The 115343-nt window shown below is 70.0% G+C and carries 92 protein-coding genes and 3 rRNA genes (2 of these 95 only partly in view); 31 read left to right on the top strand and 64 right to left on the bottom strand.

Annotation, left to right across the window (positions count from 1 at the left end; translation table 11 throughout):
* From PIR02_09540 to PIR02_09525, 4 genes are all read left to right on the top strand, one after another.
* Positions 1–112 carry the final stretch of a hypothetical protein gene (locus PIR02_09540; GenBank protein ID WZH38896.1) on the top strand. Its footprint begins 158 nt before the window's first position, so the window shows 112 of its 270 coding nt (coding positions 159–270); the start codon falls outside the window, past its left edge; its stop codon occupies positions 110–112.
* Between the two features lie 113 nt (positions 113–225).
* Positions 226–1731, top strand: a complete 1506-nt coding sequence (gene dgt / locus PIR02_09535) for a dNTP triphosphohydrolase (protein WZH38895.1) — start codon at positions 226–228, stop codon at positions 1729–1731.
* Positions 1728–2015 carry a hypothetical protein gene (locus PIR02_09530; GenBank protein WZH38894.1) on the top strand — a complete coding sequence of 96 codons (288 nt, stop codon included), beginning with the start codon at positions 1728–1730 and terminating at the stop codon, positions 2013–2015. Before dgt ends, PIR02_09530 begins: the two co-directional genes overlap by 4 nt.
* 56 nt (positions 2016–2071) lie before the next feature.
* The gene (locus PIR02_09525) at positions 2072–2332 is read left to right on the top strand and encodes a hypothetical protein (GenBank protein ID WZH38893.1); all 261 of its coding nucleotides are present in this window, start codon (positions 2072–2074) and stop codon (positions 2330–2332) included.
* 327 nt (positions 2333–2659) lie between these two features.
* Here PIR02_09525 and araA read toward each other — a convergent pair whose 3' ends face one another.
* From araA to PIR02_09510, 3 genes are read right to left on the bottom strand one after another with little or no spacing between them, the layout of a single operon-like run.
* The gene (gene araA / locus PIR02_09520) at positions 2660–4171 is read right to left on the bottom strand and encodes an L-arabinose isomerase (GenBank protein WZH38892.1); all 1512 of its coding nucleotides are present in this window, start codon (positions 4169–4171) and stop codon (positions 2660–2662) included.
* A gap of 23 nt (positions 4172–4194) precedes the next feature.
* Positions 4195–5862: an FGGY-family carbohydrate kinase gene (locus tag PIR02_09515; GenBank protein ID WZH38891.1), complete on the bottom strand. Its 1668-nt coding sequence runs from the start codon at positions 5860–5862 to the stop codon at positions 4195–4197.
* Positions 5859–6575 carry an L-ribulose-5-phosphate 4-epimerase gene (locus PIR02_09510; GenBank protein ID WZH38890.1) on the bottom strand — a complete coding sequence of 239 codons (717 nt, stop codon included), beginning with the start codon at positions 6573–6575 and terminating at the stop codon, positions 5859–5861. The genes PIR02_09515 and PIR02_09510 overlap by 4 nt, the downstream gene beginning before the upstream one ends.
* 551 nt (positions 6576–7126) lie before the next feature.
* Here PIR02_09510 and PIR02_09505 point away from each other — a divergent pair.
* Positions 7127–7681, top strand: coding sequence for an AAA family ATPase (locus tag PIR02_09505; protein ID WZH38889.1), 555 nt, complete (start codon positions 7127–7129; stop codon positions 7679–7681).
* A gap of 368 nt (positions 7682–8049) precedes the next feature.
* On the opposite strand, the gene PIR02_09500 is transcribed toward PIR02_09505, so the two are convergent.
* Positions 8050–9018, bottom strand: coding sequence for a substrate-binding domain-containing protein (locus tag PIR02_09500; protein WZH38888.1), 969 nt, complete (start codon positions 9016–9018; stop codon positions 8050–8052).
* Positions 9019–9084: 66 nt separating this feature from the next.
* Here PIR02_09500 and PIR02_09495 point away from each other — a divergent pair, with 66 nt between their 5' ends.
* Entirely contained in the window at positions 9085–9978 is an 894-nt protein-coding gene (locus PIR02_09495) for a hypothetical protein (protein ID WZH38887.1), read from the top strand.
* Positions 9979–9997: 19 nt separating this feature from the next.
* Here the strand turns inward: PIR02_09495 and PIR02_09490 are convergent, their stop codons facing one another.
* The 5 genes from PIR02_09490 to PIR02_09470 form a co-directional block, all read right to left on the bottom strand.
* Complete coding sequence (locus PIR02_09490; protein ID WZH38886.1) at positions 9998–10147, bottom strand: hypothetical protein; 150 nt, start codon at positions 10145–10147, stop codon at positions 9998–10000.
* A gap of 53 nt (positions 10148–10200) precedes the next feature.
* Positions 10201–11592 (bottom strand): xylulokinase, encoded by a 1392-nt coding sequence (gene xylB, locus PIR02_09485; protein ID WZH38885.1) that lies wholly within the window; start codon positions 11590–11592, stop codon positions 10201–10203.
* Between the two features lie 396 nt (positions 11593–11988).
* Positions 11989–13176 carry a xylose isomerase gene (gene xylA / locus PIR02_09480; GenBank protein ID WZH38884.1) on the bottom strand — a complete coding sequence of 396 codons (1188 nt, stop codon included), beginning with the start codon at positions 13174–13176 and terminating at the stop codon, positions 11989–11991.
* Positions 13177–13279: 103 nt separating this feature from the next.
* Positions 13280–14176, bottom strand: a complete 897-nt coding sequence (locus tag PIR02_09475) for an alpha/beta hydrolase (protein WZH38883.1) — start codon at positions 14174–14176, stop codon at positions 13280–13282.
* Between the two features lie 185 nt (positions 14177–14361).
* Positions 14362–14847, bottom strand: a complete 486-nt coding sequence (locus tag PIR02_09470; GenBank protein ID WZH38882.1) for a glutathione peroxidase — start codon at positions 14845–14847, stop codon at positions 14362–14364.
* A gap of 107 nt (positions 14848–14954) precedes the next feature.
* Here PIR02_09470 and PIR02_09465 point away from each other — a divergent pair, with 107 nt between their 5' ends.
* Positions 14955–16085 (top strand): ROK family protein, encoded by a 1131-nt coding sequence (locus PIR02_09465; protein WZH38881.1) that lies wholly within the window; start codon positions 14955–14957, stop codon positions 16083–16085.
* A gap of 165 nt (positions 16086–16250) precedes the next feature.
* Positions 16251–17498 carry a D-arabinono-1,4-lactone oxidase gene (locus tag PIR02_09460; protein ID WZH38880.1) on the top strand — a complete coding sequence of 416 codons (1248 nt, stop codon included), beginning with the start codon at positions 16251–16253 and terminating at the stop codon, positions 17496–17498.
* Between the two features lie 236 nt (positions 17499–17734).
* On the opposite strand, the gene PIR02_09455 is transcribed toward PIR02_09460, so the two are convergent.
* Complete coding sequence (locus PIR02_09455) at positions 17735–18463, bottom strand: SDR family oxidoreductase (protein ID WZH38879.1); 729 nt, start codon at positions 18461–18463, stop codon at positions 17735–17737.
* A gap of 237 nt (positions 18464–18700) precedes the next feature.
* Here PIR02_09455 and PIR02_09450 point away from each other — a divergent pair, with 237 nt between their 5' ends.
* From PIR02_09450 to PIR02_09430, 5 genes are all read left to right on the top strand, one after another.
* Positions 18701–19399, top strand: coding sequence for a nucleoside/nucleotide kinase family protein (locus tag PIR02_09450; protein WZH38878.1), 699 nt, complete (start codon positions 18701–18703; stop codon positions 19397–19399).
* A complete protein-coding gene (locus tag PIR02_09445) occupies positions 19396–20172 on the top strand; it encodes an ATP-binding cassette domain-containing protein (protein WZH38877.1) in 777 nt (258 codons plus the stop codon). The genes PIR02_09450 and PIR02_09445 overlap by 4 nt, the downstream gene beginning before the upstream one ends.
* A complete protein-coding gene (locus PIR02_09440; protein WZH38876.1) occupies positions 20169–21251 on the top strand; it encodes an ABC transporter permease in 1083 nt (360 codons plus the stop codon). The genes PIR02_09445 and PIR02_09440 overlap by 4 nt, the downstream gene beginning before the upstream one ends.
* A gap of 61 nt (positions 21252–21312) precedes the next feature.
* On the top strand, positions 21313–22302 hold the full coding sequence (locus PIR02_09435; protein ID WZH38875.1) for an ABC transporter substrate-binding protein: 990 nt from the start codon (positions 21313–21315) through the stop codon (positions 22300–22302).
* Positions 22303–22493: 191 nt separating this feature from the next.
* The gene (locus tag PIR02_09430) at positions 22494–23957 is read left to right on the top strand and encodes a mannitol dehydrogenase family protein (protein WZH38874.1); all 1464 of its coding nucleotides are present in this window, start codon (positions 22494–22496) and stop codon (positions 23955–23957) included.
* 33 nt (positions 23958–23990) lie between these two features.
* On the opposite strand, the gene PIR02_09425 is transcribed toward PIR02_09430, so the two are convergent.
* From PIR02_09425 to PIR02_09390, 8 genes are all read right to left on the bottom strand, one after another.
* Positions 23991–25133, bottom strand: a complete 1143-nt coding sequence (locus tag PIR02_09425; protein ID WZH38873.1) for an alpha/beta hydrolase — start codon at positions 25131–25133, stop codon at positions 23991–23993.
* Positions 25130–26056 carry a hypothetical protein gene (locus PIR02_09420; protein ID WZH38872.1) on the bottom strand — a complete coding sequence of 309 codons (927 nt, stop codon included), beginning with the start codon at positions 26054–26056 and terminating at the stop codon, positions 25130–25132. The genes PIR02_09425 and PIR02_09420 overlap by 4 nt, the downstream gene beginning before the upstream one ends.
* A complete protein-coding gene (locus tag PIR02_09415) occupies positions 26050–26511 on the bottom strand; it encodes a hypothetical protein (GenBank protein WZH38871.1) in 462 nt (153 codons plus the stop codon). Before PIR02_09415 ends, PIR02_09420 begins: the two co-directional genes overlap by 7 nt.
* Positions 26512–26533: 22 nt before the next feature.
* Positions 26534–27121, bottom strand: a complete 588-nt coding sequence (locus PIR02_09410) for a helix-turn-helix transcriptional regulator (protein WZH38870.1) — start codon at positions 27119–27121, stop codon at positions 26534–26536.
* A 281-nt stretch (positions 27122–27402) separates the two neighbouring features.
* Positions 27403–29061, bottom strand: coding sequence for an alpha-amylase family protein (locus tag PIR02_09405; protein WZH38869.1), 1659 nt, complete (start codon positions 29059–29061; stop codon positions 27403–27405).
* A 335-nt stretch (positions 29062–29396) separates the two neighbouring features.
* A complete protein-coding gene (locus PIR02_09400; GenBank protein ID WZH38983.1) occupies positions 29397–30368 on the bottom strand; it encodes a LacI family DNA-binding transcriptional regulator in 972 nt (323 codons plus the stop codon).
* A 195-nt stretch (positions 30369–30563) separates the two neighbouring features.
* Positions 30564–31451 (bottom strand): hypothetical protein, encoded by an 888-nt coding sequence (locus tag PIR02_09395; GenBank protein ID WZH38868.1) that lies wholly within the window; start codon positions 31449–31451, stop codon positions 30564–30566.
* Between the two features lie 60 nt (positions 31452–31511).
* Positions 31512–32882, bottom strand: a complete 1371-nt coding sequence (locus tag PIR02_09390; protein WZH38867.1) for an FGGY family carbohydrate kinase — start codon at positions 32880–32882, stop codon at positions 31512–31514.
* Between the two features lie 83 nt (positions 32883–32965).
* Here PIR02_09390 and PIR02_09385 point away from each other — a divergent pair, with 83 nt between their 5' ends.
* Together PIR02_09385 and PIR02_09380 are read left to right on the top strand one after the other, a co-directional pair.
* Positions 32966–34183, top strand: a complete 1218-nt coding sequence (locus PIR02_09385) for an HAD-IA family hydrolase (protein ID WZH38866.1) — start codon at positions 32966–32968, stop codon at positions 34181–34183.
* 304 nt (positions 34184–34487) lie between these two features.
* On the top strand, positions 34488–37571 hold the full coding sequence (locus PIR02_09380) for a chitobiase/beta-hexosaminidase C-terminal domain-containing protein (protein WZH38865.1): 3084 nt from the start codon (positions 34488–34490) through the stop codon (positions 37569–37571).
* Positions 37572–37633: 62 nt separating this feature from the next.
* Here PIR02_09380 and PIR02_09375 read toward each other — a convergent pair whose 3' ends face one another.
* Positions 37634–38323, bottom strand: a complete 690-nt coding sequence (locus PIR02_09375; protein ID WZH38864.1) for a DUF2848 domain-containing protein — start codon at positions 38321–38323, stop codon at positions 37634–37636.
* Between the two features lie 128 nt (positions 38324–38451).
* Here PIR02_09375 and PIR02_09370 point away from each other — a divergent pair, with 128 nt between their 5' ends.
* On the top strand, positions 38452–39798 hold the full coding sequence (locus PIR02_09370; GenBank protein ID WZH38863.1) for an MFS transporter: 1347 nt from the start codon (positions 38452–38454) through the stop codon (positions 39796–39798).
* Here the strand turns inward: PIR02_09370 and PIR02_09365 are convergent.
* Positions 39795–40454: a GntR family transcriptional regulator gene (locus tag PIR02_09365; protein WZH38862.1), complete on the bottom strand. Its 660-nt coding sequence runs from the start codon at positions 40452–40454 to the stop codon at positions 39795–39797. The genes PIR02_09370 and PIR02_09365 overlap by 4 nt on opposite strands.
* 47 nt (positions 40455–40501) lie before the next feature.
* Here PIR02_09365 and PIR02_09360 point away from each other — a divergent pair, with 47 nt between their 5' ends.
* The gene (locus tag PIR02_09360; protein WZH38861.1) at positions 40502–41305 is read left to right on the top strand and encodes a carbon-nitrogen hydrolase family protein; all 804 of its coding nucleotides are present in this window, start codon (positions 40502–40504) and stop codon (positions 41303–41305) included.
* A gap of 170 nt (positions 41306–41475) precedes the next feature.
* On the opposite strand, the gene PIR02_09355 is transcribed toward PIR02_09360, so the two are convergent.
* The 10 genes from PIR02_09355 to PIR02_09310 all read right to left on the bottom strand — a co-directional run bounded on the left by PIR02_09355 (position 41476) and on the right by PIR02_09310 (position 54325).
* Positions 41476–44274 carry an FAD-binding and (Fe-S)-binding domain-containing protein gene (locus tag PIR02_09355; protein WZH38860.1) on the bottom strand — a complete coding sequence of 933 codons (2799 nt, stop codon included), beginning with the start codon at positions 44272–44274 and terminating at the stop codon, positions 41476–41478.
* The gene (locus PIR02_09350) at positions 44271–45260 is read right to left on the bottom strand and encodes a PfkB family carbohydrate kinase (protein ID WZH38859.1); all 990 of its coding nucleotides are present in this window, start codon (positions 45258–45260) and stop codon (positions 44271–44273) included. Before PIR02_09350 ends, PIR02_09355 begins: the two co-directional genes overlap by 4 nt.
* The gene (locus PIR02_09345) at positions 45257–46114 is read right to left on the bottom strand and encodes a class II fructose-bisphosphate aldolase (protein WZH38858.1); all 858 of its coding nucleotides are present in this window, start codon (positions 46112–46114) and stop codon (positions 45257–45259) included. The genes PIR02_09350 and PIR02_09345 overlap by 4 nt, the downstream gene beginning before the upstream one ends.
* Positions 46115–46616: 502 nt before the next feature.
* Positions 46617–47606, bottom strand: coding sequence for an ABC transporter substrate-binding protein (locus PIR02_09340; protein WZH38857.1), 990 nt, complete (start codon positions 47604–47606; stop codon positions 46617–46619).
* A 41-nt stretch (positions 47607–47647) separates the two neighbouring features.
* Positions 47648–48730, bottom strand: a complete 1083-nt coding sequence (locus PIR02_09335; GenBank protein ID WZH38856.1) for an ABC transporter permease — start codon at positions 48728–48730, stop codon at positions 47648–47650.
* On the bottom strand, positions 48727–49506 hold the full coding sequence (locus tag PIR02_09330; GenBank protein ID WZH38855.1) for an ATP-binding cassette domain-containing protein: 780 nt from the start codon (positions 49504–49506) through the stop codon (positions 48727–48729). The genes PIR02_09335 and PIR02_09330 overlap by 4 nt, the downstream gene beginning before the upstream one ends.
* 2 nt (positions 49507–49508) lie before the next feature.
* The gene (locus PIR02_09325; GenBank protein WZH38854.1) at positions 49509–50900 is read right to left on the bottom strand and encodes an FGGY family carbohydrate kinase; all 1392 of its coding nucleotides are present in this window, start codon (positions 50898–50900) and stop codon (positions 49509–49511) included.
* Positions 50897–51934, bottom strand: a complete 1038-nt coding sequence (locus tag PIR02_09320) for a class I mannose-6-phosphate isomerase (GenBank protein WZH38853.1) — start codon at positions 51932–51934, stop codon at positions 50897–50899. The genes PIR02_09325 and PIR02_09320 overlap by 4 nt, the downstream gene beginning before the upstream one ends.
* On the bottom strand, positions 51931–53241 hold the full coding sequence (locus tag PIR02_09315) for a LacI family DNA-binding transcriptional regulator (GenBank protein ID WZH38852.1): 1311 nt from the start codon (positions 53239–53241) through the stop codon (positions 51931–51933). Before PIR02_09315 ends, PIR02_09320 begins: the two co-directional genes overlap by 4 nt.
* Positions 53242–53326: 85 nt before the next feature.
* The gene (locus PIR02_09310) at positions 53327–54325 is read right to left on the bottom strand and encodes an aldose 1-epimerase family protein (GenBank protein WZH38851.1); all 999 of its coding nucleotides are present in this window, start codon (positions 54323–54325) and stop codon (positions 53327–53329) included.
* 128 nt (positions 54326–54453) lie between these two features.
* Here PIR02_09310 and PIR02_09305 point away from each other — a divergent pair, with 128 nt between their 5' ends.
* The 3 genes from PIR02_09305 to PIR02_09295 all read left to right on the top strand — a co-directional run bounded on the left by PIR02_09305 (position 54454) and on the right by PIR02_09295 (position 57600).
* Complete coding sequence (locus tag PIR02_09305; protein WZH38850.1) at positions 54454–55293, top strand: aldolase; 840 nt, start codon at positions 54454–54456, stop codon at positions 55291–55293.
* Complete coding sequence (locus PIR02_09300; GenBank protein ID WZH38849.1) at positions 55290–56444, top strand: Gfo/Idh/MocA family oxidoreductase; 1155 nt, start codon at positions 55290–55292, stop codon at positions 56442–56444. Before PIR02_09305 ends, PIR02_09300 begins: the two co-directional genes overlap by 4 nt.
* 160 nt (positions 56445–56604) lie before the next feature.
* Entirely contained in the window at positions 56605–57600 is a 996-nt protein-coding gene (locus tag PIR02_09295) for a LacI family DNA-binding transcriptional regulator (GenBank protein WZH38848.1), read from the top strand.
* Between the two features lie 58 nt (positions 57601–57658).
* Here PIR02_09295 and PIR02_09290 read toward each other — a convergent pair whose 3' ends face one another.
* Positions 57659–59437, bottom strand: a complete 1779-nt coding sequence (locus PIR02_09290; protein ID WZH38847.1) for a S8 family serine peptidase — start codon at positions 59435–59437, stop codon at positions 57659–57661.
* Between the two features lie 176 nt (positions 59438–59613).
* Between PIR02_09290 and PIR02_09285 the strand changes: the two genes are divergently transcribed.
* From PIR02_09285 to PIR02_09270, 4 genes are all read left to right on the top strand, one after another.
* A complete protein-coding gene (locus PIR02_09285; protein WZH38846.1) occupies positions 59614–60516 on the top strand; it encodes an SDR family oxidoreductase in 903 nt (300 codons plus the stop codon).
* A gap of 259 nt (positions 60517–60775) precedes the next feature.
* Positions 60776–62140, top strand: a complete 1365-nt coding sequence (locus PIR02_09280; GenBank protein ID WZH38845.1) for an alpha/beta fold hydrolase — start codon at positions 60776–60778, stop codon at positions 62138–62140.
* Positions 62137–63687, top strand: a complete 1551-nt coding sequence (locus PIR02_09275) for a GMC family oxidoreductase (GenBank protein ID WZH38844.1) — start codon at positions 62137–62139, stop codon at positions 63685–63687. The genes PIR02_09280 and PIR02_09275 overlap by 4 nt, the downstream gene beginning before the upstream one ends.
* Before the next feature lie 215 nt (positions 63688–63902).
* A complete protein-coding gene (locus PIR02_09270; protein WZH38843.1) occupies positions 63903–64247 on the top strand; it encodes a LysR family transcriptional regulator in 345 nt (114 codons plus the stop codon).
* A gap of 111 nt (positions 64248–64358) precedes the next feature.
* On the opposite strand, the gene PIR02_09265 is transcribed toward PIR02_09270, so the two are convergent.
* From PIR02_09265 to PIR02_09190, 16 genes are all read right to left on the bottom strand, one after another.
* Entirely contained in the window at positions 64359–65999 is a 1641-nt protein-coding gene (locus PIR02_09265; GenBank protein WZH38842.1) for an ABC-F family ATP-binding cassette domain-containing protein, read from the bottom strand.
* 69 nt (positions 66000–66068) lie between these two features.
* The gene (gene xerD, locus PIR02_09260) at positions 66069–66992 is read right to left on the bottom strand and encodes a site-specific tyrosine recombinase XerD (protein ID WZH38841.1); all 924 of its coding nucleotides are present in this window, start codon (positions 66990–66992) and stop codon (positions 66069–66071) included.
* A gap of 1 nt (position 66993) precedes the next feature.
* Positions 66994–67572, bottom strand: coding sequence for an NUDIX hydrolase (locus tag PIR02_09255; GenBank protein ID WZH38840.1), 579 nt, complete (start codon positions 67570–67572; stop codon positions 66994–66996).
* A gap of 1 nt (position 67573) precedes the next feature.
* Complete coding sequence (locus PIR02_09250; protein WZH38982.1) at positions 67574–69271, bottom strand: CTP synthase; 1698 nt, start codon at positions 69269–69271, stop codon at positions 67574–67576.
* Between the two features lie 129 nt (positions 69272–69400).
* Positions 69401–71098, bottom strand: a complete 1698-nt coding sequence (recN, locus tag PIR02_09245) for a DNA repair protein RecN (GenBank protein WZH38839.1) — start codon at positions 71096–71098, stop codon at positions 69401–69403.
* Positions 71095–72015, bottom strand: coding sequence for an NAD kinase (locus tag PIR02_09240; protein WZH38838.1), 921 nt, complete (start codon positions 72013–72015; stop codon positions 71095–71097). Before PIR02_09240 ends, recN begins: the two co-directional genes overlap by 4 nt.
* On the bottom strand, positions 72012–72809 hold the full coding sequence (locus PIR02_09235) for a TlyA family RNA methyltransferase (protein WZH38837.1): 798 nt from the start codon (positions 72807–72809) through the stop codon (positions 72012–72014). The genes PIR02_09240 and PIR02_09235 overlap by 4 nt, the downstream gene beginning before the upstream one ends.
* Positions 72806–72976: a hypothetical protein gene (locus PIR02_09230; protein ID WZH38836.1), complete on the bottom strand. Its 171-nt coding sequence runs from the start codon at positions 72974–72976 to the stop codon at positions 72806–72808. The genes PIR02_09235 and PIR02_09230 overlap by 4 nt, the downstream gene beginning before the upstream one ends.
* An 18-nt stretch (positions 72977–72994) precedes the next feature.
* The gene (locus PIR02_09225; GenBank protein WZH38981.1) at positions 72995–74029 is read right to left on the bottom strand and encodes an HAD-IIA family hydrolase; all 1035 of its coding nucleotides are present in this window, start codon (positions 74027–74029) and stop codon (positions 72995–72997) included.
* Entirely contained in the window at positions 74029–74733 is a 705-nt protein-coding gene (locus PIR02_09220) for a hypothetical protein (protein WZH38835.1), read from the bottom strand. The genes PIR02_09225 and PIR02_09220 overlap by 1 nt, the downstream gene beginning before the upstream one ends.
* A gap of 1102 nt (positions 74734–75835) precedes the next feature.
* Positions 75836–75952 (bottom strand): 5S ribosomal RNA (gene rrf, locus PIR02_09215).
* A 100-nt stretch (positions 75953–76052) separates the two neighbouring features.
* A 23S ribosomal RNA gene (locus PIR02_09210) occupies positions 76053–79162 on the bottom strand.
* A 416-nt stretch (positions 79163–79578) separates the two neighbouring features.
* Positions 79579–81100 (bottom strand): 16S ribosomal RNA (locus PIR02_09205).
* Together the 16S, 23S and 5S rRNA genes form the textbook arrangement of a ribosomal RNA operon.
* 547 nt (positions 81101–81647) lie before the next feature.
* Complete coding sequence (locus tag PIR02_09200) at positions 81648–82952, bottom strand: glycosyltransferase (protein ID WZH38834.1); 1305 nt, start codon at positions 82950–82952, stop codon at positions 81648–81650.
* The gene (locus PIR02_09195) at positions 82949–83962 is read right to left on the bottom strand and encodes a glycosyltransferase (GenBank protein ID WZH38833.1); all 1014 of its coding nucleotides are present in this window, start codon (positions 83960–83962) and stop codon (positions 82949–82951) included. The genes PIR02_09200 and PIR02_09195 overlap by 4 nt, the downstream gene beginning before the upstream one ends.
* Positions 83959–84897 (bottom strand): WcbI family polysaccharide biosynthesis putative acetyltransferase, encoded by a 939-nt coding sequence (locus PIR02_09190; GenBank protein ID WZH38832.1) that lies wholly within the window; start codon positions 84895–84897, stop codon positions 83959–83961. Before PIR02_09190 ends, PIR02_09195 begins: the two co-directional genes overlap by 4 nt.
* A gap of 198 nt (positions 84898–85095) precedes the next feature.
* Between PIR02_09190 and PIR02_09185 the strand changes: the two genes are divergently transcribed.
* The 4 genes from PIR02_09185 to PIR02_09170 are packed head-to-tail and all read left to right on the top strand — an operon-like array spanning position 85096 to position 89046.
* Positions 85096–86103, top strand: coding sequence for a glycosyltransferase (locus PIR02_09185; protein ID WZH38831.1), 1008 nt, complete (start codon positions 85096–85098; stop codon positions 86101–86103).
* A complete protein-coding gene (locus PIR02_09180; protein WZH38830.1) occupies positions 86100–87236 on the top strand; it encodes a glycosyltransferase in 1137 nt (378 codons plus the stop codon). The genes PIR02_09185 and PIR02_09180 overlap by 4 nt, the downstream gene beginning before the upstream one ends.
* Complete coding sequence (locus PIR02_09175; GenBank protein ID WZH38829.1) at positions 87233–88237, top strand: glycosyltransferase; 1005 nt, start codon at positions 87233–87235, stop codon at positions 88235–88237. The genes PIR02_09180 and PIR02_09175 overlap by 4 nt, the downstream gene beginning before the upstream one ends.
* On the top strand, positions 88234–89046 hold the full coding sequence (locus PIR02_09170; GenBank protein ID WZH38828.1) for a glycosyltransferase family 2 protein: 813 nt from the start codon (positions 88234–88236) through the stop codon (positions 89044–89046). The genes PIR02_09175 and PIR02_09170 overlap by 4 nt, the downstream gene beginning before the upstream one ends.
* 195 nt (positions 89047–89241) lie before the next feature.
* Here PIR02_09170 and PIR02_09165 read toward each other — a convergent pair whose 3' ends face one another.
* From PIR02_09165 to PIR02_09150, 4 genes are all read right to left on the bottom strand, one after another.
* Entirely contained in the window at positions 89242–90924 is a 1683-nt protein-coding gene (locus PIR02_09165; protein ID WZH38827.1) for a glycoside hydrolase family 13 protein, read from the bottom strand.
* 31 nt (positions 90925–90955) lie between these two features.
* Complete coding sequence (locus tag PIR02_09160) at positions 90956–91777, bottom strand: carbohydrate ABC transporter permease (GenBank protein WZH38980.1); 822 nt, start codon at positions 91775–91777, stop codon at positions 90956–90958.
* 92 nt (positions 91778–91869) lie between these two features.
* A complete protein-coding gene (locus PIR02_09155; GenBank protein WZH38826.1) occupies positions 91870–92784 on the bottom strand; it encodes a sugar ABC transporter permease in 915 nt (304 codons plus the stop codon).
* Positions 92781–94094 carry an ABC transporter substrate-binding protein gene (locus tag PIR02_09150; protein WZH38825.1) on the bottom strand — a complete coding sequence of 438 codons (1314 nt, stop codon included), beginning with the start codon at positions 94092–94094 and terminating at the stop codon, positions 92781–92783. The genes PIR02_09155 and PIR02_09150 overlap by 4 nt, the downstream gene beginning before the upstream one ends.
* Before the next feature lie 122 nt (positions 94095–94216).
* Between PIR02_09150 and PIR02_09145 the strand changes: the two genes are divergently transcribed.
* Both PIR02_09145 and PIR02_09140 read left to right on the top strand, forming a co-directional pair.
* Entirely contained in the window at positions 94217–95434 is a 1218-nt protein-coding gene (locus PIR02_09145) for an ROK family protein (GenBank protein WZH38824.1), read from the top strand.
* Between the two features lie 84 nt (positions 95435–95518).
* Positions 95519–96802, top strand: a complete 1284-nt coding sequence (locus tag PIR02_09140; GenBank protein ID WZH38823.1) for an alpha-amylase family glycosyl hydrolase — start codon at positions 95519–95521, stop codon at positions 96800–96802.
* A 49-nt stretch (positions 96803–96851) separates the two neighbouring features.
* Here PIR02_09140 and PIR02_09135 read toward each other — a convergent pair whose 3' ends face one another.
* A complete protein-coding gene (locus tag PIR02_09135; protein WZH38822.1) occupies positions 96852–97502 on the bottom strand; it encodes a response regulator in 651 nt (216 codons plus the stop codon).
* Positions 97499–99112 (bottom strand): ATP-binding protein, encoded by a 1614-nt coding sequence (locus PIR02_09130; GenBank protein ID WZH38979.1) that lies wholly within the window; start codon positions 99110–99112, stop codon positions 97499–97501. Before PIR02_09130 ends, PIR02_09135 begins: the two co-directional genes overlap by 4 nt.
* Positions 99113–99301: 189 nt before the next feature.
* Here PIR02_09130 and PIR02_09125 point away from each other — a divergent pair, with 189 nt between their 5' ends.
* Positions 99302–100828: a CitMHS family transporter gene (locus PIR02_09125; GenBank protein ID WZH38821.1), complete on the top strand. Its 1527-nt coding sequence runs from the start codon at positions 99302–99304 to the stop codon at positions 100826–100828.
* Positions 100829–101048: 220 nt separating this feature from the next.
* Here the strand turns inward: PIR02_09125 and PIR02_09120 are convergent, their stop codons facing one another.
* The 11 genes from PIR02_09120 to PIR02_09070 form a co-directional block, all read right to left on the bottom strand.
* Entirely contained in the window at positions 101049–103001 is a 1953-nt protein-coding gene (locus PIR02_09120) for a glycoside hydrolase family 31 protein (protein ID WZH38820.1), read from the bottom strand.
* Positions 103002–103103: 102 nt separating this feature from the next.
* A complete protein-coding gene (locus PIR02_09115) occupies positions 103104–104831 on the bottom strand; it encodes a glycogen debranching protein (protein ID WZH38819.1) in 1728 nt (575 codons plus the stop codon).
* Between the two features lie 17 nt (positions 104832–104848).
* A complete protein-coding gene (locus PIR02_09110) occupies positions 104849–105664 on the bottom strand; it encodes a carbohydrate ABC transporter permease (GenBank protein ID WZH38818.1) in 816 nt (271 codons plus the stop codon).
* Positions 105665–105666: 2 nt separating this feature from the next.
* Positions 105667–106638, bottom strand: a complete 972-nt coding sequence (locus PIR02_09105; GenBank protein ID WZH38817.1) for a sugar ABC transporter permease — start codon at positions 106636–106638, stop codon at positions 105667–105669.
* A 29-nt stretch (positions 106639–106667) separates the two neighbouring features.
* A complete protein-coding gene (locus tag PIR02_09100) occupies positions 106668–107915 on the bottom strand; it encodes an extracellular solute-binding protein (protein WZH38816.1) in 1248 nt (415 codons plus the stop codon).
* A gap of 100 nt (positions 107916–108015) precedes the next feature.
* Entirely contained in the window at positions 108016–109017 is a 1002-nt protein-coding gene (locus tag PIR02_09095; GenBank protein WZH38815.1) for a LacI family DNA-binding transcriptional regulator, read from the bottom strand.
* A 320-nt stretch (positions 109018–109337) separates the two neighbouring features.
* The gene (locus PIR02_09090; protein ID WZH38814.1) at positions 109338–110351 is read right to left on the bottom strand and encodes a LacI family DNA-binding transcriptional regulator; all 1014 of its coding nucleotides are present in this window, start codon (positions 110349–110351) and stop codon (positions 109338–109340) included.
* On the bottom strand, positions 110344–111876 hold the full coding sequence (locus PIR02_09085; protein ID WZH38813.1) for a sugar ABC transporter ATP-binding protein: 1533 nt from the start codon (positions 111874–111876) through the stop codon (positions 110344–110346). The genes PIR02_09090 and PIR02_09085 overlap by 8 nt, the downstream gene beginning before the upstream one ends.
* Positions 111877–111930: 54 nt before the next feature.
* Entirely contained in the window at positions 111931–112950 is a 1020-nt protein-coding gene (locus PIR02_09080; GenBank protein ID WZH38812.1) for a sugar ABC transporter permease YjfF, read from the bottom strand.
* Positions 112950–113993 (bottom strand): ABC transporter permease, encoded by a 1044-nt coding sequence (locus PIR02_09075; GenBank protein WZH38811.1) that lies wholly within the window; start codon positions 113991–113993, stop codon positions 112950–112952. Before PIR02_09075 ends, PIR02_09080 begins: the two co-directional genes overlap by 1 nt.
* Positions 113990–115343, bottom strand: the 3' portion of a protein-coding gene (locus PIR02_09070) for a sugar ABC transporter ATP-binding protein (protein WZH38810.1). Its footprint extends 248 nt past the window's final position; 1354 of the gene's 1602 nt are visible here — the last part of the coding sequence; its start codon lies beyond the right edge, outside the window; the stop codon is at positions 113990–113992. The genes PIR02_09075 and PIR02_09070 overlap by 4 nt, the downstream gene beginning before the upstream one ends.

Here is a 115343-nt window from a genome sequence, read left to right as displayed (position 1 = left end):
AAAGAAAGAGGGGGACGTTGCGGTACGGGCCGAAGTCGCGGCCCAAACCGGCACCGCCACCTGCCCTCCGCTACCCGAGGGTGAATCGTATGGAGCACCCGGACAGGGGTAACGCGGGGCGCGAACGGGACGACGCGATCCCCTCGGCGCGTTAGCGTGGACCCACGTCGTCGACGCCGCGAGAGGACTGCTTTGCTCCACAACGAGACTGCGCGCCCGGGGGCCGTGAACGCCGAGCAGGACACCGTCGTCGGCAACCCGGCATCCCGTGTCCACCCCGACCACGACGATGCCCGGGCCGACCCGTGGTCGATCGACCTCGAGCGCATCCAGTTCTCGCCGTACTTCTCGCGCCTGTCCGCTGTGACGCAGGTCGTGTCTCCCTCGATCGGCGGAGCCCCGGTTCACAATCGCCTCACCCACACGCTCAAGGTCAGCGCGATCGCGCGGGTCGTCGCGCTGCAACTGAACACGCGCTCGCGGCAGGCCGGTGAAGGCGATGTCTGCAACGCCACCGTCGTCGAGGCCGCCGCCTACGCGCACGACCTCGGGCACCCGCCGTTCGGGCACCTCGGTGAGACGACCCTCGACCGCCTCGCACGCAGCGAACTGGGCCTTGCCGACGGCTTCGAGGGCAACGCGCAGACGTACCGCATCCTCACCGCCCTCGACGTCGTCGAGAACGCCCCACGGGGACTCAACCTGACCGCCGCCGTCCGCGCGGCCTCGGCGAAGTACCCGTGGGCACCGTCGGTCGAAGCGAGCGAGATCGAGCGGATCGGCCCGCCCCGTGGCATCCGTCGCTCCCCGGACGGCGCGTATCGCGTGCACAAATACTCCGCGTACGACCTCGACCTCGACGACCTCGCCGAAGCCCGGGGAGGGGTGGATGCCGAGCCCCTGCGCCAGAGCATCGAAGGCGCCGTGATGGATCTCGCCGACGACATCGCGTACTCGGTGCACGACGTCGACGACTTCTACCGCGCCGGGATCCTCGACCACGCGCCGATCGCCGCGGAGTTCCGCGGGTGGCTCGACGATGTCCTCGAGTGGCGGAACCGCGACGACGCCGAGGTGCGGGCCGAGCTCGCGCCGGGCGCGGGTCTCGAGCGCCTGCGTCGAAAGATGCGCCGCGACGACCCGTGGATCGCCGACGACGAGGCGTTCCTGGCGGCGGTGAGTGACGTGGATGCCGAGATGGTCACCGACCTGCTCGCCCGCCCGTTCGACGGCTCCCTGACGGCGGAACGCCGGCTGGCCGCGTTCACCGATCGGTGGATCCGCCGCTTCCAGGAGTCGGCGCGACTGCGCCCGCTCGACACTCCGCGCGCGGGGCCTGTCGTGCTGTCGCCGTGGGCCTGGCACCACGTCGAGGTGCTGAAGTTCGTGCACAAGCGTTTCGTGCTCAGCCGCCCCGACCTGGCGATCCAGCAGCGCGGCATGAGCCGCATCCTCGCGCGTTCGGTGCGCGCGCTCGGCGAGTGGCTCGACGACGACCTCGACCGCGCCCGCACCCCGCGGCGCCTGCGCGAGCTCATCGCCCTCGCCCGCGAGCAGTATGCCCTCCTCCCCGCCGAACGTCGACCCTCGGATGCCGAAGCCGAGCCGCTCGCGCGCTCCCGCGGAATCGTGGACTACGTGGCATCCCTCACCGATTCGCAGGCGTTCGCGCTCTCGGAGGCGATCTCGGGGCGGGCTGATCGGTTGTGGTCGTTGGGGCAGCGGCTGTGACCGACGGGGAGTCGCTCATCCAGCAACGGATGCGGCTGAACCGCGACCGGACCGCGGCGGTCTGGACACTCCTCGGCGCGGTGTTCCTGGCATCGGGCAGCGTGTGGACGCTCGCGTCCGAGGGGGCAGACGCGCCGTGGTGGCGGTGGGGAGCGGTGATCACCTTCGCTGCCCTGACGGTGTATGGCGTGGTTCGGGTGATCGGTGCCGTCAGGAGCCTCCGGCGGTTCACCGCCGAGCACGGCCCTGACGCCGGGCGGCAGAGTCCCGTCGGACGGCGCTGAGCGTGTGCGGGGCGGGCCAGGGACAGCGCCGCTGGAGGAAGTAGTGTCGACCTCTCATGCAGATGAGCACGTCGGAAGGCAGTCTGTTGGCACGTGAACGAGGGAAACGCTCCGCACTTCTTGTCGCGGCCATCGCGGCGCTTGTCATTGCTGTGAGCGCGCTCTTCTGGAGAACGGGATCGTGCGCGGATTTCGCCGCGTCGGCGGGAGTATGCCAAAGCGGCTTGTCAGCGCCGGCGATCGTTTTCGCCCTTGTTTTCGGTGTCGCCGCGGTATGGCTGTTTGCCTGGTGGCTGCGAGTCACTCGACGCGAGTGACGGTGGGGCCGCGGCCGTCACGCGGTTCGGGGCACGTTCTGCCGATCGGGGCGGGAGTTTCGCGCCCCACGCGGAAGATCACGCCCCAAAAGGGAGGCGCTGCGCAGACCGTCCTCGAGGGTTCCGTGGTGCCGCATCCGTTCATGTCGGTTGCGTGGGGAGCACATGAGAAATGCCCCGGAGCCGCGGCAGCCCACCGCCACCACGAGTCCGGGGCACGATCCGCACACCGGTCGAGCCGATGCACGGCACGCGCCCCGAGAGAGCGAGGCGCGTGAGTGCCGCACCGCCCCCGGGCCGATCAAGAACCCGGGGACGGCGGGGGTCTTACAGGCCCTGGGCCAGGCGGTAGTACGCCTGGTTCCAGCGCAGCTCGCTCTGGAAACCACGGACCGTCGTGTCGTCGTCGATGACCACGAGCTCGGTCTTGGCGATCTCGGCGAAGTCGCGGAACACCTCGATGCCCACGGCCGTCGTCATGACGGTGTGGTGGGCGGCACCGGCCGCGAGCCAGCAGCCGGCCGAGGTGGCGAAGTCGGGCGCGGGCTTCCACACGGCGCGGCCCACGGGGAGCTTCGGCAGGTCGGGGGCGTCGACGTTCTCGACGACGTTGGCCACGAGGCGGAAGCGGTCGCGCATGTCGCTCATCGCGACGACCAGCGCTGGACCCGCGTCGGCGGTGAAGACCAGGCGCACCGGGTCGTCCTTGCCGCCGATGCCCAGCTCGTGGATCTCGAGGCGGGGCTTCTTCGTGGTCAGCGAGGGCGAGACCTCGAGCATGTGCGCCCCGAGGATGCGCTCGTTGCCGGGCACGAGGTCGTAGGTGTAGTCCTCCATGAGCGACGCACCGCCGGGCAGGCCCGCACCCATGACGTTGGCGACCCGCACGAGGATCGCGGTCTTCCAGTCCCCCTCGGCGCCGAAGCCGTAGCCCTCAGCCATGAGGCGCTGCACCGCGAGACCCGGCAGCTGCTTCAGCGCGCCGAGGTCTTCGAACGACGTGGTGAAGGCACCGAAGCCGCCCTCCTCGAGGAACGAGCGCAGGCCCAGCTCGATGGCCGCCCCGTCGCGCAGCGACTGGTGACGCGCGCCGCCGGGGAGCAGCTCGTCGACGACGTCGTAGCTGTCGACGTACTCCTGCACGAGCGCGTCGATGTCGGCATCCGATGCCGCCTCGACGGCCTCGACCAGCTCGTTGACGCCCCACGTGTTCACCTGCACGCCGAAGCGCAGCTCGGCCTCGGTCTTGTCGCCCTCGGTGACGGCGACGAAGCGCATGTTGTCGCCGAAGCGAGCGAGCTTGAGGGTGCGGGCGGCGGTCCAGCCGGCGGCGGCGCGTTCCCAGTCCTCGATCCGCTGGCGCACGGCAGGGTTCGACACGTGGCCGACGACCGTCTTGCGCGCGACGCCGAGGCGCGTCTGGATGTACCCGAACTCGCGGTCGCCGTGCGCGGCCTGGTTGAGGTTCATGAAGTCGAAGTCGATGTCGTTCCACGGCAGCTCGACGTTGGCCTGCGTGTGCAGGTGCAGCAGCGGCTTCTGGAGGGCGTCGAGGCCGGCGATCCACATCTTCGCGGGGCTGAAGGTGTGCATCCACGCGATGACGCCGATGACGTCGTCGCGGCCGTTGATCTCCAGAGCCATGCGACGGATGCTGTCGGAGTCCTTCAGCACGGGCTTCCAGACGACCTTCACCGGGAGGCCGGACAGGCCCTCGACGACGGCCTGCGACTGCTCGGCGACCTGCTTCAGCGTCTCTTCGCCGTAGAGGTTCTGGCTGCCGGTGACGAACCAGACCTCGTAGCCGTCGAGGTCGTTCTTGAGCTTCGTGCGAGTCATATTGCTGTCCTTCGTGAGGGTTTTCAGAGGGATGCCACGGCGGCGGCCTCGACGGCGAGCCCGGCGCGGTAGCGGTCGAGGTAGGTCGAGAAGCCGGCGACGTCCGCCGGGTCGGGGTCGGCGGTGACGATGGGCGCGTCGGCGAAGACCGCCTCGCGCAGGTACGTGTCGAGGTCGCGGCCCTGACCGTCGACGACGTAGGCCGCGAGCACCGCGATGCCCCACGCGCCCCCCTCGGACGCCGTCTCGGCGACCGCGACGGGAGCGTCGAGGGCGGCGGCGAGGAAGCGCTGGGCGACGCCCGCCGTGCGGAACATGCCGCCGTGCGCGTACATCCTGTCGAGCTGAACGCCCTCACCATGGAGCACGTCCATGCCGAGCGCGAGCGTGCCGAAGACGCCGTACAGCTGCGCACGCATGAAGTTCGGCAGCGTGAGGCGACTGTCGGGCGTGCGGACGACGAGCGGGCGGCCCTCGTCGAGACCCGCGATGGGCTCACCCGCGAGGTGGTTGTACGCCAGCAGCCCGCCGGCGTCGGGCTCACCCGACAGCGCAGCGTCGAAGAGCGCCGCATACGTGGCATCCGGGGGCACCGGCGTGCCGGCGGCGGCCGCGAACGCGGTGAACATGTTCGCCCAGGCCGCGAGCTCGCTCGCACCGTTGTTGCAGTGCACCATCGCGACCGCGTCGCCCGCGGGCGTCGTGACGAGGTCGAGCTCGTGGTGAACCTCGCTCAGCGGGCGCTCGAGCACGACCATCGCGAAGATGCTCGTGCCGGCGCTGACGTTGCCGGTGCGGGGAGCCACGGCGCAGGTCGCGACCATGCCGGTTCCCGCGTCACCCTCGGGAGGAGCGAAGGGGATGCCGGGACGCAGGGTTCCGCTCGGGTCGAGGAGCAGCGCCCCCTCGTCGGTCAGATTCCCCGCGGAGGTTCCGGCGACGAGGGACTGCGGCAAGAGGTCCTTCAGCGCGGGCACGCGACCCGCGGCGAGCGCGTCGTAGCGCGCGACGAGCTCGGCGTCGTAGTCACCGGTGGCGGAGTCGATCGGGAACATGCCCGAGGCATCCCCCACGCCGAGCACCTTCTCGCCCGTGAGCTTCCAGTGCACATAGCCGGCGAGGGTGGTGAGGAAGCGGATCTCGGGCACGTGCGGCTCGGCATCGACGACGGCCTGGTGCAGGTGCGCGATCGACCAGCGCAGCGGGATGTTCACACCCAGCAGCTCCGTGAGCTCGGCGGCGGCGACGCCCGTGTTGGTGTTGCGCCACGTGCGGAAGGGGGCGAGCAGTTCTCCGTCGGCGTCGAACGCGAGGTAGCCGTGCATCATCGCCGAGACACCCATCGCGGCACAGCGCTCGGGGGTGACACCGAACTGCTGCTGCACGTTCTGGACCAGCTCGGCGTAGGCGGCCTGGAGGCCCTCCCACACGGCATCCAGGGAGTAGGTCCAGAGCTTGTCGGCGTAGACGTTCTCCCATTCGTGGGAGCCGGTTGCGATGACTTCGGCGTCGGGGCCGATGAGGCACGCCTTGATACGGGTGGAGCCGAGCTCGATGCCGAGGGAGGCGCGGCCTTCGGTGATGGATGCCGGGGCGTCGGGGCTGCCGCTCAGGGCGGGGCCGCTTACGGTAGCGGACTCCCTGCCCGCGGGGGCGACGGATGCCGCGGTGTCGGGGTTCTGCGCGTTCATCGGCGGTCGTCCGTGCTCTGTCCGTAGACGTTCTGGTAGCGGTTGTAGAGGGCGTCGATCTTGTCCTGCGGGATCGGGACGAGGGGGCCGGCCTCGCGCGCGATGTGGACGGTCCGGGCGACGTCTTCGAGCATGACGGCGGCCTTCACGGCATCCTTGGCGTTCGTGCCGATCGTGAACGGACCGTGGTTCTGCATGATCACGCCGCGCGAGCGGTGTCCGCGCAGGGTCTCGACGATGCCGCGGCCGATCGAGTCGTCGCCGATGATCGCGAAGGGGCCGACCGGGATCGGTCCGCCGAACTCGTCGGCCATCGCCGTGATGACGCAGGGGATCTCTTCGCCGCGAGCCGCCCACGCGACGCCGTAGGTGGAGTGGGTGTGCACGACTCCCCCGACCTCGGGCATGTGGCGATAGACGTAGGCGTGGGCCGCCGTGTCGCTCGAGGGGCTGCGCTCCGAGCCCGGGGTTCCGGGGATGGCGTTGCCGTCGAGGTCGCAGAGGATCATGTTCTCGGGAGCCAGGTCGTCGTACGAGACGCCGGAGGGCTTGATCACGAACAGATCGGCACCGGGCACGCGGCCGGAGACATTGCCGCCGGTCCAGACGATCAGGTTGTAGCGCACGAGCTCGGCGTGCAGCTTCGCGACGTCGGCGCGGACGGCGTCGATCGCCTCCTGCACCTCGGGCGTGAACGGGGCGGCGTCGGACACGCGGTCTCCTTCGACGGTGGTTCGGGTGATGGGGCGGCGCCCTCGTGTCGCAATGTTACCGGTAACATCGCGGCAGCGCGAGGGGGATTTCGCGCGGCGTGGGCGCGCGGCGCGCGGCGCGCGGCGCGCGGAGCACGGTGGCGGCGCGCGGTCGCGGCGCGCGGGGCACGGCGCGCGGTCGCGGCCCGCGGAGCACGGCGCGCGGTCGCGGCCCGCGGAGCACGGCGCGCGGTCGCGGCGCGAAGCACGGCGCGCGGTCGCGGCGCGCGAGATCACATGTCCGCTCCGGGATCACACGCTTCGCGCCGAAGGAACGTGCGACCTCGCGCCGAACCTGTGATCTCGGCGAAAGAAAGCCGGACGCCGTTCGGGTGGGGGTGGGGCGTCCCCGGGTCGCCGCCCCACGGCGCGACGGGTCGCGACGGACGACCGGGCGACGCCGAAGACGCACCGGTTTGCCGAGACCGCAGGAGATTCGCGCCGAACCAATGCGGTCTCGTCAATCACGTGCGGCCTCGGCGCAGCAGGGCCGCGCGCCGTACGGTGGACGGGTGCTCCTCGCCACCGACCCGCTCCCCCGGCGGCCGCGGCGCGTCGTCGTGGCCGGCGTCTCCGGCGTCGGCAAGACGACCCTGGCGGCGCGGATCGGGGAGGTGCTCGGCATCCCGCACACCGAGATCGACGCGATGTACCACGGTCCGGACTGGACGCCGCGGCCGGAGTTCGCCGCCGACGTCCGAGCGCTCGTCGCGCGCGAGGAGTGGGTGACCGAGTGGCAGTACTCCGCCGCACGACCGCTCCTGACCGTGCGAGCCGACCTGCTCGTGTGGCTCGACCTGCCGTTCGCAACGGTGACGCTCCCTCGCGTCGTCGCGCGGACGGTTCGCCGCCGCGTCCGCCGGCAGCCGTTGTGGAACGGCAACGTCGAGCCGCCCCTGCACACCTTCTTCACCGACCCGGAGCACATCGTGCGGTGGTCGATCTCGACGCGGAACATCTACCGGGAGCGGATCCCTCCTCTGGATGCCGAGCTGCCGATCGTGCGGCTGCGCACCGCGCGCGAGGCGGAGCGGTGGCTGGCCGGCCCGCTCCGCGCTGCGCGCTGACTCGGGAGCGCGGGCGGGCGTCGCCGCTGCGGCGGCGCGGGCCGTGCGAAACTCCGGAGTTTTCGACCGGGCGCGGGGGTTTGGCGGGGCGATTCGGGGCGATTTCTCCGGAGTTTGGCACGGCCTCCGCGTACGCCGCACGGGTCCGCGGCGTCACGAGTCCGCGCCGGCCCGCGCGGCGTCTGCCCGTGCGGCGTCTGCCCCTGCGCCGTCAGCCCTCGCGCCGTCTGCGCGCGGCGTCAGACCGCGCTCCGTCAACCCACGCGGCGTCAGCCCTCGCGCCGTCAGCCCTCGCGCCATCTGCGCGCGCCGTCAGCTCTCGCGCCGTCTGCGCGCGCCGTCAGCCCTCGCGCCGTCTGCGCGCGGCGTCAGATCGGAGGGGCGGTCGAATCCCGGACGACGAGCACCGGCGCGGCCGGCGCATCGGCGGCGTCCCCGAGCACGGCGGCGACCGCGTAGGACGCCTCACCCTCGACATCGAGGCGCACCGTGGTGAGCGCGGGCGTGTAGAAGGCGGCATCCGGGTTGTCGTCGAAACCGGTGAGCGAGACGTCGGCGGGGACCCGTATCCCGCGAACCGCCAGGCCCGCGGCGAGCCCGAGTGCCATCTGGTCGTTCGCCACCGCGACGGCCGTTGTGCCCGCGGCGACGCATCGGGCGATGGTCTCGGCGACCGCGGATCCCGACGCGGCGCTCCAATCCCCCTCGACACGATCCACGAGAGCGAGGTCGCGGCGCGAGACCGCGTCGGCGACGCCCGCCGTGCGGGCCAGCGCCTCGCGCCAGTCCGACGGCCCGGCCACTTCGACGATCCGCCGATGTCCGAGGTCGGCGAGATGATCCACGACGAGGGCGGCCGCGTCGCGCTGGCGGATCCCCGACTCGCCGTACAACGGCACGATCGGCACGTCGTACCCCTCGAGAGGAGTGGCTCCGTGTGCGGCGACCAGAACGATCCCGTCGACCCCTTGCGCCAGCAGATGGCGCACGGCGGCGTCGATGTCAGCGGGGTCGTCCGAGTCGGTGTAGGCGGTCGAGATCCACCGGCCGCGAGCCCGCGCGGCACGTTCGAGAGCCGCGATCCCCGCCGCGGGACCGTGCAGAACGGCATCGGATGCCACCACGCCCACCGTACGCGTGAGGCTCGTGCCGAGCGCTCGCGCGGCGTTGTTCACGCGGTAGTCGAGGGCCGCGACCGCGGCGAGCACGCGCTCACGCGTGGCATCGCGGATGCCGGGGTACCCGTTCAGGACGCGAGACACCGTCTGCGTCGAGACACCCGCCGCGGCGGCGACGTCGCGCACACCGCTGCGCTTGCTCCCGACCTCGCCGCTCATGGTCCCTCACAGTAGCGGCGCGCAACCCCCTCGGCGGTCGCCGGGGCTTCGGGGTGCTCTGGGGTCATGACCTCGGCCACCGGCATCCCGCCAGTCTCCCGTTCGCCCGTCGCACGCGTGGCCGGCGAGGCGCTGGCCGGAGCGTTCGCCGTTGCGCAACGGCTGCGGTCGCCGCGACCGATCCACAGCCGCGGGGTCGTGCTGCGGGGCGAGCTGAGCTGGATCCCGGATGCCGCCCCCGCCGGGATCGCGTTCATCGACGAGGCCCCGGCGGGGGCGCTGCCTGTCGTCGCGCGCGTCTCGCGGTCGCTCGGACTGCCCGCGCCGCTACCCGACGTCATCGGGCTCGCGGTGCGCGTCGACGTGAACGCGTGGGGAAGGGCGGACGCTCGGGGGGCGACGGACACGACGACGAACGAGACCGGTGCGGCGTCCGACGACGACGCCCCGCACACCGCTCACGCGGACCGTCGCGTCGCCGACATCGAGTTCGCCTCCACGGGGTGGAACGTTCCCGCCCGCTTCGCGCTCCTTCCGCACCGCCGGGCGGAACGGGCGCGGTTCGGCACGCTCCTGCCCGCACGGGGCACCCGCGGACCCGTCCTCCTCGTCGCTCGCACCGCGGCCGGGCGGCCCGCCGCCACGGATCCGCGGGAGATCGACCCGACCGACGACACCCCGTGGGTCCTGACGCTCGGCCACGCCACGCCGGCGGGACCGTGGCATCCGTTCGCCCGCCTCGAGCTCGGACTCGACCCCGACCAGGACGACCGGGGCCTGCGGTTCGACGCAGTGCGTCGGCCGATCCCGGGTGCACGATGGCCGGTGTGGGTGAGGGCCGCGCGGCAGCCGTCGTACGCGAGGGTCCAGCCCGATGACGCAGACCTCCGCAGGCCGGAGACTCCACGCGCGCCGGCCCCGGGCGGCATGACCCCGCCCGCCGTCGACGCGGCGACGTAGCCTCGCGGCCCCCGCGGCCTCAGCCCGCGACCGCCGGGACGTAGCGAGGGAGACCGTCGACCTCCCCGTCACGCACCCAGGTCAGGCCCTCCGCCTCCACGAGATCGCCGGCGGAGGCGACCTCGACGTCACGGCGAAAGGTCGGGGCGTCCAAACGAATGAGCGGCATGGCGTCACGCTACGAAGAGGGTCCGCGCGAGGCCAGCCCGTTGACGCAGCAGGTCACTCCTGCGCGCGCAGCGCCGCGACGACGTCGTACCGCTCGCGGATCTCCGGTCGGTGATCGACGTCGACCGCGCGCGTGGTGGCGACGGTCCACTCGACCGGACCCCCGGCCAGGACTCCGGCCGCCTGGCGCGCGGCGCCGAGCGCGACGTACTCCCCCGCCGCGGGGACGACGATCTCGGCGTCGAACACCTGTGCGGCGATGCGTGCGACCCCCTCGTTCGCCGCCGCGCCGCCGATCAGCAGGATCCGCTGCACCTCGACGCCCTGGGCCTGGATGGCCTCGAGACCGACGGCGAGACCGCTCAACATCCCCTCGATCGCTGCGCGCGCGAAGTTCGCGCGGTTCGTGGATGCCAGGGTCAGTCCGGTCAGCGACGCCTGCGCGTGCGGAAGGTTGGGGGTGCGTTCCCCCTCGAACCAGGGTACGAGCACGACTCCCCCGGCGCCCGGCTCCGCCTCGAGCGCGAGGGCGCCGAGCTCGTCGTGGGAGACGCCGAGGAGGCCGGCGAAAGCGTCGAGGACGCGAGCCGCGTTCAGTGTGGCGACGAGCGGCAGGAACTTGCCCGTCGCGTCGGCGAAGCCGGCGACCGTTCCGGTCGTGTCGCGAGTGGGCGCATCGGCAACGGCGAACACGGTACCGGACGTGCCGAGCGAGACGACGACGTCTCCGACCCCGGCTCCCAGGCCGAGAGCGGCTCCGGCATTGTCGCCGGCGCCCGGCCCCACGAGGGCTCCCCCGGGCACGGTACCGGCGCTCTCCCACGGGCCGAGCACGCGGGGCAGCACGGCCTCGTGCCCGAGCGCGCGCGCGAACAGGTCGAGGTCGTAGCCGTCGGCACCCCAGTACGCGGTGCCCGAGGCATCCGACCGATCGGTGACGAGCTCCTCGAGCAGGGCGTTGCCCGGACCGAATCCCCGCAAGCGCCACGTGAGCCAGTCGTGCGGGAGAGCGACGGCGGCCACACGCGCGGCGTTGTCGGGCTCGGCATCCCGCAGCCACCGCAGCTTCGTCCCGGTGAACGACGCGACGGGCACGGCGCCCGTGCGCTCGGCGTACTCCGCGGCTCCGACCTCGTCGATGAGGTCGCGCGCCGCCTGCGCCGAACGCGTGTCGTTCCACAGCAACGCATCGCGGATGACGTTCCCGTCGGCATCGAGCACGACCATGCCGTGCTGCTGCCCCGCGATCGAGACCGCCGCGACGTCGTCGAGGCCGCCCGCCTGGACGATGGCATCCTGGAGCGCGCTCCACCAGGCTTCGGGGTCGACCGCGGTGCCGGAGGGATGCGACGCGCGCCCCTCGCGCACCACGCGCCCCGTCTCGGCGTCGACGACGACGACCTTGCACGACTGCGTCGACGAATCGACACCCATGACGAGCGCCATGCTCTGCCCTTCTGTCTGCCGCGCCCTCTTCGGCGCTGCTCTCGTTGTTCTGTCTTGGCCTTGAGCGTCCAGGAAACACCGTAAAGGTGCACCCGGTTACGGCGGCGTTCCCTGAACGCTCAACGGCTGGATGCCGCCCCCGCCGGGTCGCGACACCGGTTGAGTGTCCGAAACACCCGGACGGATTTCGCGGCCGTCCGGGTGTTCTGGACACTCGGGAAGGAGTGCGGCGATGCGGGGGACGCGGCTCCGCGTGTGCGCGGCTCCGCGTGTGCACGGCGCCGTCGGACGCGGCGCAGCGCCGGACGCTGTGCCGAGGGCCGGGCACGAGGGCGCCGACCGCGGCGCGTCAGGCGGGAAGGGCCCGGATGCCACGGCATCCGGGCCCCGCGAGACTCAGCGTGCGCCGAGCAGGTGCTCGGTGGCGAGCTGCTGCAGGCGGACGAAGCCGAAGCCCTTGCCGCCGAGGTACACGTCGGTGTCGAAGTCCTCGTACGCCGAGCGGTCGGCGAGGAGGTCGTCGTACGACTCGCCCTCGTTGAGCGTCGGCTGGGCGAGCTCGGCGACCTTCGCGGCGGCGAGCGCCTCCTGCACCTCGGGGTCGGCGCGGAAGGCCGCGGCCCGCTCCTTCAGCAGCAGGTAGGTGTTCATGTTGGCCGAGACCGAGTCCCAGACACCCGTCTCGTCCTCGGTGCGCGACGGCTTGTAGTCGAAGTGGCGCGGGCCGTCGTAGGCGGGCACTCCACCCGGGCCGCCGTTCTCGAGCAGGTCGACGAGCGCGAAGGCGTTGTGCAGGTCGCCGTGACCGAACACGAGGTCCTGGTCGTACTTGATGCCGCGCTGACCGTTCAGGTCGATGTGGAAGAGCTTGCCGTGGTACAGCGCCTGGGCGATGCCGGCGGCGAAGTTCAGGCCCGCCATCTGCTCGTGGCCGACCTCGGGGTTCAGGCCCACGAGCTCGGGGCGCTCGAGCGAGTCGATGAAGGCGATCGCGTGGCCGAGGGTGGGGAGCAGAATGTCGCCGCGCGGCTCGTTGGGCTTGGGCTCGATGGCGAAGCGGATGTCGTAGCCCTTGTCGGTGACGTAGTCGCCGAGGAGGTTGACGGCCTCGCGGTAGCGCTCGAGCGCCTGGCGGATGTCCTTCGCGGAGTCGTACTCGGCGCCCTCGCGGCCACCCCACATGACGAACGTCTTCGCACCGAGCTCGGCAGCGAGGTCGAGGTTGCGCAGCACCTTGCGCAACGCGAAGCGGCGCACCTGGCGGTCGTTCGAGGTGAAGCCGCCGTCCTTGAAGACGGGGGCCGAGAAGAGATTCGTGGTCACCATCGGCACGACCACGCCGGTGTCGGCGAGAGCGCCCTTGAGGCGGTCGATCTGCGTCTGGCGCTCGGCATCCGTGGAGCCGAAGGCGAAGAGGTCGTCGTCGTGGAAAGTCAGTCCGTAGGCGCCGAGCTCGGACAGCTTCTCGACCGCGTGCACGACATCGAGTGCCGGGCGGGTCGGGCCGCCGAACGGGTCGGCGCCGTTGTAGCCGATGGTCCAGAGTCCGAACGAGAACTTGTCATCGCGGGTGGGGGTGGGCATTCCTGCTCCTTCGCATGGAGACGCACGAGTGCGCGGTGACGCACGGCGGGTTTGTTGGTTCTCACAACATATACCCCGGATGCCACCGCGTCCAGCGCTCCGGTCAGATTCCCAGGGCCGCGTCGACGACGGCGAACACCTCCGGGTTCCACGTCAGCGCGCGCTCCCACGGCAGTCCGAATGCCTCGGCGAAGAAGATGCTGTGGACGTTGTCGCCGAACGCGTGGCGCTCGACCATGGGCAGCACCTCGACCGGCACGTCGTCGGCACGACCGCTGCGCAACGAGACGAGACCGTCGTGCGGCCACAGCTGCGTCGGCTCGGTCGCGGCGGCGAAGAACCCCGCCCCGATCGCCGTCACCGGAATGCCGTCGAGCACCCCCGCCTGGGCGTCGTTCCAGGCGCGAAGGAACCGCTGCGACACCTGCTCGGCTGCGCCCTGCGAATTCGCTGCGGCATAGGCCCGGGCCTCGGCGAGAATGCGGCGCGTCGCGGGGTCGCCGTGTGCGTCGGCATCCGAGATCTCGCCCGCGACGGCATCACCCAGGACCGCGCCGTCCCACGGCGTTCCGAGGGTGATCAGACGCTCGACACGCGGTCCGGTCGGAGCGAGTTCGCGGATCGCCGCCCGCGAGAACAGTCCGCCCATCGAGTGACCGACGAGGTCGACACGGGACACTCCCTCCTCCGCCGCGAGCCGGCGCAGGAATGCAGCGAGCGCGACGCCCGCATCGTCGATCGCGCCCACGGAGTTGACGGTGACGTCGGCGGGAAGCACGACGGGAACATCGCCGAAGCCCTGCCACCCGGCATCCGCCCGCACCTCTCCGACGCCGATCCGCGCCGGCGCGGTGAAGACGCGGACGCCGCGCTCGAGGAGGTGCGCACGAAGCGCGGTCAGGGTGTTGCCCGCGGCGAGCCCCGACCCGGCGGCATCCGCGGGCGTGGTGAACGGGGTGACGGCGGCACCGCCGGACACCAGGACGACGGCATCGGTCATGGGGACTCCTTCAGGATTCGGCCCGGGTGGAGCCGTTGAGTGTCCAAGAAACGCCGGAGAGCGCGGCGCCGTGACGGCGTGTCTTGGACACTCGACGGGGCGGGGCGCGCACGGGGCTCGGCGCAGGTGCGGGATCGACGGGGCGGCACGAGAAGCCGGCGCGGTGCGGCGCCCGGGTCATGGCGTCAGCGCGGCAGCGCGTCCTCGATCGCGGCGATGACCTCGGGGGCGTCGGGCTGCGTGCGGGGGCTGAAGCGCGACACCCGGCCGTCGGGGGCGACGACGAACTTCTCGAAGTTCCACGAGATGCGGCCCGTCTTGCCCTCGGCATCCGGGGTCGAGGTGAGCTCTTTGTAGAGCGGATGCGCGCTGCGTCCGTTGAGCTTGACCTTCTCCGACATCGGGAACGTCACGCCCCAGGTCGCCGAGCAGTACTCGGCGATCTTGTCTTCGTCGCTGAGCTCCTGCAGGAACTGGTTGCTGGGGAAGCCGATGACGGTGAATCCGCGGTCGGCGTAGCGCTTGTGCAGCGCCTCGAGCGTCTCGTACTGCCCCGCGAGACCGCAGCGCGAGGCGACGTTGACGACCAGGGCCGCCTTGCCGTCGGAAAGGTCGCCGAACGTCGTCTGCTCGCCGCGGATGGTCGTGATCGGGATGCCGGAAAGGTCCATGTCTCGATCCTGGCACCGCCGACACGGCCCGGGGTGGGAGTTCTCGATGCGTCTCGCGCCCGTGGCACAGTGGACGAATGGCGACAGCGGGAACTCGCGGTGACGGCATGCGCCGCGCCAACCTCTCGCTCGTGCTGCGCACCGTGCACCGCGAGGGTCCGCGTTCGCGCGCCGCCCTCACCGAGGCGACGGGACTGAACCGCTCGACGATCGCCGACCTCGTGGGTGAGCTGCAGCGGGCGGGGCTCGTGATCGAGCGCGCGTCCGACGCCCAGGGCCGGGTCGGGCGCCCGTCGCCTATCGTGACGCCCGACCCCCGGGTGGTCGCCCTCGCGGTCAACCCCGAGGTCGACGCGCTCGACATCGGCGCGGTCAGCCTGGACGGCACCGTCGTCGTCCGAGAGCGGATCGAGCAGTCCGCGCTGCTGACGCCGGCGCGGGTAGCCGAGCTCGCGGCCGAACGCCTGTCGGTGTGGCACCGCGGCCCCCTGGCTGACTTCCGGATCGTCGGGATCGGTGCCGCCGTGCCCGGCCCGGTCCGCGCCTCGGACGGCGTCGTGCGCGAGGCGCCTCACCTCCGCTGGATCGAGGCACGTCTCGGCGTCATGCTCGCGGATGCCACCGGGTTCCGCGCTCACGTCGGCAACGACGCAGCCCTCGGGGCCCTCGCGGAGTACCTGTTCGGCGCGGCACGCGGTGCGCACGACGTGGTCTACCTCAACGGCGGCGCGAGCGGCATCGGCGGCGCGGTCATCGTGGGGGGAACCCCCCTCGGCGGTGCGGGCGGGTACGCCGGAGAGTTCGGCCAAAACCGGCCCGGCATCGCCGAGGCGGCCGACCGTCGCGCGCCGGGCGGCGTGCTCGAAGACGAGGTCAGCCGGGCGTTCCTGCTCTCGGCCGTGGGTCTCGAGGGCGGCGACGATGCGACCCTGGCCGCCGCCCTGGCATCCGCATCCGCCCCCGCCGTCGTGGCCGAGGTGGACCGGCAGCGGAGGATCCTCGCGACCGCGCTCGCGAACGCCGCGAACGTGCTGAATCCGGCGGTGATCGTGCTCGGCGGATTCTTGGCCGTCCTGGCGGCACGCGACCTCGAGGGACTCGACGCGGCCGTCCGCGCGCAGACGATCCCCGCCTGCGCCGAGGGACTGCGCCTGGCCGTGGCCGAGCTGGGCGAGGACCGCTTGCTCGTGGGCGCCGCCGAAGCGGTGTTCGAGGCCGCGCTGTTCCCGGGGCGCTGACGCGCGCCTTCTGTCCGCGACGTCACGCTCGGTGAGGAGCGGAGGAGGAGGGACGAGCGGAGGATCCCCGCGGCGATATCGTTCTCCGCCCATCCCCGCCCCTCCCGTCGTCACGCGACGGGGACGTCCGCCCACGATGCCGGCGGCACGGTGCAGGATGGAGGCGTGACCCAAAGACGCGACGCCGGCACCACCTGGTCGGGCAACCACCGCTACCGCGCGACCGAGGTGCTCCTGCCCGGTGACCTCGATGAGCTCGCCGAGGTCGTGGCATCCGCCGACGCCCTCCGGGTCCAGGCGACGCGGCACACCTTCAACGACATCGCCGACTCCGAGGCCGCGCTCGTGTCGCTCGAGCGCCTCCCCACTCGCGTCGCCCTCGTCGACGACCGCGTCCGCGTCGAGGGCCTCGTCACGTTCGCGCAGCTCGCGCCTGTCATCGAGGCCGAGGGTCGCGCCCTGCACAACCTCGGCTCGCTCCCGCACATCTCGGCCGCGGGGGCCGCCGCCACCGGCACGCACGGCTCGGGCCTGCGAAACGGCAACCTGTCGAGCGCCGTCCGAGCGTTGGAGATCATGGATGCCGACGGCCATACGCACCGGATCGATCAGGCGCACGAGTGGTTCCCCGCCGCCGCTCTGGGGGTGGGCGCGTTCGGCGTCGTCACGGCCCTCGAACTGCAGACGGAGCCCACCTACGAGGTGACCCAGCAGGCGTACACCGGCGTCGCCTGGGACGACATCGCGGGCGACCCCGAGCGTGTGTTCGGCGGATCCCGCAGCGTGAGCGTTTTCACCACGTGGGGCGATCCGGCCCACGACCTCGTGTGGGCGAAGAGCGACGCCGGGGAACCCGGGTGGGTGGAAGATCTCGGCGGCCGCCCCGTCGGAGACGACATCCACCTCGGGCGCATCCGCACCGTCGACAACACGACCCCGCGCGGAACCGCCGGTCCCTGGCACACGCGTCTGCCGCACTTCCGTGCCGACGCCCTGCCCAGCGATGGGGACGAGATCCAGTCCGAGTACTTCGTGCCGTTCGCGTCAGCGGGCGCGGCCCTCGCGGCCGTCCGGGCGATCGCGCCGAGGTTCGACGCGCACCTGCTGGTCACGGAGCTGCGCACCGTCGCCGCCGACGAGCTCTGGCTGAGCCCGGCGTATGGGCGCGACGTCCTCGCGATCCACTTCACCTGGCGCAACGACACCGGCGGCGTCCTGGCCGTGCTCCCACACATCGAAGCGGCCCTGGCGCCGTTCGACGTCCGCCCGCACTGGGGCAAGGCGTTCACCATGCCGGGCGAGGCCGTGCGGGCGACGCTTCCCCGGGTCGACGACTTCCTCGCCGCGGCCCGTGAGGCCGACCCGCGCGGGGTCTTCCGCAACGAGTTCCTCGGGCGCGCGCTCGGGCTGTGACCCAGGGCGTGCCGAGGCTCCCCGACCCCGCCGCCCCGGGCCTCCTCGCGCCTCTCGTCGAGGCCCCGGCCCCGCCGCCCCGGGCCTCCTCGCGACTCTCGTCGAGTGTCCAGAACACCCGGACGCCGCGGAAAAACGTCCGGGTGTTCTGGACACTGAACGTGAAGCGACGGGCGGCGCGACAGTCACCGCGAAGCGGCGCCGCCCACCGCGACGCCGCCCCGCGGCATCCGGGATCAACGGCTCGAGTAGCCACCGTCGATCGGCAGCGAGACGCCCGAGATCATTCCGGCGCCGTCGCTGAGCAGGAACACGATGGGGGCGGCGATATCGTCTTCGGTCGCCCACTTGTGCAGCGGCATGGCCTCGAGGAAGGGGCCCTCGATGTCGGGGCGTCCCCAGTACCAGGCCGACATGGGAGTCATGACGACGGTCGGGTTCACGCTGTTGACGCGGATGCCGTAGCCGCCGAGCTCGAGGGCCGACACGCGCGTGATGTTGTCGAGCGCCGCCTTGGAGGAGCCGTACGAGATGTGCCCGGTGAGGGCCACGAGGCTGGCCTGGCTCGAGACGTTGACGATCGCACCACCCTTGCCGACGCGGATCATCTCTCGCGAGGCGTACTTGGTCACCAGCAGCGAGCCGCGCGCGTTGATGCTCATGACCTTGTCGAACACGTCGATGTCGGTGTCCATAGGGGTCGCGATCTCGCCGCCCCAGCCGCCGCAGTTGACGACGCCGTAGAGGTCGCGGCCCTCGATCGCGTCGCGGATCTCCTCTTCCGACTCGAGGTCGAACACGATGGGCTCGGCACCGGTCTCTTCGGCGATCCCGACGACGCTGTCGGCGGTGCGTCCCGCCGCGAGCACGGTCGCGCCGGCGGCGACGAGGTGGCGGACGGTGGCCCCTCCGATGCCGCCACCGGCGCCGGTGACGAGGATGGTGCGGTCGGTGAATTCGGTCATGGGGAGGCTCTTTCGCGGTCCTGGAGGTGTGGACGACATCGGTGTCGTCGCAGCCCATGATAACCACAGAATCACGCGGATGACTTCGGTGTCATGACGAATTGATCACGGGTGTTGACACCGGTGTCATGATGGGCATACCGTAACCGGAAGTTCGACCCCGGTGGGCCCCCACCGACACCGCTTCACCGACGCAGCACTCCGATGTGCGGCGCCGCCCGGAAGGACCACACCGCTGTGACCCACACCTCGGAACCCGACGCGACGACCTCCGCCGCGGACGTGCGCCTCGACGATCTCGTCGACCGCGCCCGGGCCCTCGCGGCGGTCGGCGAGCGTCGCGTGCTGGGTATCGCCGGCACCCCCGGCGCCGGAAAGTCGACCGTCAGCGACGCGCTGCTCGCCGCTCTCGGTGACGACGCGATCCTCGTGGGCATGGACGGCTTCCACCTGGCCAACGAAGAGCTCGCGCGCCTCGGACGCCGGGAGCGCAAGGGTGCCCCTGACACGTTCGACGTCGACGGGTACGTGGCGCTGCTCGACCGCATCCGCGCGGGTCACGCCGTCTACGCCCCACGCTTCGACCGCGGCCTCGAGGAGTCGATCGGCTCGGCGATCCTCGTCCCCGCCGCCGTCCCCCTGGTCATCACCGAGGGCAACTATCTGCTGCACGATGCTTTCGGATGGGATGCCGTGGCATCCCGGCTCGACGAGGTCTGGTTCCTCGACATCGACCCGGCCTCCCGCCGGGAGCGCCTCGTCGCTCGCCGCCTCTCCCACGGCCACCCCCACGACGAAGCCACCGCCTGGGTCCGCGACGTCGACGAGCGCAACGCCGTCGTCGTCGAACGCGGGCGCCATCGCGCCCACCTGATCGTCACCGTCTCCGACGCCCCCGCCGGCGGCATCGGCCACCACGAAGGAGCTTCCTCATGAGCACCACCACGACCGTGCCCGTGCTGCAGGCGCGGGGTCTGTCGCGTCAATTCGGATCCGTCCGAGCCCTCAACAACGTCGACTTCGAGGTCTACCCCGGCGAAGTCACCGCCCTGATCGGCGACAACGGTGCCGGCAAGTCGACGCTCGTGAAGGCTCTCTCGGGCAACCTCGCCGTCGACGAAGGCGAGATCCGCTTCGACGGTTCCCCCGTCGACATGTCGAACCCGCAGGTCGCCTCGAGCCTCGGCATCGAGACCGTCTACCAGGACCTCGCTCTCGCCCCCCACCTCGACCCCGTCCAGAACATGTACCTCGGCCGCGAGATCCGCCGCCCGGGTCTCGCCGGAGCCCTCGGGTTCATGAAGACCAAGGACATGGCCACCGCGTCGCGGAAGGCCTTCGACGAGCTGGGGGCCACCGTCCGCTCGCTCACCTCCCCCGTCGGCGAGATGTCGGGCGGTCAGCGCCAGGCGATCGCGATCGCCCGCGCCGTGCACTGGGCGTCGCGCGTCGTCTTCCTCGACGAACCCACCGCCGCCCTCGGCGTGCGTCAGACGAAGAACGTGCTCGAGACGATCCGGCGCGTCCGCGACAAGGGCATCGCGGTCGTCTTCATCTCGCACTCCATGCCCCACGTCATCGACGTGTCGGACCGCATCCAGGTGCTGCGCCTGGGCACTCGTGTCGCGAACGTGAGCGCGAAGAACACCTCCATGGAAGAACTCGTCGGACTCATGACCGGCGCCGTCACGAAGGACGACTCCCAGTGAGCACCCAGACCCCGCCGACCGAGACCGTCGCGATCGGCACCTTCGACAATCAGAAGGTCAACCCGCTTCGCGCCGTCCTGCGCACCCAGGCGTTCCAGATCCTCCTGGTGCTGGTCGCGATCATCATCGTTTTCAGCATCCTGGCGCCGGAATCATTCGCCCAGTGGACGAACTTCCGCCTCATCATCCAGAACGCCTCGATCCTCGCCGTCCTCGCGGTGGGAATGACCTACGTCATCATCACCGCCGGCATCGACCTGTCGGTGGGCTCCGTCCTCGTGTTCTCGGGCGTCGTGTCGGCGTTGGTCATGCGGGCGATGGGCGGAGAGGGCTGGGGCGTGGCCACCGTCGGTATCGTGGTGGCCGTCCTCAGCGGGATCTGCTGGGGTTTGCTGAACGGGTTCCTCATCGCGAAGGCGAAGATCCCCCCGCTCATCGTCACCCTCGGCTCCCTCGGTATGGCCCTCGGCCTCGCGCAGATCCTCACCGGCGGCGTCGACATCCGCGACGTCCCCACCGTGCTCACCGTCTCGATCGGCTACGGCAACGTCTTCGGATCGGTCCCGATCATCAGCGTCATCGCGCTCGTCGTGGTCGTGATCGGGGCGATCGTGCTGCACTACACCCGTTTCGGCCTGTACACGCTGGCCGTGGGGTCGAGCGAGATCGCCGCCCGTCGCGTGGGCGTCAAGGTCGACGCACAGCTGATCAAGATCTACACGATCTCCGGCGCCCTGGCCGGGCTCGGTGGCATCCTGTCGCTTTCCCAGTTCTCCACGACCGCGATCGCGGGGCAGTCGCAGACCAACCTGAACGTCATCGCGGCCGTCGTCATCGGCGGCACCTCGCTCTTCGGCGGCGTCGGCACGATCATGGGCACCGTCGTCGGCCTGTTCATCCCCGCGGTGCTGCAGAACGGCTTCGTCATCACCGGCGTGCAGCCGTTCTGGCAGCAGGTCGCCGTCGGCGCCGTGCTGATCGCCGCCGTGTACGTGGACCAGGTCCGCCGCTCCGCCGCTCTGCGCGGCAACTCGCAGGGCCTCTGGCGCAAGTTCCTCAGCGGAGGTCGGCGCGGCTGAGCCGCGGCGGCATCCCTTTCCCGCACCCCTCACAAACCCGACAACAAGAACGGTGATCACAATGAAGTGGAACAAGAAGGCGACCGCACTGACGGTCTTCGGCATGGCGGCGACCCTGACCCTCGCGGGCTGTTCCGGCGGTGCTGCCTCCGGCGGCGCGTCGGGCGGTGCCGACGGGGGCTACAAGATCGCGTTCGTGCAGGGCGTCGCGGGAGATGAGTTCTACATCTCCATGCAGTGCGGCATCGAAGCCGAGGCGAAGACCGAAGGCGCCACCGTCACCACCCAGGGCCCCGAGAAGTTCGACCCGACCCTGCAGAAGCCCATCGTCGACGCCGTCGTCGCCTCCAAGCCCGACGCCCTCCTCATCGCCCCCACCGACGTGTCGGCCATGCAGGCGCCGATCGCCGCCGCCGAGGCCGCGGGCATCAAGGTCGTCCTCGTCGACACCACCCTCGAAGACCCCTCCGGTGCGGTCTCGCAGATCTCCTCCGACAACGAGGGCGGCGGCGCCGCGGCCTTCGAGGCGATCCAGAAGGCCAACCCCAACGGCGGCAAGGTGCTCGTCGTCTCCACCGACCCGGGCGTGTCGACGACGGACGCCCGCGCCCAGGGCTTCGAAGACGCCGTGAAGAAGGACTCGAAGTTCACCTCGGTCGGCGTGCAGTACTCGCACAACGAGCCCTCCACCGCCGCCGAGATCGTCACCGCCGCCCTGCAGAAGGACCCCGACATCGTCGGCATCTTCGCCGCCAACCTGTTCGCCGCCGAGGGCTCCGCCACCGGCGTCCAGCAGGCGGGCAAGCAGGGCCAGGTCACCATCGTCGGCTTCGATGCCGGCCCCGCCCAGGTCAAGGCCCTCGAAGCCGGCACCGTCCAGGCCCTCGTCGCGCAGGAGCCCGCCACCATCGGCTCCGACGGCGTCAAGCAGGCCATCGCCGCGCTGAAGGGCGAGTCCACCGAAGCCAAGATCCAGACCGGCTTCACCATCCTCACCAAGGACAACATCACCACCGACGGCAAGGACGCGGTCTACAAGTCCAGCTGCTGAACGATCCCGGATGCCGGGACCCTCGCGCGCGCGTCGGGGTCCCGGCATCCGCCCTCCGCCCGGAGGCTTCGACAGACTCAGCCACCGCGCTCACGCAACCGGCGGCCCGCCGCCTCACGCGCACGCAGGTGCCTGAGCCCGTCGAAGGGACCGGGCCCCCTCTTCCACCGCCCCACCCCAGGGAGACCCGCATGACCGACCTCACCGCCGCCGCTCTCCCCTCCCTCGCGGCGAACGTGTCCGTCCCGACGTATGACCGCGCGGCCGTGCGGGCGCGGATCGTGCACGTCGGCGTCGGCGGCTTCCACCGCGCGCACGAGGCGATGTACCTCGACCGGCTGCTCGAGGCCGGACACACCGAGTGGGGCCTGTGCGGTATCGGCGTCCTGTCGTTCGACGCCCCGATGCGCGACGCGCTGGCGGCGCAGGACGACCTGTACACCCTCGTCACGACGACTCCCGACGGCACCTCGACCGCCCGCGTAATTGGCTCGATCGTCGAGTACCTCTTCGCCCCCGACGACCCCGAGGCCGTCGTCACGAAGCTCGCCGACCCCGATACCGCGATCGTCTCGCTCACCATCACCGAGGGCGGCTACGGCATCGACGACGCGACCGGAACCTACGCCCCGCGCGACGAGCTCACCCTCGCCGACCTCGATGGCGCTACCGCCCCGCGCAGCGTCATGGGACTGCTGGCCGAGGGTCTGCGACGGCGGCGGGATGCCGGCATCCCGGCGTTCACGGTCATGTCGTGCGACAACATCCAGGGCAACGGCCACGTCGCCCGCGCCGCTCTGCTCGGATTCGCCGAGCGCCGCGATCCCGAGCTCGCCGCGTGGATCGGAGCGAACGTGTCGTTCCCGAACTCCATGGTCGATCGGATCACACCCGTCACCACGGACGAGACCCGGGCCGCGGTCGCCGACGAGTTCGGCATCCGGGATCGCTGGCCCGTACGGTCGGAGTCGTTCGAGCAATGGGTGCTCGAGGACGCGTTCTCCGCCGGTCGGCCGCCGTTCGACGAAGTGGGCGTGCAGCTGGTCGACGACGTCGAGCCCTACGAGCTGATGAAGCTGCGCCTGCTCAACGCGTCGCACCAGGCGATGAGCTACCTCGGCATCCTCTCCGGCGCCGAGTACGTGCACGAGGTGTGCACCGACCCCCTGTTCGTCTCGTTCTTGCAGGGCTACATGCACGCCGAGGCGATCCCGACGCTGCGGCCGGTGCCGGGCATCGATCTCGACGCGTACTGCGACCAGCTCATCGAGCGTTTCGGCAGCGAGGCGATCCGCGACACTCTCGCACGCCAGGTCGTCGACGGCTCCGACCGGCTGCCGAAGTTCCTCCTCCCGGTCGTGCGTGATCAGCTCGCCGCGGGCGGCCCTCTCGACCACGCGGCCCTGGTGCTGGCGGCCTGGAGCGTCTTCCTCGAGGGACGCACGGAGGCGGGCGAGCCGACGCCCGCCGTCGACAACCGCCTCGAGGAGCTGCGCGCGATCGTGACCGACGACCCCGCCTCCCTCCTCGACTACGCGCCCGTCTTCGGCGACCTCGGTCAGAACACGCGCCTTCGCGAGGCCTACCTCGCCGCCCGGGTGTCGTTGGCAGAGCGGGGTGCCCGCGGCGCGATCCAGGAGGTCATCGCCTCCTGAGCCATGAGCGCGTCGCGGGTGGCGCCGCGCGACTCACGCGTCCGGCAGCCCCCGCAAGAACCCGGCGATCGCCTCGCGGAACCGCTCAGGATCCTGGTTCGCCTCGTTGCAGTGACCGGTGGTGTCGAACGCGACGAGCGTGGATCCCGGATGCCGCGCGGTGAAGGCCATCGACCCCGTGACCGGCACCACGGGGTCGCGCAGGCTGTGCACGATGAGCGTCGGGAGCTGCGGCGCGGGCCGCGGCCCGTCGACCCAGTTCAGCGCCCGGGCGTCCACGGCCTCGATGAGCCCGAGGGCCCGCGCGCCGAGACGGCTGCCCAGGACCCGCAACGCCACCGTGCCGACCGAGGCCGGCAGGTGCACGCCGGCGACGGCGCGGGCGACGATGCGGCTCCAGTCCAGCGCCGGCGCGACGAGGACGAGGCCCACGATCGCCTCGCGATGGTGCGACTGCTCGAGCGCCAGCATCGCGATCGTCGCCCCCATCGACCACGCGACGAGCACGATCTCGCGGGCACCGTGCTCGACCGCGTACGAGATCGCGTCGTCGACGTCGCGCCACTCGCGTGTGCCCAGCGACGACGGGAGCGTGTCGGCGGGCGCGGCCTCGTCGTCGCCGGCGTACGACACGACCAGTGATGTCCAGGCCGCTTCGCCCGCGGCGGGGGCCGAGCGCAGCGCCCCGGAGCGACTCGACCGGAGTCCGTGCACGTGGATCGTCCAGCGGTCGGCATCCTCGTCACCGATCACCCACGCGTCGGCGCTTCCTCCCCGTCGCAGCGGGATCGCGACGTGCCGGGTCGGACCGACGGCCTCCGGCGCGGCGATCGTCTGCGAAGTCCAGGCCCCCCGGACCATGCCCTCGGCGACTCCCTCGGGGCGCGCGATGAGCGACCGCACGACGCGATCACGGTCGACACGAACGATCTCGCCGACCGTGAGGTGGGCGCCGTCGTCGAGCCAGATGCCGTAGGTTCCGGGTTGCCTGCTGTCATCGGTGGCCGGTACCGACACGGTGTCGCCCTCGATCTTCAGGGGCACGAACGGTTTGGCCGCCCGTGGGGCGATCAGCCGCCGGGCGACGTAGCCGCCGAGCGCGAGGTGCAGGGTCGAGGCCGCGGCGGCGGCGACGCCCGCGGTGACGCCCGCGGTGACGATGAGGCGGCGGATCATGCGCGTGCTCCCGTGGTTCGGCGTGTGAGGTGGGCGTCGACGTCGTCGAGGAGCGCGCGCTGCTCCCGGGTCAACGGTGTGGCGGTGGCGATCGCCTCGTCTTCGACGGCGACACGGAGGGTGTGCAGCCGAGTGTCGAGATTCGCCGAGCGGCCGAACCTGCTCGGATCGCTCACCGCACGATCGCGGGCGAGAGTCTCCACGCGCTCGAGCAGGGTCTGACCCCGGCGCCGGATCGCCGCGGTGGCGCGAGACGCCCCGAAGATCCCCACCACGAACGACACGACGCCGAGATAGAACAGGGGGTCGAACAGCGCGCTCACGACCGCGTTCGGAACGAAGAAGCGCGTGAGGGTGAGGTCGACGATCTCGCTCAGACACCCCAGGACGATCCCGAGGGCCCCCACCCGGAACAGCCGTCGGATGACGGGAAGCGATCCGCGCGCCGACCGGTACAGCAGCACACCGACGAGGGCGATCCCGGCCATGTGGAGCACGCCGTAGGCCCACGCTCCGGTCGACGTCGCCGCCGCCGTCTCGAGGAACAGGAACGACGACGGTCCGCGCTCGGGCATCGCGACGAAGAAGACGATCGCGAAAACGACAGCGAGCGTCAGGGGGAATCCCCACCGGAGGGCTCGGATGCGCGCCGCTGCGGGCGCAGTCCCGGCCTGGATGCCGAGCCACAACGCGACCATCGTGAGCACGTTCTGGACGAGCTTGAGGATGTTCGTTCCGCCCAGCACCGCATCCATCGCGGGAAGGGGCACGACCGTGCCCTGGGTGAGGAGGGCGATCACGCCGAGGAGCGCGGCGAGCCAGGCGATGCGCGCTCGCGGCTGATGCCAGGCCACACGGGCGCGGGCGATCACGACGAGGAGGAGGCCGACCAGCGCCGCGTCGATGAGGATCGTGGTCACCACGACAGCTCTTCGACCCTCGGGCTGGCGTACATGAGACGGGCGATGGCGTGCGCGATGTGCTCGGCCACGAGTTCGGCCTCGATCTCGGGGGCGCTGAGCGCAGGGTTCGCGTGCGGCGAGACCGACGAGCGCTGGTGCACAGCCCCGCAGCAGTGGGCGTCGTCGAGCAGGTGGCCGAGCTCGTGCGAGGCCGCGAACTCGCGGTACACGGCAGCGTCGGCGCCGCGCACGTGGATCGTGCCCTCACGGCGCTCGGGGAAATAGGCGAGGAAGCCGGTCAGCGTGCCCCACATCGCGGTGTCCGCCTCGGCGACGACGGTGAGGCGGATGCCGATCGCGCGCTCGACCGCACGGACGACGTCGTCGAACGTCGTCCCCGGAACCAGCGTCGTCCGCGCGAGGGCGCGGTCGACGCGCGCCTGCACCCGAGCGAGCATCTCGTCCGACGCCGTCATCGCCCGCCCCCCGCGCGACCGGTCATGAAGTCGACGGCCGGGCTCGCAGGGAGTGCGCGATGGCGCGCAGCGCGTCGGGCGACATCTGCCCGAGAGCGCGGAACTGGATGCTCTGCGCACCGGCCTCGCGCATCGCCTCGCGGAGTTCGAGCTCGGCCTCGGTCCGGTCGGTCAGGGAGTCGTCGGTGTAGTCGATGAGGTACTCCACCGGCACGTCGGCCCACTGCGTGATGAGCCGGAGCACCTCCTCGTCGACGACCACCGTGTTCGTCGTCGAGGTGAGCAGTTCGCGCGCCCCGACCGCGGCCTCCGGGTCGAGGTCCGTCAGGTGCGCGAGGAGGTCGTCTTCGGTGGCGTCGTGGCTGCCGATCAGCCGACGTACGCGGTCGGCGACGGCGACGGTGGGCACGCGCATCGCGACGCGGGGAGCCGCCTCGGGGCTCGCGAGCTCCTCGGGGGCGACGCCGAGGGCGACGGCGAGGGCTTCGATGTCGTTGGTGTTGTACGGCAGGGAGAAGCCCGCGCGCGACTGGTAGTAGCTCTTCGTCATTCCGGCGCGACCGATGAGCTCACCCACGGTGAGCCCTTTCGCCTTCCGCAGGCGATCCACATTCGCCACCACTCGCCGGGAGTACCGAGAGGGCGGTCCGACAGCGCCGCGACCCACGGCTTCGATCGTAGACGACCCGCATGAACGTCCCCCTGTTCGTATTTACGTGAATGAGACAGTGCTATTTACAATCCCCTGTGCTTGGATGAGGACGAGACATGGTGTGAGGCCCCCGACTCCTCCGACACTCGCTCGCGTCGGACGACGCGGGGCACTCCCTTGTTCTCGCCAGCGGGCGCGGCGGCATTGGGGGACGCCGCGCCCGCTCCGTCGAGCCAGAGTCAGGCGATCCGCCGCTCCCCCGGACGAATGACACGCCACCACCGGTACCCGTATCCGTCCAGGGTCACCTCGAACCCGCCCGCGTCGACGACCACCGCGCCCTCCGTGTCACTCAGCAGGTCGACGACGCTCCAGCCCTCGGCATCCGCCCCGTCGATCTCGAGACGGAAGGTGCGCCCGTCGGGGGCGAAGTTGTGCACGGCCACGAACATCCCGAGCTCGCTCGTGACCGAGTGCGCGAGCACGCAGCCGTGGGGCTGATCCAGGATGCCGAGCTCCCCCCACCCGATCTCGGGCGAGGCCCGGTAGTGCCGAACGAGATTCTGCACGAACCGCAGCATCGAGTCGGGGTCGTGGCGCTGCTGCGCGACGTTGACGTGCTCGGGCGCGAAGCCGCCGGGGACGAGCCGGGCGACGAGATCTCCGTCCGCAGCGTGGGAGAAACCGCCGTCGGGGGCGCTGGTCCACTGCATCGGCGTGCGCACCGCCGCGCGGCTGCCCTCGATCTCGGGGTTCTCCCCCATCCCGATCTCCTCGCCGTAGTACAGCACGGGCGCGCCGGGGAGCGAGAAGATGAGGCTGTAGACCATACGGATGCGGCGCGGATCGCCCTCGAGCATGGACGGCAGGCGCCGAGTGATCCCGCGGCCGTGGATGCGTTGGCCCGCCTCGGGTGCGAAGGCTGCGAACACCTCCTCGCGCTCGGTCTCGCTGAGCTGGTCGAGCGTCAGCTCGTCGTGATTGCGGACGAAGTTGCCCCATTGATTGCCGCGGGCGATCTGGGGGCGCGAGGTGAGCGCCTCGCGCAGCGGAGTGGCATCCTGTCGCGCGAGGGCCAGGTAGAGCCGCTGATTGGCGACGAAGTCGAACTGCATCGTCAACTCGTCACCGTCGGCGTCACCGAAGAAGCGCATCTGCTCGTCGTAGGGCAGATTCACCTCGCCGAGCATCATGGCGTGGCCGCGACGGCGCGAGACGTATCCGCGGAGCTCGCGCAAGAACTCGTGCTCGGGTCCGTCGTCGCCGTCGATGAGGAATGGCACGGCATCCACGCGGAAGCCGTCGATACCGAGTTCGAGCCAGAAGCCGATCGCCTTGGCGATCTCTTCCCGGACCTCGGGGTGGTCGGTGGCGAGATCGGGCTGGTGCCGGTAGAAGGAGTGCTTGTAGTACTGACCTGCGGTCTCGTCGAAGAACCACACTCCGTCCTCCACGTCGGGGAACATGCTGGCGGGAGCGTCGTCGGGCACCTCGTCGCGCCACTGGTAGAAGTGCCGATAGCGGCTGTCCGGGCTCGTTCGGGCGTCCTGGAACCACGGATGCTGGTCGGAGGTGTGATTGACGACGAGGTCGACGATCACCCGCATACCGCGGTCGTGGGCCGTACGCAGCACCTCGACCATGTCGCCGAGCGAGCCGTAGCGGGGGTCGACACCGTAGTAGTCCTCGATGTCGTAGCCGTTGTCGCGCTGGGGCGACGGGTAGAACGGCGCGAGCCAGAGGCACGTCACGCCGAGTTCGGCCAGGTGGTCGAGGCGTTGGGCGAGGCCCCGGAGATCGCCGATGCCGTCGTCGTCGGCATCCAGGTACGTCTTGACGTCGAGGTTGTAGAAGACCGCGGTCTTCCACCACAGGTCGCTGGTGTCGGTGAGTCTCACGATGTCACCCCCGCCCCGGTCTCGGTGCGGCGCGGCGTGGGCGGGAAGGTCGTCATCGGAGCCCTCTTCTCGGGAGCGGTGGCGTCGGTCCCTTCCGTTTCTATCGGGCGCGGCGGCCCGACCCGGGGCGCTTGCCCTACCCGGGTCGATGTGCGTCAGGCCGCGCCTGACCGACGAAGCGGCCGGGGCAGGGGGAGGACGCACGGGCGCGGGGACGCGTGACGAGCGGAGGGGCAGGGACGGAGGGAGGACGCATCTGGCGCCTCGGCCCTCCGCTCGCCCCTCGTCCTCCGCTCGTCACCGGGCGCACGGCGGGGCCGGATGACGCGGCCAGATCAGAGCCGGCAGGACTCCCGCTCGATGAGCGACACGTCGATGACGGTGACCTCGTCGAGACCGAGGCCCGCGTCGGGCTCGAGACGCGCGAACACCCGCTCGGCGGCGAGCGCGCCGATGCGGCGCGGATCCTGGTCGATCACCGTGACCGAGGGGGTGAGCGTGTCGGCCATGGGGAAGTCGCCGAACCCCACGAACGGCATCGGCGCACCTCGCAGCACGTGCACGAGCGCCATCGACGACCGGGCGTTGGCCGAGAAGATCGCGGTGGGCGGCTCGTCGAGCGCACGAAGACCGGCGAGGGCGGATGCCGCAGACTCGCGATCCGAGACCTGCGAGGCCACGAGACGTTCGTCGATCTCGACTCCGGCCTCGCGCAGGGCGCGGCGCCAGCCCTCCACGCGCTTCGTCTCGGTGGACAGGTGGACCATGTCGCCGAGGTACGCGATGCGGCGGTGCCCGTGCGAGAGCAGATGGGTCGTGGCGAGGTGGGCCCCGGCTTCGTCGTTCTCGGTGAAGGTGTCGGTGAGCAGTCCCGCGGGAGCCCGGTCGACGAACACGATCGGGGTGTGACCGCGCCACCGCTCGAGCCAGGAGTGATCGGTGCCGACGGGAGCGATGACGAGGCCGGTCAGCTGGCGCCCGAGCAAGGACTCCAGCGCGGGACGCTCGTCCGCCGGATCTTCCCCGAGGCTCGTGACGAGGGTGGAGAGACCGTGCCGGCGCGCGGTGTCTTCGACCGATCGCGCGATCGCGGCGAAGAACGGGTCGACGACGTCGGGCACCGCGACCCCGATCACCGACGCGCGACCGGCGCGGAAGGTGGTCGCGAGGGCGTTCGGCACGTAGTTCAGCTCGCGCATCGCCGTCTCGACGAGGGCTCGGGTCTCGGGCAGCACGTGCGGATCGTCGTTGAACACCCGCGACACGGTCTTGGTGCTCACACCCGCGCGCTGGGCGACGTCGCGCATCGTGGTCACGAGGCACCTCCGGGACGTGGACGAGTGGGGGCTTCGACGTGCAACCCTATCCGCCCGCCGCCGCCGTCCGATTCGGCCCCGACGCGGGTGCGCGCGGTGGCCGATCCCGCCCGCCCGGCAGCGCGGCATCCGTCCCCCGCGTGCACCCGCGGGAAGACCGGCCGGTGCCGGGCGAGGGGGGTCACGTCAGCGGCCGTCGACCGCGTCCGCCAGCTCGCGCAGGCGAGGCAGCGCACGGCCCGAGAGCAGTTCCTCACGACGGTCGGCGTCGATGGAGAGACTGTCCTTCCAGAGCGACCGGCCCGCCATCGCCCCCGACGCGCCGTGGGCGACGGCCGTCCGCACCTGTTCGATGAAGGTCTCGTGGTCGACACCGGCCGACAGCACGGCCCACGGCACGCCCTGCGCGGCCTCGGTCACGCGCGCGCTCGCCTCGGCCGAGCCCGGGTACTGCAGCTTGAGGATCTTCGCTCCGCAGGCCACGGCGAGAGCCGCACCGTCGACGACGAGATCGGCGAACTTCTCGCGGTACTCCTCGTCACTCTCACCCTCGAGCTGATAGGTCAGCAACTCGACGATGAGCAGCAGCCCCTCGGCCTCGCACGCGGCGACGAGGTCGCGGATCTCCCGGGCGACGCGGGAGTCGGCATCCTGCTTGTCGGGGCGCGTGTAGTAGAGCATCTTGGCGACCGAGCCGCCCATGTCGCGCACGGTGCGCGGGGTCACCCCGGGCACGAAGCGGGTGTACTTCAGACCGTCCACGGTCTCGAAACCCGAGGCGTCGAGGCCCACGACGAGCCCGGTCTCGCGATCCAGCACACCGTCGTCGACGATCTGCGGCAGGGCGACCTCGGGGTCGAGCAGGATCGCGGGCGCGTGGTTGGCGAGGTGACGGACGAGGTCGGCCTTGACCGCGGCGAGCTCGTCGCGCGAGATCGCGTCGGAGCCGTTCGGGGCGTCTTTGATGGCGGCCTTCATACCGTTGCGCTGGTCGGCGGCGACGATGAGCATGTGGCCGTCGGGGGTGCTGATCGACTGGAGCGCGCGGCGCTCGAGCGTGGTGAGTTCGTTCATGATCTCTCTTCTCTGGGGTCTGCTCGCGCGGCGGCGCGGGAGTCGGTGGGAGCGGGCGGGTCAGGAGGGGACGGATGCCGAGACGAGGCGACGCGCCACGTCGGCGGCTCCGTACGCGACGTCCTGCTCGCGGGCGGACAGGATGAGGTCGGGCAGCGCGTGGGCGCGCGCGCGGCGGACGGAGGCCATTCCGGCCCAGCCGCCGGTGAGCGTGGAGTGGGTCGCCGGTGCCACCTCGCGGTCCATGGCCGCGATGAGCCGGGCGATCTCGTCGTTGCTGTGGCGAAGGGCCGCGCCGAAGATCTCGGCCGGTGAGGCTTCAGTGTGCAGGGTCAGGCGGAAGACGCCGTCGTCGTTGCGGGCGCCCCTCACCTCGATCGCACCGGGTGGCAATTCGCCGTCGAGAGGCAGCGCCATCACCGCCTCGTCCAGCGCGTCGCGGCCCGCGCGGTCGCTGATGCCGGCCGCGTGCAGCACCCGACGCAACAGCAGCCCCGTCTTGACCCCGGCGACGAGAACGTGCTTGCCGGGAACGACGTGGCGCACCTCGTTGATGAGGGCGTCGGCGAGGCGCTGACGGGCGTCGTATCCGAGGGGAGCGTCCAGCACGCGCAGCAGCACTTCGGCGGTGCCGAGGGAGACGTGGTAGCCGTCGGCATCCAGGGTCCCGTTGGCCTGGGCGGCGACGAGATGGTCGTGACCGGCGACCGTCAGGGCCGCCCCGTCCACGCGTGGGCCGAACGCCCCGGATGCCACGCCCCACGGCGTTCCTCCCCCGCGCAGCGGAGGAAGCAGGGCAGCGGAGACGCCGAGCGCGTCGAGCATCGCGGGCCACGCCGCGCCGGAGTCCTGGTCGATGAGCCCGGTGCGCGACGCGAGGGAGAGCTCGAGGGCGACGTCTCCTCCGAGCGCCGCGACGACGAATTCGGGGAGGTCGAGCCAGCGGAGACCCGTCAGCTCGACGCCCTGATCGCGCAGCCACGCGAGCTTGGCGACGCTCACCTGCGCGCCGAGCGGGAGCCCCGTGCGTCCGGCGAACTCGTCGCGCACGGCGGCGGGGAACGCGTCGATCTGGTCGAGACCACGAGGATCGAACCACGCGAAGCCCGGTCCGACAGCCTCACCGTCGACGTCGATCAGGATGCCGGTCTCCCCCATGCCGGCGACCGCGAGCGAGGCCAGCGGCTCCGATGTCACAGCGAGCAGCTCGGCATCCACGAGGTCCACGAGCGCGCGCACAGCCGCGAGCAGGTCCGCGGCGTCGATGTCGGTCGTCCCACCCTGTCCGACGCGCCACGGCGTGGGCACCTGGGCGCCGGCGACCTCGGCACCGTCGTCGTCGATGACGAGCATCTTGATCGCGGTGCTGCCCAGGTCGATGCCGCCGTGCAGGCGCGCTGACCCCGAGATCATGTCACCGGTGTCTCGCATGAGCGGCCGTCCTTTCCGGAACTTCTTCGAGTCCCGGAATTTCAAGCATGACACCGGTGACTTGCTACGTCTATGGTGGGGGTATGCCGTCGTCGTGTCAAATACCCGATTCGCTCGCCGTCGTCGTCGCCGGCACCGCGGGAAGCGGCAAGAGCACCCTGGGACGCGCCATTGCCGAGACCCTGCGCGCCCCGCTCGTCGATCTCGACAGCGTCACGACCCCCCTCCTCGACGTCCTCCCCGAAAGCGCCGTCGGCGGACACTGGCTCACCTCGCCGCACGCCCCCGCGATCCGTGCCGGACGCTACGCGGCGCTGCGCGCCACCGCGGCCGATGCCCTGTCCACCGCCGGTCGGGTCGTCGTCGTCGCCCCCTTCACCGCCGAGCTCACGGGCGGCGTCGAGTGGGAGGATCTGCGCCGCGCCCTGGCCCCCGCCGAACCGTACGTCGTCCACGTCGACGGCGACCCCGCCGTGCTGGCATCGCGGCGCTCGTCACGCGGGGCCGCGCGCGATGCACACCGCCCCGAGACGGCCCGCGTCACCCCTGCGATCGAGGTGATGACCGTCGACGCCGAGCTGTCGACCGCCCAGCAGCTCGCCCGCGTCCTCCCCGCACTCGGGCTCCGCCGCCCCATCCCGACCGACGCGGCGATCTTCGCACGCGAGTTCGATGCCGTGCTGTTCGACCTCGACGGCACGCTCGTGGACTCGACGGCGTCGGTCGTGCGGTCGTGGCGGCGCTTCGCCGAACACTTCGACGTGCCGATGGAAGCCCTGCACGCCAATCACGGACAGCCCGCGCGCACCCTCGTCGGCATCCTGCTCCCGCACGAGCGCCACGCCGAGGCGATCGCCCACGTCACCGACCTCGAGGTGACGGATGCCACGGGCCTCGCGCCCATCCGCGGCGCCGCCCCCTTCTTCGCCTCCGTGCCGGCCGCGCGTCGCGCGATCGTGACCTCGGGCTCGGTGCCGATCGCGAGCGCGCGGCTGGCCGCCGCAGGCTTCGACGCACCGGAGGTCTTCGTCACCGTGGACGACGTCGTCCACGGCAAACCCCACCCCGAACCGTTCCTCACGGCCGCCACGCGCCTGGGCGTCGATCCGCGACGCTGCCTCGTCGTCGAAGACGCCCCCGCCGGCATCGCCGCGGCCCGCGCCGCCGGGTGCACCGTGCTCGCCCTGACCGGCACGACAGCCGAAGAAGACCTCGTGGCCGCCGACCTCGTGATCGACGGACTGGATGCCGTGCGCCTCGAGACCACGGCATCCGGAGCCCTGCGCCTCGTCGCCTCCTGATCTGCGGCGCGGCGCGCCTTCCGGGCGACGCAGCGGCGTGCCGAGCGGAGGAGAATCAGCGACCGGAGGACCCTCGCGCCGAGATCGTCCTCCCCTCGCCGGATCTCCTCCCTTCCGCATCACGCTTGGCGCCCGCGCCGCACGACTTCGCACCGCGCACGAGCGATCCGGTAGCTCGACTACCTTCGCTACCTTTCCCAGCCCCCTTGTGCGCATCATTCGGCGCGTTTTACCCTCTGTCGTACACCCTCAAGGTAGTTGAACTACATTTCGCGGTCCACACCCCACGAGACGACGGAGTCCCATGAGAGCCCCCCGCCCCTTGCGCCGCTGGACGGCGCTGACGACCACCGGCGCGGTGATCGCCTCGCTCGCCGTCGCAGGCAGCGTGTCATCCGCCGCCGCCGACACCACCGCGACCGTCTCGATCGACACCGGCACCGTGGTGCAGGACGACTTCCTCGGCATCGGGGTGAACGTCATCCCCTCCGCTCTCATGGAGCGCTCGCGCGGCTTCGGGTACAGCGACGCGGACTGGGCGATCGATGCCGAACGCATCGCCACCATCCGCCCCAAGGTCGCCCGCGTCTGGTTCCAGATCGACTGGATGGAGCCGGAGAAGGGCGTCTACACGTGGGACAGCGACCGGATGAAGGCGTTCTACCGCTATCTCGACGCCTTCAAAGCGGCGGGCACCGACATCGAGCTCAACTTCGGGTGGAAGGTCGGCTCGACCGTCCACGACTGGTTCCCGATCCCGGGCGTCGACCCGTGGACGAGCGCGCCCAACGACAACGCCGCGTACGCGGCATCCGCCTCCGCCCTCATCGACCAGCTGAAGAACGTCCGCGGCTACGACAACGTCAAGTACCTCACGTACTACAACGAGCCCAATGGCAGTTGGGACTTCGAGGCTCCCGGCGACCAGCAGGCCGCATACGTGCAGATGGCTCAGGCCATCCATCAGCGCCTGGTGGCCGACGGCCTGCGCGACGAGGTCGAGATCTGGGGCCCGGAAGAGACCGGCGCGCCCGCCTGGACCAGCTACATGGCCCAGAACGGCGGCGACGCGTTCGACCAGTACAGCTTCCACACCTACGGCGACTCGTACGGCTCGGTGCCCGCCAGCATCAACGCCCGCAAGAGCGTCGCGGGCGGCAAGCCGGTGAACATGTCGGAGTTCGGCTGGTCCGACGACAACGCCAGCGGGTGGGACTCGGGCTACGCCAACTACGTGATCGCGGGCGCGAACCTCGGCCTGCACTCGTTGCTGGTGTGGCAGCTGAACGGCACGTGGACCGTCGACCCCGACGGCGACACCAACGGCACCTACAACATGTGGGACGCCCTCCCCCTCGGCCTCGAGCCGCGCAAGACGTTCTCGTCTGCGGGGCTCCTCAACCGCTACATCCCCGCGCACAGCCAGGTGCTGCAGTCGACATCGTCGACCGCGGATGTGCGCACGGCCGCCTTCCGAGACGCCGCGGGCGAATACACCGTGCTGGTTGAGTCCAAGGGAACCGCTCCGACCGACCTCACGGTCGACTTCGGCGGCACGGCGGTGAACAAGGACTTCCACCGCGTCGTGTACGACAACGACGTGGTGCCCGACGAGAACGCGCTGCTGCCGACCGTCTCGGCCACGGTTCCGGCGGGCACGAGCTTCTCCGACGACCTCGAAGCCGGCTACTCCTTCGCTATCTACACGACCGCAGCCCCCGCGACGCAGGTGCGTCTGGGCGACGTGGACCCGTCGGTCGCGTCAGGCTCGACGCTGCAGCTGACCGCCGACGTGCTCGACGGTGCGCCCGGCGTGACCTGGTCGGTCGACGGTACGGGCAACGGCTCGATCTCCAGCACCGGTGTCTTCACCCCGCCCGTCGTCGACTCCGAACGGCCGATCGCGGTGCGAGCGACCAGTACGGCCGACCCGTCGTCGTCGGCCGTCGCGCGGGTCACGGTGACCCCGCAACTCACGTCGAGCCGTGTCGACCCCGTGCAGTTCGACCTCGACAGCGGTGTGTACGCCGGGTCCGAGGTGCTGACCCTGTCGACGCCGACCGCGGGAGCGCAGATCCGCTACACCACCGATGGCTCGGCCCCCACGGCGAGCTCGACGCTGTACGAGCGACCGCTCATCCTCTCGGAGAGTTCGACGAAGCTGTACCGCGCCGCGGCCTTCGCCACCGGTAAGCAGGCCTCGGGCATCACCAGCCGGCTGTTCAAGGTCGGCGGGGTCTCCCAGGGTCCGGACGGGTACACCCTCTGCGCGAACGAGGGCGGAACGTGCTTCTTCTCCGGTCAGCAGAGCGTCGCCTTCGGCGGCGATGGACTGTTCACCTATCAGGCGAAGACAGGACCTGTCTCGTGCGACACCGCGACGCTCGGCGACCCGAACCCGAACGGCACGCAACGCTGCTACGTCAGCCCCGAGCTGCCGTCCTCGTACCCGCTGGTGACCCTCACGAACGCGGGCTTCGAGAAGCCCGCGGGCACGAAGTCCAAGACCGGACCCTTCACGAACGGGTGGACCTTCAACAGCCGCTCCGGCATCCAGAACGGCCAGGGCCCCCTCGGCCCCCCCACCCCGTCCGAGGGCCAGCAGGTCGGCTATCTGAAGACGGATGCCGGGGTCCAGGGCACCATCTCGCAGGAGGCGGCGTTCCCGGCCGGGGAGTACCAGGTCGTCTTCGCCCTCTCCGGCCGGTCGGGCTACCCCGCGCAGAGTTTCGACGTGCTCTACGACGACACCGTGATCGGCTCGTTCACGGTCGGCTCGACGAGCTCGTACGAGACCAAGCGGACTCCCGCCTTCACCTCCGACGGCGGCCGGCACACGCTGACGTTCCGTGCCACGGCACCGTCGGGAGACCGCACCGCGTTCCTGGACGCCGTACGCATCGAGGCCCCTGTCGCGCCGGAGCCGGCGCAGCTGCAGAACACGGGATTCGAGGCTCCCGCCACGACGGGCGTCAAGTCCGCTCCCTTCACCGAGGGATGGTCGTTCGTCGGGCGCAGCGGCATCCAGCACAACGGCAGCGCCTTCGGCGCCCCCACCGCACCGGAGGGGACGCAGACCGCCCTACTGCAGTCGCGCGACGGCCAGCACGGCTCGTTCGCGCAGACGCTCGACATGGCCGCGGGCGACTACACGCTCAGCTACCAGGCGTCGCGTCGCCCCGGGTACAGCGCGGTGCAGACGATCCAGGTGCTCGTGGACGGAGTGGTGGTCGACAGCTTCGCTCCTCCGACGGCGACGTTCACCGCGCACACCTCCCCCACGTTCACCGTGCCCGCGGGGGATCGCCAGATCACCTTCCGCGGCTCGGCGGCTTCGGGAGACGCGACGGCGTTCGTCGATCAGGTGGTGCTCACGCCGGTTCCCTGAACCGAACCGAATCGCATGAGCGAGCGGGGCTCGGGCATCACGCCCGGGCCCCGTTCCCGCGCTCAGCCGATGGGCGCGGGCATGCGCGCGACGTCGTAGCGAACCACCGCGGCCTCGCCCGTCGCCTCGTCGAGCAGTTCGACCTCCCAGCGGTCGGAGAACTGGTCGACACCGGCGATCATCGGAATCGTGCCCGAGATGAGGACGACGCCCGCCTCGCGCTCGCCCCGCTCCGCGAGCACGTCGAGCCAGTAGTTCGGCGACAGCAGGTCTCCCGCGCGGCCATCCTGGATCAGGGTCCGATCGGCGCCGACCCAGGCGCGCAGGCGCAGGTCATCGACGCGCTCACCCAGCGACGACAGCCTCCAGGCGCGCCGTCCCAGCATGTCCGGGCCCGCGTTCTTGCTCCAGGCGACTCCGTGCACCTCGAGGGCGCGGTCGGTGTGGTCGCATGCCACGGTCAGCAGGACGTCGTCGACGGACGGACCGGCAACGACGATGCCCCACTCCGCTTCGCCCGAGGTGCGTTCGTGTTGCGCCTCGACGCCGTCGCTCTGACGGGCGAGGTAGGACGACACCGGGTACAGCGACGGCGTCGTGGCGGGCGCCGGCACCCCGAGCTCGGCGAGCTCGTCGATGTGGTGACGCACGGCCGCCTGGTCGCGCCCGGCGTATCCGGCGTTGTAGAGGTGCTGCACGTCGACGGTCACGAGGGTGTCCTCGCCGATGATCTCGAACTCCAGAGCGGTCACGTCGCCTCTTCCCTTGTTACGGATCGGGAAAATCTCGCCGACCCGGTTGCGTATACGCCTTGTATACAGCAAGTATGAGGCAAACGGAAACGCGGTCTCCCGACCCGCCGACACCAGATGGGACCCCCATGACCAACGTTCGACACGGCGCACCGGCCGGCCGGGAGCACAAGCGCTCCCTCGCCAAGGCGTACACCGCCAGCCTCACCGGCACGGCTCTGGAGTGGTACGACTTCGCGGTCTACTCCGCTGCCGCCGCGGTGGTGTTCCCCGCGCTGTTCTTCCCCGAGAGCGACCCGCTCACCGGCGCACTCCTGGCCTTCTCGACGTATGCCGTCGGCTACCTGTCACGCCCCGTGGGCGGAATCGTCTTCGGACGACTCGGCGACAAGATCGGGCGCAAGAGGGTCCTCGTGATCACCCTGCTTCTCGTCGGCGTGGCCACATTCCTGATCGGCGTCCTGCCGACCTACGGCGCCATCGGACCCGCAGCCGCGGCCCTGCTGGTCCTCCTGCGCTTCGCGCAGGGCGTCGGCGTCGGCGGCGAGTGGGGCGGCGCCGTGCTGCTCTCCAGCGAGTTCGGCACCCCCCGACGCCGCGGCTTCTGGGCCTCGGCGGCGCAGGTCGGCCCCCCGGCGGGCAACCTCCTCGCCAACGGCGTTCTCGCGGTCCTGACCCTCACCCTCTCCGACGAGCAGTTCCTCGCATGGGGCTGGCGCGTCGCCTTCCTGCTGTCGGCGGTTCTCGTGGCCTTCGGCCTCTGGATCCGGCTCGCGCTCGAGGACACCCCGATCTTCCGCGCCATCGAACAATCCGGCGACCGCCCGCAGGCGCCGATCAAAGACGTCTTCCGCCTCGAGGGGCGCGGGCTGCTCGCCGCCATCCTGTGCCGACTCGCCCCCGACATCCTCTACGCGATGTTCACCGTGTTCACCCTGACCTATGGCCTGACGCAGCTGGGAATGGACCGCTCGCAGGTGCTCACCGCAACGCTGGTCGGCTCGGCTTTCCAGCTCGGGCTCATCCCTCTCGCAGGATGGGTGAGCGACCTGGTCAACCGGCGTCTGCTGTACGCCGTCGCCGCGGTCGCCGCGGCGGTGTGGCCGTTCGTGTTCTTCGCGATGGTGGGCGGTGGATCGCAACCGCTCTTCGTCTTCGGGGTGGTGATCGGCCTCGCGATCCACTCGTTCCTGTACGGCCCGCAGGCGGCCTTCATCACGGAGCAGTTCAGCCCGCGTTTGCGGTACACGGGATCGTCGCTGGCGTACACGATCGCGGGTGTGTTCGGCGGGGCACTGGCGCCCGTGATCTTCACGGCGCTGCTCGACGCCACCGGCAGCTGGGTGGCACCGGCGATCTACCTCGCCGTGGCGGCGGTGCTGACCGTCATCGGAGTGCTCCTCGGGCGCAATCCGCAGCACGCCGAGGACGAGGAGTATCTCGAGGTGCTGGCCCAGAAGCAGGCCGGCGCCTAGACCCCCGTCAGGATGGTTCTCAGGGTGATGGACAGGTGGTCGTCGATGGCCTTCTCGGCGGCCGCCTGGTCCCCCGCCCGCAGGGCCTCGACGATCGCGCCATGCTCGTGAGCGACGGCCTCCCAGCGCGAGGGGCCGATCCCGAGAGCGGCGATCCCGACGCGCACTTGGCGCTCACGGAGTCCGGCGTAACTGCGCGACAACAGCGAATTGCCGGCGGCGTCCACGAGCGTCTGGTGGAACTGACGGTCGAGTTCGATGCAGGCCCGCGCCTGATCGAAGCTCAACCGGTCGAGACCCGCGGTGACGGCATCCTGTCGGTGCATGATCTCGGCGAGCACCTCGTGCGGGGAGGCGTCCTGGAAGAGCGCCCGCTGCACCGCGAAGCGCTCGATGAGACCGCGCATCTCCATCAGTTCCGCTGTCTCGCGAGGGGTGAGCGGCGTGACGCGCGCTCCTCGCCGCGGCTCGAGGTGCACGAGACCCTCCGAGGCGAGGATCAACAGGGCCTCGCGCACCGGCGTGCGCGAGACACCCACCGCATCGGCGACCTCCTGTTCGCTGATGAAGCCGTTCTCCACCTCGGGGTCGGTCAACAACACACGAAGATGGCCGAGAGCACGATCGCGACCCGATTGCGGCGCAGCAGAAGGCATACGTCAGGTATACAACACGGGGGGAACCCCGAATGAAGGAGAACTCCATGCGCATCGCACTCGCCCAGGTCGTCGCGGGCGCCGATCCCGCCGCCAACCTCGCGCTGATCACGCGCGAAACAGAACGCGCCGCCGCGGACGGCGCCGATCTGGTCGTGTTCCCCGAAGCGATGATGTGCCGGTTCGCCGGACCCGATCTGACCGACGTGGCGCAGCCGCTCGACGCGGAGTGGGCGAGCACCGTGCGCGAGCTCGCGCAGCGTCTGGGCGTGACGGTGGTGGTGGGAATGTTCACCCCCGGCGCCACGGGCGACCGGGTACGGAACACGCTGCTCGTCGCGGGACCCGCTGACACCGCGTACGACAAGATCCACCTGTACGACGCGTTCGGCTACCGAGAGTCCGACGCCGTCGAGCCCGGCGATCGGCCCGTGACCTTCGAGCTGGGCGGCGTGCGCGTCGGGCTGGCCACCTGCTACGACGTGCGCTTCCCCGAGCTGTTCCGCGCCCTGGCCGACGCCGGCGCGCAGGTCACGCTGGTGTGCGCGTCATGGGGCTCGGGCGCCGGCAAGCGAGAGCACTGGGAGCTTCTGACCCGCGCCCGGGCTCTCGACACCACCACCGTGATCGTGGCCGTGGGGCAAGCCGACCCGCTGACCGTGGGCCGCGACGACGGCGTGGGAGCGCCGACCGGCATCGGGTACAGCGGTGTCATCGGCGCCGACGGCTTCGACCTGCTCCGCCTCGACGACGCCCCCGCGACGGTGGTGTTCGACGTCGACGAGGCAATCGCGGCCCTCCCCGGGATCCGTTCCCGGCTCCCTGTCCTGGCGAACGGCGGGCGCATCTGACGCCGCGGGCGCGCCCGATCCGGTGCCCGAGCCGGCGCGCGCGGCCGGTTTCGGCACGCGGCTCCGACGCGCCATCGGCGACCGGGCGAACGCGCGATCGGGCGACCGGGCGAACGCGCGACCGGGCGGTCGGGCAGTCGGGCGGTCGGGCGCACTCGCCCAGGCACCGGCTACCGCGTCGCCCTCTCCAGCAACTCCAGCACGTGCACGTACGTCTCCCCCGTCGCCTTGGTCATGCCCAACTCGCAGGTGCGGTTGCACGAGGCGTGCGCGTCGGCGCCCCAGCCCGCGACCTCGGCGGCCTCGGGGGCGGTGGCGGCCTCCGTCAGCTCGGGATGCAGCATGCCGCGGTCACCCGCGTAGGCGCAGCAGCCCCAGGCGTCGGGAACACGGATCTCGGATGCCACGGCCTCCCCGATCGCGCGGAGCGCGGGATCGATGCCCAGCTGTCTCGACGAACACGTGGGGTGCAGCGCCAGCAGCGCGGCCACCGGCGTGGGTGTGAGCGCGGGAAGCAGGTCGGAGACGGCGAAGGCCACGGCATCCACAACCCGGATGCCGTCGTCGCGCAGGGTCGCGGCGAACCCTTCGGTGCAGCTCGAGGCATCGCAGACGACCGGCAGGGCGCCGTCGCGGGTCGCCGTGCGGACGGCTGCTCGGACGCGGGCGGTCATCGTCGCGTGCCCCTTCGCATAGCCCTTCGACGACCAGGGCGTGCCGCAGCACAGGGAGTCGATGCCGCCGGGGACGATCGCCGCGACCCCGGCCCGCTCGAGCAGACGGACGAAGGCGGCGGTCGCCCCGATCCCCTCGGCCGCTCCGAACATGCTCCCGACGCAGGCGGGAAGGAACACCGCAGCCGGTTCCGCGCCCGCGGCGCCGACCCGAGCGCCCAGCGACCGCCGCGAGGGACCTCCCGCGGGGAGCTCCCTGGAGTACCGCGGCACCGTGTCCGTCCCCAGCACCGCGCGCGCGGCATCCGTCACCGTCCTGACCACCGGCGTCGGCACCGCGGAGGCCACCGAGAGCGCCACAGACCCCGCCCGTGTCACCGTCCCCCAGCCTGTCGCCGCAGCCGACCATCCGGCCGCCAGCACCGGGTTGGCGTCGTCGCGGCGGAAGCGCTTCATCAGGGTTCCGGTGTTGATGAGCACGGGGCACGCGGTCTGACACATGCCGTCGACGGCGCAGGTCTGTACGCCGTCGTAGTCGTAGTCCTTCTCGAGCTCCGCGACCAGAGCGCCGTCCCCGCGCTCGCGGGCTGCGGTCGAGGCGCGCCGCACGACGATCCGCTGGCGCGGGGTCAGGGTGATCGACCGACTCGGGCACACCGGCTCGCAGTAGCCGCACTCGACACAGCGGTCGACCTCGGGTTCGATCGACACCGGGGTCTTGAGATGACGCAGGTGCGCGCCGGGATCGTCGTCGATGATGACGCCCGGGTTCAGGATGCCGCTCGGGTCGAGCAGGCGCTTAAGCGCAACCATCACGTCGTACAGCTCGTCGCCGTACTGCCGGCGGACGTACGGCGCCATCGCGCGTCCGGTGCCGTGCTCCGCCTTGAGGTTGCCGCCCGCGTCGAGCACGAGGTCGACCATCGCGTCGGTGAAGCCCTCGAACCGGCCGAGCGCCCGCGCGCCCTCGAAGCGGTCGGTGAGCATGAAGTGGATGTTGCCGTCCTTGGCGTGGCCGAAGATCACGCTGTCGTCGTACCCGAAGCGCGCGAACAGCTCTTGCAGTCCCTCGCAGGTGTCGGCGAGGCGCTCGACGGGCACGACCACGTCTTCGAGCAGCGCCGTGGTGCCCGAGGGGCGCGCGCCGGCGACCGAGGCGTACAGGCCTTTCCGGAAGGTCCAGGCGGCAGCGCGTTGCACCCGGTCGCTCGAGAACACGGCGGAGTCGAGCAGGGGTTGCTCGGAGAGCACACGGGAGCCCGCCCCCGCGAGGTCGCGCAGCGCGTCGACGTCGTCCGCGTGGTACTCGACCAGCAGCGCCGCCTGCGTGGTGGCCTCGAAGCCGTGGATGGCGGCGGGGGTGCCGACGAGGCGCTGGCCGACGCGGAGGGAGGTGGCATCCATCAGCTCCAGCGTCGCCGCCCCGGTCGCCACGAGCGCGGGCAGCGACCGGGTGGCGGCGTCGAGGGTCGGGAACACCGCGAGCGTCGTCGCGATCGCGGGACGGATCGGCACGGTGCGGAACGTCGCCTCGGCCACGAACGCGAGCGTGCCCTCCGACCCGACGACGAGGTGCGCGAGCAGGGCTGCCGGGGTGTCGACGTCCAGGAACGCGTTGAGCGCGTAGCCCATCGTGTTCTTCATCGCGAACTGTCGCTCGATGAGCGCGACGCTCGCGGCGTTCTTCACCACTCGCTCGCGCAGACGCATCAATCCCTCGACGAGGGCGGGTTCGCGATCACGCAGCAGCGCGTCGGCGTCGGGCGCCGCCGTGTCGACCACGGTCCCGGATGCCAGCACCAGCACGAGCCCCTCGAGCGTGCGGTACGAGTTCTCGGCCGTTCCGCAGGCCATGCCACTGGAGTTGTTCGCGACGACGCCGCCGATCGTGCAGGCGGCCTCGCTCGCGGGGTCGGGCCCGAGACGGTACCCGTGCCGCAGCAGCCGCGCGTTGACCTGCCGCACCGTCGCCCCGGGCTGCGAGCGCACACGACGGCCACCGTCGAGCACGTCGATGCGCCCGAAGCCCTGCCGCACGTCGACGAGCAGCCCCGCGCCCGACGACTGCCCCGACAGGCTCGTTCCGCCCGAGCGGAACGTGACCGGCGTCCCGGATGCCGTGGCCCCGCGCAGGATCGCGCCGACCTCGGCCGCGTCGGCGGCGACGACCACGGCATCCGGGGTGAGCAGGTAGTGCGAGGCGTCGTTGGCGTAGGCGACGCGGTCGATCGCCCGGGTGCGGATGCGTGTGATGTCGGCGACGGCCGCGGCGATCTCGGGCGCGACGGCGCTCACGCGTCCCCCTCGGAGGTGAGGCGACGCGCGAGGTCGGGCGAGGTCTCGACCCGGGCCCGGATGCCGTGCGGCGGTCCCGCGACGATCGTCGACGCGTGCGCCACGGCGTGCGCGCCCCACTCCGCCGCGGAAGCCGCGGCAACGGCGAGCGGATCGGCGTCGACCGCAAGCTCCCGCGTGAGGCCGAGGAGGAACCCCGCGAGAGCGGCATCGCCCGCGCCGGCGGTGTTGGCGACGTACGGGGCATCGGCCCGCGCGAACACCGCACGGTCGGCGGTGACGGCGACGAGTCCGTCGACACCGAGGCTCGCGAGCACCGTGGCGACCCCGCGCGCGACGATCTCGCGCGCCGCCGTGACGACATCGCCGAGGGTCGCGAGCGGGCGGCCGACCGCGGCTGACAGCTCGTCGGCGTTGGGGGTGAGCAGGTCGATGCCGACGGGGTCGGCGAGCAGCGCGTCGAGGGCGGCACCGCTGGTGTCCACGGCGACCCGCGCGCCGCTCTCCCGCGCGATCGCGCGGACGGCGTCGAGGTCGACGAGCCGGCCGGTTCCCGCGAGCTCCGGCAGGCTGCCCGAGATCACGAGCCACGGATCGGTCCGCGCGGTGAGCTCCGCTCGCAGCGTCGCGATCGTGGCATCCCACGCCTCCGGCGACAGCGGCGGGGTGGGCGCGTTGACCTTCGTCGTGGCCCCCTCGGCATCGATGATCGACGTGTTCACGCGCGTCGCGCCGGGGACCTCGACGATGCGCAGCAGCGGAGCGGTGAGCCCGCCGCGCGCGAAACGTACGTCGTCGGCACCGAGCGCGACGACCGCGGCGGTGTCCGCTCCGCCCGCGGCGAGCGCGGCGGAGACGTTCACGCCCTTGCCGCTCACCTCGCGCGTGTAGCTGTCGGCGCGGGCGAAGGTCCCGCGGCGGAGCGCCCCGACGCGGTACGTCGCGTCGATCGCGCCCGCGGCGGTGAGGGTGACGATCCCGGTCACGCGTGCGCTCCCGCGGCGTGCTGCGCCGGGACGCTGCGCCCCGTGATCACGTCGAGCAGACGCTGCACTTCTGCGGCGACCGCTTCGCGCCCCGGAGCGAGCCAGCGACGCGGATCGATGGCATCCGGATCCCGCTCCAACTCCGCGCGCACCGCCGCCGTGAGGACGGTGTTGAGGTGCGTGCCGACGTTGATCTTGCGCATCCCGGCGCGCACGGCGCCGTCGATCCCGGCGTCGGCGACGCCGCTCGAGCCGTGCAGCACGAGGGGCGCGGGAACGGCGGCGGCGAGACGGGCGATGAGGGGCTCGTCGAGTCGGGCGCTGCGTTCGCGCATCGCGTGCTCGCTGCCGACCGCGACGGCGAGGGCGTCGACCCCGGTGGCCTCGACGAAGCGCACGGCCTCGGCGACGTCGGTGCGCACGCCCGGAGCGTGGGCCCCCTTGCCGCCGATTTCGCCGAGCTCGGCCTCGATCCAGGCTCCGGCGGCGTGCACGCGGGCGGCGACGGCCGCAGTGCGTGCGAGGTTCTCGGCATCCGCGAGGTGGGCCGCGTCGAACATGACCGACCGGATGCCGACGACCAACGCCTCGTCGACGAGCGGCTCGTCGGTGGCGTGGTCGAGGTGCACGGCGACGGGGACCCGCGCGGCCTCGGCCAGGCGCAGAGCGGCGGAGGCGGCGGGGGCGAGACCGCCGTGGAACGCGACGGCGTTCTGCGACAGCTGCAGGATCACGCCGGTGTCGGCGGCCTCGGCGCCGGCGACGATCGCCTCGGCGACCTCGAGGGTGATGAAGTTGAAGGCCCCGACCGCGCGGTGCGCGGCGAGCAGTTCGGGCATGTCGGCCAGCGGCACGGCGGTCTCTCTCTTGTCGGGGTGGGTGTTGCTTCGCGCGGATACCGCACTTCGTCGCTTCGAGCCGTGGAAATGCCGCGACTCACGCGGGGTGGATGCCGGGACCTGCGCGTCGTGCGCGAGGGTCTCGGCTCCGTGGGTCGTGGCGTGAATTGCCGCACTTCGTCGTCTCGAGGTGGTCCAAGGCGTCGAAGTGCGGCAACTCACGCGGGGTAGGGGGTGGGTGCCGGGGCCCGAGCGTCGTGCGCGTGGTCCGTCATCCGTGGGTCGTGGCTTGAGTTGCCGTGCTTTGTCGCTCGGCGTGGTCCGAGGCGGCGAAGTGCGGCAAATGAAGCGGGGTGGTGGACGCCGGGCCCCGATCGTTGTGCGTGGGTCCCGGGTCGGTGGCTCGAATTGCCGCACTTTGTCGCTGGCGGTGGTCTGTGACGGCGAAGTGGGGCGATTCAAGCGGGGTGGGGTGGATGCCGGGACCCCGCGCGAGGGTCCCGGCATCCGGCATCGTTCAGCAGCTGGACTTGTAGACCGCGTCCTTGCCCTCACCGTCGATGTTGTCCTTGGTGAGGATGGTGAAGCCGGTCTGGATCTTGGCTTCGGTGGACTCGCCCTTCAGCGCGGCGATGGCCTGCTTGACGCCGTCGGAGCCGATGGTGGCGGGCTCTTGCGCGACGAGGGCCTGCACGGTGCCGGCTTCGAGGGCCTTGACCTGGGCGGGGCCGGCGTCGAAGCCGACGATGGTGACCTGGCCTTGTTTGCCCGCCTGCTGGACGCCGGTGGCGGAGCCCTCGGCGGCGAACAGGTTGGCGGCGAAGATGCCGACGATGTCGGGGTCCTTCTGCAGCGCCGCCGTCACGATCTCCGCCGCCGTCGACGGCTCGTTGTGCGAGTACTGCACGCCGACCGACTCGAACTTCGAGTCCTTCGCGACCGCGTCCTCGAAGCCCTTCGCGCGGGCGTCGGTGGTGGAGATGCCGGGGTCGACCGAGACGACGAGCACCTTGCCGCCGTTGGGGTTGGCATCCTGGATCGCCTTGAACGCGGCAGCCCCGCCGCCTTCGTTGTCGCTCGAGATCTGCGACACCGCGCCCGAGGGATCTTCCAGGGTGGTGTCGACGAGCACGACCTTGATGCCCGCGGCCTCCGCCGCCGCGATCGGCGCCTGCATCGCCGACACGTCCGTCGGCGCAATCAGGAGGGCGTCGGGCTTGGAGGCGACGACCGCGTCGACGATCGGCTTTTGAAGCGTCGGGTCGAACTTCTCCGGTCCCTGGGTGGTGACGGTGGCGCCTTCCTTGGCGGCTTCGTCCTGGATGCCGCACTGCATGGAGATGTAGAACTCATCTCCCGCGACGCCCTGCACGAACGCGATCTTGTAGCCCCCGTCGGCACCGCCCGACGCGGAGCCTGACGAGGCTCCGCCGGAGCACCCGGCGAGGACGAGGGTGGCTGCGGCGCCGAGGGTGGCGAACGCGAGAACCTTGTTGTTCCACTGCATTGTGATGACCGTTCTCTCTTGGTGATGTCGGATGCCGGGCGTCAGCCGCGGCGTCCTCCGCTGACGAACTTCCGCCAGAGGCTCTGGGTGTTGCCGCGGGTCGCGGCGGTGCGGCGCACCTGGTCGACGTAGACGGCGGTGATCAGCACCGCGCCCACCGCGACCTGCTGCCAGAAGGGCTGCACGCCGGTGATGACGAAGCCGTTCTGCAAAACGGCGGGGATGAAGAGGCCGACCACGGTGCCGAAGATCGTGCCGACGCCGCCGAAGAGCGAGGTGCCACCGATCACGACGGCCGCGATGACGTTGAGGTTGGTCTGCGACTGTCCGGCGATCGCCGTGGTGGAGAACTGCGACAGGGCCAGGATGCCGGCGAGTCCCGCGAGCGCTCCCGACAGCGTGTACACCGAGATGAGGTGGCGGTCGACCTTCACGCCGACCCGGCGGGCGGCGAGCTCACTGGAGCCGACGGCGTAGGTGTAGAGGCCGAACTTCGTGAAGTGCAGCACCACGGCGCCGATCACGACCACGACCAGGGCGATGACGCTGATGATGGGCAGCGACCCGAACACGTTGCCGTACCCGATCGAGACCGTGAGCACGGTGGGCACGTCGCGGATGTCGACGCCGCCGGTGAGGATCTGCGCGAGACCGAGCGCCATCCCGAGCGAACCCAGGGTCACGATCAGCGGCGGGATCTTCGCCTTCGCGATGAGGAAGCCGTTCAAAAGCCCCCAGCACACGCCACTGAGGATCGACACGAGGATCCCGATCGTCGCCACTCCCCAGCCCTCCCCGCCGAGGGCGCGCATCGTCAACGCCGACACGACGCCGGAGAACACCAGCACGGAGCCGATGGAGAGGTCGATGCCGGAGGTGATGATGATGTACGTCATCCCGACACCCAGGACGGCGAGGATCGAGGCGTTCTGGATGATGAGGCGGAAGTTCGACCACTGCGCGAACGACTCCGGCGCCAGCGCGCTGAACACGAGCACGATCGCGATCAGGATGAGCAGGATCTGGAAGGCCTGCGCCTTCAGCAACCCGCGGAAGAACCCTGGTTTCGTGTCCTCGAATGTGCCGATGGCGACGGTCTCGGTGGGAGGGGTGGTGACGCTCACTTCTGGTCGTCCTTCGTGACGGCGCCGGTCATGAGCCCGACGAGTTCTTCCATGGAGGTGTTCTTCGCGCTCACGTTCGCGACACGGGTGCCTAGACGCAGCACCTGGATGCGGTCGCAGACGTCCATCACGTGCGGCATGGAATGCGAGATCAACACCACCGCGATGCCTTTGTCGCGCACCCGCCGGATCGTCTCGAGCACGTTCTTCGTCTGACGCACTCCGAGCGCCGCCGTCGGCTCGTCCAGGAACACCAGACGCCCCGCCCAATGCACGGCGCGGGCGATCGCGATCGCCTGACGCTGACCGCCGGACATCTCACCGACCGGTGACGACAACGACCGCACGGTCGCGCCGAGCTCGTCGAAAGCCGCACGCGAGGCGACGGCCATCTCTTTGGTCTTCATGAACCCGAGCGCTCCGGCGATGCCGGGGCGGCGGATCTCCCGACCCAGATACATGTTCTGCACGGGGTCCAGGTGTGGGGCGAGGGCGAGGTCCTGGTACACGGTCTCGATGCCGAGGCCGGAGGCAACCTGCGGGTTGGTCATCTCGATCGGCTTGCCGTCGAAGAGGATCTCCCCGTCGTCGACGGCGAGGTTGCCGGAGAGGGCTTTGACGAGCGTCGACTTGCCGGCGCCGTTGTCACCGATGAGGGCGGTGACCTCTCCCGGGTAGACCTCGAAGTCGACGTTGTTCAACGCCCGGACATGACCGAACTGACGCGACAGGCCCCGAGCCTGCAGCACCGGAACGGCGGTGGTGACTGACGACATCGTCAGCTCCTTTCGGTAGTGAGAACAGAGGAGGAGAGGAACGCCTGGGCGACGGCCTCGAAAGAATCGGACGAAGCAGCGAAGGCGGCGAACAGGGCGGCCCCGTAAGCCGTGCCCTCATCGTGGGTCGACACCGTGACGTCGGGCAGCAGCGTCGAGCGGGAGCGGACGACGGATGCCATCGTCGACCAGCCGCCGGTCAGCACCGTCGAGGTGGGCGGAGCGACCTCGCGGTCCATCACCGCCATGCACTCGGCGAGCATGTCGTTCCCGTGGCGGAGCGACGACGCGAACAACTCGGCCGGGCTGAGCCCGTCGCTCTGCGCGACGATCTTCAGCACCCCGTCGTCGTTGCGCGCGCCCGTCACCTCGAGACCGCCGTCGGCCAGCGTGCCGTCGACGGGGAGTGCCAGGGCGGCGGCGTCGATGAGGGCGCGGCCCGTGGCATCCGTGATTCCGAGCAGTTGCAGCACGCGCCGCATGAGCAGCCCCGACTTCGTGCCCGCGAGCAGCACGTACTTGCCGGGGATGACGTGCCGCACGCAATTGATGCCGGCGTGGGCGAGACGCTCCCGGGCGGCGAAGGGCAGGGTGTCGTCGAGCACACGCACGAGCGCCTCGGCGGTGCCCATGGAGTCGTAGAGCTGACCGGTGTGGGTGGCGCCGACGGCGACGGCCGAGACGAGGTGGTCGTGGCCGGCGATCGTGAGGGCAGCCCCCTGGAAACCGTCGGGCATCGCGGGGTCGTCGAGCCGGCCGACGGCCTCTCCGGCGCTGACGAGCGCACCGAGGATCGAGGCGTCGACCCCCAGCACGTCGAGAGCCGCGTGCCACGGCGTGCTGTCGTCCTGGTCGAGGAGCCCCGTCCGCGAGACGAGCGAGTACTCGGCCACCCGCGGGCCGCCGAGGGCGTTCACCACGTACTCGGGCACGTTGAGGAACGTCGTCCCCGCGAGCGCGATGCCGCTCTCCCGCAGGTGCAAGAGCTTGGCGACGGATGCCAGAGGCCCCACCGGAAGTCCCGTGCGGCCGGGGAACTCGGCGCGGAACTCCTCGGGGGTCGCCATGATCTGCGCGGCCCCGCGCGGGTCGAACCAGGCCATGATCGGGGCGAGCGGGACGCTCTCGGCATCCAGCAGCACGCCGGCTTCCGCCATGCCCGACACCCCGAGCGCGAGGATGCGGTACCCGTCGGAGAGGCGGGCGTCGGCCTCGGCCGCGAGCTCGCGCACCACGGCGATCCCCCGTTCGGCGGGCATCTCGGCCCGTCCGTGGTCGAGGTTCGTCCAGGGCGACGGGCGGCTGACGACGAGCACCTGGCGCCCCTCGGGCGTGGCGACCAGAAGCTTGGTGCTGGTCGAGCCCATGTCGATCCCGACGACGTACTCGCTCATCGCACGTCACCCCCGCGCAGGGTGCCGGGCCAGCCCGCGCCGGGGGCGGCGACGAGGATCTCGGCCGCGCCCGTCAGCCGCCACGCGCCGAACGCGTGGGGCACGGCGTAGACCTGTCCGCGCTCGACCTCGACGGTCCCGGCATCCGAGACCAAGGCGCCCGCTCCCTCGCGCACGAGCACGACCGCAAAGCCGGCCTCGCGGGAGGCGGTATCCCCCGCCGCGTCGAGAAGACGGAAGTACGGATCGGCGACCGCGGGCAGCAGCGAGCGGAAGCCCGATCCCGCCGTCGTCGTCCCCGCCGTGCTGACCAGGGCGTCGAGGGCCTCGGCATCCAGCTTCTCGGTCGACACCGACGGCATCACGGCGTCGAAGCCGAGGTCGAGGTGTGACTCCTCGCGGGTCGAGGTCGTGACCGACCACTCGAGGAGGATCGAGAAGTCGGTGGGCTCCTGCACCTCGGCCACGAAGATGCCGCCGTCGATCGCGTGCACGGTGCCCGCGGGCACCAGCACGCCCATGCCCGGTCGCACGACGACGCGGTTCATGCGCGAGAGCATCCACTCGCTGTCCTGCGCGTCGCGGCGGCGGTCGAGTTCGTCGCGGTCGACGGCCTGGTTCCAGCCGACGTGCACGGCGCAGTCCTCCTCGGTCTCGAGCACGTACCAGGCCTCGGTCTTGCCGTAGGGGCAGTCGAGGTGCGCGCTCGCGAACCCGCGGTCGGGGTGCACGTGCACGGGGAGGCGCTGCCGCGCGTCGAGGAGCTTGACCAGGATGCCGAGATCCGCGGCATCCCGTCCGCCCCGGGCCCCCACCCACGCGGCGCGGTCGGCCGTGACGAGGTCGCGCAGGAACGCTCCCTCATCGGTCACGGCGAGGCCGATCTCGTCGGAGCCGAAACGCGAGACCGTCGAGCCGAGCCACTCCTCGGGCTGACGATCGGTCTCGGGCTCGATGCCACGCAGCGCGGCGATGCGGTCACCGCCGAGATAGAAGTGCTGCACGGGGTTCGGCGGCAACAGGACGGGCTTCATGACGCGGCTCCGATCGGGGCTGCGGCCGGAACGGCGACGTCGCCGGCCGGCTCGGGGTGGACGAGGGAGAGGGCGGCCGCGACCAGCTCGGGGGCGGGGTCGGCGAGGGCGGAGGGCGGGCTGAACTCCTCCCGCGGCGCGGGCGGCGACGTCGCAGATCCGGAAAGATGCACCGGATCCGGATCGATAAGCGCATTTCGTCCGGATCCGTTGCACCCGTCCGGATCTGGGGAGGGCACCGAGACCGTCTCCGAGGCCCGGCCACCCGCCGCGACCTCGCCCGACCCGCGCGCCACCAGCCGGGTCGGCACCACGATCCGCTCCGGCCCCTCCTCGGGACGCACGGCGCGCTCGCGCAGAAGCCGGAAGGCGGCGACGGCCAACAGACGCGGATCGTGGTCGACACAGGTGATGCCCGGCTCGAGCGCCTCGGCGAGGGGGAAGTCCCCGAACGAGATGAGCGCGGGCATGCGCAGGCCCTGGGACCGGATCACCCGCACCGTGCCGATGGCCGCAAGGCTCGTCGCGCACAGCAGGGCGGTGGGTGCGTCGTCGCGTTCGAGAAGACGCGACGCCTCGGCGGCTCCTCCCCGGCCGAAGCGCTCGTGGGTGACGACGAGCGAGGGGTCGAAGGGCAGTCCCGCGGCTTCGAGAGCGGAGCGGTACCCGACCAGGCGGTCGCTGACCGTCGGGTAAGGGACGTCCTCGCCCATGAAGGCGATGCGACGGTGCCCGTGCGCGATGAGAGCCGTCGTCGCCTCGGCGGCCGCCCCGGCGTCGTCGATCACCACGGCGTCGATCCCCGCGCGCACGCGGTCGACGCTCACGACGGGGAAGCGCATCCGCAGGCTCACGAGCGTCGACGCGGCCACCGCCACGGGTGCCACGATGAGGCCCGCGAGACGGTGACCGGTGAGGCGGTCGAGCTGGAGGCGCTCGCGCGAGGCGTCATATCCCGTGCTGGCGAAGATCACGCTCAGGCCCTCGGCGACCGCGAGTTCTTCGACGACGCTGACGAACGCGGCGAAGAACGGGTCGCTGATCGCGTCGATCAGGATGCCGATCGTGTCGGCATCGCGCCGCTTGAGCTCCCGGGCGCTGCGGTCGGGCACGAAGCCGAGATCGCGCACGGCACGCAGCACACGGTCGCGGGTGTCGGGGAGCACTCCGGTCTCGTCGTTGATGACGCGCGAGACGGTCTTCGGGCTCACGCCGGCGGCGGTGGCGACGTCGATGAGCCGCGCGCGCGGCCGAGGCATCGAGCCCTCGGCGACCGCGGGGGCGGTCTCTTGCTCGTCGTGCGTCATCGCATCTCCGACATCGTTGTCATGGGGACCGAAACCCTCGGGCGGGCTTCGCTGGAGTCAGCATGAGGCCGACCGGACAACGTTGTCAAGTCACGGATGCATCTCGGATGACATCGATGTCAAGGCCGAGCTCCCACGAGGCGCCCGCGGCCAGTTCTCTCAACAGTCCGGACGCCCGCGCGTCAGCGCGCCCCAGGATGGTCGGAGCCGTGGCGGGCTCCACCCCGAGGACCACCCCGCCCTCCTGCGCGACCCGCCAGTGGAACATCCCCGGCAGCACCGTCGCATCGAACGAGATCCGGACGCCGAGCCCCGACCGCGCGATCACCTCGGCGCTCACGCGACGATCGGTCGGCAGCACGTGCGCGAAGACCTGCTCGGGATACTCCGCAACGGGCGCGGGGAACGCCGCCCACGACGCCAGTCCCGCCTCGGCGGCAGCATCGCGCGCGGTCACCTGCTCCGCCGGCGAGCGCAGCACGGTTCCCTCATCGACCAGGGGCCAGCCGAGATTGACGTGGTAGAGCACCATCGGCTCCACCGCCCGCGCTCCACGGTTCACGATCTCGTCGCGCAGTTCGATCCGCCCCGCCCCGAAGGGCAGTCGCACGCTCCGGCGCAGCTCGAGGTGGGCACCGAGAACCGTCGCTTCGACGACCGTCGCCTCCACGACCACGGCGTCCTCGACGACCTCCGCTCGGGTGACGGATGCCGCCAGCCCGCTGTACCTCCCGTGCTGCGGGTGCTCCCCCTCGGCGTCGACCGAGGGCGGGCCGAAAGACAGCAAGCCGCAGGTGGTGACGAGACCACCTCCGAACGACGCCTCGAATCCGGCGGCGCTCGGCCGCGGCCATCCGGTCGGCGACACCCACGCCAGCGGGACTCCGCGGTGGCGCACCTGCCCGAGGTCGAGGCCACGATCCGGCAACAGCTCGACCTCGAGATCACCCGCGATCAGGCGCAGGCGCCGGGTTCCGGCATCCGGGCCGTCCGTGCGGACGGAGGCCTCCACACTCGCCACCTGCGCCAGCGATCCCGTGCGCTTTCGCACCTCGTCGATCGCAGATTCGTACAGCTCGCCCATGAGCCCCGCCTTCCTCGCCGTTGCGCGGCCCAGGCTAGCAGCGATTGACAACGTTGTCTTGCTCCCCTCATACTGACCGACGAGCGCAGAGCCGCGCCCCGACCCGACGTCTCGGAGACCCACACCCCATGTCGAAACCCCGCCTCCACCGCCTCTTCAACGCGCGCTCCGGCCGCGCGCTGGACGTCGCCGTCGACCACGGCGCGTTCCACGAGCACGCCTTCCTCACCGGCATCGAAGACATGGCCGCGACCGTCGCGACGCTGGTCGACGCCGGCCCCGACGCCGTCCAGCTCACGCTCGGCCAGGCACCTCTGCTGCAGTCGGTGCCCGGCAAGCAGAAGCCCGGCCTCGTCCTGCGCACCGACATCGCCAACGTCTACGGCGACCCGCTCGAGTCACCCCTGCACAGCATCCACGTCCCGGATGCCATCGAGGTCGCCGTCCGTCTCGATGCGGTCGCTGTGTGCGTGAATCTTCTCGACCTGCCCGGCGAGCCCCAGGTCCGCGAGCAGTGCATCCGCTCGATCCTGGCCCTCCGCACCGACGCGGAACGCTACGGGATGCCGCTGATGATCGAGCCCCTCGTCATGCAGACGAAGCCCGGGAGCGGCGGATACGGCGTCGACGGCGACACCGCCAAGATCGTCACCCTCGTGCGACAGGCACGCGAGCTCGGTGCCGACCTCATCAAGGCCGACCCGACCGACGACATCACCGAGTACCACCGGGTCGTCCAGGCTGCCGGAGACACCCCCGTGCTCGTGCGCGGCGGGGGCCGCGTCGACGACCGCACGCTGCTCGAGCGCACGAAAGCCGTGCTCGAGCAGGGCGCCCGCGGCATCGTCTACGGCCGCAACGTCATCCAGCACCCCGACCCCGCCGGCATCACCGCCGCGCTCATGGCCGTCGTGCACGACGACGCCTCGGTCGACGACGCCCTCACCCTCATCGGGGGTGCCGCGTGACCGGCAAGAAGGTCGGCGTCGGCATCATCGGGGGCGGCCTCATGGGCCGTGAGATCGCCGCCGCCCTGCGGCGCTGGCCCGCTCTCATCGATCACCCCGCCGAGCCCGAGCTCGTCGCGGTCTGCGACATCAACCCCGCGGCTCTCGAGTTCTTCGAGCGCATCGACACCGTGCAGCTCACCACCACCGATCACCACGAGCTGCTCGCCGACCCGCGCGTCGACGTCGTCTACATCGCCGTGCGCCACGACCTGCACGAACGCCTCTACATCGACACCATCCGCGCGGGTAAGGCGCTGTTGGCCGAGAAGCCCTTCGGCATCGACCGCGCGGCCGCGGATGCGGTCGTCGCCGCGATCGACGAGACACCGGGGTCGTTCGTGCGTGTCTCGAGCGAGATGCCGTTCTTCCCCGGTGCCCAGTGGGCGGTCGACTACGTCCGCTCCGGTGCGCTCGGCCGCATCGTCGAGGCGAAATGCACCTTCCTCCATTCCAGCGACATCGACGTGAACAAGCCCCTCAACTGGAAGCGGCAGAAGAAGTTCTGCGGCGGTGCCGGTGTGCTCAACGACCTCGGCATGCACACGTGGCACGTGCCGCTGCGCCTGGGCTGGACGCCCGAGAAAGTCGTCGGCATCCTGCAAGACGTCGTCACCGAGCGTCCCGGCCCCGACGGCACCATGCAGCCGTGCGACACCTGGGACAACGCGGTCATCCACTCGTGGGCACGCCACGACGGCGCCCCCTTCCCGCTCACGACCGAGACCAAGCGCATCGCACCGGGTCAGAAGAACACGTGGGAGTTCGAGGCCATCGGCATGTCGGGCGGAGTGCGCTTCAGCACCAAGAACCCCAAGCAGGTCGAGGTGTTCGCGTTCATCGACGTGCCGGGAGTCGGTCGTGAGCAGAGCTGGCAGAGCGTCGACGCGGGCAGCCAGTCGGTCTGGCCCACGGTGACGGGTCCGAACTTCGAATCCGGATTCTCGGATGCCATCCTGCAGATGTGGGCGGCCTTCCTCGCCGAGTACGTGGGTGAACTGGGAGACGGCTTCGGCTGCGTCCGGCCCGAGGAGGCGGCGCTGACCCACCGCCTGTTCGCCGCGGCGATCGCCTCGCACGAGAGCGGGACCTTCGTCACGCCCGAGGTGTGACCGCTCGACGGGGGTGCACCGACCGGTCCTCGGCGCACCCCCCTCCTCCGTGCCGAGGACGCCGCCGATCCGGGGTGTCCTCTCCGTGCGTTTTCCGTACGACGCGCCTGCGTCCCTATGCTCGGAGGACGCCGCCCCGCGGCATCACCCGAGGAGACGCATGCGCAAGACAGGCCGACCCACGATGGTCGACGTCGCGGCCGACGCGGGAGTCAGCTTCAAGACCGTCTCCCGGGTCATCAACGGCGAACCGAACGTCGACGCGGTCATGGCCGAGCGGGTGCTCGCCTCGGTGGCCCGCCTGGGGTACCACCGCAACGCCCTCGCGGCGAGCCTGCGCTCCGGCAACCGCGACACCATCGGCTTCATCGCCGCCGACCTGTCGAACACGTTCTACATGCAGATCGCCGCCGCGGTCTCGACCGTCGCCGCCCGAGAGCGGATGCACATCGTCATGGCATCCAGCGAAGAGGATGCCGACACCGAGCGCGCGCTGGCGCTCGACCTGTGCCAACGCCAGGTCGGCGGTCTCATCGTGGTGCCCACCGCGGCCGATCACTCCTACCTCACGCGCGAAGTGCAACTGGGCACGCCCGTGGTGTTCCTCGATCGCCCCGGAAGCGGCATCCCCGCCGACGCCATCCTGCTCGACAATCGCGGCGGAGCACGCGCCGCCGTCGCCGAGCTCGTGGAGGCCGGGCATCGCCGCATCGCCGTCCTCCTCGACGCCCGGGCGATCTTCACGATGGCCGAGCGCTGGGAGGGCGCCCGCGACGCGTTCGCCGCCGCCGGCCGCGAGATCGACCCCGCCCTCGTCGTCGACGGGTTGCACACCCCGACCCTCGCCCGCGACGCGATGCGGCGTCTGCTGGAGTCCGACGAACCACCGACGGCGGTGTTCTGCGCGAACAACCGCGTGACGATCGGCGCGCTCGAGGCGATCCTGCCCGCCGGCGCCGAGGTGGCGGTCTCCGGCTTCGACGACTTCGAGCTGTCCCGCCTGCTGCCGCGCCGCATCCGCATCGTCGACTACGACGTCGCCGACCTGGGCCGACAGGCCGCCGAGACGCTCCTCGCGCGCGCCGCGGATCCGGCAACCGGATCGCACACGCAACTCGTGGCGACCCGCCTGGTCGATCGCGGCGGACGCGTCTGACAGACGACCCGCCGCGCACCCGGCACCCCGATCGGGGCGCATCGGGTGCGCGGTCGGATCAGCGGGTGTCGCCCGTCTTACGCCGCACGCGCACCGTCACGACGACCGCCAGACCGAGGGTGAGGAGAACGAGGCCGAGGGGCACCGCCGTCCCCCCATCGGTCAGTCCCGATGCCGCGAGCGTGGGACGCGGGGGCGCCTCGCCCGGCTGCGGCGCGGGCAGGGTGGCCTGGACCGCGGTGAGCAGCGCCTGCGCGTTCACGAGGCCCGAGCCGACGGCATCCCGATCGGCGATCGACGGATAGATCGAGCGATCGGGCGTCGTCGACTGCTCGATGAGGCGCCCCAGCTCGGCGGGAGTGAGGGCGGGATTCAGCTGCAGCGCGAGCGCGGCCACCGCGCCGGCGCTGGGCGTCGCCGCCGAGGTGCCGTTGAAGAGCCAGACACCGGGCTGGATCTCCTCGCCCTCGGTGAGGGCGTTCTGCTCGATCCCGTCGACCGACAGAATGGTGGGCTTGGAAATCGTCCGCGGATCGGCGACAGGCGCACCGGTCACGTCGAAGTACACCGGCGATGCGGGCCCGAGCGAGCTGAACTGCTCCAGCTGGCCCTCGTCGCCCGCGCCGGTCGCGGCGACGGTGAGCGCCGACGGCGCGGCGTTGTGGCCGACGATCGAGCGTCCCACGGTGTCCAACTCGTTCGAGGCGACCTCGTCGCTGCTGGCGATCCACTGCGGGCCGTCCGTCGGGAAGACGAGGCGCAGCGCGGGGGTGATGTCGGTCTCGGGCGTCCCCGTGGTCATGCGCACGATCGACAGCCCCACCGTCACCTCGTTCGCCGGAAGATCGTCGCGCACGATCGGTGGGACGTTGATCGAGATGCGTCCCGCGGCGGCCGGGTAGGTCGGGTCGCTCGCGATCACCGTGCCGTCAGCGGTACCGCCGGTCGCGACGATCGAGAACGCCGCCTTCGCGGCGCCGTCCGGCTCCGCCCACTGCATGATGACGGTCGGCTGGGCGACCGTCTCGGGCTCGGCGAGCTCAGCGGGAACGGTCACGAGCGACGAGACCGTGCGGACGCCCTCGGTCGCATCGAAGTCCATGCAGTCGTATCCCGTGAACGGTGCGGTCACCGTCACCTTCACCGAGGGGTCGCACGGCGCGGGGCGGTAGGCCACGGTCTCCCAGTTGCCGATCGGAACCAGCTCATTCCCGGTGCGGCGCCGCTCGAGGCTCACCAGAGTGTTGTTGCCGGCGGCGGTGAGGTAGGTCACGCCCGAGGCGACGGCCTCCTCGATGGCGGCGGTCTGGGCGGACACCTGGTACACGGTCTCGTCGGCGGCGATCAGGTCGTCGACGATGATGTCGACACCGGCGCCGCGCAGCTGCTGGATCGCCTGGGCGAGTCCCTGACCGACGCCCTCGGCGTAGAAGAGCTCCGCCCCGGGGGCGATGCCGTGCACGACCTGCGCCATCGCCCGACCCTCGTCCGTGATGAGCGACGCCGGCACCACGTTCGTATCCGGCTCGCTCAGGCGGACGACGGGGGTGGTCCATCCGCAGGGGTTCCCCTCCCCCGGCAGCAGGCCCTGCGCGATGTTCTGCTCCCAGGTGCTCCCGGTGTCCACGAGGTTGAACGAGCCCGAGATGATGCCCACCTTGATGCCCGTCCCGTCGACACCGAAGTCGGCTCGAGCGATATCAGACGTGAGCTCCGAGTCGGCGTTGACGGGGATGGTTCGGCAGTCCTCTGCCGCGGAGGCGGTGAGAGGGACCGCGGCGGCGGCGCCGACAGCAAGGACGGCGACCGCCAGGGTCGAGAGGATTTTCGTGCGCACGCAGGTCTCCGGTCCGTCGGTCCGCGGCTTCGTCGGGCTCTCCCCTGGACCGGACGGGGCACCCTGAGTTCATCCTATGGATAACCCCAGCGCTCGCTGAGCACCGCGGGGAGATCAGCTGTCCTCCATCCGTCAAGGCCGCCCCCGGCGCGGACTCCCCTGCCTACCCTCGGGTCATGAGCACCGAACGAGACCAGTTCACCTTCGACAACCCCGTCACGCGCTACGACCGGGTCGAGCCGCCCGTCCAGCATCAGCCCGAGCCGGGTGTCCAGGCCGACATGACCCCCGTGCCCGATCTCGGGGAGAAGACCTACCGGGGCCTCGGCCGCCTCGTCGGGCGCAGGGCGCTCATCACCGGCGGCGACTCCGGCATCGGCGGCGCCGTCGCGATCGCCTTCGCCCGCGAGGGCGCCGACGTCGCCATCGTGCACCTGCCCGACGAGCAGCGCGACGCCGACCACGTCCTCTCCCAGATCCGGGATGCCGGCCGCACCGGCGTCTCGATCGCGACCGACATCACCGAGCCCGGCGCGTGCCGCGAGCTCGTCGCCCGGGCCGCGGAAGCGCTCGGCGGTCTGGACATCGTCGTGAACAACGCCGGCAAGCAGGTGATGGTCGAGCGGGTCGAGGAGCTGTCCGACGAGCAGTTCGAGCAGACGTTCCGCACGAACGTGTTCGCGCCCTTCTGGATCACCAAGGCGGCGCTCGCCCACCTGCCCGAGGGCGGGACGATCATCAACACGGCCTCGCTCGAGGCGTACGTCCCCGCGCCCGACCGGCTCGACTACGCCGCGACGAAGGCCGCGATCAACAACCTGTCGAAGGGCCTCGCCCAGCAGCTGGCCTCCCGGGGCATCCGGGTCAACGTCGTCGCCCCCGGCCCCACGTGGTCGGCGCTGCAGGTGAGCCAGGGCGTCTCGGACGACCAGATGGAGCACTTCGACGACGAGAGCACCTACCAGCGCGCCGGCCAGCCCGCCGAGATCGCGCCGGCCTTCGTCTTCCTCGCCTCCGCGGAGTCCAGCTACGTCTCCGGCGAGACGCTCAACGTCAACGGCGGCATGGTCACTCCCTGACCCCGCGACGCGAACGCCCCGGCTCCCGCGCGGCCCGGGGCGTTCGCCGTTCGCGGAGTCGATCCGGATCCATGTCGCGGGCCGAACTCCTGACTTTTCGCGCGATCCGCCCTCCCCGCCCGGCGCGTCGCGGCGCCCGGCGGGACTTCTCCGGAGTCCGGCCCGCCCCGAGGTCCTTCCGCCGCTCAACGCCCTTGCGCATATCGCGCCGATCCGCAAGCGACCCGTTCCGACGAGCTCCGTGAGCGAGCGTGAAGACATGCCACCCGTCACCCTCTTCCTGCTGCACGCGCTCGGCGCGAGCGCCGGCTCCTTCAACCGCCTCGCCGAGCGTCTCGACGGCCGCGTGCGGGTCGAAGGGATCGACCTCCCCGGCTTCGGATCCGCCGCCGACCTGACCGACTCCTCGCTCGACGCCACGGTCGACCACGTCATCGCGCACCTCGTCCGCCACGCCCGCGGTCGCTGGATGCTCGGCGGGCACAGCATGGGCGGCAAGATCGCCGCGCTCGTGGCATCCCGCGTCCTGCGGGGCGATGCCCCCCTGTTCGGGCTGAGCGGTCTGGTCCTCCTGGCGCCGTCGCCCCCTCGTCCCGAGCCGATGGACGAGCAGCGCCGCGAGCGCATGCTGGCCTGGGTCGCCGACGGGGGCATCTCGGAACAGGATGCCGACACCTTCATCGATCAGAACACGGCCGAGCCGCTCTCCCCCGACGCCCACCGCGACGCCGTGACCGATCTGCAGCGCACCTCCCCCGACGCGTGGCGTGCGTGGCTGCAGACCGGCAGCCGCGTCGACGCCTCCGCGGAGGTGGGGACCCTCGACCTCCCCGTGCTCGTGCTGGCCGGCGCCGATGACGACGATCTCGGCGCTGCTGCCCAGCCCGGCCTGCTGGCATCCGTGTATCCCCGCGCGCGCTTCGTGGCCCTCGCCGACACCGGCCACCTGATCCCCCTCGAGCGCGCCGACGAGGCCGCCGACGCCATCGCGCACTTCGTCGACGACGAGGTGCTGATCGGCCCCGCCGTGCCCGACGACTGGTCCGCGCTCATCGCCGGCGACCGCGTCGATGCCCGCGTACGCGGCGTCCTGAACCGCCGTGCCGTCCCCGACGACCGGGGATACGCGCCCGAGGTGCTCGACGTGGCGCAGCTGACCCTGCTCCGCGAGATCGCTGACCTGGTCGTGCCGCAGGAGGGGCCGGCGATCGACCTCGCCGCGCGCGTCGACACGCAGCTCGCCCGCGGCGAGGGCGACGGATGGCGCAACGCCGATCTGCCCGCCGACTCCGAGGCGTATCGCGCCGGTCTCGACACCCTCGCCGCGGTGTGGCCGGCCGACCCCACCGACCGGGAAGCAGTGCTGCGCACCGCGATCGAGGGGAGCACGGACGCCGAGGGCCCCCTCGACCCGGCTCGGTTGAAGCTCTGGCTCGAAGACGTCCGCAACGACCTCGTCCGCCAGTGGCTCGCTCACCCCGCGAGCATGGCGCGCGTCGGCTACGACGGCTTCGCCACCGGCGGAAGCCCCATCCGCGGGTACGTGGAGCTGCGCCTCGGGCGCCGTGAAGACTGGGAGCCGGCCGGTGTCGGCGGCTCGATCGCGACGGGAGACGCGGCATGAACCTCGAGAAGATGCGGACCTTCGGCACCGACGAGATCGTCGATGTCATCGTGGTCGGCACGGGCGCCGGAGGGGCTCCCCTCACGGCGGAGCTGGCGGGCAAGGGACTGCGCGTCGTCGCGCTCGAGGCGGGCCGTCACTTCGCGCTCGACGACCTCACGCCCGACGAGACGGAAGCCGTCGAGATCAACTGGATGTCCGAGCGTCTGAGCGGCGGCGACGATCCCACCGCGTTCGGCCCGAACAACAGCGGCCGCGGCGTCGGCGGGTCGATGCTGCACTGGGGTGCCTTCACCCCGCGGCCCGACCGCCGCGACCTTTCTCTGCGCACCGAGACGGGCGAGGGCCGCGATTGGCCCGTCGATCCCGACGAGTTGCTGTCGTACGTCGAGCGCGTCGAGGGTGACATCGGCGTCTCCGGACCGAGCCCGTATCCGTGGGACCCCTCGCGCCGGTACGCCTACGCGCCGGCGAAGCGCAACGCGCCCGCGAATCTGGTCGCCAAGGGTTGCGACGCACTCGGTGTCCGGTGGGCCGACGCCCCCGCCGCGGTCCTCACCCGCGCTCGTCTGCAGGATCACCATGGCGAGCGCGGCGCGTGCGTCAACTGCGGCGAGTGCCACCAGGGATGCCGGACGGATGCCAAGGCCTCCACGGCCAACACGTACCTGCCCGCGGCGGTCGCGGCGGGCGCCGAGATCCGCGCCGAAGCGATGGTGCACGACATCGAGCTCGACGCCCGGGGCCATGTCGCCGCGGTCGTGTACCGACAGAACGGCGTCGATGTCCGCCAGCGCTGCCGCGCGCTCGTTCTCGCCGGCGGCGGGGTCGAGACGCCGCGCCTGCTGCTGCACACAGGTCTCGCCAACGACAACGGTCAGGTGGGCCGAAACTTCCTCGCCCACGGAGCGACGCAGGTGTGGGGCCGGTTCGACGAACCCGTGCGCGGACACCGGGGGTATCCGTCCTCGCTCATCAGCGAGGACATGATGCGTCCCGCCGATGCCGATTTCGCCGGGGGCTACCTCGTGCAAAGTCTCGGTGTGATGCCCCTGACCTTCTCGACGACGCTCGTGCGGGGCGGGGGGCTCTGGGGTCCCGAGCTCATGCAGCGGCTCGAGCAGTCCCGGTTCATGGCCGGCATCGGGATCAACGCCGAGTGCTTGCCGTCGGATGACAACCGTCTGACGCTCGTCGACGAGACCGACGAGTTCGGCATCCCCCGCGCCCGTGTGACGTTCACGGCGGGTGCGAACGAGAAGGCGCTCGACGAGCACGCGACGGCGTTCATGCTGCGGGTGATGGACGCGGCAGGCGCGCGCGAGACGATGGTGCTGGCCCGCACCGCACACACCATCGGCACCTGCCGCATGTCGATCGACCCGTCCGACGGCGTCGTCGACGCCGACGGCCGCTCGCACGAGATCCCCAACCTGTGGATCTCGGACAACTCCGTCTTCCCGTCCGCGATCGCCGCGAACCCCGCCCTGACGATCATGGCGCTGTCGCTGCGCACCGCCGACCGCTTCCTGGCATCCGCCGCCTGACCGGGGCCGGCGCCCCGTCCGCTCGGGGTCGACCCCCGTCGGGACTCGGCCCGGGTTGGTGGTGTGGACGAGCCCGCCAGGTCACACGATCCGCGCGAGACCACAGGCGCGCGCCGCGACGCGATGTGTGCTCTCGGCACGATCGTGTGCTCTCGGCGAGTCGAAAGAGGCCAGCAGGCCCGCGTCGACGCTCCATATCCGGGAGAATGGATGCCATGAAGCTCGAGCATCTCCGCCGGTTCGCCGCCCTCGCCGAGGAGCTGCACTTCCCCCGTACGGCCGAGAAGCTCGGCATCCCCCTCGCCTCCCTCTACACGACGCTCGACAAGCTCGAGGAGGAGGTCGGGCAGCCGCTCGTCCAGCGCACGCCGCCGACGCGCCTCCTCCCGGCGGGCGTTCTGCTGCTCGAGGAGGCGCACCGCCGGATCGCCGATGCCCCGGCGCCCGCGCCCACGCAGAAGGCGTCCTGGGGCGGTAAGGCGAAGGCGTCGAAGGGCAAGGGCCGCGCACCCATTGTGAAGGGCCAGCCCAAGCCCTACAAGAAGCGCCAGGGTCGCTGAGCCCTCACGTATGAACACGATGGGCGCACGTGAACGCGCTCTCCTCGCGTTTCTGCGCGTGGATAGCGTTCACGCCTTCGGGCAGAACTCCCGGTGGAGGCGGAACCGCCCCTACAGCTCGGTCACGACCCCGGCCTCGACCCGCCATCGCCGGTCAGTCTCCACCGCCGCCAGCATCCGCCGGTCATGCGTCACCAGCAGGAGCGTCCCCGTGTAGGACTCCAGCGCCTGTTCGAGCTGCTCGATCGCGGGCAGGTCGAGGTGGTTCGTCGGCTCGTCGAGGACGAGAACGTTCACCCCGCGCGCCTGCAGGAGCGCCAGGCCGGCGCGGGTGCGCTCGCCCGGCGACAGGCCGTCGACGGGACGCGTGACGTGGTCGGCCTTGAGCCCGAACTTCGCCAGCAGCGTGCGCACCTCGCCCGCGTTCATCTCGGGCACGAACCCCTCGAAGGTCTCCGCCAGCGGACGCGCTCCGACCAGCAGGGATCGGGCCTGGTCGATCTCGCCGATCTCCACGCTGGCTCCGAGGCTCGCGGTTCCGTCGTCCGGCGTCTGACGGCCCAGGATGCCACGCAGCAGCGTCGATTTCCCCGCACCGTTCGGCCCGGTGATACCGATCCTCTCGCCGGCGTTCACCTGCAGGGAGACGGGCCCCAGCGTGAAATCGCCCTGTCGGAACACGGCACCGGACAGCGTCGACACCACAGAGCTCGACCGCGGCGCGGAGCCGATCGTGAACTCCAGCTGCCACTCCTTGCGCGGTTCGTCGACTTCTTCGAGCCGCGCGATACGGCTCTCCATCTGGCGGACCTTCTGCGCCTGCTTCTCACTCGACTCCGCCGACGCCTTGCGGCGGATCTTGTCGTTGTCGGGCGCCTTCTTCATGGCGTTGCGCACGCCTTGACTCGACCACTCGCGCTGCGTTCGGGCTCTCGAGACGAGGTCGGCCTTGGTCTCGGCGTACTCGTCGTACTTCTCGCGCGCCTGCCGACGCAGGGTCGCGCGCTCTTCGAGGTACGCGTCGTACCCACCGCCGTACACGCGGTGCGCGTTCTGCGCGAGATCGAGTTCGAGCACACGGCTCACCGCGCGCGCGAGGAATTCGCGATCGTGACTGACGAGCACCGCTCCCCCGCGAAGACCCTTCACGAACGTCTCGAGCCGTTCGAGTCCGTCGAGGTCGAGGTCGTTCGTCGGTTCGTCGAGCAGGGCGATGTCGAAGCGCGACAGCAGCAGGGCAGCCAGTCCGACGCGTGCCGCTTGTCCTCCCGACAGGCCGGTCATCTCGGCATCCGGGCCCACCTCGAGTCCCAGATCGGCCAGCACGATCGGCATCCGTTCGTCGAGGTCGGCGGCGCCGCTGGCGAGCCACCTCTCCAGCGCCGCGGCGTACGCATCGTCGGCCCCCACGGCGCCGGGGTCGCCGAGGGCGGCGGCCGTGGCATCCATCTCCCGCGTCGCCTCGGCGCATCCCGTTCGTCGCGCGATGTACTGCGCGACGGTCTCGCCCGCGATGCGCTCGTGTTCCTGGGGCAACCACCCGACGAAGGCGTCGGAGGGGGCGAGGCTGATCGACCCGCCCTGCGGCTCGTCGACGCCGGCGAGCAGCCGCAGCAGCGTCGATTTGCCGGCACCGTTCGCCCCGACGACGCCGACGACGTCGCCCGGGGCCACCGTGAGGTCGACACCCTCGAACAGCGTGCGGTGTCCGTACCCGCCGGAGAGGTTCTGGGCGACGAGGGTGGCGGTCATCTCCCTAGTCTCTCAGGGCGGCGGGGCGGCCCTTTCGTCGCGATGACGCGCGAGCCGCCGGAGCGCCCGCTACCGCGCCCGCGGATGCGATGTCGCGTACACGTCGCGCAGCGCGTCGACCGTGACGTGCGTGTAGATCTGCGTCGTCGCGACAGATGCGTGCCCGAGCAGTTCCTGCACGACGCGCACATCCGCACCGCCCTGCAGCAGATGCGTCGCGAAGGAGTGTCGCAGCGTGTGCGGCGACACGTGCGCCGTCAGCCCGGCTCGCTCCGCGGCTGCCTGGAGGATGAGCCACGCACTCTGTCGCGACAGCGGTGCCCCGCGCACACCGAGGAACAACCGGGGCGTGGCTCGTCCCTTCGCCGCGAGGGCCGGGCGCACCCGCGTGAGGTACGCCTCGATGGCCGCGCGAGCGTACGAGCCCACGGGCACCACCCGCTCCTTGGAGCCCTTTCCTCGCACGCGGATCAGGTCGCCGTGCGCCATGTCGTCGACGTCCAGGTGCACGATCTCCGACACGCGCGCACCCGTCGCGTACAGCAGCTCGAGCAACGCGCGATCCCGCACAGCCGCCGGCTCGGCTGCGGCGTCCGAGCCGGGTGTCGGGCCCGCGGCGTCCAGGAGCGCGTCGACCTGGGCGATGGTCAGGGCCTTCGGGAGCCGCCGGGGCGCCTTGGGCGGCCGCAGGCGCCCACTGGGATCGTCGTCGACGCGTCCTTCCCGGACGAGGAAGCGGTGCAGCCCCCGCACCGAGGACTGCATCCGCGCGAGCGACGACGCGGCCGGCGGCGGTTCCGCCGAGGCCCGCTCCGCCGCGAACTCCGCCACCAGCGACGCAGTCACGGACTCGATCGCGGTCACCTCGCGCGCGTGCAGCCACTCGACGTACCCCGCCAGGTCGCGACGGTACGCGTCGACGGTGTGATCGGAGAGTCCGCGCTCGAGCGCGACGTGCCGGAGGTAGGTCTCGACCGCGCGCTCGAGCTCCACGTCAGCGCGCGGAGGCCTCGCGGCGCAGCACCTCGGCCGCGGCGAGCGCGCCGGTTGCCAGGATGCCGTTGCGCAGACGCCCCGCCAGCACGCCGTCGATGACGTCGGCGAGCGGCACGCGCTCGACGCGCATGTCGGACTCCTCGTGCTCACGCTCGTAGTCCGTCTCGACCGTCCGCAGGCCGCGGGCGAGGAAGAGGTGCACGACCTCGTCGTTACCGCCGGGGGTGGTGTGCATCGAGACGAGGGGCTGCCAGCGATCGGCCTCGAGGTCGACCTCCTCGGTCAGCTCCCGTTTGGCCGTCTCCAGAGGCGGCTCTCCCGCCACGTCGAGAAGACCCGCCGGGATCTCCCAGTCGCGTTCCTTGATCGGGTGGCGGTACTGCTGAATGAGCACGACGCGCTCGTCCTCGTCGATCGCGACGACCGCCGCTGCCCCGGGGTGCTCGACGTACTGCCGCGTCATCTCACCGTCGCCGTAGCGGACGGTGTCGCTGCGGACGTTCCACACCGCACCCTCGTAGACGAGATCGGTCGAGACGACCTCGAGGTCGACGCGCTCGTCGCGCAGCTCCGCCATGTCAGGCCTCCTCGACGTCGAACAGCTCGCTCGAGCGGTGACGCTCGAGCGCCGCCCCGACGAGACCGCGGAACAGCGGGTGCGGAGCGGTCGGCCGCGACCGCAGCTCGGGGTGTGCCTGGGTGGCGATGTAGTACGGGTGCACGTCACGCGGCAGCTCGACGAACTCGACGAGGTCGAGATCGGGGTTGAGCCCCGAGAACACCAGGCCCGCGTCGCTCAGCTGCTGCCGGTAGGCGTTGTTGACCTCGTACCGGTGGCGGTGACGCTCCGAGATCTGCGACTCGCCGTACAGCTCGGCCGCGAGCGATCCCTCGGCGAGCGCGGCCGGGTACAGCCCCAGGCGCATGGTGCCGCCGAGGTCGCCGCTCTCGAGGATGTCGACCTGCTCGGCCATCGTGGCCACCACGGGGTGCACGGTGTCGGGATCGAACTCGCTCGACGACGCGCCCTCGAGGCCGGCCACGGTACGCGCGTACTCGATGACCATGCACTGCAGGCCCAGGCAGATGCCGAGCGTGGGAATGCCCTGCTCCCGCGCGAACCGCAGGGCGCCGAGCTTGCCCTCGATACCCCGGATGCCGAAGCCTCCGGGCACGATGATCCCGTCGACCGCCGCGAGAGCCTTCTCGGCCCCCTCGGGCGTCTCGCAGAGGTCGGAGGGGATCCACGTGATCTTCACGTGGGTCTCCTGTCCGAAGCCGCCCGCCTTGATCGCCTCGGTGACCGAGAGATAGGCGTCGGGCAGGTCGATGTACTTGCCGACGAGGCCGATGGTCACCTCGTGCTTGGGGTTGTGCACGGCCTGCAGCACGCGCTGCCACCGCGACCAGTCGACGTCTGCGGCCTTGTCGATGTCGAGGGCGTCGACGATGTAGGCGTCGAGACCCTGGTCGTGCATCATCGTGGGGATGTCGTAGATGCTGGGCACGTCGATCGCGTTGACCACGGCGTCTTCGTCGACGTCGCACATCAGCGCGATCTTGCGCTTGTTCGACTCCGTGACGGGCCGGTCGCTGCGCAGCACGAGCGCGTCGGGCTGGATGCCGATCGAGCGCAGCGTGGCGACCGAGTGCTGAGTGGGCTTGGTCTTCTGTTCGCCGGAGGCGCCCATGAAGGGCACGAGCGAGACGTGCACGAAGAAGACGTTCTTCCGGCCCAGCTCGTGGCGGATCTGGCGCGCGGACTCGATGAACGGCTGCGACTCGATGTCGCCGACGGTGCCACCGATCTCGGTGATGATCACGTCGGGCTGGGGGCTCTCGCTGGCCTGCAGGCGCATGCGACGCTTGATCTCGTCGGTGATGTGCGGGATCACCTGCACCGTGTCGCCGAGGTACTCGCCACGACGCTCCCGCGCGATCACCTGCGAGTAGATCTGGCCGGTGGTGACGTTGGCCGCCTGGCTCAGCTCGATGTCGAGGAAGCGCTCGTAGTGCCCGATGTCGAGATCGGTCTCGGCGCCGTCGTCGGTCACGAAGACCTCACCGTGCTGGAACGGGTTCATCGTCCCCGGGTCCACGTTGAGATACGGGTCGAGCTTCTGCATGACCACGCGCAGACCGCGAGCGGTGAGAAGGTTGCCGAGGCTTGCCGCCGTCAGGCCCTTACCCAGGGAGGAGACCACTCCTCCGGTGACGAAGATGTGCTTCGTCGTGAAGGTCTTACCGTCTGAATGTCCCGCGTCCGAAGTCTGCATCACGGGCTTCGATCCTATCAGTCGCATCTGTCCTCAGGATGGCGGATGTTCTCCGCTCCTCCCGCAGTCTGGCATCGGCCCCCGACATCCGCGTCACCGCGACGTGACGATCACGGGTCGATCGGCGGATCAGACCGTGGCACGCCCGGTCTCGAGCAGTTCCCGCGCGTGGGTGAGAGCGGCCTCCGAATCGCTCAGCCCTGACAGCAGGCGCGCCATCTCGGCTTCGCGGTCAGCACCATCGAGACGGCGGACACTGGATGCCGTCACGGCCCCGTCGTTGCCCTTCACGACCGTGAGGTGGTTGCCGGCGAAAGCGGCGACCTGCGCGAGGTGCGTGACGGCGATCACCTGCGACGACTCCGCGAGACGCGCGAGCCGTCGCCCGACCTCGATCGCCGCAGCTCCGCCGATACCGGCGTCGACCTCGTCGAACACGAAGGTGGGTACGGGGTCGACCCCGGCGATCACGACCTCGATCGCGAGCATGACGCGGCTCAGCTCTCCTCCCGACGCACCCCGCGACACCGGGCGCGGATCGGCACCGGGGTGCGGAGCGAGAAGGATCGACACCTCGTCGCGCCCGTGTCCGGCGGGGGTGGCCGCAGCGACATCGACCGTGAGACGGGCGTCGGGCAGGGCGAGGGCGTGCAGTTCCTCGGTGACAGCGGCGCCCAGGCGCTCCGCTGCCTCGCGCCGGGCGGCGGTCAGTATATCGGCAGCGGCGTCGAGCTCAGCCGCCGCGGCGTCGCGCTGGGTCTCGAGGCGCTGCAGCCGGTCACCGTCGTCGTCGAGTTCGACCAGGCGTGCCGATCCCGTCTCGAGTAAGGCGAGGGCGGCCTCCACCGATCCGTGCGTGCGTGCGAGTCCGGCGAGCACGCCCCGTCGCTCGTCGACGATCGCCAGCTCGTGGGGACCCGACTCATCGAGGTCGGCGAGGTAGCCCGACAGCGCGACCGAGGCATCCGTCGCGCGATAACCGAGATCCGCGACCTGCTCGCTGATCGCGGCGAGGGCGTCGTCGCTGGCCGCGATGCGCTCGAGCGCCCGACGCGCCTCGGCGAGCAGCGTCACGACATCCGGCGAGCCGTCGTCATTCGACAGGGCGGCGTGGGCGGTCACGGCGGCCAGTCGCAACTCCTCGGCATTGGCGAGGCGTTCGGCACGACGAGCGAGCTCCTCCTCCTCACCCGCCACGGGGGCGGCAGCTTCGATCTCGGCGATGGCCGCGCGCAAGTGCTCGGCCTCACGGGCCCGGTCGTCGCGGTCGGTGGTCAGGGTGGTCAGCTCGGCATCGAGAGCGCGCCAGGTGTCCCAGGCGTCGCGGTAGGCGGCGCGCGCCGCTGTCACCGGCTCACCACCGAAGCGATCGAGCGCTTCGCGTTGAGCGGACGAGGACTTCAGACGCAGCTGGTCCGACTGTCCGTGGACGACGACGAGGTCATCGGCCAGGTCGGCGAGCACGCCGGCGGGGGCGGTCCGGCCGCCGACCGTGGCACGCCCGCGGCCTTCGCTCGAGACGGTACGACCGAGGTACAGCTCAGCCGCTCCCCCGCCGACGGGCTCGACGTCTCCCCCGGCCTCGCGCACGCGTTCGGCCACGGGGCCGTCCTCGGGAACCAGCCAGACCCCCTCGACCGCGGCCTGGGCCGCACCCTTGCGGACGGCACCGGAGTCGGCGCGCTGGCCGAGCAGGAGGCCGAGGCCGGTGACGACCATCGTCTTGCCCGCACCCGTCTCACCGGTGATGGCGGTGAAACCGCGGCCGATCGGCAGGGTCGCGTCGGCGATGACGCCGAGGTCGCGCAAGCGCATCTCCTCGATCATGCGGCACCTCCCGCCACTCCGCGCCAGCCCGTGACGGGCAAGCGGAACTTGCGCACGAGGCGCTCGGTGAACGCCGCGGGGTGCAGGCGCGCCAGGCGCACCGGCCGCGACGATCGGCGCACCACGACGCGGGCACCCGGGGGCAGGTCGTGCGAGCGTCGACCGTCACACCACAGGATGCCGCTGCCGCTCGTGCGTTCGAGCACCTCGACGGCGACGCTCGCGTCCGGACCGACGACGAGCGGTCGGGCGAAGAGGGCGTGCGCCGACAGCGGCACAACGGCGATCGCCTCGACGGTCGGCCAGACGACCGGCCCTCCGGCGGAGAAGTTGTACGCGGTCGATCCTGTGGGCGTCGCGATGACGACACCGTCGCAGCCGAACGATGACAACGGACGCCCGTCCACCGCCATGACGACCTCGAGCATGCGCTCGCGGCTCGCCTTCTCGACGGTGGCCTCGTTCAGCGCCCAGGTTTCGAAGATGACCCGGTCATCGGCATCCTCGATCTTCACCGCGAGCGCCAAGCGCTCCTCGACGGTGTAGTCGCGGTCGATCACGCGGCGTACCGCGTCATCCATGTCGTCGCGCTCGATCTCGGCGAGGAAGCCGACGTGCCCCATATTGATGCCGAGGATCGGCGCCGTGCCGCCGCGCACCATTTCGGCCGCGCGCAGGATCGTGCCGTCGCCGCCCAGCACGATGGCCAGTTCGACGTCGTCGATGCTCACATCCACGCCGAGCGTCGCGACACCCTCGAGCGAGAGGCGCTCCGCGAGTTCGGGGCGGTCCTCGGCGGAGACCACCGGCGTGGCGCCGGCGGCCCGGACGGCGGTGAGGACGCGCTCGGCGGCGTGGACGGTGTCGTCGCGACGGGCATGGACGACGAGGAGGATTCGGCGATCGCTGGGGGTCATCGGCTTCCGGTCAGTCGGGTCACGGTGCTCTCCCATTCTGAGGGGTCGCTGCCGTGAGCGGCCGAGAACCACGCGACGTACTCCTGGTTGCCGTGGGTTCCGACGATGGGCGAGGCGATCAGGCCGTTCGTGCGCAGCCCTGCGTCCCACGCGGCCCAGAGGACACCGTGGACAGCATCGGACCGAAGAGCAGGGTCGGTGACGAGACCGCCCTTCACAGCGGTGCGCCCGACTTCGAACTGCGGCTTGACCAGCAGCACGATGTCCGCTTCCGGTGCGGCCGTATCCACCACCGCGGGCAGGACGTGGTGCAGGGAGATGAAGGACAGGTCGCCGGTGACGATCGTGGGGCGCTCCGCGACACCCGTGGCATCCGAGAGCGAGGCGGCGGTCATGAACCGCACGTTATACCCCTCGACCGACACGACGTCAGCGTCGGCCGCGAGCACTGTGGACAACTGCCCGTGACCCACGTCCACCGCGAGCACGGGCCTCGCTCCCCGCTCGCGGAGCACCTGCGTGAACCCACCGGTCGAGGCGCCGAGGTCGAGAGCGATCCGGCCCTCGACGGAGATGTCGAACGTGTCGAGCGCGGCGATGAGCTTGTGGGCTCCCCGGCTGACGTAATGGTCGGGGCTGGCCACCTCGATCACGCTGCCGCCGTCGACGGCGGCCGACGCCTTCACCACCGCGTGCCCGTCGACGCTCACCTCCCCGGCCGCGATCAGCTGGGACGCGTGGGAGCGGGATCGCGCGAGACCGCGCGCGGCGAGCTCGGCATCGAGACGAGTCATGCGTGCGACGACGGAGTGTGGTCGCCCGGACCGGACTCGAGCCGCCGCGCAAGTTCGTCGTGCACCGCCGCGTACGCGTCGGCCCTCGTGTCGAGAGGCTGTTCCTCGATGACGCGAAGGCGGCTGATCAGCTCGGGATCGGCATCGTTCTCGCGGGTGTCCGACATGGATGCCATGCTACGGCGTCAGCGCACGCGGAACGGGTCCGCATACAGCTGTTCCGGAACCCGGAAGCCGAAGATCGCGCGCCCGGAGTTCCAGATCGCAGCCGCCCCGGCTCGGAGAAGGTCGATCTGACGCTCCCCCTCCGCCACGATCCGGAGGTCGACACCGTCGATCTCCACGATCGCCTCGCCGACGCGGGTCCGCTCCCCCTTCACGATCGTCGCCGGGTAGGGCTCGAACAGCTCACGCAGGTCGGCGACGATGAAGTCGGGCCGCTGGGAGGGAGGTGCCGCCAGCACCTGCTTCGGCCGGTCGATCCCCGTGAGCACGAGCAGAGACGACATCTCGGCCGCGCGAGCGCCTTGGATGTCGGTGTCGAGGCGATCACCGATGAAGAGAGGATTCTGGGCACCGGTGCGGATGACGGCTTCGTCGAAGATCGGGCGTTCGGGCTTGCCGGCGATCGTGGCCAGGCGCCCTACCGCGGTGTGCACGGCGGAGACGAGAGTGCCGTTTCCCGGTGCGATGCCGCGGGCCTGTGGAATGGTCCAGTCCGTGTTCGTCGCGACCCAGGGGATACCGCCCTCCTCGACGGGGGTCGCAAGGGCGTAGGCGGCTTCGGCCAGGTCCTTCCAGCCGACCTCGGGCGCGAAACCCTGCACGACGGCGGCGGGAGCATCGTCCGCGCTGCGCGTCACCACGAAGCCGGCCTTCTCGACCTCGACGACGAGTCCTTCGCCGCCGATCACGAGAAGTGTCGAGCCCGCCGGGACCAGGTCCCGCATCAGGCGCATGGCGGCTTGGGGACTCGTGACGACGTCGCCTGCGTTCACGCGCAGACCCAGCGACGACAGGTGCTCCGCCACGGTCGCATCGGTTCTCGACGCATTGTTCGTGATGTAGCCGAGCTGTCGCCCCTCCTCCTGAGCGCGGTTGAGACTGTCGACCGCGTGCGGGAGCGCACCGGGGCCGGCGTAGACGACCCCGTCCAGGTCGGCGAGCACCACGTCCACCCCGTCGAGCGGCGTGGCCTGCGGCTTGCTCCGACCGAAGATCACCGCGGGCCGCCCTGCTCGTCGACGTCTGCGACCGGGCCCGCCTCACTCACCGGCGCGTGCGGGGGCTCTTCGTCTTCGTCCTCGTCGGAGACGGGAATGACTCCGGATGCCACCTCCACGCCGCCTTCGTCATCGATCACGTCGATCTCCTCGACGACGATGACTTCGCGATCCGCGACACCCGCGGCCGCATCGAGTGCTTCAGCCGCGACCTGCGCCCGACGCTCCCACTCCGCGGCCTCGGCGTCACGTCCGAGTTCTTCGAGAACGGCAGCCCGAGCGGAGAACAACGCGGGGCTCCACTCGAAAGCCCGATCGGGATCGGCTTCCGGGATCTCGAGTTCCTGCAACGCGCGATCCGCCTGACCGAGGTCGAGGCGGGCACCCGACATGGCGATCGCCAGTTGGACGCGAACGGGCACCGACAGCGTCGAACGGTCGACGGAACGGCCTTCCTCGAGCGCGCGATCAGGCCGCCCGACGCCACGCTCACTGTCCACGATGAGAGGGAGCTGCTCGTCCGAGCCGGTGATCCGGCGGTGGGTACGCAGCTCACGCAGAGCCAGTGCGAAGTCTCCGACGGCGTACGCGGTGATGGCGACGGTCTCTCTGACGACACCGACGCGCCCCGCGCTGCGCGAGGCAGCCAGGGCGTGCTGGTGCGCCAGCTCGGGATCCTCATCGATGAGCCGGGCCGCCATGGCGAGGTGACGCGCGACGTTCTCGGCGTTGTCCTTGCTCAGGGTCTTCAGCTCGTTACGAGCCGCTCCCGGCAGGTCCCACGCCGTGACCTCTTCGGGGATCTCGGGCCCGCGCTCACGGCGGTCCTGCGGCGGGCGCGTGGCACGCGCATCGTCACGACCGAAGCGGCGAGGGGCGCCGGCCCCGGGCCTGCGGTCGCCGGAGGGCCGACGGTCGCCGCCGCCGAACGTGCGCCCCTCACCGTCCCGACGAGGACGACCTCCCCCGTCGCCATCGCGGCGGAAGGGGCGGTCCCCCTCGCGCGCGGGACGACCAGAGCCCTGTCCGTCACGACGGAAAGGTCGATCACCATCTCGCGGCGGACGAGAATCGTTATCGCGACGGAACGGCCGATCCCCGTCCCGCGGAGGACGGCCAGAGCCCTGCCCGTCACGGCGGAACGGCCGATCGCCCTCTCGCTGCGGGCGGCTTTCGCCGTCACGACGGAAAGGCCGGTCACCATCACGGGGCGGACGCGAATCGCTATCGCGACGGAACGGCCGATCCCCGTCCCGCGGAGGACGGCCAGAGCCCTGCCCGTCACGGCGGAAGGGTCGGTCACCATCACGGGGCGGACGCGAATCGCTATCGCGACGGAACGGCCGATCCCCGTCCCGCGGAGGACGGCCAGAGTCCTGCCCGTCACGGCGGAAGGGTCGGTCCCCATCACGCGGCGGACGCGAGTCGTTATCGCGACGGAACGGCCGATCCCCATCCCGCGTGGGACGGGCAGAGCCCTGCCCCTCACGACGGAACGGCCGATCACCATCCCGCGGCGGACGCGAATCATTGTCCCGACGGAACGGCCGATCGCCCTCTCGCTGCGGGCGGCTTTCGCCGTCACGGCGGAACGGGCGGTCTCCGTCACGACGGACGGGGCGGTCGCCTCTCGGCGCACCGCCACGGGAGGATGGTCCACGACCCGAGGCGCGGTCGCCCGAGCGCCCTTCGTTGCTCTTGCGATCGTTCGCGTCGTCGGTCGACATGACTGTCCTTCCCGGGAAAAGTGCCCGTAAATGCGAAATGGCCACCCAACCTTGGGTGGCCATTTCGTGAAAAGAAGTCCGGCGGTGTCCTACTCTCCCACAGGGTCCCCCCTGCAGTACCATCGGCGCTGAGAGGCTTAGCTTCCGGGTTCGGAATGTAACCGGGCGTTTCCCTCTCGCTATGGCCGCCGAAACACTATTGATGTTTCAAGAACCAACAACGATCAATCATTGTTGCGTTCCCGACCGTACATCGAGAACCACTCAGTGGACGCAAGCACCAAAAACGGTGTGTTATCAAGTCATCGGCTTATTAGTACCGGTCAGCTTCACGTATTACTACGCTTCCACATCCGGCCTATCAACCCAGTAGTCTGGCTGGGAGCCTCTCACCCGAAGGTATGGAAGTCTCATCTTGAGGCCGGCTTCCCGCTTAGATGCTTTCAGCGGTTATCCATCCCGAACGTAGCTAATCAGCGGTGCTCCTGGCGGAACAACTGACACACCAGAGGTTCGTCCAACCCGGTCCTCTCGTACTAGGGTCAGATCCTCTCAAACTTCCTACGCGCGCAGCGGATAGGGACCGAACTGTCTCACGACGTTCTAAACCCAGCTCGCGTACCGCTTTAATGGGCGAACAGCCCAACCCTTGGGACCTACTCCAGCCCCAGGATGCGACGAGCCGACATCGAGGTGCCAAACCATGCCGTCGATATGGACTCTTGGGCAAGATCAGCCTGTTATCCCCGAGGTACCTTTTATCCGTTGAGCGACAGCGCTTCCACAAGCCACTGCCGGATCACTAGTCCCGACTTTCGTCCCTGCTCGACCTGTCAGTCTCACAGTCAAGCTCCCTTGTGCACTTACACTCGCCACCTGATTGCCAACCAGGTTGAGGGAACCTTTGGGCGCCTCCGTTACATTTTGGGAGGCAACCGCCCCAGTTAAACTACCCACCAGGCACTGTCCCTGAACCGGATCACGGTCCTAAGTTAGATATCCAGAGTGACCAGAGTGGTATTTCAACAATGACTCCACACTCACTGGCGTGAATGCTTCAACGTCTCCCACCTATCCTACACAAGCCACACCGAACACCAATACCAAGCTGTAGTAAAGGTCACGGGGTCTTTCCGTCCTGCTGCGCGTAACGAGCATCTTTACTCGTAATGCAATTTCGCCGAGTTCGCGGTTGAGACAGTTGGGAAGTCGTTACGCCATTCGTGCAGGTCGGAACTTACCCGACAAGGAATTTCGCTACCTTAGGATGGTTATAGTTACCACCGCCGTTTACTGGGGCTTAAATTCTCAGCTTCGCCTTGCGGCTAACCGGTCCTCTTAACCTTCCAGCACCGGGCAGGCGTCAGTCCGTATACATCGTCTTGCGACTTGGCACGGACCTGTGTTTTTAGTAAACAGTCGCTACCCACTAGTCTCTGCGGCCACCACACCCTTTCGGAGCAAGTCCTAATAAGTGGATGGCCCCCCTTCTCCCGAAGTTACGGGGGCATTTTGCCGAGTTCCTTAACCACGATTCTCTCGATCTCCTTGGTATTCTCTACCTGACCACCTGAGTCGGTTTGGGGTACGGGCAGCTAGAACCTCGCGTCGATGCTTTTCTTGGCAGCATAGGATCACCCACTTTTTATCCGCATCGTGTCTCAGCCTCAATGACTCCCGGATTTGCCTAAGAGTCGGCCTACGCACTTGCACCAGGACAACCATCGCCTGGCTTGGGCTACCTTCCTGCGTCACACCTGTTAATACGCTAGCCGCACCAGCATGGGGTCGAGCGTTCACACAGACGGTCCTCACCCCGAAGGGATCCGACACATTCTGAGCTAGGACTCTTAGCACCACTGGATTAGCTTGGGCGGTTCTTCGCCGGTACGGGAATATCAACCCGTTGTCCATCGACTACGCCTGTCGGCCTCGCCTTAGGTCCCGACTTACCCAGGGAAGATTAGCTTGACCCTGGAACCCTTGGTCTTTCGGAGGACGTGTTTCTCACACGTCTTTCGCTACTCATGCCTGCATTCTCACTCGTGTAGCGTCCACGGCTGGGTCACCCCGCCGCTTCACTCGCCACACGACGCTCTCCTACCCATCAACACGGCTGGACCACGAAGGCCTACCAAAAATGTCAATGCCACAACTTCGGTGGCGTGCTTGAGCCCCGTTACATTGTCGGCGCGGAATCACTTGACCAGTGAGCTATTACGCACTCTTTCAAGGGTGGCTGCTTCTAAGCCAACCTCCTGGTTGTCAAAGCAACTCCACATCCTTTCCCACTTAGCACGCGCTTAGGGACCTTAGTTGGTGGTCTGGGTTGTTTCCCTCTCGACTATGAAGCTTATCCCCCACAGTCTCACTGCTGCGCTCTCACTTACCGGCATTCGGAGTTTGGCTGACGTCAGTAACCTTGTAGGGCCCATCGGCCATCCAGTAGCTCTACCTCCGGCAAGAAACACGCAACGCTGCACCTAAATGCATTTCGGAGAGAACCAGCTATCACGAAGTTTGATTGGCCTTTCACCCCTATCCACAGCTCATCCCCTCAGTTTTCAACCTAAGTGGGTTCGGTCCTCCACGACGTCTTACCGTCGCTTCAACCTGGCCATGGATAGATCACTTCGCTTCGGGTCTAGGACACGCGACTGAATCGCCCTATTCAGACTCGCTTTCGCTACGGCTACCCCACACGGGTTAACCTCGCCACGTATCGCTAACTCGCAGGCTCATTCTTCAAAAGGCACGCTGTCACCCCTACTAAGGAGGCTCCAACGGTTTGTAAGCAAACGGTTTCAGGTACTATTTCACTCCCCTCCCGGGGTACTTTTCACCTTTCCCTCACGGTACTTGTCCGCTATCGGTCATCTGGGAGTATTTAGGCTTATCAGGTGGTCCTGACAGATTCACACGGGATTTCTCGGGCCCCGTGCTACTTGGGATACTCTTCACGCCAAGAACAGGCATTTCGACTACGGGGTTCGCACCCTCTATGACCGGCCATTCAAAACCGTTCGTCTATACCCTCTTGTCACGTCGACTGCTCGGCAGAACAATCAGAAAAGTCCCACAACCCCCAACATGCAACGCCTGCCGGCTATCACACACGCTAGGTTTAGCCTCTTCCGGTTTCGCTCGCCACTACTCACGGAATCGCTGTTGCTTTCTCTTCCTGTGGGTACTGAGATGTTTCACTTCCCCACGTTCCCTCTACCCGCCCTATATATTCAGGCGGGAGTCACCAGGTACGCACGCGCCCTGGCGGGGTTTCCCCATTCGGACACCCTCGGATCAAAACTCGCTTATCAGTTCCCCGAGGCTTATCGCAGATTGCTACGTCCTTCTTCGGCTCCAGATGCCAAGGCATCCACCGTTTGCTCTTAAAGACTTGAAATCACATGAGTTGAATCGTCAAAAAATTGACTAATGATCTTTAAGATCATCTTCACGACACAACCCGAAGGTCATGTCGAAGATGCTCGCGTCCACTGTGTAGTTCTCAAAGTACGGGCGGTACCCACCCCAACAACCACAACCGTGGCGCCAGGACAGGCCCTCGAGGAACAGCCACCAACCACCAGCCCAAAGACTCAGCGATCAGCGCCCGGCCCCTCAGGACCCAACAGCGTGCATGCACCCACCCCTCCGACCCGAACCGTTCCAACAGCAAGCTGCGTACTAGACCCGAAATCCTCAGTGTGAGCACCTCATCAAATGTTCCACCCATGAGCTAACCGGCAGACACATTCGGTCTGATCCGGCGCCTGGACACTCACAACCCGAAGGCCATCAGTGCCAGATGCTCCTTAGAAAGGAGGTGATCCAGCCGCACCTTCCGGTACGGCTACCTTGTTACGACTTAGTCCTAATTACCGATCCCACCTTCGACGGCTCCCTCCACAAGGGTTGGGCCACCGGCTTCAGGTGTTACCGACTTTCATGACTTGACGGGCGGTGTGTACAAGACCCGGGAACGTATTCACCGCAGCGTTGCTGATCTGCGATTACTAGCGACTCCGACTTCATGAGGTCGAGTTGCAGACCTCAATCCGAACTGGGACCGGCTTTTTGGGATTCGCTCCACCTTACGGTATTGCAGCCCTTTGTACCGGCCATTGTAGCATGCGTGAAGCCCAAGACATAAGGGGCATGATGATTTGACGTCATCCCCACCTTCCTCCGAGTTGACCCCGGCAGTATCCCATGAGTTCCCACCATTACGTGCTGGCAACATAGAACGAGGGTTGCGCTCGTTGCGGGACTTAACCCAACATCTCACGACACGAGCTGACGACAACCATGCACCACCTGTTTACGAGTGTCCAAAGAGTTGACCATTTCTGGCCCGTTCTCGTATATGTCAAGCCTTGGTAAGGTTCTTCGCGTTGCATCGAATTAATCCGCATGCTCCGCCGCTTGTGCGGGTCCCCGTCAATTCCTTTGAGTTTTAGCCTTGCGGCCGTACTCCCCAGGCGGGGAACTTAATGCGTTAGCTGCGTCACGGAAACCGTGGAATGGTCCCCACAACTAGTTCCCAACGTTTACGGGGTGGACTACCAGGGTATCTAAGCCTGTTTGCTCCCCACCCTTTCGCTCCTCAGCGTCAGTTACGGCCCAGAGATCTGCCTTCGCCATCGGTGTTCCTCCTGATATCTGCGCATTCCACCGCTACACCAGGAATTCCAATCTCCCCTACCGCACTCTAGTCTGCCCGTACCCACTGCAGGCCCGAGGTTGAGCCTCGGGATTTCACAGCAGACGCGACAAACCGCCTACGAGCTCTTTACGCCCAATAATTCCGGATAACGCTTGCGCCCTACGTATTACCGCGGCTGCTGGCACGTAGTTAGCCGGCGCTTTTTCTGCAGGTACCGTCACTTTCGCTTCTTCCCTGCTAAAAGAGGTTTACAACCCGAAGGCCGTCATCCCTCACGCGGCGTTGCTGCATCAGGCTTCCGCCCATTGTGCAATATTCCCCACTGCTGCCTCCCGTAGGAGTCTGGGCCGTGTCTCAGTCCCAGTGTGGCCGGTCACCCTCTCAGGCCGGCTACCCGTCGACGCCTTGGTGAGCCATTACCTCACCAACAAGCTGATAGGCCGCGAGCCCATCCCAGACCGAAAAATCTTTCCAACCCCCACCATGCGATGAGAGCTCATATCCAGTATTAGACGCCGTTTCCAGCGCTTATCCCAGAGTCCAGGGCAGGTTGCTCACGTGTTACTCACCCGTTCGCCACTGATCCACCAAGCAAGCTTGGCTTCACCGTTCGACTTGCATGTGTTAAGCACGCCGCCAGCGTTCATCCTGAGCCAGGATCAAACTCTCCGTAAAAGAAAAAAGCCCACCCAACCGGAATAAGGTCGGGACAAGCGAGTTCAATCTGACCAAACAGGAAGTCAAAACTGACTATCCAGATGCCAACCCCAAAGGGTTGGACTTTGATCCAAAGGAATTTCTCGCAATCCAACAAAAGTCAGACCGACGAGGAATAAATTGGCATTTGACAAGTGCACGCTGTTGAGTTCTCAAGGAACGGACGCACCCACAGAAACGATCTCTCGACCTACCCGTGAGGCAGTTCACATCTATATGTGCCACATCGGACCGTCACACACGACGAAACAGACTTCCGAAGGAAGAGTTTGTGTCGATGACATGTGCCGAGTGGCAGGATCCCAACCTTAGACCAGAGAATCGAGATTCTCAAGTGTGAGTGTTGGGAGTGGTTCACCGCTTGAGAGGACGCGGGGCCTTTCGGCCGCTCCGCTCTCCCCTGTGGGGCGAACAACTAATAAGTTACGCGGATCCCGCCCACCCGTCCAATCCACACCGCCGCCCGGGCGTGTCGCACCCGTAGAACCGCGAAAAGACGCGCTTCTCAACGCCAGCGGTCGACCGCTCCCCATCCGCCCACCCACGACTCGAGATGGGGTTGGTCTCTCAGGAGGTGGAGATCGGAAAGGGTGATCGTGCCCGTGAGGAATCCGACCGGGGCTCCCCACCGCTTCTCGCGCTGGCGTGCTCGTCGAGACACGGCCTCGCCGATCACCTCGCCGGCTGCGCTGTGGAGCTGGAGGCGACCTTCCTCGCCCTGGCCGAGTGCGGAGAGGCGGGATTCGATCTGGTCGGCCGCCAGCAGGACGGCGGGGCGGGCGAGGTGGAGGACGACGCGCGCATCGGGGACGTCTCCGATATGCACGCGCGGGTCGGCGGAGAGTGCAGCGATGCGTGGGTCGGCGTCGAGGACCACCCGGGCCCGGGGGAAGGCCGCGAGGAACGAGTCGACGCACACGAACGCCGCCGCCGGCGTCGGGTCTCCGGCGAGGTGCACCACCAGATCGGGGACGGCGGACAGGAGTCCCCGACCTCGGGAACCGTCCACCGGGACCTTGCTCGCCATCAGCAGGGTCTGAGCATTTCCTTCCCGCGTGCGATCGACACCCTCGCGTCCGGCCCACTCCGGACCGTCATGCCAGGCGACGGCCTCGGGCACGTGGGCGAACACGGCTCCGGCCTGCCATGCCCGGTGCGCCCACTCCCAGTCTTCGCCGCCATAGGACGCGAAGCTCTCGTCGAACCCTCCGACGCCGTCGAAGAACGAGCGGGCGCATGCCATGACGGCGCCGATGACATATCGGTAGCTGCGGTCATCGGCGCGCAGAAGGTTCTCGGAGCGCCGGTAGGCGTCGATCAACCACGGGGGTTCGGGGAGCTCCGCAGTGGGACCGATCTCGGCGATCGGCTCCTCCGCGGCGGCATCCGCGAGGTCGGCATGCCGTCGACGCCCGACCGTGACCGCCTCGGGAAGAAGGGCCGGGAGACGCACCATCTCCCGGACGTACCCCGGTTGGGGGGTGGTATCGGCATCCAGGAAGCACAGGATCTCGCCCGTGCTCGCGGCCACACCGCGGTTGCGCGCGGCAGCGGCGCGAAATCCGAGGTCGGGCTGGGTGACCACGCGGACCCCGTCGGGCACCACGGGAGCGATGGGCGACCCATCGTCTGCGACGACGATCTCGAGGAGGTCTGCCGGGTAATCCTGCGCGGCCAGCGCGTGAAGAGTGCGATCGAGCTCGCGTTGCTGGTCGTAGTGGGTCACGATGACGCTCACCTGCCGGAGCGGCGCAGCCTGCCCGTCGAGCAGATCCCAGCGGTTCCCCGCGACCCAGCCCGGGGCGGTCACGCGAGCACCTCGCGCCACCACCGCAGGTACGCCCGCGCGACGTCGGACGGCCCGAAAGGCACGGGATCGATGCCGTGCCACGTGCGTGCGGGTTCGGCGACTGCGGAGCGGATCGCGTCGGCGAGGGCGTCGGCCTCGACCGGCGCGAGCGTACCGGGGCGCAGCGCGGCCATCTCGTCCACGTACCGGTTGCGGACGGCGAGAGGTTTGCGGCCCCACCCGATCCACGAAGTCAGAGACCCCGATGCGGACACGTGCCGGTGGGCGATCACCGGCACCGCGACCGCCGCGGCACGCTCCGCCATCTCCGCGTCGTCCAACCAGCCCGTCACCTCGGCGACGACTCCCTCGTCGGCGGCGCGGCGGACGAACGCCTCCAACTCGTCGGCGTGCCCCTCCGACGCGCGTCCCAGGACGCTGAGACGAGTCAGCCCGGCGGCGACGGCGGCGGCGAGCGCTTCATCGTGCCCCTTGCCGGGGTAGAAGTATCCGAGCACGCCCACCGCGCCGTCGGGCGGCGGAACCGCGCGCGGCGGACGAGAGGTCACCGGAAGGGGCACGACGGCGACCGGTCCATCCCACACGTCTTCTTCCGCGAGGAGGGCGCGCTCGTGTGCGCTGTTCACCGCGATCGCGCGGGCGGACAGCGCGACGGCGCGATAGAAGGCCCGCCGACGCGGCCGGTTGCGTTCGCCGTCGGACGCCTGCGGGACGTCGTGAAGCGTGACCGTGAGCGGATGACGTCGAGCGAGGGCCACGACCGTCTCGGTGGCATCCTCCGGCGATCGCCCCCACAGCCGATCGGTCACGTGCGCGTGGACGGGAGTTCCCGGCGGTAGCGAGGCCAGGTCGTCGGGACCCACGGAGCGTGGCTTCTCGCCCACGCCCGCCACAGCCGCGGCGACCTCGCGTGCGTAGGCGGCGACTCCGTGAGGTCCGGGGTGCACGAGCAGGACGGGGGTGGTGGCATCCGGAGCCGTCTCGTCCGGCGGCGAGAACAGGGACGTCATGCGGCACGCCAGCGGCGAAGGAGCGGGGCGATGCGCGTCACGGCCGCGGCGACGAAGGCGGGGCGTTCGGCGTACCAGGCACGGTGGGCCTCGGCCACGGTGGCCGCGGCGAGCACCTCGCCGGCGACGATCCAGTCGGGCTGGGGCTCGGCATCCAGGCTCCAGGCGTCGACGACCCACTCCTCGAGCGGGGCCCGGACCCCGGCGAGGATCGGGCGACCGGGATCGACCGCGCGACCGGGGGCACCCAGCGCCGCGACGAGGCGTTCGCCGAGGGGAAGGAAGACGGCGTTTCCGGGGTGGTTCACCGTGCGGGCGAGATCGGCGACCACCGGAGAGAACAGGTCGGATGCCACGACGTCGAGTCCACGACCCTCGCGGCGCCGCAGCTCGGCCACCGACTCCGCCGCCACCTCGCGCACCGACGCGGCCGGCAGCTCTCGCGCGACGGGGAGACCCGCCGCCTCGGCCAGGAGACGAACGTCGTGGTAGGCCACGAGGGGCGGATCGACCTCGAATCCGGGGAGGCGCAGCACGGCCTGGAACGGGTGGAGCCCGCCGTAGCGGATCGAGGGGACGAGGACGACGCGGGCATCGGGTGAGAGCGACGCGCGCAGCTGCGCGGTGCCGAGCGGGAGACCGCGGTAATCGTCGCGGACAGGCTGCGCCACGAGGAACGACGCCCGCGTGAGGATCTCGTGAAGACGGTCGGCCTCCACCGCGGTCAGCTCGTGCACGGCGGGGACACGGATCGCGGGCAGGGCGTCGGAGGCGATGACCAACCGCAGGGATTCGGCCTGGCAGTTGCCGACCACCACGCCGAAACGCGGGGGCAGCGGCGCCTCGCCGGAGAACTCGGCGTAGTGGCGGCGGCGCGCTAGCACCGCCTCGTCGTGGTCCGCAAGGCTCCTCGCCCGACCGTCTTCGCCACTCATGCTGTGAACGTATCCGTCGGTGCCGTCGTCGTCCCAACCGCCCCGTTGCATTGCGATGTCTCCGTCGATGCGGTACGCGCACCGACGAAGCCAGCTGCACGAGGAGGAGAAAGAATCGACACCCCCACCATCCCCCCGATCCGAGTAGCCGCGGTCCCGTCCGCACACCCGTACGTCCACGCCGTCACGGACTCGCACGTGGTGACGCTGCTCGAGGATCCGCCGGTCCCCGGGGCCCCGGCGGGCCAGTGGTGGCCGCCACAGGTTCTCCTGCCCGCATGGCTGGAGGCGCACGCCGCCGATATCGACCTCGTACACGTGCATTTCGGGCTGGAGTCGTACACGCCCGCCGAGCTCGCCACGACGGTCTCGACGTTGCGCCGTCTCGGGCTCCCCCTCGTGTACACCGTGCATGACCTCGAGAACCCCCAACTCGAATCGCAGGACGAGCACCGCGCTGCTCTCGCGGTCCTCACAGCGGCCGCCGACGAGCTGATCACCCTCACCGACTCCGCCGCCGCCGAGGTCCGCCGGGAGTACGGCCGTGCCACGACCGTCATCCCGCACCCCACCCTCGTCTCCTCGCCGAGCGCGCCGAGCGGCATCTCGCACGAGGTCACCCGCGTCGGGGTCCACCTCCGCGACCTGCGGCCCAACATCGACGGCGTGGGCACCGTTGCCACCCTCGTTCGCGCCATCGCCGACCTCCGCGCGGAGGGGGCGCGCGTCGAAGCCGTCGTGCGGATGAACGAGCGCGTGCGCGACCCGGAGGCGGCGGCATCCATCGATCTGCTCGTCGCCGGAGCCGACGGTGTCACGATCGAGCGGGGGGCGCGTCTGGACGACGACGAGCTCACCCACTGGTTGGCCGACCTCGACGCGTGCTTACTGCCCTACCGTCACGGCACGCAGTCCGGATGGGCCGAATTGTGCTTCGACCTGGCCGTCCCCGTCATCGGGACGCGGGTCGGGCACATGGCCGGGCAGCATCCCGAGGATTTCCACACCTTCGACGTGGGCGACCCGGTGTCGCTCGCACGGGCGATCACTGATGCCACAGTGCCGGCGTGGTCGACACCGGGATCGACTCGGCGGGCGGAGGAGGTCGCACGGCGCCGCGAGAGCCGCCTCGACGAACGCGCGGTCGTTCGGCAGGCCCATCTCGCGATCTACCGTCGGGCTCTGCGGCCGGGGGTGGCGGCATGATCCGCGACGCTCGTCCCCTGCGGGTCCTCGTGGTCGCCCCCTCGAGGTATCCCTTGCGCCAGCCGCACGCCGGCGGGCTCGAGGCCTGCGTGTGGGACCGCGTGCGGTGGTTGCGCGCACGGGGGCACGAGGTCACCTTGTGCGCGGCGGAGGGGTCGGACTTCCTCAGCGAGGTTCCTGAGTTCCGTCTCCCCACGCCCGCGTGGACGCGCCCGGAGGAGTCGTCGGACACCGACTATCCGCTCGGATACGCGGCGGCGGTCGACGCCGCGTTCGACGCGGCTCGCGACCGCCTCATCGCCGACCGGCACCTGTACGACGTCGTCGACAACCACAGCCTGCATCCGGCACCGATCCGGTGGAGTCGCGAGGCCGGAATCCCCGTGGTCACCACGCTGCACACCCCGCCCCTGGAACCGATGCTGCGAGCTGCGGCGCAGGTGCGCGACAACCCGCACCGCTTCGTCGCGGTCAGCCAGACGACGGCGCGCGCCTGGTCGGTGGAGGGTGTCGACGCCTTCGTCTTCCCGAACGGCATCGACACCGAGCAGTGGACGCGTGGAGCAGGCGGACCGTCGTGGGTCTGGTCGGGCCGGATCGTGCCGGAAAAAGCACCTCACCTGGCCATCGAGGCGGCCCGCGCCGTCGACGCGCACATCGTTCTCGCGGGGCGCATCGGCGACGTGGACTACTTCGAGCAGGAGGTCGTGCCCCGCCTCGGACCCCACGCCCGCTACGTCGGACCGCTGCGGCAGCCCGACCTCTGCCGCCTGGTCGGATCGTCGGCCGTCGCCCTCGTGACGCCGATGTGGGAGGAGCCGTTCGGTCTCGTCATCGCCGAAGCCCTCGCGACCGGCACCCCCGTCGCCGCGTTCGACATCGGCGGCGTGTCGGAGGTGCTCGCGGGGATGCCGGGATCGGCCACGGTCGCGCCCGGAGACGTCGTCGCGCTGGGCAGGGCCGCGGCCGAGCTCGCCGCGGCGGGGGCACGCGAACCGCTCACCCGCGTGTGGACGCGGCGGGCAGCGGTGCGCCAGCACTCGCTCGCGCAGCGCTATCGCGAGGTGGAGCGCGTGCTGTCGCACACCGCACAGCCCGTTCCGGCGCGGCGGGTGCCGGCGGTGTCGTGGTGATCGGCTGGTACATCCACCACCACGGATTCGGCCATGTGGCGCGCTTCCTCGCCGTCCACCCCCACCTGCGCAGCCGGGTCGTGGCGTTCTCCTCGCTCCCCCGCCCGACGGGGCTTCGCGCCGACATCGAGTGGGTCGACCTCCCGTCGGACGCCGATCCCGTGCGCGCGGCGGACGGCACGGTCGTGGATCCGCGGGCGGGCGATCCGACCGCGCGTGGAGTCCTCCACTGGGCGCCGCACGACCACCCGGGGCATCGCGGGCGTCTCGCGACGATCGCGCGCGCGGCGGCGGACCGTCCGCTGTCGACATTCGTCGTCGACGTCAGCGCCGAGGTCGTCGCGTTCGCGCGTCTGCTGGGCCTGCGAACCGTCGCCGTGACGCAGCCCGGCGCACGCACCGACGCGCCGCACGCCTTGGCGTACGCCTTGGCCGACCGCATCGTCGCCCCCTGGCCGCATGGCGCGGTCCCCTCGCCGGGCCTCGCCCCCCACGGCGACCGTGTCGCCTGGACCGGGGGCATCTCCCGCTTCGACGGACGGACACCCGCGCCGGCCCGCGACGTGCGGTCGGTGCTCCTGCTCGGTCGGGTTCTCGCGCCCGACGAGAGACACGAGGTCACCGCCGTTCTCCGCGACCGCGGCTGGGAGGTGACCTCCGCCGGCCACGACGACGCGTCCCGGATCTCGGACCCGTGGCCCCTGCTCAGCCGGAGCACGGTGGTGGTGAGCGCCGCGGGTCAGAACAGTGTCGCCGACCTCGCGGCATCCGGTGCGCGCTCCGTCGTCATCGCTCAGGACCGTCCCTTCGACGAGCAGCGTGCGACCGCCGAGGCCCTCGAGCGCGGGGGGCTGGCCCGGTCGACCGGCGGCGCCCCCTCGCCCTCCGACCTCGCCGACCTCGTCGAGAAGGCGGCGAGCGACTCCCCCGATTGGTCGCGCTGGCAGGTCGCGGGTGCCGCGGGGCGCATGGCGTCCGCGATCGAGGCGATGGTGCCGTGAAGACCGCGGTCATCACGGTGGCGTCGCGTGCCCGGCGCGAGCACCTCGAGCGCCAGCGACGCGTGCTCGCCGAAGTGGCGGGCGACATCGTGCGCGTGGAGGCGTGGCTCGACGCGGCGGCGCCGACCGGCATCCCGGATGCCGAGACCCGCACGCTGCACGTCCCGCCGGGGCCGCACGGATTCCGGGTCGGTGAGGGCCGCAATCGCGCGGCCGATACGGCGATCGCCGCGGGGGCGGAGCTCCTGGTGTTCCTCGACGTGGATTGCCTTCCCGGACCCGAACTCCTGTCGGCGTACCACGACGCGGCGACCTCGTATCCGGACGCTCTGCTCGCAGGTCCGGTGACGTACCTGTCGAGCGTGCAGCGCCCGGAAACCGCCGCCGACCTGCCCTTCCTCGCGCGCCCGCACCGCGCGCGTCCGGCACTACCGGCCGGCGAGACGCGAGCGGCGACGTCCGCTGAGTACGACCTGTTCTGGTCGCTGTCGTTCGCCGTGACGCCGACGACGTGGGCCCGCGTCGGCGGCTTCGATCCCGGGTACGAGGGCTACGGGGCCGAAGACACCGACCTCGCCTGGTCGGCTCGCGACCGCGGCGTGGAGATGCGCTGGGTGGGTGGGGCGGATGCCTTTCACCAGTGGCATCCGGTGTCGTCTCCGCCGTGGCAGCATCTCGACGACATCCTGCGCAACGGTGCGACGTTCCGCGCCCGCTGGGGCGTCTGGCCGATGGGCGGGTGGCTCGAGGCCTTCGCGGCGGCCGGGGCGATCGAGCGTCGCGGCGACGGCTGGGTGCGGGTGCGCTGAGGCGCGCGGGAGCGCGGGCAGGCGGTGACGCTCCGTTGAGTGTCCAGAACACCCGGACGGCCGAGAAATCCGTCCGGGTGTTGTGGACACTCAACGGAGCGCGGGGAAGCCCCGGCGCTCGGGGCGCCGGGGCTTCCGGGACGGGGCTTCCGGGACAGCCCCTTCCGGCGAAGGACTTCCCCGGAAGGGGCTGGGTCAGGAGCGACGGAGCCAGACCGTGGTCTCGCCGGGCAGCGCGTCGCCGTCGAGAGCGCCACTGGCCAGCACAACCTCGCCCGCGGGGAGCGCTGCCGGCTCCGCGCCGAAGTTCGTCACGACCGTCCAGCCGTTGGGGCGCGCGAAGGCCACGACATCGTCGCGGCCGGTGTCGACCCACTCCAGCTGCTCGTCGGTCTGCAACTCGTGCCGCAGATCCAGCGCGCGGCGATAGAGCGACAGAGTGGAAGCGGGGTCGCCGTCCTGCAGGTCGACCGCATAGGTGCGGAACCAGTCGGGCTGCGGCAGGTGCGCGGTGCCCGTGCCGAATCCGAATGCGGGGCCCTCCTCGGTCCACGGCAGGGGCACCCGGCATCCGTCCCGACCCCGGTCGACGCCGGGGCTGCGGAAGAACGTCGGGTCCTGCCGCTCGGCGTCGGGGATGTCGGCGACCTCGTGCAGCCCCAGTTCCTCACCCTGGTAGAGGTACGCGGAGCCCGGCAGGCCCAGGACGAAGGTCGCGGCGGCGCGGGCGCGGCGCTCCCCGCGGGCAGCGTCGAGAGCCGGGCTCTGGCCGCCCGACAACAGCCACTCGTTGCCGTGCTTGAGGGTCGGGCGTCCGTCGGCGCCGCGCTCGGCATCGGGGAGCCCGTATCGGGTGGCGTGGCGCACGACGTCGTGGTTCGACAGCACCCACGTGGTGGATGAGCCCGACTCGGCCGCGAGCGAAAGGTTGTCGGCGACGATCCGACGGAACTGCGCGGGATCGAAACCGGCCTCGAGCAGATCGAAGTTGAACGCCTGGCCCAGGCTCTCGGAGCGCGCGTACAGCGGCACGCGCGAGGGGTGCACCCACGCCTCGGCGACCGCGGTGCGCGGCGGGTCGTACGAATCGAACACCGCGCGCCACTCGGCGTAGACCTCGTGCACGTCGTCGCGGTCGACCAGCGGGTGCTTCCCGTCGAAGGGCAGCTGCTCGAGCTCGGCGCGGGAGGGCAGCGGCTCGGTCAGATCCTTCGTGAGCATGTGCGCCACGTCGATGCGGAAACCGTCGACACCGCGGTCGCTCCAGAAGCGGAGGGTCTTCACGAAGTCGGCGCGCACCTCGGGGTTCGACCAGTCGAGGTCGGGCTGCGAGACATCGAAGTTGTGCAGGTACCACTGCCCGTCTTCGACGCGCTCCCACGCCGACCCCCCGAAGACCGACTCCCAGTCGGTGGGCGGCTCGGATCCGTCGAGACCGGTCCCCTCACGGAAGATGTACCGGTCGCGCGCCGCCGAGCCGCGACCGGCCGCCAGCGCCTCCTGGAACCACACGTGCTTGTCGGAGGTGTGGTTGGGGACGATGTCGACGACCACCCGGATGCCATGGGCGTGCAGCTGAGTGATCAGCTCGTCCATGTCGGCCAGGGTGCCGAGCTTCGGGTCGACGTCGCGGTAGTCGGCGACGTCGTAGCCGCCGTCGGCGAGGTCGGAGGGGTAGAAGGGGCTCAGCCAGATGGCATCCACTCCCAGCTCGGAGAGATAGGGCACGCGCGAGGTGACGCCGGGGATGTCGCCGAGGCCGTCGCCGTTGCTGTCGGCGAAGCTGCGCGGATACACCTGGTAGACGACGGCCTGACGCCACCAGTCGGGGGCATCGGAGAGGTCGCGGGTCTGCACGGAGGGTGCGGGGGAGGTCACGGAAGAGGTCCTTTCGGGGGGGTGGTCGGTATCAGCCCTTGATGGCGCCCTGCGTGACGCCCGCCATCACCCATCGCTGGGTGAAGAGGTACGCGACGATCGCGGGGGCCATGGCCATGAGGTACGAGGCGAAGGCGACGTTGTAGTTGTTGCTGAACTGCGTCTGGAACAGGTTCTGCCGCACCGGGAGGGTCTGCAACGCCGGATCGCTGATGATGAGCGAGGGCATCATGAAGTCGTTCCATGCGTAGAGGAACGCGAAGATGCCGACCGTGGCGCTCATCGGTGCCAGCAGCGGGAAGATGAGCTGCCAGAACGTCTGCCACGTCGTCGCCCCGTCGATGCGCGCGCTCTCCTCGAGCTCGAGCGGAATCGAGCGCAGGAACGCGGTGAACAGCAGGACGCTGAAGCTCAGCTGGAACATCGTGGCGAGGATGATCACGCCGACCGGGTTGTCGAGCCCGACGCGTCCGGTGAGCTGGATCTGCGGCAGGGCCACGACCGGGAATGGGATGAACATCGCCGCGAGCAGGTAGAAGAACGAGTAGCGGAAGAGCTTGCGGTCCCAGTTGCGGGCGATCGCGTACGAGGCGAAGGCCGCGAGGATGATCGTCGCGATCACCGTGCCGGCGGTGACCAGCAGGGAGATCGCCAGGCCCACCGGGAACTTCGTGAGCGTCCACGCCTGGACGAAGCCGTCGAAGCTGATCGGCGACGGGAGCGAGAACGCGTTGCCGTCGACGACCTGGGTGCCGCTCTTCAGCGCCATCGCGACGGTGACGTACAGCGGCAGCAGGATGGTGAGCGAGCAGAGCACGAGAATGGTGGTCGTCGACCAGTTCACCCGTTCCATGCCGACCCGCCGGAAGCGGGGCCGCGAACGCTGCGCCGCGGGGAGGGTCAGTTCGGCCTGCTCGACGGCGAGCGCGGGCTGGTTGAGAGCGGTCACGACAGGGTGTTCCTTCCCCGGGTCAGCGAGAGCTGCAGGAGCGAGATGACGACGGCGACGATGAAGAACAGTGCCGCGTTCGCCATCTGGTACGCGTAGTCACCGCCGTTGAAGCCGAGGATGATCGACATCGCGACGCTGCGGGTCGCGGTGCCGGGCCCGCCGCCGGTGAGACCGACGATGATGTCGTAGGCGTTGAGGAAGCCCTTGAACCCCAGGATGACGTTGATCACGACGTACCCGGCCACGAGCGGCAGCGTGATGCGGAGCAGCTGCTGGGTCTTGCTCGCACCGTCGAGACCGGCGGCTTCGTAGACGTCGCCGGGGACCGAGAGGAGTCCCGCGATGTAGATCAGCAGGGTGCCGGGTATGGCCTGCCACGCGGTGACGATGACGATCGCGACCCACGCGAGGTCGGGGTTGGCGAGCAGGCTCGTCTCCAGCCACGGGATGCCGAGAGCAGCCCCCGCCTCGGGCACGGAGTTGCTGAAGAGGAAGTTGAAGACGTAAGCGATGATGATGCCCGAGATCACCATCGGGATGACGAAGACCGTGCGCAGGGCCTTCTTGAACCGGATCTGCGCGGTCAGGCCCACCGCGAGCAGGAACGCCGCGATGTTGACCACGATGACCGTGGCGACGGAGAACCCGAAGGTGAACAGGTAGCTCTGGAGGATCGCCGGATCGCTGAAGATCGCGATGTAGTTGGTCAGGCCCGTGAAGCTCCACTCGCCGAGGCCGATGGAGTCGGTGAAGCTGAAGAAGATGCCGATGACGCCCGGCACGGTGATCGCGAGCGTGAACAGCACGAGCGTCGGCAGCAGGAACAGAAAGTAGATCGGTTCCACACGACGGGTGCTGCGACGAGCCGTCGCTTTCCCGCCCGTGACGATCGTGGTCGTGGTGGTCATCGCGCGGCCTCCTCGCCGGATGCGTCGGTCGTCGAGGCGGGTGGCTGGCGGAACGCGAGTCGCGCCCAGTCCTCGTCCATGGTGCGCAGCGTGGTCTCGGGCGCGGCACCGAAGATCATCGCCTGGGCATAGTTGAAGGTCGGGATGGTCTTGGGTACGAGCACCGAGGCGCCCTGGTAGATGCGTCCCTCGTCGTAGTACGGGATCATCCCGGCGACGCGCGGGTCGCTCGGCGAGGGGGCGTCGGTGGTCGGGGCGAAGCCGAGCTGCGACTCGTTGTAGGCCTCGATGACCTCGGGTCGGTAGAGGTACTCGAGGAAGTCCCGCGCCGCCTCCTGGTGGCGCGAGGCTTCGGGGATCATCGCCGCGAGGTCCATGTTCACGCGAACCGCGAGGTCGTCGGGATCGTCGGTCATCGGCAGGGGGAAGGTTCCGACGGGCAGCTCCGGCGCGGTCTTGGCGATCTCGCCCAGCGCCCACGGACCCTGGAGGTACATCGCCGCCTCCCCCTGGGCGAACGCGAGGTTGCCGTCGCCGTACGCACGGCTCTCGGCATCCGCGTTCGTGTAGTTCTGCGCGAGCTGGAGCATGCGGTCCATCGGTTCGGTGAAGTCCTTCTGGAACGACACCGCCGAGGTGGAACCGACCTCATCTCCCTCGGCGGCGAGGCCGTCGAAGAAGTCGATGACGTTCAGTGAGCCGCCGATCGCGTAGTCGTACCAGCCCTGGGCGACGGTCCAATCGTCTTTGAAGGTGCCGTAGAAGGGCGTGACGCCGTTGTCTTTCAGGGTGTCGGCCACCTGGATCAGTTCATCCCAGGTGGTGGGGACGGAGAGACCGAGCTGGTCGAAGATCTGCGTGTTGTAGATGACCGACGCGGCCATGACCGAGTAGGGCAGCGCGCTGGTGCGCCCCTCGCAGGAGCCGTACTGGTTCATGAGCGGTTGCAGGTCGTCACGGACGCTGCCCGCCGCCTCGGTGCCGCTGAGGTCGGTCAGGGCGCAGCGCTGCACGAACCGGGCGACCTCGTAGTTGTAGTTCGCGAGCATGATGTCGGGGGGATTGCCGCGGACGAAGCTCGCCGACACGACGTCGACACCCGAGCTGTCCATCTCGACGCGCACGGCGTCTTGCGAGGCGTTGTACTCGGCGACCACGTCGTTCATGAACGACAGCGCCTCGCGCTTGCTGAAGGTGAAACGGATGGTCTCGCGGCCGTCGGCGGAACAGCCCGCGAGCATGGCTGCGCCGAGCACCCCCACCGCGGTGACCGCGACCCATCGTCGCCCGGCTCTGGTCTTCGTCGACACCTGGATCCTCCTCGCTGCACTGCGAATTTGTTGTGTCGGCGAGTAAATCTACTCGCCAAATCAATGTCGTGCAGGCAGTATTGCAGGTGACCGTAGGGGGGTCAAGGGTGCCGATGGATGCCATGACGACGACGCCGTCGCTGCGCCGCCACAATCTCGACGCGGTGTTGACCCGCGTCTGGGACGAGGACGTGTTCACCGCGAGCGACGTGATCGCCGCGGTCGGCCTGACCCGCTCGACGGCGATCGATGTGCTCGACGAGCTGACCGCGCGGGGCCTCTTGACCGAGATGCCCAACGCCCGCGCGGTCGGCGAGTACTCGAAGGGCCGGCCCGCGCGCCGCTTCGCCTTCCATCCCGGCGCGGGAACCGTCGTCGGTGTCGACGCCGGGCGCGGACACGTCACCGCCACCGTCGCCGACCTGCGCGGCACGACGCTGGCGACCTCCCGGCTGGCCGTCGACCCCGAGCTCGACTCCCCCGAACGTCGCCGTCGAGCCGCGGAGGCCACCGTCGCTGCCACCCTCAAGCGTGCCCGCCGCTCCCGCAGCGACCTCGTCGCGCTGTGCGTGGGGGTACCGGCACCGGTCGACCGGGCCGGACGGTCTCCCGTGCACCACGACGGCTTCTGGGCACGCATGAACCCCGGCTTCGTCGACACGTTCACCGCGTGGGCCCCCGTCGTACGCATCGAGAACGACGCCACCCTCGCCGCGGTGGCCGAACGCACGTATGGCGCTGCCGTCGGCCGCGCCGACTTCGTCGCCCTGCTGGCCGGCGAGCGGTTCGGCGCCGGGATCAGCGTCGACGGGCACCTCCTGCGCGGAGCGCACGGTGGAGCGGGAGAGACGGTGGCGTTCGACCGGGTCGAGGGCGTCGGCAGCGCGTGGGGACTCGCTCCGCGGTGCGTGGATGCGGCGCGGGCGGCCCTGGCATCCGGCACCCTGCCCGTGGGAAGCGCGCTGCGCGAGATCGATCCGGACAGCCTGGACGCCAAGACCGTGCTCGATCTCGCGGCGGACGGAGACGCCGGCGCCCTCGCCGTCGCGCGAGAGGTGGGCGGTGCCCTCGCCGGGGTGGCGGCGATGTTCGGGAGCCTGTTCGACGTGGACCGCGTCGTGGTGTCGGGGGCGATCGCCGCCGGCGCGGGACCCATCATCGCCGCGGCCGTCGAGGCGATCCCCGACTCGCTGCACCTGCCCGCGCCTGAGATCGTCGCATCGACGCTCGGGGCCGACATCGTCTCGATCGGGGCGGTCGCCGCCGCCATCGAGAGTGCGCGCGCCCGCGCCCTCGACCTCGACGCGTTCGCTCTGCCCGCGGATCGCGAGCGGGCGTGAAGGGAGCTCACCGCAAGGCCTCCGCTCCTACCGCGTCGTCCGGATAGCGTCGGAACGGTCTCGCCCCGATCGAGAGGAGACCGGATGCCCGCGTGGCCCGAGCATGTCCTGTGGTGGCACGTCTACCCGTTGGGGTTCGTCGGCGCACCGATCCGCGACGGCGTGGATCCGGATGCCGACCCCGTCCGCCGTCTGGACCGCCTCGAGCCGTGGCTCGACCACGTCATCGCGCTCGGCCTCAACGGTCTGCTGCTCGGACCGATCTTCGCGGCGGAGACCCACGGCTACGACACCGTCGACCACGTCCGCATCGACCCGCGGCTGGGGGACGAAGAAGACGTCGCCCGTCTCGTGGCTGCGGCGCGGGAGCGCGGCATCCGGATCCTTCTCGACGGGATCTTCAACCACGTGGGGCGGCGGCATCCGGCGTTCCAGAACCTCACGGAGGACGGGCCGCAGCTGTTCCGCGGGCGCTGGGTCGGCGGGCGATTCGAGGCCGACGTCTTCGAGGGGCACGACGCGCTCGTCGCGCTGGATCACTCCTCGCCCGCCGTGGTCGACCTCGTCGTCGAGGTGATGTGCCACTGGCTCGAACGAGGCATCGACGGCTGGAGATTGGATGCCGCCTACGCGGTACCGTCGTCGTTCTGGGCCGAGGTGCTCCCGCGGGTACGGGAGCGATTCCCCGACGCGTGGTTCCTGGGTGAGGTGATCCACGGCGACGCCGCGGAGATCGTGCACGCGTCGACGATGGATTCCCTCACCCAGTACGAGCTGTGGCAGGGCATCTGGCACGGCATCGCCGATCGGAACCTCTTCGAGCTGAGTCACGCGATCGAGCGGCACGACGCGCTGCTCGAGACGTTCGTGCCGCAGACCTTCGTCGGCAACCACGATGTCACCCGCATCGCTTCGGCGATCGGGACCGACCTCGTACCCCACGCGCTCGCGGTGCTCTTCACGGTCGCGGGGACGCCGTCGGTCTACGCCGGCGACGAGTTCGGGTGGACGGGCATCAAGGAGGAGCGCCTCGGGGGCGACGACGCGGTGCGGCCGGAGTTTCCGGCGTCACCGAGCGATGTCGAGCCCGACCAGCGCATCCTCCGGGCACATCAGGCGCTCATCGCGCTGCGCCGACGCAAGCCGTGGCTCTGGCGAGCGCACACAGACGTGATCGAGGTGGCGAACACCGCGCTCGCGCTGCGCACCGCGGTGGGCGATGACGCCGTCGTGGTCGCCCTCAACGTCGGCGACGAGTCGGTGTCGCTGCCGATCGCGGAGGGGCGCGTGCTCGCGGCCGGTGAGGGCACGTTGGCGGATGGCCGCATCACCGTGGGACCGCACGGGTGGGCGGTGCTGGAGGCGTAGGGCGCGCGGGCGCTTCGACAGGTTCGGTCCCCTCGCGTACAGCGCCGCGTCAGGCGCCCGCACGGAAGCGATGTTCGGGGCGGCCGGTCGTTCCGTACCGCAGGCTCACCTGCACCAGTCCCCGCTCCGCGAGAGCGGTGAGGTGGCGTTGCGCGGTCGCGCGGGAGACGCCGATGCGCTCAGCGACCTCGGTGGCAGAGGCCTCGTCGGCACCGAGCGCGGCGAGGACCGTCTGCTCGGTCGCCGACCGCGCCAGCGACGGCCCTTCGCGCTCCCCACGCAGGACAGATGCCGCGCGGTCGATGTCGTCCTGCGACAGGGGCCGGGTGCTCGTGAGCAGGTTGCGGTACCGGGCGTAACGGTCGAGACGCTCCGCCAGCACGCGCGTGTCGAAAGGCTTCACCAGGTAGGCGAGCGCGCCCGCGGTGAACGCGCGGCGGACCGTCGCGGCATCCGTCGCCGCCGAGAGCACGAACGCGTCGATCCCGGCTGAGCGCACCAGTTCGATTCCGTCACCGTCGGGGAGGTAGACATCGGCGAGCAGCAGGTCGGGGCTGTGGGCGGCGAGCGCCGCGCGCGCCTCTCCCACGGTGCGCGCGGGCTCCAGCGCGAGGAACCCCGGACGCGCCGCGACCGCGTCGCGATGCAGCCCCGCCACGCGGAAGTCGTCGTCGACGACGAGGACGCGGATGTCGGTCATTCGTTCTCTCCTCGGAGGACACCGGGCAGGCGAGCGGCCACGACGGCACCGTGACCGTGGCCCCCGGGATCGACGACCCATACCTCGCCGCCGCGGCGACGGGCGAACTCGCGCGAGAGCGGCAGGCCGATACCGAGCCCGTGCACCGTCGCAGGATCGTCGTGGCGCTCGCGCGGCGCGAACGCGGCATCGACGTCGCCGATCCCGCCGCCCGTGTCGGACACGGTCAGCACGATCGCGTCGCCGTCGCCGAGGACGGCGACCTCGACCTCGCGGGGCTCGGAACCGGATGCCGTGGCCGTCACGGCGTTGTCGATGAGGTTGCCGAGGACCGCCACGACATCTTCCACGTCGTCGACGGTGCCGCGCAGGAACGTGTCGTCGGCGACGCGGAGGACGACTCCGCGTTCCCGGGCGGCGAGCGCTTTCGCGCCGAGGAAGGACTGCAACATCGCATCTCCCACGAGGTCGATCCCGGGCACCGCCCAGTCCACCGACCCCCGGTCGACGAGGTCGGCGAGGAAAGCGCGCGCTTCGTCGGTGCGCCCGGCGTCGAGCAGACCCACGGCCGCGTGGAGGCGGTTGGCGTTCTCGTGCCGTTGCACGCGCAGGGCGTCGCCCATCGCACGGACGCTGTCGAGTCGCCCCGAGAGGGCGGCCACGTCGGTCCGATCGCGCAGCACCGCGACGCGACCCAGGGCGCGCGCTCCTCGGCGCACGGGGCGCACGTCGATGAACACGACACGCCCCTCGACGGGCAGCCCCGTGCTCGCGCCCGCCCCCGCGAGCGCGGTGGCCACGGCGGGCGGGAGGTCGAGGTCGGCGAGGGGGCGGCCCACGGCATCCGTGATCCCGAGCAGGCGCTCGGCGGTGGTCGTGCACACGCGCACGACCCCCTCTTCGTCGAACGCCAGGACGCCTTCGTCCGCCCCCTCGAGCACGGCGGTCTGGGTGTGCACGAGGGCGACGAGTTCTTCGGGCTGCACGCCGAGGGTCAGCCGTTCGAGGCGCCGGCGCATGAGCAGGGCGACCGCCGCGCCGATCGCGACGGCGAGAACGACGGCCACCGCGATGCCGCCCAGGAGGGCGGGCAGGTCGTCGAACACGCTCGCCCGCTCGAAGCCGACGCTGACCTCTCCGACCGGGGCACCGCCGTCGGGTGGGTACACGGGCACCTTGGCGCGGGCGGACTCCCCCAACGTCCCCGTCTCCCAGGTCACGACCTCGCGCCCGGCGAGCGCGTCCGCGAAGCTCGTGCTGACCACCTCGCCGAGCCGGTCGGGATCGGGGTGAGCCAGACGGATGCCGTGGTCGTCGGTGATCACGACGAACAGCCCCTCCGTGCGGTGGGTGACGTCGACGGCATACCGCTGGAGAGCGCCGTCGCGCAGGTCAGCGGCATCCGGGGTCCCGGGGTCGGCGGAGTAGCGGGCGACCAGCTCGCGTACCTCGGGAGCCTCGGCGACCGAACGTGCGATGTTCAACGCCGACGAGTCGGCCTCGGCCTTGAGCTGCTGGACGCCGAGCCAGGCGAACACGGCGGTGCAGACGGCGACGACGACGATCTGCGTGGCGACCTGGACCACGAGCATCCGGGTGGCGAACCGCATGCGCACCTCCGAGGCCTCGATCGCCGTCGCGCGGGCAGCACCGGCGGCGGAGTGCGCGAAATGCGCAGAACACACGGTACGCGCATAACCCCGCGCAATGCGAGCAAGCGCGCGCTGGAGGCCGTGGCATCCGTAGTGTCGCCAGATCGAGAGCGCGAGATCCGCGCTCGTCACGACGAAGGAGTCGCGATGACCCCCCTGATCCTTGCGGCCGACACGGCCGAGTACCCGGTGGCCTACACGCCCGCCGACGGGGTGCTCGTGGCCCTCGGCTTCCTCATGGTCCTGTCGTTCATGGCCCTGATCATGACGCGGCGCCTGACCCCGATGGTCGCCCTCATCGTCGTTCCGACGATCTTCGGACTCATCGCCGGAGCGGGGCTCGGCCTCGGCGACATGGTGATCGACGCGATCAGCAAGATGGCCCCCACCGCGGCGCTGCTGATGTTCGCGATCATGTACTTCGGCATCATGATCGACGTCGGGCTCTTCGACCCGCTGATCCGCGTCATCACGCGGGTGCTGGGAGACGACCCGGCCAAGATCGTGCTCGGCACGGCGATCCTCGCCGGTGCCGTGTCGCTCGACGGCGACGGCTCGACGACGTTCATCATCACGACTTCGGCGATGCTGCCGCTGTATCTGCGGCTGGGTATGAGCCCGGTCGTGCTCACGTGCGTCGCCGGGCTCATGAACGGCACCATGAACATCGTGCCGTGGGGCGGGCCGACCGTCCGTGCCGCGACGGCCCTGGGTCTGCAGCCCACCGACGTCTTCGTGCCGATGATCCCCTCGCTCGCGGCGGGCCTGGTCGTCTCGCTCGCGTTCGCCTGGTTCCTGGGCCTCGCCGAGCGCAAGCGTCTCGCGGGCTCGGTCGACACCTCGAAGCTGGACGCTCCCGGCGGCTTCGGGCGCCTGGGCGGCCCGGCGCTGGTCCGTGGCGCGGAGCCCAAGCCCGGTGCCGTCGCCTCGCTCCGCACCGGAAACATCGTCACGGTCCGCGGGGGCCGCGACACGATCGCCGCCGCGCAGCTCGTCGACACCGCCGACACCGCGATGGCCGACACGATGCTCGACCCGAACCGTGCGACGCTCCGCCCGAAGCTCATCTGGTTCAACCTCGCGCTGACGGCGGCGGTCATGGTGCTGCTGGTGATGGACCTGTTCCCCCTCGCCTTCGTCTTCATGGTCGGCGCGGCCCTCGCGCTTATCGTGAACTTCCCGAAGCTCCGCTCCCAGGCCGACGAGATCGTCGCCCACGCGCCCTCGATCGTCGGCGTGGTCTCGATGGTGCTGGCCGCGGGCGTCCTGGTCGGCGTCCTCAACGGCACGGGCATGGTCACGGCGATGGCGTCGTGGATCACCGAGGTCATCCCGTCGTCGATGGGTCCGTTCCTGGCCGTGATCACGGGCGTGCTGTCGATCCCGTTCACGTTCTTCATGTCGAACGACGCGTTCTACTTCGGCATCCTGCCGGTGCTCGCCGAGAGCGCCGCGAACTACGGCATCGCCCCGGTCGAGATGGCCCGCGCCTCGATCACCGGCCAGCCGGTGCACCTCCAGAGCCCCCTGGTGCCGGCGATCCTCCTGCTCGTCTCGCTCGCCGGAGTGAACCTCGGCGACCACCACAAGAAGGTGCTGTGGCGCGCGACGATCGTGTCGCTCGTGATGCTCGCCGTCGGCGTGCTGGTGGGCGCGGTGCCGCTGCTGCGCTGAGCCTCTCGTTCGAAAGGGCCCCGGATGCCACGGCATCCGGGGCCCTTTCTCGTGTCGACGGCGACGCATAAACGCCGTTCGCGCGCAGAAACGCGTGCAGCTCGCGTTTATGCGCGCGGATCGCGTTTATGCGCGCGGACAGGGCGCGGCGAGCACGCCCGACGGCGCGACGCACGGCCCGCGGCGCACAGCCCGCGGCGGACGGCCCGGCGGCGGCGCGTCACACGGCGCCGAGCGCCTCCCGCACCGCCGCAACCACCTCGGGCACCGCGCCGTCGCGGACGAAGACCGGAATCCGATCCAGCGGCGCCTCCACCTCGACCTCGCCGCCACCGGGGAACACGGCCCCGCTCCAGAGGTCGGTCCACTGCGCCCCCGCGGGCAGGATCACGCTTCGTGCACGCGCACCGGCCTCCATGACGGGAGCGACGAGCAGGTCGGGGCCGAAGAGGTACTGATCCTTCACCGTCCAGCAGCGGTCGTCGTCGGGGAACTCGTGGAAGAGCCCCCGCAGCACCGGCTGGCCGTTCTCGTGCGCGTCCCGCATGACCTCGCGCGTATACGGGCGCAAGGCCTCCCGCGCGAAGAGGTAGCGCTCGAGCACCGGGGTGACGGCGTCGCCGAAGCTCCACACCTCGTTCGGCCCGCCACTCGGCGAGCGCCGCGACCCGTCGGCCGCGTGCACGGGCGTCGTCGGCAGCCGATCGCCGTGCAGACGCATGACCGGGCAGAACGTCCCGAACTGGAACCAGCGCACGAGAAGCTCGCGGAAGTCCTCGGCATCCGGATCCCCGTGGTGGAACCCGCCGATGTCGGTGGTGAACCACGGGATGCCGGCGACGCCCATGTGGATGCCCGCTGTCACCTGTGCCCGCAGCGCGGCGAACGTCGAGGCGATATCTCCCGACCACACCAGGGCTCCGTACCGCTGGCTGCCCGCCCACGCCGTGCGCAGCAGGTTCACGACCTCGGTCTCGCCGTCGCCCCACTGCCCCTCGGCGAATGCGCGCGCGTAGTGCTGCGGGTACAGATTCCCTACCTGCAGCACGGAGCCGACGTGATAGCGGAAGTTGTCGTAGTCGTAGAGGCCGTACTCGGGCTCGGCCTCATCCAGCCAGAAGGTGCGGATGCCATGAGCGCCGTAGTTCTCGCGGCACCTCTCCCACACGAAGGCGCGCGCCCGCGGATTCGTCGCGTCGAGGAAGGCGCTCGGCCCCTCGAACGACATGTGGACGTCGAGACCGCGCTCCGCCCGCACGAGGAGGTTCTCCTTCTTCATGTGCGGGTAGTTCTCGGACTCGAGCGACACCTGCGGCCACACCGAGACCATCAGCTCGACACCCAGCTCGTCGAGCTCTCGCACCATCGCGGCGGGGTCGGGCCAGAACTCGTCCTCGAAGCGGAAGTCGCCCATCCTCGGCCAGTGGAAGAAGTCGGCGACGATGACGTCGAGCGGGAGCCCCCGCCGCTTGTGCTCCCGCGCGACGGCGAGGAGCTCCTCCTGCGAGGAGTAGCGCAGCTTGCACTGCCAGAAGCCGAGCCCGCGTTCGGGCATCATCGGCGCGTGGCCCGTGGCATCGCCATAAGCGCGGGCGATGTCGCGGGGCGTCGCGCCGGCCGTCACCCAGTAGTCGAGCTGCTCGGTGGCCTCGGCGAACCACTGCGTGCCGTTGGCCGCGAACGTCGCGCGCCCGATCGCCGGATTGTGCCAGAGGAAGCCGTAGCCGCGGTCCGAGAGCACGAACGGCACGCTCGACTGCGAGTTGCGATGGGCGAGCTCGAGGGAGCAGCCCTTCAGATCGAGCACGTCCTGCTGGTACTGCCCCATGCCGTAGAGCCGCTCGTCGGGGGCGCTCTCGAACGACGCGGTCAGGCGCACATCGCCGCCCGGGATCGGCCGGTGCTCGCGGGCGATCAGAGCGAGGGAGCCCCCGGCATCCCGCTCCTGGAAGAGCAGCCGACCGTCGACGTCGAAGAAGGCGAGGTGACAGAAGTTGCGGTCGTATCCGGTCTGCAGCTGGATGCCGGTCCGCGAGGTCGCGACCACCCGCAGGCGGCCGCTCGTGAGAGTGGCCGTGTCCTCCTCGACGACGATGTCGACCTCGGGCGGGTCGGCGGGGGCGAGCAGCGCCCAGTCGTGATCGAGCACGTCGTGCATGAGCCGGGCCCGCACGCGGACGCTGTCACGCCCCCCACGGTTCCACCACGACGGTCTCGCCGTCACCCCGCCAGACGAGCCGCGTGCCCTCGACCGCGAAGTGCGCGGTGACGCCGCTCACGAGTCCGCCCCGGCCGCGCGCTGCAGATGCTCGTGCGCGAAGACGAGGTACACGCTCGCCGTCCACGTGTAGGCGCGGTCACGCAGGCCCGCACCCGCCAGGGCGTCGAAGTTCTCGGCGAAGCCCGACCTCTCGCACAGCGCGCGGAAGCGTTCGTTGATCATGTCGGCCAGCTCGACGTGCCCGCCGCGACGCAGCCCCTCCTCGATGAGCATCGTCGACGGCGCCCAGATCGGACCGCGCCAGTATCCGTCGTCCTCGTACTCGGGCGTCTCGACGAGCTGCGTGGCCGGACCCCATTCCGTGAGGTGGGCGGCGATGCGGGTCGCCAGCGCGTCGGACACCGCCGCGGAGAAGCGGTCCGCGGCGAGCACCGGCAACAGGTTCAGCAGACTGGTCCGCTTGCTGACCGTTCCGCTCAGCGCCCCGACGGCGAAGAAACCATCGTCGTCGAGCAGGTCGCGCAGGAGCGCCTGCTGCACCCGGTCGCGCTCGGCCCGCCACGATTCACCTTCCCCCGTGTCGAGTTCGTCGGCGAGGGCGGCGAGCACGTCGAGCTGCACGACGAGGAAGGACGCGAGATCGGGAGCCTCGATCACCCGGTCGTGATCGAACGTCGTCGAGTTGTCCCACCCGCTGTCGTTGCCGTGCTGGTAGAAGGGAAGCTCATGCCCGGGCGCCGTGCGGTAGTCCAACCAGAACCGGGACCATCGGGAGAGACGCGAATACGCGCTGAAGAGCTCGTCCTCGGTGACCGGACGCGCGAGACGTTCGCGCAGCTTCCCCCAGGCCCACCCATGGATGGGCGGCTTGACGTAGTTGTAGAGCACCTCGGAGTGCGTGATCGAATCGGGCATCGCGCCCGCGGCATCCTGGTGATCGAAAGGCGCGAAGAACTGATCGAGTGCGGCGTCGGGCAGCCCCGGCGCCAGCGCGAGGGCGTTGAACGTGTGATCCCAGCTCCACACCTTGTCCATCCAGTGCTTCGACATCAGCACCGACTCGCGCGTGACGAACCCGGCGGGGGCGACCGTGGCCGACCACAGCACGTACGCGGCACGCGCGACGGCGGGGGTAGCGTCGGTCCGCCACGCGGCGATCTCGTCGAGATACGCCGTGAACTCCTCCGCCACCCGCGCGCGGACGGCGCCGAAGTCGTCCGACGCCCGATACGGCGGCGCGGCCGCCTCGATCTGTTCGATCGCGATCTCCCACCCGTCGTCACCGCGCACGGTGAGCGCGCGCACGCTCTGCCCGAGCGCTTCGACGCCCTCCGCCGAGATCGTTCCCGACAGCACGGTGACGCGGTACCGGCGCCCGGTCTCGTAGGAGGTGAAGACGTATGCCCCGTCGAAGGGGTCGCGGAAGAAGTACGACCCTGTGAACGGCGTGAGCTCCTCGACCGCGTCCGCCAGGGTGAAGTCTCCACCGTGACCGGCGATGCGGACGACGTCGACCGAGGCGAACACCGCGGTCGCCACGGCCCGCTCGCCCACCACCCACGTCAGCGAGGCCGCGTCGGCCTGCGTCGTGGCATCCGCCCGCTCTCCGTCGACGGTGGGGGTGAGGCGGAGGACGGCGTGCATGCCGGTGATGTGCGAGACGAGGTGCACGTCGTCGACCTGTCGGTGCAGGCCCACGACCGGCGACAGGTCGAGCCACGAGCCGCGGTAGCTGAAGGGGATTTCGCGCACGTCGAACGTGGGCAGGAAAGAATGCGACACGCCAGGCCTTTCGGGGGTCAGTCTTTGACGGCGCCGGCGGTCACACCGGCGGCGACATAACGCTGGGCGAGGATCAGCAGGACGGCGGCGGGAATGGATGCCACGACGGCGGTCGCCATGATCGCGTTCCACTCCTGGTTGTTATTGCCGATGTAGCGGTAGATGCCGATCGTGATGGGCTGCAGCTTTCCGCCGCTGTTCAATGTCGAGGCGAAGATGAAGTCCGACCACGACCAGAGGAACGCGAACAGTGACACCGTGACGATCGAGTTGCGGCTGACCGGGAGCACGATCGAGCGGAAGGTCCGCCACGTCCCCGCGCCGTCGATCCGCGCCGCGGCGAGCAGTTCGTCGGGGATGCCGCGCATGAACGCCGTGAAGATGAGCACTCCGAACGGCACCGCGAGGGTGGAGTCGGCGAGAATCAGGCCGGGGATGGTGTTGAGGATGCCCGCGTTCAGATAGATGGCGTAGAAGCCCATCGCCATGATGATCCCGGGGATCATCTGCGCGATCAGCAACGCGAAACTGAGGGCGTCGCCGCCGCGCGGGTGCAGCTTGGCGAGCGAGTACGCCGCCGGAGCCGACAACAGCAGCGTCAGCACGACGGTGCCGAGACCGATCACGAAGCTCGTGCCGAGGTACGGCAGCTGGTCGGAGAGGACCCTCTCGTAGCCCTCGAAGGTGGGCGTGAGCGGGAACAGGTCGGGGGGCGACTTGCGCATGTCGCTCTGCGGGGTGAGCGAGACGTTGATCATCCAGTAGATCGGGAACAGCATGACCGCGGTCAGCACGATCCCGATCGCGGTGATCCACCAGGGGCGGCGCGTCATGATCAGACCTCCAATCGGCGCTGGGCGCGGATGTAGATCAGCCCGAAGACCAGGGCGATGACGATGAGCAGGTTGCCGACGGCCGCGGCCGGGCTCAGATCGGGCAGGGCCGAGCCGAATCCGAGCCGGTACGACCAGATCGCGAAGGTGGTCGAGCTCGACCCCGGCCCACCACGGGTCATGATCCAGATGATGTCGAACACCTTCAGCGTGTAGACGAGTCCCAGGAGGATCGTGATCGCCGAGACGGGGCGCAGGAGCGGGAAGGTGATGCGCCAGAACTTCTGCCAGGCGTTCGCTCCGTCGATGGATGCCGCCTCGTAGATGTCGCTCGAGATGTTCTGCAGACCGCTGTAGAGGATCACGAGATTGAACGGGATGCCGATCCAGATGTTCGCGATGAGGACGGAGACCAGCGCCCACTGGGGCGAGGTGAGCCAGTTGACCGGATCGATACCGACGACGCTGAGGAGATAGTTGACGACGCCCGAGTCGGAGTTGAGCATCCACGACCACGCGGAGGCCGAGACGAGCAGAGGCAGGAGCCAGGGCACGAGGAACAACGCGCGCAGGGTCGCCGAGAGGGGGAACCGCTGGAAGAAGAAGACCGCCAGAGCCATCCCGATCGAGTACTGGAACACGATGGAGACGAGCGTGAAGGTCGCGGTGTTGGCGAGGGCGGGCCAGAACGTGGGGTCCCGGAAGACGCTCACATAGTTCGCGAACCACACGAACGGTGCGGTGCCGTCGATGAACGAACGGACGGTGTAGTCGCGCAGGCTCAGATCGAGGTTGCGCACGAGCGGATAGGCGTAGAAGACGACCAGGTAGATCACGACGGGGGCGAGAAACGCCCAGGCGGCCCACTGGCCCCGGCGCCGCGGACGGCGATCCGGGGTGGGGAGGGCGGTGGTGGCCGCCGCCCTCCCGGAATCGCCGGTGCCCGTCGAAGCAGTGAACTGCGTCGCGGTCATGTCGGCGTACCCCTTTCAGGAATCGGGTGTTACTTCGAGGAGGCGGCCTGCTGAGCGGCCTTCAGGGCGTCCTGCGGCGACTGCGCACCCGTGAGGGAGTTCTGCACCGCCGTCCACAGCTGCTCGGAGATGACCGGGTACTTCGTGCCGAGGTTGTCTCCGGTGCGTGCCTTCGCCGCGTTCACGGCTTCGACCCACGGCTCGAGCGTCGGGTCCTGGGCGAGCTGCTCCTTCTGCGCCTCGGGGGTGGCCGCGATGTAGTTGAGCGTGTTGTCGGTGCCCACCACGTTCGCGGTGCTGGTCAGGCACTCGACGATCTTGGCCGAGGCGGCGTAGCGGCCCGCGTCCTTCTGCACGGGGAGCGTCAAGAACTCGCCACCGGTGGGCGCGGGGGCGGCTCCGCCCTTGGCGCCGGGGATCGGGATGACCTGGTAGCCGGCCTTCGCCGCTCCCGCCTTCTGCCACGTGCCGTTCTCGGCGAAGCCGAAGTCACCGGTCTCGAACTCCTGCCAGCTCGTGGTCTGGGTGTTGTTGATCACCGAGTTCGGCGCCCAGCCCTTCTGCACCCAGTCGGTCCACAGCTGCACGGCCGAGACCGCTTGCGAGGAGTCGAGGGTCGTCAGGTCGGCACCGGCTCCCCAGAACCACGGCAGGAACTGGAAGCTGCCCTCTTCGGTACCGATGCCCGAGAACGTGATGCCCTTCTTCCCGGACGCGACGACCTTCTCGATCGCGACGTTGAGCGTCGACCAGTCGGTGATCGACGACGGGTCGACCCCGGCGGCGCTCAGCACGGTCGGGTTGTAGTACAGCGCCAGGGTGTTGGCCCCGATCGGGACGCCGTAGGTCTTCCCGTCGACCACCGAGGCGCCGAGGATGTTCTCCGCCACGTCGCCGACCTGCAGGTTGTTCTCGTCGGTGGAGGTGACGATCCCGGCCTCGACGAGGGTGGAGACGGCGGGGTTGTCGATCAGCAGGATGTCGGGCGAATCGCCCTGCTGTCCGGCGAGCAGCGCCTTGGAGGTGAGGTCGCTGGTGTCGAAACCTGTGCGCTCCACGGTGACGCCGGCTTCGGCGGCGCATTTGTCGATGACCTTCGCCCAGTCGGACGAGGCGTCGTACTGGGGATACGGGTCCCAGAAGGTGTAGGTGCCGCCGGCGCCGCCGTCGGTGCTGCCACCGGTCGATCCGCCGGAGCATCCGGCCAAGACGCCCACGGCGACGGCGCCGATGGCGATCGCGCCGAGAGCCCGGGTACGGGTGTTGTTCGTGCTCACTGCAATTTCCTCTCTGAAATGTGACTGCGTTGTCGTGCGAGCGAGGGAGTTGAACCGGTTCGACGATGGGCCGACGAGAACGGAGAACACCCTCGCCCCGTCAGGCGGTGCTCCCCCTGTCGGTGAGCTCCGGCTCGATGAACCCCACCACGGGAGGCCCGTACGTGGGGTCGGCGATGCGCCGGACCAGGTGCTGGACCGCCTTTCGGCCCAGCCCGTCTGGAGATGTCTCGACTGCCGTGTAGGGCAGGAGGAAGGTGCGTCCGAAATCCTGCGAGTACAGGCTGATGACGGACAGGTCGCGCGGGACGACGACTCCGCGCTCACGCAACACCGCCGGAAGCGCCGCGATCGAGGCGTCGTTGTGCACGACGAGCGCGGTCGAGTCGGTGCGAGCGTCGAGGATCGCATTCAGGCTCCGCTCGATCCCGGGCTGCTGCGACTCGCCGTAGTACGGACGGACACGGATGCCATAGCGGGCAGCTCGCTCCAGGGCGGCGTCGCGGAAGCGCCAGGCGTAGGCCCCGCCCCGCTCGAAGACGTGGCGCGGGGGCGAGACGAGCACGATGTCGCGATGGCCGAGACCGTAGAGGTGGTCGATCGTGATGCGGGCCGCCTCGCTGAAGTCGAGGTCGAAGACGTCGACGCCCTCGGTATCGCGCGGGAGGCCGACGAGCGCACCCGGCTGGCGCGCCTGGCGCAGGGCCTCGAGACGAGGGTCGTCGTGCGTGACGTCGAGGAGGACGACGCCGTCGACCATGTTCGACGACGTGATGCGCTGGACGGCGCCGGGCCCGTCGGCATCGGTGACCATGAGGATGTCGTACCCGAGCTCGCGCGCAGCGTTGGAGACGGCGAGGATGTACTGCAGCATGGCCGGCGGGAACTCGTCCTCATGGAACTGCAGGAGCAGTCCCAGCACCATGGTCTGCGAGGTGGCGAGCGCCCGTGCACCCGCGTTGACGGTGAAGCCCAGTTCGGCGATCGCGAGATCGATGCGCTCGCGCGTCTCGCGCGAGATCGGGCGGTTGCCCGACAGCGCGTACGACACCGTGCTGCGTGAGACACCCGCGGCCTTGGCCACATCGCCGATCGTCGGCATCGGTCACCTCCTCGTCATCGAACCGGTTCGACCACTGTAGGACGGGTTCACTGTCCGCGCAAGAGGCGATGTCGTCGAATTCGGTGTCGGGTGCTCGCATGGGGCGGGGCGGCTGCCGCGGCGGGGCCACGCATAAACGCTATCCGCGCGCATAAACACGCTCTCCCCGCGTTTATGCGAGTGGATCGCGTTTATGCGGGGCCAAGGCCCGCACCCCGACGCGCGGGAACAGCGACCCGGCCCGACGTGCGGGAACAGCGACCCGGCCCGACGTGCGGGAACAGCGACCCGGCTCGACGCACGCGAGCGAACTGCGCGGCTCAGCGCTGAAGCGGAGCAGACGACCGCACGACCAGGCGGGTCGGCAGCGGGGTGCTCTCGGTCACGGTGTCGGGCTCTTCGACCAGGAGCAGCACCTTCTGCATGAGGATCTCGCCGAGCGCGGCGAAGTCCTGGCGCACGGTCGTGAGTGAGGGATACACGAACGCCGCCTCGGGCACGTCGTCGAAGCCGACCACGCCGATGTCCTCGGGCACGCGAAGTCCGCGCTCCCGGAGCGCCGACAGCACGCCGATCGCCATCGAGTCGTTCGCGACGAAGATGCCCTCCCCCGGAGACAGGTCGGCCTCCGAAGCGATGCGATACCCGCTCGCCGCCGACCAGTCCCCGTGCACCGCCGGGGTCGACTGGGCGCGGGCGGCCGCGATCTCCTCGCGCCAGCCGCGGACGCGCTCCACGGCGTCGGGGTTGCGAGCGGGCCCGGCGATGTGGCGGACCGTCTCGTATCCGGTCTCGAGCAGGTGGCGCACGGCGCTGCGCGCCCCCCGGTACTGATCGATGGCGACCAGGCGGGGATGTGGACGAGCGCTCGTCGCCGCGGCGACGATGGGCACGTCGATGTCGAGCGCCTGCACCGCCGCGAGCACCTCGGTGTCGACGACGACGAGGACGATGGCATCCACCCGCTGCTTCAGCAGTCCGTCGATGGCCGCCCGGACGGGAGCGACGTCGCTCTGGGGAGAGCTGATCGCGTCGACGTTGTACCGGGCGGCGCGGGCGGCGAAGTTGAAGTTCGTCGCGATCGACGTCGGGCCGTAGTCGACGGTGCCCGGGGTGACGAGACCGATCGTGCGCGTGCGACGCGTGACGAGGGCGCGCGCGGCGGGCGACGGACTGTAGCGCAGCTGCGCGATGGCCTGCTCGACACGCGCGCGGGTCGCCGGCCGCACGTTCGGCATGTTGTTGAGCACGCGCGAGACCGTCTGGTGCGACACCCCGGCGAGACGGGCGACGTCGAAGATGTTCGCGGTGCGCGAGGCCTTGTCGTCAGCCACCGCTGCCCTCGTCTCCGCTCGTGTGACCCGCCACGAGCGCGAGCAGGGCGTCGGAGGTGAGGTCGGCGGCCGGCACGATCTGCGCGAGCACCCCGTCGCGCATGACGGCGACGAGGTGGGCCACGCGCAGCACCTCGTCGAGCTCCGCCGAGATGTAGACGATCGAGAGGCCGTTGTCGCTGAGCTCGCCGACGAGACGCTGGATCTCGGCCTTGGCGCCCACGTCGATGCCCCGGGTGGGCTCGTCGAGCACGATGAGCCGCGGCGACAGTGCGAGCAGGCGCGCGAGCAGCACCTTCTGCTGGTTCCCACCCGACAGCGTCGAGACCGGCCGATCGATGTCGGCGGGCCTGATGTGCAGCGCCTCGACCCAGCTCGTCGCCAGTTCGCGGCGGCGCGCGGTGCTCAGGCGGTGGAAGATCCCGCGCTGCGCCTGGAGCGCCAGGGTGATGTTGTCGAGCACGCTGAGGTCGCCGATGACCCCCTCGGTACGGCGGTTCTCCGACGAGTACGCCACGCGGCGGCGGATCGCCTCCCGGGGCGACGACAGGCGCACGGGTTCGCCGTCGATGCGCAGCTCTCCCCCGTCGGGCCGGTCGACGCCGGTGAGCGAGCGTGCGAGCTCGCTGCGCCCCGACCCCAGGAGACCTGCGACCCCGATCACCTCGCCCTCGGCGATGTCGACGTCGGCCTCGCGGAGTCGGACACCGGATGCCAGTCCCCGCGCGCTCAGCACCGAGGGCCCCTCGGCCGCCTCCGCCTCGCGCTGACCGAGCGGGGCGAGCACGTCGGCGGCGGCGCCGAGCATCTTCTCCACGAGGTCGATGCGCAGCAGCTCCCGCGTGCCGTACTCCCCCACGAGACGCCCGCCGCGCAAGACCGTCACGCGGTCGCAGATCTCGTAGACCTGATCGAGGAAGTGCGAGACGAAGACGATCGCGATGCCCTGGGCCTTGAGGTCGCGGATGACGCGGAAGAGCTCGGCGACCTCGTCGGCGTCCAGGCTCGAGGTCGGTTCGTCGAGGACGAGCACCTTGAGCTCGGTCGACACGGCACGGGCGATCGCGACGAGCTGCTGCACCGCCAGCGGATGGGAAGACAGGACCGAGGCCGGATCGACGTCGACACCGAGGGATCCGAGGGCGTCGATCGCCCGCTCGCGCATCGCTCGGTGATCGATGACACCCCACCGGCGCGGCTCGCGGCCGAGCGAGATGTTCTCGGCGACAGTGAGGTTGGGGAGCAGGTCGATCTCTTGGTAGACCGTCGAGATGCCGACCGCCTGCGCGTCAGCGGGAGAGCCGAAGCGCATCTCGCGGCCGCCGAGCTCGATCTCACCGGCATCGAGGCGCAGGGCCCCGGTGATCGCTTTGATCAGCGTCGACTTCCCGGCGCCGTTCTCTCCCATGAGCGAGTGCACCTCGCCGGGGCGCAGCCGGAAATCCACGTCGGACAGCGCCGACTCGACGCCGAAACGCACCGTCGCCCCGCGCACCTCGAGGAGGGGCGGAGCGACGGTGGACATGGGGTCAATCATGCCCGCGTGGGAGGGCGAGCGCTAACACGACGCGGGGCCGGTTCAGCGGCTCAGTGCGGAACGCGAGACGATGATCCGCTGCACCACGACGAACAGCAGCAGCAGGGCACCGACGGTGATGCGCGTCCACGACTGCTCGGCACCCGAGAACGAGATGATCGTGCGGATCAGGCCGTACACGAACACCCCGATCATCGAGCCCAGGACGAAGCCGCTGCCGCCCGTGAGCAGCGTGCCGCCGATGACGACCGCGGCGATCGTGTCGAGTTCGGTCCCCACGCCGTTCAGGGGATAACCGGCACCCGAGTACGCCGTGAGGACGATGCCGGCCAGTCCGGCGCACACCCCGCTGATGACGTACACCGAGAGCTTCGTGCGCACGACCGGCAAGCCCATGAGCCGGGCCGACTGCTCGTTGCCGCCGAGCGCGTAGACGGTGCGCCCGAAGCGGGTGTAGCGCAGGACGAACGCCGCGATCGCGACCGTGAGCAGAGCGATGATGCCCGTCGGGGTGATGTACCACCCCGCGAACGAGAAGCGCGTGGACTGCAGCCAGAGGATGCCCTCGTTCTCGACCTTGATCGACTCGAGGCTCACCACGAACGCAAGCCCCCGGGCCAGGAACATACCGATGAGTGAGGCGATGAAGGGCTGGACGTCGAAGAACTGCACGAGCACGCCGATCAAGAGACCGATCGCCGCTCCGATCAGCACCATCGCGGGCACCGCCACGACCACGGGAACCCCCTCGCCGAGGAGCTTCGCGCACAGGATGCCCGTGAAGGCCATCACCGCGCCGACGGAGAGGTCGATCCCTCCGGTGAGGATGACGAAGGTCATCCCGACAGCGAGCACCAGGAGATAGGCGTTGTCGAGCAGGATCGACGACATGATGCGCGGGAGCTGGAAGTTCGGGAAGTAGGCCATCGATCCCGCGATCATGATGATCAGGATGGCGACGGCGGCGAACACCGGGACCCACGAGATGTGGCGGCTGAGGAAGCGGCGGTACGTGCTGCTCGACGACGAGGAGCTGCGTTCCGCGGCGGTGAGAGTGGTCATCAGGACAGCACCTTTGCGTCGGGACGGCGGGTGATCGGGCGGGCCGCGGAGCGACCGGCCGTGTGGATGAGCGCCCGGAAGCGCGGCGACTGCAGCAGCACGACGACGAGCACGGCCGCGGCCATGAACACCGGACTGACGGCCGGCGGCACTCCGAGGAAGGTGATCGTGCTCTTGAGCGTCTGAATGGTGAAGACGCCCACGACGGTGCCCGCGATGCTGAACTTTCCGCCCGCGAGCGAGGTACCGCCGAGCACCACCGCGAGGATGGCATCCAGTTCGATGTAGAGCCCGGCCGCGTTCGCGTCGGCGGCCATGATGTTCGAGCTGTAGAGGATGCCCGCCACACCGGCGAGCGTGCCGCTGGCGATGTAGGCGCCCCAGATGATGCCACGGGAGCGGACGCCGGCCAGACGACTGGCCTCGGGGTTGATGCCGACGGCTTCGGTCAGCATGCCGAGAGCGGTACGACGTTCGAGCACGCCGACGATGACGACCGCGACGATCGAGACGTAGAACGCGAAGGGAAGTCCCAGCACGTATCCCTGCGCCATGAACTGGTACGGGTCGCTGTTGATCGTGGTGATGAAGCCCTTGGTGATGAGCAGGGCGACCCCGCGGCCGGCGAGCATCAGGACGAGCGTGGCGATGATCGGTTGGATGCCGAGCACCGACACGAGGAACCCGTTCCAGACCCCGAGCAGCAGGGCGGTGCCGACGGCGGCGACGATGGCGATCATCACGACCGCGAGGTTGCCCGGTTCGGGCGACGCTTCGATGATCGTCAGCGCCACCGCGCCGGACACCGCCATGATCGCGCCGACCGAGAGGTCGATACCGCGGGTGGCGATGACGAGCGTCATGCCGAGCGCGACGAGCATGAGCGGAGCGCTGTTGCGCAGGATGTCGATCAGCGAGCCATAGAACTGGCCGTTCTGCACGGTGATGCTGAGGAAGGAGGGCCGCGAGATCGTGTTGATGGCGATCAGGGCAATGAGCGCCGCGATCGGCCAGACGAGGCGGTGCGTGAGGAACTTCTTCATGCGATCTTCTCCCGATCGGACGACAGTGTCTCGGGGGCGGTGGGGGCAGGGGTGGTCTCGCCCTGACCTTCGGCGATGTAGGTCACGAGGTCGTCGAGATCGACGTCCTTCGTGGCCAGCTCGCCGATCTTACGACGGTCGCGCAGCACCGCGACGCGCTGGGCGAGGCGGAGGACCTCTTCGAGTTCGGACGAGATGAAGATGACCGAGAGGCCCTTCTCGGCGAGCTCGGCGACCTTGCGTTGGATGTCGGCCTTCGCCCCGACGTCGATGCCGCGCGTGGGCTCGTCGAGGATCAGCAACTCGGGGGCGGTGGCCAACCAGCGCGCCAGCAGGACCTTCTGCTGGTTGCCGCCGGAGAGGTTGCGGATGAGGGCGTGCGGGTTCGCCGGTCGCACACCGAGGGCGGTGATGTACTCGTCGACGATGGCCTGGGTCTCGGCCGCGCTGACCTTGCGCAGCGCACCCCGCCGGGCCTGGACGCCGAGGATGATGTTCTCCGCGACCGTGAGATCGCCGACGATGCCCTCGGCGCGGCGATCCTCAGACGAGAAAGCGATGCCGCGATCGAGGGCATGCCGTGGCGAGCCGGTGCGAGCGTTCGCGCCTCCCACCTCGAGAGCACCGCCGTCGGAGCGGTCGGCTCCGGCGATGAGACGCGCGAGCTCGGTGCGGCCCGAGCCGAGGAGTCCCGCGAGCCCGACGACCTCGCCCCCGAACACGTCGAGGTCGACGGGCTCGAGGGCGTTCTTGCGGCCGAGGCCCACGGCCCGCAGCACGGGAGTGCCGGAGCGGTCGATGGGGCGCTCGGCACTGGCGGAGATGGCATCCAGTTCGCCGAGCTCCCGACCGATCATCTTCGCGACGAGCTGCTCGCGGCCGAGCTCCGCGACGGGGTACTCCCCCACCAGGGTGCCGTTGCGCAGCACCGTGAGGCGGTCGGAGATCTCGTAGATCTGATCGAGGAAGTGCGAGACGAAGAGGATCGCGACGCCGCGGTCGCGCAGATCGCGCACGACACCGAAGAGTTGCTCGACCTCGCCGCGGTCGAGGCTCGAGGTGGGCTCGTCGAGAACGAGGACCTTGGTGTCGACGACCATCGCCCGGCTGATGGCGACCAGTTGCTGGACGGCGATCGAGTGGCTCGCGAGGATCGACCGAGTGTCGATGCGGACACCGAGCTCAGAGAGATGACGCCCGGCTGCGACGTGCGTCGCCTTCCAGTCGATCATCCCCGCGCGGCGGACCTCCTGACCGAGCATGACGTTCTCGCCGACGGTGAGGTTCTGGCAGAGGTTGACCTCTTGATAGACGGTGGCGATGCCCGCCACCTGCGCGTCGGCGGTGGTG

The organism is Microbacterium enclense (assembly GCA_038182865.1).
Classification (GTDB): domain Bacteria; phylum Actinomycetota; class Actinomycetes; order Actinomycetales; family Microbacteriaceae; genus Microbacterium; species Microbacterium enclense_B.
Note: the sequence above shows the minus strand (reverse complement) of the source record. Positions and strands in the feature narration are given on the sequence as shown.

Excerpts from the sequence above, each read along its gene's own strand:
- PIR02_09525 (WZH38893.1), top strand. The coding sequence starts at position 2,072 with ATGCAGATGAGCACGTCGGAAGGCAGTCTGTTGGCACGTGAACGAGGG.
- araA (WZH38892.1), bottom strand. The coding sequence starts at position 4,171 with ATGACTCGCACGAAGCTCAAGAACGACCTCGACGGCTACGAGGTCTGG.
- PIR02_09515 (WZH38891.1), bottom strand. The coding sequence starts at position 5,862 with ATGAACGCGCAGAACCCCGACACCGCGGCATCCGTCGCCCCCGCGGGC.
- PIR02_09500 (WZH38888.1), bottom strand. The coding sequence starts at position 9,018 with ATGAGCGGCGAGGTCGGGAGCAAGCGCAGCGGTGTGCGCGACGTCGCC.
- PIR02_09495 (WZH38887.1), top strand. The coding sequence starts at position 9,085 with ATGACCTCGGCCACCGGCATCCCGCCAGTCTCCCGTTCGCCCGTCGCA.
- PIR02_09490 (WZH38886.1), bottom strand. The coding sequence starts at position 10,147 with ATGCCGCTCATTCGTTTGGACGCCCCGACCTTTCGCCGTGACGTCGAG.
- xylB (WZH38885.1), bottom strand. The coding sequence starts at position 11,592 with ATGGCGCTCGTCATGGGTGTCGATTCGTCGACGCAGTCGTGCAAGGTC.
- xylA (WZH38884.1), bottom strand. The coding sequence starts at position 13,176 with ATGCCCACCCCCACCCGCGATGACAAGTTCTCGTTCGGACTCTGGACC.
- PIR02_09475 (WZH38883.1), bottom strand. The coding sequence starts at position 14,176 with ATGACCGATGCCGTCGTCCTGGTGTCCGGCGGTGCCGCCGTCACCCCG.
- PIR02_09470 (WZH38882.1), bottom strand. The coding sequence starts at position 14,847 with ATGGACCTTTCCGGCATCCCGATCACGACCATCCGCGGCGAGCAGACG.
- PIR02_09465 (WZH38881.1), top strand. The coding sequence starts at position 14,955 with ATGCGCCGCGCCAACCTCTCGCTCGTGCTGCGCACCGTGCACCGCGAG.
- PIR02_09455 (WZH38879.1), bottom strand. The coding sequence starts at position 18,463 with ATGACCGAATTCACCGACCGCACCATCCTCGTCACCGGCGCCGGTGGC.
- PIR02_09445 (WZH38877.1), top strand. The coding sequence starts at position 19,396 with ATGAGCACCACCACGACCGTGCCCGTGCTGCAGGCGCGGGGTCTGTCG.
- PIR02_09435 (WZH38875.1), top strand. The coding sequence starts at position 21,313 with ATGAAGTGGAACAAGAAGGCGACCGCACTGACGGTCTTCGGCATGGCG.
- PIR02_09430 (WZH38874.1), top strand. The coding sequence starts at position 22,494 with ATGACCGACCTCACCGCCGCCGCTCTCCCCTCCCTCGCGGCGAACGTG.
- PIR02_09425 (WZH38873.1), bottom strand. The coding sequence starts at position 25,133 with ATGATCCGCCGCCTCATCGTCACCGCGGGCGTCACCGCGGGCGTCGCC.
- PIR02_09415 (WZH38871.1), bottom strand. The coding sequence starts at position 26,511 with ATGACGGCGTCGGACGAGATGCTCGCTCGGGTGCAGGCGCGCGTCGAC.
- PIR02_09400 (WZH38983.1), bottom strand. The coding sequence starts at position 30,368 with ATGCGCGACGTCGCCCAGCGCGCGGGTGTGAGCACCAAGACCGTGTCG.
- PIR02_09395 (WZH38868.1), bottom strand. The coding sequence starts at position 31,451 with ATGAACGAACTCACCACGCTCGAGCGCCGCGCGCTCCAGTCGATCAGC.
- PIR02_09390 (WZH38867.1), bottom strand. The coding sequence starts at position 32,882 with ATGCGAGACACCGGTGACATGATCTCGGGGTCAGCGCGCCTGCACGGC.
- PIR02_09385 (WZH38866.1), top strand. The coding sequence starts at position 32,966 with ATGCCGTCGTCGTGTCAAATACCCGATTCGCTCGCCGTCGTCGTCGCC.
- PIR02_09380 (WZH38865.1), top strand. The coding sequence starts at position 34,488 with ATGAGAGCCCCCCGCCCCTTGCGCCGCTGGACGGCGCTGACGACCACC.
- PIR02_09370 (WZH38863.1), top strand. The coding sequence starts at position 38,452 with ATGACCAACGTTCGACACGGCGCACCGGCCGGCCGGGAGCACAAGCGC.
- PIR02_09365 (WZH38862.1), bottom strand. The coding sequence starts at position 40,454 with ATGCCTTCTGCTGCGCCGCAATCGGGTCGCGATCGTGCTCTCGGCCAT.
- PIR02_09360 (WZH38861.1), top strand. The coding sequence starts at position 40,502 with ATGCGCATCGCACTCGCCCAGGTCGTCGCGGGCGCCGATCCCGCCGCC.
- PIR02_09340 (WZH38857.1), bottom strand. The coding sequence starts at position 47,606 with ATGCAGTGGAACAACAAGGTTCTCGCGTTCGCCACCCTCGGCGCCGCA.
- PIR02_09330 (WZH38855.1), bottom strand. The coding sequence starts at position 49,506 with ATGTCGTCAGTCACCACCGCCGTTCCGGTGCTGCAGGCTCGGGGCCTG.
- PIR02_09325 (WZH38854.1), bottom strand. The coding sequence starts at position 50,900 with ATGAGCGAGTACGTCGTCGGGATCGACATGGGCTCGACCAGCACCAAG.
- PIR02_09320 (WZH38853.1), bottom strand. The coding sequence starts at position 51,934 with ATGAAGCCCGTCCTGTTGCCGCCGAACCCCGTGCAGCACTTCTATCTC.
- PIR02_09315 (WZH38852.1), bottom strand. The coding sequence starts at position 53,241 with ATGACGCACGACGAGCAAGAGACCGCCCCCGCGGTCGCCGAGGGCTCG.
- PIR02_09310 (WZH38851.1), bottom strand. The coding sequence starts at position 54,325 with ATGGGCGAGCTGTACGAATCTGCGATCGACGAGGTGCGAAAGCGCACG.
- PIR02_09305 (WZH38850.1), top strand. The coding sequence starts at position 54,454 with ATGTCGAAACCCCGCCTCCACCGCCTCTTCAACGCGCGCTCCGGCCGC.
- PIR02_09295 (WZH38848.1), top strand. The coding sequence starts at position 56,605 with ATGCGCAAGACAGGCCGACCCACGATGGTCGACGTCGCGGCCGACGCG.
- PIR02_09285 (WZH38846.1), top strand. The coding sequence starts at position 59,614 with ATGAGCACCGAACGAGACCAGTTCACCTTCGACAACCCCGTCACGCGC.
- PIR02_09280 (WZH38845.1), top strand. The coding sequence starts at position 60,776 with ATGCCACCCGTCACCCTCTTCCTGCTGCACGCGCTCGGCGCGAGCGCC.
- PIR02_09275 (WZH38844.1), top strand. The coding sequence starts at position 62,137 with ATGAACCTCGAGAAGATGCGGACCTTCGGCACCGACGAGATCGTCGAT.
- PIR02_09270 (WZH38843.1), top strand. The coding sequence starts at position 63,903 with ATGAAGCTCGAGCATCTCCGCCGGTTCGCCGCCCTCGCCGAGGAGCTG.
- PIR02_09265 (WZH38842.1), bottom strand. The coding sequence starts at position 65,999 with ATGACCGCCACCCTCGTCGCCCAGAACCTCTCCGGCGGGTACGGACAC.
- PIR02_09255 (WZH38840.1), bottom strand. The coding sequence starts at position 67,572 with ATGGCGGAGCTGCGCGACGAGCGCGTCGACCTCGAGGTCGTCTCGACC.
- PIR02_09250 (WZH38982.1), bottom strand. The coding sequence starts at position 69,271 with ATGCAGACTTCGGACGCGGGACATTCAGACGGTAAGACCTTCACGACG.
- recN (WZH38839.1), bottom strand. The coding sequence starts at position 71,098 with ATGATCGAGGAGATGCGCTTGCGCGACCTCGGCGTCATCGCCGACGCG.
- PIR02_09240 (WZH38838.1), bottom strand. The coding sequence starts at position 72,015 with ATGACCCCCAGCGATCGCCGAATCCTCCTCGTCGTCCATGCCCGTCGC.
- PIR02_09235 (WZH38837.1), bottom strand. The coding sequence starts at position 72,809 with ATGACTCGTCTCGATGCCGAGCTCGCCGCGCGCGGTCTCGCGCGATCC.
- PIR02_09230 (WZH38836.1), bottom strand. The coding sequence starts at position 72,976 with ATGTCGGACACCCGCGAGAACGATGCCGATCCCGAGCTGATCAGCCGC.
- PIR02_09220 (WZH38835.1), bottom strand. The coding sequence starts at position 74,733 with ATGGCGGCCCGGCTCATCGATGAGGATCCCGAGCTGGCGCACCAGCAC.
- PIR02_09195 (WZH38833.1), bottom strand. The coding sequence starts at position 83,962 with ATGACGTCCCTGTTCTCGCCGCCGGACGAGACGGCTCCGGATGCCACC.
- PIR02_09190 (WZH38832.1), bottom strand. The coding sequence starts at position 84,897 with ATGAGTGGCGAAGACGGTCGGGCGAGGAGCCTTGCGGACCACGACGAG.
- PIR02_09180 (WZH38830.1), top strand. The coding sequence starts at position 86,100 with ATGATCCGCGACGCTCGTCCCCTGCGGGTCCTCGTGGTCGCCCCCTCG.
- PIR02_09160 (WZH38980.1), bottom strand. The coding sequence starts at position 91,777 with ATGGAACGGGTGAACTGGTCGACGACCACCATTCTCGTGCTCTGCTCG.
- PIR02_09155 (WZH38826.1), bottom strand. The coding sequence starts at position 92,784 with ATGACCACCACGACCACGATCGTCACGGGCGGGAAAGCGACGGCTCGT.
- PIR02_09145 (WZH38824.1), top strand. The coding sequence starts at position 94,217 with ATGACGACGACGCCGTCGCTGCGCCGCCACAATCTCGACGCGGTGTTG.
- PIR02_09140 (WZH38823.1), top strand. The coding sequence starts at position 95,519 with ATGCCCGCGTGGCCCGAGCATGTCCTGTGGTGGCACGTCTACCCGTTG.
- PIR02_09135 (WZH38822.1), bottom strand. The coding sequence starts at position 97,502 with ATGACCGACATCCGCGTCCTCGTCGTCGACGACGACTTCCGCGTGGCG.
- PIR02_09130 (WZH38979.1), bottom strand. The coding sequence starts at position 99,112 with ATGCGGTTCGCCACCCGGATGCTCGTGGTCCAGGTCGCCACGCAGATC.
- PIR02_09125 (WZH38821.1), top strand. The coding sequence starts at position 99,302 with ATGACCCCCCTGATCCTTGCGGCCGACACGGCCGAGTACCCGGTGGCC.
- PIR02_09110 (WZH38818.1), bottom strand. The coding sequence starts at position 105,664 with ATGACGCGCCGCCCCTGGTGGATCACCGCGATCGGGATCGTGCTGACC.
- PIR02_09105 (WZH38817.1), bottom strand. The coding sequence starts at position 106,638 with ATGACCGCGACGCAGTTCACTGCTTCGACGGGCACCGGCGATTCCGGG.
- PIR02_09095 (WZH38815.1), bottom strand. The coding sequence starts at position 109,017 with ATGCCGACGATCGGCGATGTGGCCAAGGCCGCGGGTGTCTCACGCAGC.
- PIR02_09085 (WZH38813.1), bottom strand. The coding sequence starts at position 111,876 with ATGTCCACCGTCGCTCCGCCCCTCCTCGAGGTGCGCGGGGCGACGGTG.
- PIR02_09080 (WZH38812.1), bottom strand. The coding sequence starts at position 112,950 with ATGACCACTCTCACCGCCGCGGAACGCAGCTCCTCGTCGTCGAGCAGC.
- PIR02_09075 (WZH38811.1), bottom strand. The coding sequence starts at position 113,993 with ATGAAGAAGTTCCTCACGCACCGCCTCGTCTGGCCGATCGCGGCGCTC.